A 112230-nucleotide genomic window follows, 5' to 3' on the forward strand; every position below is an offset into this window, starting at 1 on the left:
GCGCGCCGAAGGCGACATGATGCTGGCCATGAAACTGTCCGAGCTGTTCCCAGGCTGAGACTGCGCTCGCGTTCTTCGCGGGTCTTTGATTGCAAACGAATCCCGCCCCCGTGGCGGGATTCGTGTTTTTGCCTCAAGTATCTTCGCTGGCTGCCCCGCCGCTATCGCGAGCAGGCTCGCTCCCACAAGGCATCTGCGGTTCGCAGGTATCGGGGAGGCGCGTCAGCTCTTACAATGCCCGCTTCCCCGTATCGGCCTGAACATGGACATCGACCTCGCTCGCACCTTCCTGGAAATCGTCCGCCACGGCAGCCTCGCTGCAGCGGCCGAAAAGCTGCACGTGACCCAGACGGCGATCACCGCCCGGGTCCAGAAGCTCGAAAGCCAGCTTGGCTGCGCGCTGTTCGTACGCAACCGTGCCGGCGCGCGCTTGACCAGCGACGGCGAGGCGTTTGTGGTCTACGCCAACCAGCTCGTGCAGACCTGGGAAGCAGCCCGTCGGGACCTGCCACTGCCCGAGGGCTATCGCAACGTCTTGCACCTGGGGGGCGAGGTCAGCCTGTGCAATCCCTTGATGCTTGCCTGGGCCGGCGGACTGCGCCAGAAGATTCCCGGCCATGCCCTGCGCATGGACATCCGCGACGGCGAGAAACTGCTGCAACAGCTGGAGCTGGGTCTGCTGGACGCGGCGGTGGTGTATCAGCCCGAATACTGGCCGCGCCTGCAGGTAGAACAGCTGCTGGAAGAGAAACTCATCCTGGTACGCCTGGCCGCCCGTCCCGAGCCCTACGTGTACATCGACTGGAGTGCTGACTTCCGGCGCCAACACGACACCGCGCTACCGGACAAGGCCAAGGCCGCCGTGACCTTCAACCTCGGCCCCCTGGCCCTGCAGTACATCCTGGAAAACGGCGGCAGCGGCTACTTCCGCACCCGGGTCGTGCAGAGCTACCTGGACAGCGGCATCCTGGAACGGGTGCCCAAGGCACCGGAATTCAACTACCCCACCTACCTGGTCTACTCCCGCGATCGGGACTCAGCGGCGTTGCAGCAGGCATTCGAGGTGTTGCGAGAGATCGTCAAGACCGGCAGCGACTGGTCGCAGCGCTGGGATCCATTGACCTGACAGGTTGGGAGGCAAGGCATGAGGGGCCGTCGTGACCAGAGCTTGCTCCCGCTTTGTACTTTGTAGGAGCTGGCGAAGCCTGCGATCTTTTGATCTTTTGATCTTTTGATCTTTTGATCTTTTGATCTTTTGATCTTTTGATCTTTCGCTTGAGATTCAAGTGGCAGGGAAAAGATCGCAGCCTCGTTGCACTCGACAGCTCCTACACAGCTCCTACACAGCTCCTACGGCCCAGCGGGAGCAATCTCTGGCCACAAAAGCCCCTCGCATTATCTCTGCATGTGGGCCACGATCTCGTCCTTGACCAGTAATCGCTTCTTCTTGAGCGTCTCCAAAGCATCGTCGGACAACGCGCCGGAGGACGGTTTCTCGGCTTCGACCACCTCGGCATCAAGTTGGGAGTATTTTTGAAGTAACGAGTCGAGCCTTGGATTCTCGCTGCGTTTTTGCTGGATGTGGTCTTTTGTGCATTTGAGATCCTGGCACAAATCGTGGGACACCGGCATGGAACACCTCCTTCGATGGGTCGGTGGCAGACGCCCTTGCGGCGCCCGTCGATTATCAGGATGGCCTCCTCGACAGGGTTCTGTCGACCGCCAATCCGACCAGCGGTGACCGTTCGTCGTACCGGATCGCTTGGCGATCAAACCTTTGCCGGTGCGTCGCCCTCCATTGAGCAGAGACGACAAGAGTCGCTCGTTCAACTTGTATGGAGACTTACCTATGGACAGATTTACCCTGCGTCAACTCGGCCTGGCAGTTGCCCTGAGTACCAGCATGGACATGGCATGGGCCGCGACTTCCAACGACTTTGTCGACAACGCGGCGGCCGGTGGGATTGCAGAGATCGAGACCAGCAAACTGGCCTTGGAAAAAAGCCAATCGGCGGACATCAAGGAATTCGCCAACAAGATGATCACTGACCACACCAAGGCCAACGAAGAGCTGAAAGCCCTGGCGCAAAAACATGACATCGAGGTACCCGACGACACCACGTTGATGAAAAAAGCCAAGGCGAAAATTCTCGACGTGCGCGATGAGTCTTTTGATGCGGCCTACGCCAACAACCAGGTCAAGGCCCACGAAGAAACCATTGCCCTGTTCAAGAAAGAAGCCGAAACCGTTACCGACGACAAGAAGGCTGGCAATACCGAACCCAAGGCGTTCGCCCAGAAGATGCTGCCAGATCTGCAACATCACCTGGAAGCCGCCAAGAAACTTCAGGCTGCGCATCCAAGCAAGTAGAGCGAGGCGCTGCTCACTCAAGGAAAAACGGCGCCTCCCTTGGCAGGGAAGCGCCGTTTTTTTCGAAGCGCCCCCTGTGGGAGCGAGCTTGCTCGCGATAGCGGTGGTCCAGTTACAGGGATATCGAATTTGCCACAGCCATCGCGAGCAAGCTCGCCCCCACAATGAATCGGTGTCGCACATCCGTCATGGGCTAGCCACCATCAGTGTCGATATCAGCGTCAGTATCCTCGCCAGATTTCGGCCGATCCGGTTCAGGCTTGAAGCCGGGGCTGAAGGTGTTGTCATTGTCCCTATGACGATTCTTCTGATCGACCTCCGTGGCGGCGCTCTGGGCCTGGTCCGTCCCGGCAGGGCGTAGTGGTTGGGTGTTTGCGGGATCGTCGTTCATAGGCACCTCGTTCATGGCAGGGCCGGATGGATGACCGGTCTTGAACATTCGAAGGTGATGCGACGGCGTCGGTTCCATTTGTTTGCAGTGCCTCGATCAGCCGCCCAGCACACTCCTCACCATCCGGGTCAGCGCGTCCGGGCCGTAGGGTTTGCTCAACAAATGGGTATCGGGGCTCAACTGATGGTTGCGGGAGATGATGTCCCGGGTGTGCCCCGAGGTGAACAGCACCGGGACCGGCGGTTTCTGCACCTTGGCCCAGGCGGCGAGGTCGGAACTCTTGATCAGGCCGGGCATGACGACGTCGGTGAAGATCAGGTCGACCGAGATGCCTTCCAGCAGCAGCCTCATCGCCTCATCGCCGTTGGCGGCCGTGAGGGTCCGATAGCCGGACTGCTCCAGCAGTTCCACCGACGCGCTGCGCACCTCATCGTTGTCCTCCACCACCAGGATCGTCTCTTGCCGGCCGGACTGAAGCGCGTCGTGTTGCTCGGTTTCGCCCGCTTCGGGCGCAAGGCTTCGAGGAAAATACATCCGTACTCGCGTGCCCTCGCCCAGGTCGCTGGAGATCTCGATATGGCCGCCACTCTGCTTGACGAACCCGAACACCATGCTCAATCCAAGCCCGGTGCCCTGGCCATCGGTCTTGGTGGTGAAAAACGGTTCGAACACCTGCTTCAGGATCTCGGGCGGCATGCCGGCACCGCAGTCGATCACCGACAGCCGGACATAGTCGCCGGCCGAGATCCCCTTGCCGGCACAGAACGCTTCATCGAGCCCGATGTTCTCCCCGATCAGGCGGATGATGCCCTCGCCGCCCATGGCATCGCGAGCATTGATCGCCAGGTTCAACAGGGCGTTTTCCAATTGATTGCGATCAACGTGGATGCACCAGGGTTCCAGGGGCAGGCTCACTTCAATCTGGATGGTTTCGCCCAAGGCCCGTTGCAGCAGTTCACCCATGCCATCGTAGATGCGTCGTGGGTTGTAGACCGCCGGTGACAATGGCTGGCGCCGGGCAAAAGCCAGCAGTTGCGATGACAACTTGGCCCCTCGCTCCACGGCTTCGATGGAGGCACTGACCCGCCGTTGCACGTTGACGTTGTCCCGCTCGTGGCGGGCCAGCAAGTGCAGGTTGCCGGCAATCACTTGCAGCAGGTTGTTGAAGTCATGGGCCACGCCACCCGTGAGACCGCCAATGGCCTCGAGCTTTTGCGATTGACGCAACTGCTCTTCTGCCGCCAGTCGCGCCTGCACCTCGTCGGCGACCCGCTGTTCCAGGTCGCGGGTGAATTTGAGCAGCGACGCTTCGGCTGTCTTGCGTTCATTGATGTCAATCAGCACACCTGGAAAACGCAGGGGCTTGCCCGTGGCATCGAATTCGCAGCGACCGCTGGCCAGCACCCACAGGTAATCACCGCCTATGCGGCGCACCCGATATTCAGCGCTGTAGGGGATGCCCGTACGCACGGTCAGTTCGACCCGCTGGTTGACCTCGTCGAGGTCATCGGCGTGGATGCGCTGGCGGGCAATTTCGATGGGCAGTGCGTCCAGCGAACAGTCTGGCGGGTAGTTGAAGGTACGGGCGAAACGCTCATCGCCCGACAGTGTGTCGGCCTGGATGTCCCAGACGAACGATCCCAGCAATGGTCCGGCCGAGAGCGCCAACTGGATGCGTTCATTGACGGCTCGGTAACTGCGTTCGGCCTCTTGCCGGGCACGCTCGGTCAACACGAGCTCGGTGGTTTCCACCACAATCGCCAGCACGCCCGCCGGGGACTGGTCGTCATCGGGCACCGGGCTGTAATAGAGGTCCATCCACACATCTTCAGGCTTGCCATCGCGCAACAGGACCAACTCTTTGCTGCGGTAGGACAAGGTGCCGCCGGCCAGGCAGACGTCCAGCACATGCCGATTGAATTCGGCGACCTCCGGCCAACCCAACTCCACTGCGCACCCCAGCAGGTAAGGATGGCGGCCACCGGCAAACTCGGCATAGGCATCGTTGTAGATCATGAAGCCCTGGCGGCCCCACAACATCACCATCGGCAGGGGCGAAGCCAGCAACAACTGGACGGCGCTGCGCAGGCTGGCGGACCAGTGCTCGATGGCGCCCAACTCGGTCCGGCTCCAATCGAACGCCCGGATACGCCCGGCCATTTCACCGCCCCATCCAGGGCACCCGTGATTTTGGGATAGAAACTGCATGGTCGATTCTGAACCTCAAAATGCCTGCTGGGAGTCGGCATACACAAATCCCTTGCGATCAGAGCTTCGAGCGCTGGGTTGGCGTTTGGTTTCATGGGGAGGTCATGAACGACGACCTGTCTGGACTAGGGACATGCTTCCTGTGGCCAGAGATTGCTCCCGCTGGGCTCTGTAGGAGCTGGCGAAGCCTGCGATCTTTTGATCTTGATCTTTCGCTTGAGATTCAAGTGGCTGGGGAAAGATCGCAGCCTCGTTTCACTCGTCAGCTCCTACATACCGCCGAGCGGGAGCAAGCTCCCTCGCCACAGGGTAGTGTTGTCTAGCGGAAATCACGGCTATGCACCTGGATGCCCGCCAACAACTCGGTCAGGTCGCTCAGGCGCCCGGCGATCAGGTGGCGGACCTCGCCGACGCTTTCCCAGCGCCCGTCGACCTTGAGCAATTGCGAGCCCACCAAGGTCTTGCGCTGGCGCTCGGCCAAGTCGCGCCAGACCACCACGTTGAGGTTGCCGAATTCATCTTCCAGGGTAACGAAGGTCACACCGCTGGCCGTACCCGGGCGCTGGCGACCGGTGACCAGCCCGGCGACGCTGACATTGCGGCCATGTTCCACCTCTTGCAGTTCCCGTGAGCTGCGACAGCGCCGGGCGCGCAGTTCGGGACGCAGCAGGGCCAGAGGATGAGGGCCCAGTGTCGTGCCGAGCGTGGTGTAATCGGCAAACAGGTTTTCCCCCAGCGTAGGTTTTGGCAGGGCCACGGACGGTTCCTCCTGGCAGGGCAAACCGGCGAACAAGCCCAGTTGCTTCTGCACCCCAGCCACTTCCCAGCGGGCACGATGGCGATCACCGGCCAAGCCCTGCAAGGCCCCCGCATCGGCCAATTGCGCCTGGGCCCGGGCATCGAGCTGCGCGCGCTCGCCCAAGTCGGCCACATCGCTGAAGGGCCGATGCCGGCGGGCCGCTTCGATACGGCGGGCATCCTCTTCGCGAAAGCCCTTGACCATGCACAGCCCCATGCGGATCGCCGGTTGTCGACCGTCCATGGGCTCGAGGCTGCAATCCCAATCGCTGGCGCGTACGTCCACCGGGCGGATCGACAGTTGATGCCGGCGGGCATCCTGGAGGATCTGGTCCGGGCTGTAGAACCCCATGGGCCAGCTGTTGATCAGGGCACAGGCGAACGCCGCCGGTTCGTGGCATTTGAGCCAACTGCTGGCGTAGGTCAGCAAAGCGAAACTGGCGGCGTGGGATTCCGGGAAACCGTAATTGCCGAAGCCTTTGATCTGTTCGAAGATTTGCGCGGCAAACTCAGCGGTGTAGCCGTTTTTCTTCATCCCCTGCGCCAGGCGTTCCCGATGGGGCTCCAACCCACCGTGACGTTTCCAGGCCGCCATGGAGCGACGCAATTGGTCTGCTTCACCCGGGGTGTAATCGGCCGCGACGATGGCGATCTGCATGACCTGTTCCTGGAACAGGGGAACACCCAGGGTGCGGTTGAGCACTTCCTTCAACGCTTCAGAGGGATAAGTCACCGCCTCTTCTTTGTTTCTGCGGCGCAGGTACGGATGCACCATCCCTCCCTGGATCGGCCCGGGCCGCACGATCGCCACTTCGATGACCAAATCGTAGAAGGTCTTGGGTCTCAGCCGAGGCAACATCGACATCTGCGCCCGGGACTCGATCTGGAACACACCGATGGTGTCGGCGCGGCTGATCATTTCGTAGGTCGCCCGATCATCCTTGGGCAGCGACGCCAGGGCGTAGCGCTGGCCCCGATAGCGCTCGATCAGGTCGAAACAGCGCCGAATCGCACTGAGCATGCCCAGGGCCAGGATGTCCACCTTGAGCAACCCGACCGCGTCCAGGTCGTCCTTGTCCCACTGGATGATGGTGCGTTCGGCCATGGCGGCGTTTTCCACCGGCACCAGGGTGTCCAGGGGCTGCTCGGAAATCACGAAGCCACCCGGGTGCTGGGACAGATGCCGGGGAAAACCGATCAATTGCTGGGTCAGGCTCAGGACCCGGCGCAACACCGGGCTGTCCGGGTCGAAGCCACCTTCACGCAAGCGCTCCACTGGCGGCGCCTCGTCGCTCCAGCGGCCACAGCAATCGGCCAGGGCGTTGATCTGGTCCGGCGGCAGGCCCAGGGCCTTGGCCACATCGCGCACCGCCCCGGCGCCGTGGTAACTGCTGACCACCGCCGTCAATGCCGCACGATGACGACCGTAGCGCTGGAACACGTACTGCAGCACTTCCTCGCGACGCTCATGTTCAAAGTCGACGTCAATGTCCGGCGGCTCATTGCGCTCCCGGGACAGGAAGCGTTCAAACAACAGGCTGGTAAGGCTGGGATCGATTTCGGTGATGCCCAAGGCGTAGCACACCGCCGAGTTGGCCGCCGAACCACGCCCCTGGCAAAGGATATGGCGGCTGCGGGCGAAGCTGACGATGTCCTGTACGGTGAGGAAATAGCTGTCATAACCCAACTCGGCGATCAGGCTCAGCTCCTTGTCGATCTGTGCCCGCACTTTGTCTGTCACGCCATCCTTCCACCGCTCGCGCATGCCACGCTCGGTCAGTTCCCGCAGCCAGGACGCCGGATCATGCCCCTCGGGCACCAGCTCGCGGGGGTATTGGTAACGCAGTTGGCCAAGATCGAAGGTGCAACGCCGGGCGATGTTCAGGGTTTCGTCGAGCAAGGCCCGCGGGTAGAGATCGGCCAGAGCCTTGCGGCTGCGCAAGTGGCGCTCGCCGTTGGGGTGCAGGCGCTGGCCAGCCTCGGCCACCGTGACGTGGTGGCGGATGGCGGTCATGGTGTCCTGCAAGGCACGACGGCCGCGCACGTGCATGTGCACATCGCCACTGGCCACGGCGGGAAGATTCAAGCGCTCGGCCAGCGCCAACGAGTCTGCCAACCGGCGGCGGTCGTCCTGTGCGCAATGCAACTGGACCGTCAGCCACAGGCGCCCGGCAAAGATCGGCTGGAGCCAACGCCCGTGTTCCTCAGCGTCGTTGCCCTCGGCTATCCACAACGCCAGCAGCCCCGGCAAGGGCTGGTCGAAGTCCTCTCGCACGATGCGATAGTGGCCCTTCTCGCTGCGACGCCGGGCGCGGGTGATCAGCCGGCACAAGGCTTGATAGCCTTCCAGGTCTTCCACCAGCAACACCAGTTTCGGGCCGTTCTCGATCTGGATTTCGCTGCCGACGATCAGTTGCAGCTCCAGTTCCTTGGCCGCCTGCCAGGCCCGGACGATTCCGGCCAAGGTGCATTCGTCGGTGATCGCCAGGGCCTGGTAGCCCTCTTGCCTGGCCCGACGACACAGCTCCAGGGCACTGGAGGCGCCGCGCTGGAAGCTGAAGTTCGACAGGCAATGCAGCTCGGCATACTCAACGCTCATGCGAACCAGCCCTGCAGCCACAACGGCCCGCCCTCGCCCACCGGTTGATAGGCCCAGCCACGTTGTCCGCTGCGGGTTTCGATCAGGTAGTAGTCACGGCGTACGTCGGCGCCGTCCCACCAGCCGGTCTCGATGCGTTCCGGGCCCATGAGGATTCGCGCCTGGCTGTCCTGCAGCACCTGGGCCTCATTCAGCAGCCAGCCGGGACGTTGCACGCCAGCGCGTACCGGACAGGCCTGGGGCCGCGGTTGCGGCGTCATTTGCCAGGCGCATTCAGGTCGATGGTCATCGCGAAACCCCAGGCCCTGCACCGCGTCATCTCCCAGCCGCGCCCGCAGCCGTTCGCGCAGTTGCTCCCAGGGCAGGGACTGTTGCGGGCGCTCGTCGAACAGCTCCAGGCGCTGGGGCACGAAACTCGGCAGGTCCTCGGCACACAAGCGAAAACCCCGCACCGGGGCCGCGACCTGCACCTGTTCCAAGCGACCGCGGGCCAGTTCGAAGAGCATCGCAGGATCCCGTTCGGCGCTGAGCAAGCCGACCTTGATCAGCGTGTCCGGCAAACCGGCGTGCTCCAGGTGCAGGTCGAAGCGCTGCACGCCACTGTCGCGTCCGCACAGGAAGGCCGACAAGTCACCGGTCAGCCGGCGCAACGGAAACAGCAGCGCCTGATGGGACTGAACGTCGTAGTTGAGTTCGATGCGCACATCGAAACGGTCTGGCGGCAGGTAGAACGACAGCGCCAGGGTGCGACTGCCCGTCAGCGCGTCGAGGTGCTTGAGCACCTGGGCCTCGAAGCGCCGAGCCAGGGTCTGCCGGGGCAAGGCCTGGACCTGGCTCAGGCGGCGCAGGCCCATGCGCGACAGCGCCGTGGCGACGTCGGGTTCCAGACCGATCCGCTCCACGGGCATGTCTCCCAGGCACTGTTGCAAGGTCTCGGCGTCGGGCACCACCAGGGCATCATAGGCATTGGCCAACACCCGCGCCGCCACCGGATTGGGAGCGGCGACGATGCGATGACGAAAGCCCAGCTCGGTCAGCTCGGCCCGCAAGCGCGCCTCGAACACCGGCCAGGGGCCAAACAGGCCCAGGCTCGACTCGATCTCGAACAGCAACGTGCGCGGGTAATGCACGCTGACCTGGGAGCTGAAACGGTAGGCCCAGGCCGCCAGGAACTGTTGCCAGTGTTCGATTTGCGCCGCGTCGTATTCGGCGGTGGCAAAGCCTTTGCTCAAGGCCTGGGCGGCGGTCATGGTCTGGCCAGGCCGCAAACCCAGGGCTCGTGCCGGCGCATTCACCGCTTGCAGCACCCGACGCTGGGCCGGACCAGTCAGCAATGCCAGGGGCTGGTCGGGATCGGGGCGCTGACGCAGTGCGGCGTCCAGCGCCAATTGCGGGAAGAGAATACAGACCCAGCGCATCGCAACCTCAATGCCCGGTTTGTGGGGCGAGCATGGCAAAGGCAATCGGCGCCGAACGAGCCAACCCGCCGCGGCACTTGAGCACGCGCAATTGCGCCGGCCGGGTATCGATGGCGATGCGCAGCGCCGCCGGCGACGGGTTGATGGCCTCCTGGATCGAGCGCCAGGCGAACGCCAGGGTCTGGCCGGTTTCCGCTGCCACTTGCAAGCGGCGCAAGGCCCGGTCATCCGCCTGGCGGGGCCAGCACAGGACCGCGCCACAACTGCCCGAACGCAAGCATTGTTCGGTGGCCCACAGGGCATCGCGCTCATCGGCGCGGATCACCGACAACTGGCGCAGGTCGACGCCGGCGTTCTGCCAGGCCTGGGGATAGGGCACAAACGGTGGCGCCACCAGCACGATCCGCTCCCCCGCCGCCGCCAGCCGCGCCAGGGTCGGCCACACCAGTTGCAACTCACCCACGCCCGGCGCGGCGATGAGCAGTTCCGTCAACGCCGACTCCGGCCAGCCACCACTGGGCAACGCCGCGTCCAATGCCGCATGACCGGTGGGTTGCGGGCTGGCGGCTGGCGGCGCAGGCCGGCCCTTCCAGACCTGGCCGCCGTTGAACAGCGTGTCCAGCGCAACGACAGCGCCCATCAGCCTTGCCTCACCAAGCCACAGAACACCCCTTCTATCGCCAGGTCCTGGTCGGCCTCGACGATGATCGGCTGGTAGGCCGGGTTGCGCGGCAACAAACGCACCCGCTCGCCAATGCGCTCGAAGCGCTTGATGGTGACCTCGCCATCCAGGCGCGCCACGACAATCTGGCCGTTGGAGGCCTGGGGTGTGCGCTGCACGCCCACCAGGTCACCGTCGAGAATGCCGTCCTCGATCATCGAATCACCCTGGACCCGCAGCAGGTAATCCGGCGCCTTGGTAAAAATCGCCGGGTCCAGCATCAGGCGACTGTGGACCTCGGCATCGGCGCCGATCGGCAACCCGGCAGCCACTCGCCCCAACACCGGCACGTCCAGCAGCTCGGGTCGTGGTGGCTGGTTCAGCAAGCGAATGCCCCGGGCCTGGTGCGGATTGACCTCAATGAAACCGGCTTCGGTCAGCGCCAGCACATGCTTGCGCGCCACACTGCGAGAGGCAAAACCGAACGCCTCGCTGATTTCAGCGAGGCTGGGAGGCTGGCCCTGATCGGCGATGCGTTCGCGGATGAAAGTCAGGATGGCGGTACGGCGGGGAGTGAGAGTCGTCATGGAGTACATTTGTACTCTTTCGGGGTTTTTCTGACAAGCGCCGCCAGTCAGTTCACAGCTCGGGGCCGCTGCGCAGCGGGAGCATTCTCTGGCCACAGGTATCAACACTTTTCCAAGAGAACAGCATTTTCCTGTGGGAGCGAGCTTGCTCGCGAAAGCATCAGCACACTCGACATCCATGCAAGCTGACCCACCGCTATCGCGAGCAAGCTCGCTCCCACAGATCTGACGGGTGTACGACCAGGAGAACCAGGTCGGCTATCAGGCCGCCTCGGGGTGGACGTTGATCTCGGGCGCCCCGTTAACCACGATGGCCGAACGCAGGCATTGTGGAGTGGGCATCCCGGCATGGATGCCGGGATAGCCGCGCTGGGCCATGGATGGCCCTTCGCGGCGGCCCACGGAGCAATGCCGGAGTGAGGGCACACCGAGCCTAGGCGAGGTGCCAAGTGGTGGGGCAGAAGCGTTTTGCTTACTTTTGACTGGGCCGGCTCCCGGGCTTCTCAAAAGTGAGCCGCCGTCAGGGCGGAACCCTAAGTGGCCGTTACCGCAGTAATGGATATGTACCCGATCAACAAAATCCCGGTCAGCCATAACGCCGCCATCGCGAGCAAGCTCGCTCCCACAGTTGGATCGGGGTATGGCCGGAGAGATAGGTTGGCTGTAAGGCCGCCTCGCGAGCAAGCTTTGCTCCCACAGATCTGACGGGTGTACGACCAGGAGAACCAGGTCGGCTATCAGGCCGCCTCGCGGTGGACGTTGATCTCGGGCGCCCCGTTAACCACGATGGCCGAACGCAGGCATTGTGTTTTGCTTACTTTTGCGCTTCTCAAAAGTGAGCCGCCGTCAGGGCGGAACCCTAAGTGGCCGTTACCGCAGTAATGGATATGTACCCGATCAACAAAATCCCGGTCAGCCATAACGCCGCCTTCGCGAGCAAGCTCGCTCCAACAAGGAATCTACAGAGAGACTACAACCCCGCCAGATAAGCCCAAGGAAAAATCCCCCGCTCATGCCCATCACTGAACACCAATTGCACCCCATACCCCTGGGCATTGACCCCGACCACCCGAACCCGCGGATCAACCTGAACCGCCAACCCTCGCAGACGAAACGCCCGACACTGGGAGCATGGGCATCGGCGACGCAGCTCAGCGTGGTCCAGCCGTTGCTCACGACCATCGGGCCAGTCGAGCCTCAATTGTCCCTTGTCCCGGCAATTGCCAATCGCCAACGGGCTCATTGCAACTGCCCCAAGGCAATACGCACGGCCTTGCGCACCTCCGGGTCGCCATCATCCCGGGCCGCCTGCAACGCCGGGATCGCACCGCGATCGTTCAACTCCCCCAGGGCCAGGGCCGCCTCCTTGCGCAGATTGCTGATGCGGTGGCCCAAGGTCTCGATCAAGGCCACCAACGCCGGGGCATACCGCAAACGCCCGAGGCTGCGGGTCGCCCGCAACCGCACTTGCCAATAATCATCGGCCAGCGCCTCGACCAGGGCCGGGCCGGCAGCGGCGTGACCGACCTTGCCCAGGGTAGTGGCGGCTTCTTCGCGTACCGCCCAGGCCGGATCCCGGAGGGCCTGGCGCAGCGCCGGCAAGACTTGCGCGTCCGAAGCCAGGCCAAGGGCGCCGGTGGCCGCGCGGCGCACTTCAGTATCTGGATCATCGCTGGCCAGCCGGGCCAGGGCTGGCAAAGCGTCGAGGTGTTTGAGCCAGCCCAGCACGCCAACTGCCTCGCGACGCACGCTGGCATCGCTGTCGGCCAATGCGGCGATTGCAGCCGGCGCAGCGTCGGCCAGGCGCAGTTCGCGCAAAGCCCTGAACGCCGCGACACGCACGCTAGCATCGGCATGGGCCGTCCAGGGCAGGATCACCCGCCCCGCTGCCTCGCTCTTGAGCAGGCTCAGGCTCTGGGCGGCAGCGGCCTGTACGGTCGCGGACGGGTCGGTCAGGGCCTCGCACAGGGCCGCAACCACCGACGCGTCCTCCCAGGCTTCAAGCAATCGCGCGGCTTCGGCCCGAACATCGGCACTGGAGTCCTCGGCCAGCCGATCCACCAGCCACAGCAGCCCCTCAGGTTCCTCAAGGTCGGCCAGTTCAATCAAGGCAATGCGGCGCACGCCAGGGTCCTCGTCGGTCAGGCGCGGTTGCAGGGCGAGGATGTCGTCGTTGTCGGTGTCTTCGAATAGAGAGGTCATAGGGCAAATCGCGGCAAGGAGGTTTCAGGGGGAAGCCCGAGAGGATTGAGGCGCGGCAATTGCCGGCCGTCTTCATGGCGCAGCAGGTCGAGGCAGTGGCGCTTCAAGCGGGAGAATTCAGGGCGGGTCACCAGTTCGGTCGTGCGTGGCCGTGGAAAATCCAAACGCAGGTCCTCGATGATCCGGCCGGGACGCGGGCTCATCACCAGCAAACGATCGACCAGGAACAACGCCTCGTCGATGTCGTGGGTCACGAACACCACGGTGGTGCGGATGCGCGTCCAGATGTCCAGCAGCAGCTCCTGCATGTTCAACCGGGTCAGGGCATCCAGCGCGCCGAAGGGTTCGTCCATCAACAGCAGCCGTGGACGGTTGACCAGCACCCGGGCGATCTCCACCCGTTGCTGCATACCCCCGGAGAGCTGGTCCGGCCAGTGCCCGGCGAAGCCTTCCAGGCCCACCAATGCGAGGATTTCATCGGCGGCCCGGTGCCGTTCGGCCTTGCCCAGGCCACGCATCTTCAGGCCGAAGGCGACGTTGTCGCGCACGCTGCGCCAGGGAAACAACGTGTGTTGCTGGAACACCATGCCGCGTTGGGGCGACGGGCCGCAAACGCTCACGCCGTCGACATTCAAAGTGCCGGTGCGCGGTTGCAGATGCCCGGCCAGGGCCCCGAGCAAGGTGGATTTGCCGCAACCGGACGGCCCCAGGACACAGACGAACTGGCCCGCCTCGATCTGGCAATCGAGGCCCTGGACCGCTTCGAAGGCTTGGTTCCCCTGGCCAAGGACAATGGACAACTGACGGATGTCGATCCGTCCTTCGGGTGTTTGCATCACACTCATCAGGCTTTTCCTCGTGGTCGATGCCAAGGCGTGAACAACCCGCCCAGGCGCTTGATCAACAGGCTGCTGCCCATGCCCAACACACCGATCAGCAACATGCCGACCACGATATCGGCGTAGTTCTGCACGGTGTAGGAAGCCCAGGTGTAGTAGCCGATGCCGTACTGGCCGGCGATCATTTCCGCCGTCACCAGACAGAACCAGGACGTGCCCATGCCGATGGCCAGGCCGGTGATGATGCTCGGCGCGGCGCCCGGCAGAATCACTTCCAGCAGGATCGCCCGGCGCCCGGCCCCCAGGCTCTTCGCCGACGCGATCAGCCGCCGGTCCACCCCTTCGACGCCGTGCACGGTGTTGAGCAGGATCGGGAACAGCGCGCCGGTGAAGGTGATGAATACCATCGACAGTTCCGACGAAGGGAACATCAGGATCGCCAGGGGAATCCAGGCCACCGCCGGGATCGGCCGCAGCACTTCCAGCGGTGGCAGCAATAAGTCTTCAGCCCATTTCGAACGACCGATGGCCAAGCCCAGCGCCACGCCGATCAACAGCGCCGCGCCATAACCGGCAAAGACCCGACCCAGGCTACTGCCCAGGTGCCGGGCGAGATTGCCGGACTCGCCCAGGCCCAGCGCCGCCTCGATCACCGCCAGAGGGGTCGGGACGTTGGCGAAGGTCACCAGGCCGAGGTTCCAGTGGCCGTTGGCGGCGAGTTGCCAGAACAGCAGGCAGAGCAACAGGGAAGCGGCTCGCAGGAACCAGCGTTTGGGTGATGGATGCACAAATCTTCCTCCGGAGTGGAATCCCTGTGGGAGCGAGCTTGCTCGCGATGGCGTCAGATCAGCTGCAATTGAGATGACTGACACACCGCTATCGCGAGCAAGCTCGCTCCCACAGGGTCATGAGTCAGGTCAGCGGGCTGCGACCGCCTGGGTGGTGGCTTCGCTGAAGTCCAAGACTTTGCCGCCCTGGGCGCTAGCAAATTGCTGGGCCTGGTCCTTGAGCAGAAATGCGCTGAGCTGGCCCTTGGCATCACTGGCAAACCACGCCTGTTCGGCCAGCAGCTTGATCCCGCTGTCGCTGGCCTGGGCATAGACGGCGCGGATGCCCTTGCCTTCCTGCTTGAGGCTCGCCAGCGCGGCGAAGGCCGATTGCGCCGAGGCGTAATGGCGCACTTTCGACTCGCCACGCACCCAGATCTCGGCCACGTGGCTGAAATCGGTTATCGCCTGGCCGGTCGCCGCATCGGTACTGCCCAGCGGGGTCTGGGCGTAGTTACCCAGTTGCGCGGTGTAATCGAGGTTCGATGCCTTGAATGCGGCGCGGATGTACTGGTCATCGATGAAGGTGTTGAGGTCCAGGCCGCGATCGGCCTTTTTCAGCAGCTTGAGGGTGTCGATGGCGGTGCCGACGGCTTGGCGGTATTCCGGTTTCCAGGTCAAGTCGCGGGTCTGCACGCCCAGCGGCCCGTGGAACAGGTAATTGACCTCGGCATCCACGCCAGTGACCTTGGCGATCAACTCGCTGTACTTCTCCGGCTCGGCGGCCAGCAGTTGATTGGCCTCGATGCTCGCGCGCAGGTAGGCCACGACAATTTCCGGGTACTGTCTGGCGTAGGCTTGATCTACCAACGCGCCGTGGAAGGTTGGCGCGCCCGCCTGGGCACCGTCGTAGATCTTGCGGGCGAAACCCCGGCTGGGGAACAGTTCGGCGAAAGGCACGAAGTCAGCGTGGGCGTCGATCTTGCCAGCTTGCAACGCGGAGCCGGCCACCTCCGGCGGCTGGGCAATGATGTTGACGTCCTTGAGCGGGTCCCATCCCTGGGCCGCGACAGCGCGCAGCAACATGCCATGGGCGGTGGAAGCGAACGGCACCGAAATGGTCTTGCCCTTGAGCTCGGCCAACGACTGCACGCCCGACGCGCTGGGCACCACGATGCCGTTGCCACTGCCCTGGGTGCTGCCCGACAACACGCTGATGAACAGGCTGTGCTTGCCGGCGGTTTCGAACGCCACGCCGTTGAACGCCCCGGGGAAATCGGCCATGGCGCCGAAGTCGAGCTTGCCGGCGACCATCTCGTTGGTCAGCGGCGCGCCGCTGGTGAAGTTCTTCCACTGGATATCGTATTGGGCGCTCTTGTAGGCGCCGTCGTGGGGCAGGTATTTATCCAGCAGGCCCAGTTCACGAATCAACAACCCGCCGGCGGCGCAGTTGATGGTGGTGTCCTGGGTGCCGATGGCGATACGGATGGTTTCTGCCTGGGCAGGCAAGGTCAACGAAGCCAGTACCAGACCGGCGAGTGCTGCACGCAATAACATGGGTGTGTCCCCTCGAATCATTTATTGGATGTTCGTCTCCGCCGCGATCAGGGCGCGGTGGGAAACGAGGGGTGTTCTGAATTTGGCGTCCGGGGTGGCCGGATGGCTTTTGTGGTGTTTGGGCGGGCCTCTTCGCGAGCAAGTTCGCTCCCACATTTTTTTCGGCGCTCACCACAAATCCACTGTGGGAGCGAGCGTGCTCGCGATAGCGTCCTGTCAGTCAACGCAGCAGGTACGGAATCTCGACTTTCACCGCCCCGGTCGGGCAGTCCTTTTCACAGGGCATGCAGTACCAGCATTCGTCGAACGCCATGTAGGCCTTCTGGGTCGCCGGGTTGATCGCCAGCAAGTCCATGGGGCAGACATCGACGCAGACGGTGCAGCCTTTGTGGGCGATGCACTTGTCCTCGTCCACGGTGACGGGGGCATTGGAGCGGAAGAAGATTTCCTGGGGTTGATAGGCCATGGGCGGTCTCTCTGGGTGGACGGTTCACGCCGCGTCGGCACCGACCCGCAGCCGGTCATAGGCCTGCAGTTCGTCGGCATCGAGGGCGATGATGTAGGGCTCGACGGCTTTCTTGAATGAGGTCATCGCGCCGTCGTCGCCCTTCTTCAAGTGGCAATGACAGAACCAGTCGCTGTCGTTGCGTTGTGGGTGATCGACTCGATAGTGGTACAGCCCCCAACGACTTTCGGCGCGAAACAGCGAGGCGCGGGCGGCCATTTCGGCGCAATCGCGGATCACGCTGACCTCCATGGCGCGCATCAATTCGTGAGGGTTGTGGGCCTTGATCTGGTCCAGGTCGCGCTGGATATCGCTGAAGCGTTGCAGGCCGATCTGCATTTTCTTGGTGACCTTCGGCGGTTGCAGGTAATCGTTGACGAAACGTCGCAGCTTGTATTCCACCTGGGCTGGCGGCAGGCCGTGCTCGCGGTCCAGGGGCGCGTAGACACGTGCCCTCTCCCGTTCGATCTGCCCGGCATCCAGCGCCGAGAACTCCTTCTGCGCCACGAAATCCGCTGCGTTGTTGCCGGCAAACCAACCGTAGGTGAACGCACCGAGCATGTAGTTGTGCGGCACCGCCGCCATGTCGCCGGCCGAGTACAAGCCCTTGACCGAAGTCTCGGCCCGCTCGTTGACCCACACGCCCGACGCCGAATGACCGCTGCAAAAACCGATTTCGGAGATGTGCATTTCCACCATCTGCGTGCGGTAGTCGGTGCCGCGGTTGGCATGGAACTGACCGCGACTGGGCCGCTCGTTGCTGTGCAGGATCTCCTCGATGTTCTGGATGGTCTCCTCGGCCAGGTGATCGAGCTTGAGGAACACCGGACCATTGCCACCTTCGAGCTCCTGGTGGAACTCCCACATCATTTGCCCACTCCAGTAGTCGCACTCGATGAAGCGTTCGCCCTTGTTGTTGGCGGTGTAGCCGCCCAGGGGACCGGTGACATAGGCGCACGCCGGGCCGTTGTAATCCTTGATCAGCGGGTTGATCTGGAAGCATTCCAGGTTCGCCAGTTCGGCGCCGGCGTGATAGGCCATGGCATAACCATCGCCGGCATTGGTCGGATTTTCATAGGTGCCCATCAAGTAGCCGGAGGCCGGCAACCCCAGGCGCCCCGCCGCGCCGCAGCAGAGGATGACCGCCTTGGCCTTGATCACATGAAAATCGGCGGTGCGGCAATCGAAACCCATCACACCGTTCACCGCGCCCGCTTCGTCGGTCAGCAAGCGAGTGCAGACCAAGCGATTGGTGATGCTCACCCGCGCCCGTTTCAACTGCCGGTAGAGGACTTTCTTGATGTCATGCCCTTCCGGCATCGGCAGCACGTAGGCCCCCATGTGGTGGACCTTTTTCACCGCATAGTCACCGGTTTCGTCCTTCTCGAACTTCACGCCCCAACGGTCCAGTTGCTCGATCGTTTCGAAGCTGTGGGTCGCGTAGGCGTACACCGCCGCCTGGTTGACGATGCCGTCGTTGGCGATGGTGATTTCCTTGGTGTATTGCTCGGGCGTGGAATGGCCGGGGATGATCGCGTTGTTCAAGCCGTCCATGCCCATGCTGATGGCACCGCTGCGCTTGACGTTGGCCTTGTCCACCAGCAGCACGCGCAAATCACGGTTGCGCTCCTTGGCCTTGATCGCCGCCATGGGGCCGGCCGTGCCACCGCCGATGACGACGATGTCGTATTCCTGTTCCAGGGTGTTTCTAGTCATGGCGCTGCGTTCCTTTTTGCCGGTCGATCCGCAAGCGGTACTGGAAGGCATCGCCACGGTAGTAGAGGTGTTCGAAGTCCAGTGGCTGGCCGCTGGCGTCATGGGTCAGGCGTTCGATGCGCATGATGGGCGAGCCCGGCTCGACCTCCAGCGCCTGGGTCAGGTCGTTGTCGGCCAGCACCGCATCGATGGCCAGGTCGGCATGGCCCAAGGTCAAGGCGCAGTCGTTTTCCAGGATCAGGAAAATGTCCCGGGTGACCAGGTCGGCCTTTTCCAGTCGTTCACCAAGGGCCCTGGGCAGGTAGGTGATCTCCAGGGAGACCGGCTCGCGGTTGATCAAGCGCACCCGCTTGATCTGCGCCACCATTTCCCCTTCAGTCAACTTCAGCCGCTCGGCCACCAGCCGGTCGGCGGCGATGAACTTGAAACCGAGCAAGCGGTTGATCACCTCGAAGCCGCGCCCGGTCATGGACTCGGCCAGGCCCTGGAGGGTGCTGACGTTCTGGAAGGTCTTGGGCTTGGCCACGAACGTGCCTTTACCGTGGATCTTGAAAATCAGGCCTTCCTTTTGCAGATCGCCAAGGGCCTGGCGCACGGTGATGCGGCTGACGCGAAACAGCGCGCCGAGCTCGCTTTCCGAGGGCATCTGTCCGCCCTGGGGGTATTCACCGTCGAGAATGCGCGCACGCAGCACGTCTCGCAGTTGCGTATGCAGCGGTACGCTGTTGAGGGGAAGAACGTTGTCGGACATGGCCCTTATCACTTGTCATAACGAGTTATGACGTGATCTTAGGGAAAGCCCACACGGCTTGAGAAATACTGTTTGGACATATCCTTAGAGCCGGGCGTCGGCGCTCTCATTGCGAAACGCGCTCGGGCTCATGCCTGTCCAGCGTCGGAACGCCCGGCGAAAACTGCGCACATCGCTGTAGCCGACTTCTTCGGTGATGCGCTCGATGGACAGTTCAGGGTTGGCCAACAGGTTCAGGGTCCGGCCGCGGCGCACTTGTTCGAGCAAGGCTTCGAAGGTCAGGCTGTGTTCGGTCAGGCGCCGACGCAGGGTGCGGCTGCTCATATTGAGATCGCTGGCGATTTTCTCGATGTGGCTGCCCCGAGTCAGATCCCGGGCAATCGCCCGTTCCACGGTCTGGATCAGATCGATTTTCTGGTGCACCTCGGTGGCCTCCTGCTCCAGCAAGGCCAATGCCTGGCGCAGGGCCAACGGGTGGTGATTGGGCAAACGCATATCCAGCCAGCGCACGTCGATCAGCATGCGATTGTGTCGGCAACCGAAGTGCACATCCGGTCCCAAAATCCGCCGATATTCCTGGGCATAGGACGGCGCGGCGTGCATGAACTCCACGGCCAGGGGCTTGAAATCGGGCCCCGCCAGCGCCCGGCCATAGACCATCAGGCTGGCGAAGAACTCTTCCACGGCAAACACCTGGATCTCGGCGAAAGGCAGCCGGCAGGTCGCCTCGACCATGATCCGGTCAGTGGCTTCTTCGACGCTGGTCACCGCGATGCCGCCGGTGGTGTGCTGGTAACGAACCCCCAGGGCAAAGGCATCGCGCAGGGTTTCGCACAGCGATAGGACGTGGCCCAGCAGGCCAAGGGTGCCAAGCACGTTGCGGTCCCCCACCCACAACCCCAGTCCCTGGTCGGGCAACAGCTTGAGCGCCCGCTGAATCATGACCACGGCCTGGCGGTAGGAAATGCGCTGGGCGGGGTCTTGCAGATCATCGAGGCCGAACCCCAGGCCGCGACACAGGCTGGCGGCATCGAAGCCCTTGTCCGCCACCACCTCGGCCAGGGTCTGTAGCAGGAATGGCGATACCAACGCCAATTCATAGGTCGGGTCGATGACTTTCATCTGCATGGGGCGGGTTCCGGAGCACGTTAGGTGGCGTTTTTGTAACCGGTTGTTTCACAAAGTTAGCATGCCCCGGCGGATCGAGGGGCACAAAAATCTGGCCGCCCAAGTCCCCTGTATGGCCGCCAATACCCTGCCCTGTTGGCGGCGAACGGCTTATTTGTATGGCTCGGACTTTCGGTGCATCTCCAACAATAATAATGAGCCTCCACATGAACCCGATCCGCACGACATTCGCCTTGCAATTGACCCTCGGCCTGGCCTGCGCCAGTGCCTTGCCCGCCTTGGCGACCGAATCGGGGGTCGACAACATCGGCCCCGGCACCGACGGTTTTTTCGTGTTGCCGCTGGAAGTCGACAGCCTTCCGGACAACATGGTCGCGTTCAACCTCTACTACAACCACTACAAGGCCCGGAAATTCAATATCAGTTCGTTGGGCGGTGAACTGCCGGACGTAGAAATCGAATCCACGGCAGTGGTCCCGCGTATCGATTACTTGAGCCCGTTGCGGGTGGCCGGCGGGCGCGCGGGGATCTACATCGCCCAGCCCTGGATCAAGCAGGAAGTCTCGGTGTTCGGCTTGCACGACACCCGCGAGGGCATGGGCGACACCACCATTTCGCCCATCGTGCTCTGGGACATGGGCAAGAACCTGACCCTGGCCGCGGCGCTGGAAATCACCGTGCCGACCGGCGAATACAGCACCGATCGACTGGCCAATACCAGCAACAATTTCTACACCTACAAGCCGCTGTTTTCCTTCACCTGGTTGCCCTCGGAAGACACCGAGGTGTCGATGAAAACCACCTACAGCTTCAACCGCAAGAACAAGGACACCGACTACCGTTCGGGGCAGATTTTCCACTTCGATTATTCCGCCAGCTACCGCCTGACCGACAACGTGAGGCTGGGGCTCAACGGCTACTACCTCAAACAGACCACCGACGACAAACAATACGGCCGCACCGTGCAATTCGCCGGGCAGGACGTCGACGACGGCGTACGTGGCCAGGTCTTCGCCATCGGCCCGGCGCTACACCTGACCTTCCTCAAGTACGCCAGCGCCGAAATCCGCTGGGCCAAGGAGTTTGCAGTGGAGAACCGCACCGAGGGCGAAATGCTCTGGGCCAAGGTCTGTATTCCGTTTGCGTTCTAGAGTGTTTCACAGCTTGCTCCCGCTCGGCGGTGTAGGGCTAGCTGTGTAGGCGCTGGGTAGGAGCTGTGTAGGAGCTGTCGAGTGCAACGAGGCTGCGATCTTTCCACTGACAATTGAGTCGAGAGCGAAAGATCAAGATCAAAAGATCGCAGGCTTCGCCAGCTCCTACACCGCCATCGCGAGCAAGCTCGCTCCCACAGGGTCTTCCTTCAGCTCAAACCCAGAATCGATGAAAGATGCCCATTGAGGAACTTGCCGCCGGGGTCCAGCGCCTGGCGCACCTCGGTGAATTCCGTCCAGCGCGGGTACAGCGCCTGGAGCGCCTTGGCGTTCAGGGAATGCAATTTCCCCCAATGCGGACGGCCCTGGTATTTCCAGAAGATCGGCTCGATGGCGGCAAAGAAATTGTGATGGTCCATCTGGTAATGCTGGTGCACCGAGATCGAGCAACTGTCCCGGCCTTCGAACATGCTCAGGGCAATGTCGTCGGCCTTCACGTAGCGGTATTCGATGGGAAACCAGGTGCGCAGGTCCTTGTCGCGGATCAGCGCCAGAATCTCCCGCAGGCACGCCGGGCCGTATTCAGCCGGCACCGAGTACTCCATCTCGTTGAAACGCACGGTGCGAGCGTTGGCATAGATGTCATGGGAGTCACCGACCCGGTCGTCGAAATCGGCCACCAGCCGCAGGCTGTTGAGCAGCGCTCGCCGGGTCGCTGGAAAGTCGCTGCCATACTTGTCGAGGTTTTCGATCAGGCTGACGAATTCGTTGCCGCCCTCCTCCTCGGGGCTGATCGGCGGCGTGGCCGGATCGGTGGTTTCGTTCAGGGCGATCGACAACGCATAGTCGGAATGGGTGACGACCTGCATTTCCCAGTGCTGGTTGTCCCGGGTGTGGGTGTCCACGTCTTCGAGCAACTCCTCGGTTTTCGCCACCCATTGGTGCTCGCGCAAGCGATAGGCGGCGCGGTTCTGCAGGCGCACGCGAGTCACCAGCCCCAGTGCGCCAAGGGACACCCGGCCGGCCTTGAACACTTCTGGATGACGCTGGGCATCGCAATCGAGGACCGCGCCGCTGGCCGTCACCAGTTGCAGGCCGACCACTTGGGACGCGTACGAGCCGAAGGCCTTGCCAGTGCCGTGGGTCGAGGTGGCGATGGCACCGGCCAGGGTCTGGTAATCCACGTCGGCCATGTTCGGCAGTGCCTGGCCGATGGCCTTGAGCGCCGGGCCCATGCGGGACATGGGCGTGCCACCGCCGAACTCGGCTTGCAGGCTGGCTGCATCATGAGCCAACAGGCCGCTGAAAAAACTCAGCGACAACAAGGTGCCGTCAGTGGGCACCAGGGCACTGAAGGAATGTCCGGAACCCACCGGACGAATCCGCCCTTCGGCGCGCCTCACCACGTTCACCAGTTCATCGAGGTCCTTGGGGGCCAGGCGCGCCGCCGGCAGGCAACTCTGCGCGCCGGACCAGTTGCGCCAGGGGATCAGCCGCGGCGCGCGCATCAGCTCGGCCAGGGCACCCTGGCTACCCAGGGCCGTAAAGGCTGCGACAACGCCGGCCTGCTGCAGCAACCGGCGCCGTGAGGAGTCCATCGTCATGCCGTAGTACCCGTATTTATTATTGGAAGTGATGACCGGACATGAAGGCGATCAGGGCCAGGAACTGTTCTTCGGAACAGTGCATGCACAGGCCCATCGGCGGCATGCCGTTGTAGCCGTTGATCGCGTGGTCCAGCAGGGTGTCGGCGCCCTGGGCCACCCGTGGCGCCCAGGCGTTCGTATCGCCGGTCAACGGCGCCCCGGCACCAGGGTTGGCGTGGCAGAGCTTGCAGCTACTGTCGTAGACCTGGGCCAGCGCCGCATCGCTGGGCATGGCCGTGAACACCGTGGGCGCGGGCGGCTTGGCCTCTTCGCCGCAGCCGGCGAGCAAGGTGCCGAGCAGGAGGATGAAGGCTGGGTTGAGCCAGGTTGAAGGTGTCGTTGCCGGCATGGGGCCCTCTCGGCGGCGCTTTTGTTGTGGGTCAACACTAAGGCACGCCACTGCGTCGGCTTGAGGTCATTGGGGGCCATAAAAGGGGGCTTGGGCGGCCAGCCCATTCGCTGCGCCCTCTGTGGCGAGGGAGCTTGCTCCCGCTGGGGTGCGAAGCAGCCCTGATCATTCATAGCGGTGGGTCAGGGACTTTGCGAACTGAGGTTTTGGGGCTGCTGCGCAGCCCAGCGGGAGCAAGCTCCCTCGCCACAGGGATGTCACCGGATTTGGGGTCAGGGCAACAGCAGCCCCTGCTCGCGCTCGCACAGCTGCACCACGTAATCCCACAGCACCCGCAGGCGTACGGATTTGTGCAGTTCGCGGCGGGTGCTGATCCAGTAGCTGCGGCGGATGGTTTCGTCCGGCAGCAACGGCACCAGCGTCGGGTCGCCGCTGGCCATGTAGCAAGGCAGCACGGCAATCCCCAGGCCGGAGCGCGCGGCCTGCTGCTGGGCGATGACGCTGGTGCTGTGGAACACCACCCGAGGGTTGCGGCAAAAGCTGTTGAGGAACATCAGTTCCTGGCTGAACAGCAGGTCATCGACATACCCGATCCAGGCGTGGCGGGCCAGGTCCTCGCGGCTGCGCAGTGCTGGCGAACGGTCCAGGTAGGCCTGGCTGGCGTACAGCGCCAGGCTGTAGTCGGTGAGCTTGCGGGTGACCAGCAGGTCGGCCGCCGGGCGCTCGAGGTGGATGCTGATTTCCGCCTCACGGTTGAGGATACTGACAAAGCGCGGCACCGCCACCAGTTCCACCTCCAGCCCCGGATAGCGCTGGAACAACCCGTCCATGCGACTGGCGAGGAACATGATGCCCAGCCCTTCGGTCACCCCCAGGCGGATCTTGCCCAGGGGCGCACTGGACTGGGTGATGTCCTCCTGGGCCAGCAACGCCACGTTCTCCATGGCTTCGGCGTGCTTGAGCAGCGTCTCGCCGGCCGGGGTCAGTTCATAGCCCTGGGCATGCTGGACAAACAGCGCGGTGCCCAGGCTTTTCTCGATGGCCTCGATGTGCCGGGCCACCGTGGCGTGGGTAGTGTTCAGGCGCCGTGCAGCCGTCAGCAGACGCCCGCTGCGCTGCAGCTCCAGGAAATAACGCAGGTCATTCCAGTCGAACATGAGGCGATCCTTGAACGCGCCTGAAGGCATGACTGTTTATAAACGCACAGCCGCTGCGCAAAAACTAACATTCTTTTGACGAAAACTAACAACTAGGATGGATCCCACAAAAACAAGAATGAGGTCGCGAATGCAACCTGTCGTCGATGAATACGATTACGTGATCGTGGGCGCCGGCCCTGCCGGATGCCTGCTGGCCAATCGGCTGTCGGCCAATCCGCAACACCGGGTGCTGCTGCTCGAAGCCGGCGGGCGCGACAACTATCCGTGGATTCACATCCCGGTCGGCTACCTGTTCTGCATCGGCAACCCACGCACCGACTGGTGCTTCAAGACCGAAGCACAACCCGGCCTGCAAGGCCGCGCCCTGAGCTACCCCCGCGGCAAGGTCCTGGGTGGCTGCTCCTCCATCAACGGCATGATCTACATGCGCGGCCAGGCGGCGGACTACGACGGTTGGGCCGCCGAGGGCAATGCTGGCTGGGCCTGGGAAGACGTGCTGCCGCTGTTCCGCCAGAGTGAAAACCACTTTGCCGGCGCGTCCGAATTTCACGGTGCCGGTGGGGAATGGCGAGTCGAACGCCAGCGCCTGTCATGGCCGATTCTCGATGCCTTTCGCAGTGCCGCCGAACAGAGCGGCATCCCCAACGTCGATGATTTCAACAGCGGCGACAATGAAGGCTGCGGTTACTTCCAGGTCAACCAGAAAGCCGGGGTGCGCTGGAACGCGGCCAAGGCGTTTCTCAAGCCGATTCGCCACCGCGCCAACCTCACGGTATTGACCGACGTCGAGGTCGACCGCGTGTTGCTGCGTGACGACCGCGCCCACGCCATCAGCGCCCGCTGGCAAGGCAAGGGCATGACCTTCAAGGCCCGCAAGGAAATTGTCCTGTGCGCCGGCGCCGTTGGCTCGCCGGGCATCCTGCAACGTTCCGGGATCGGCCCGCGCAGCCTGCTGCAACGCCTGGGCATCGGCGTGACGCATGAGCTGCCCGGCGTCGGCGGTAACTTGCAGGACCACCTGCAACTGCGGCTGATCTACCAGTTGGAAAACGCCCGCACCCTGAACCAGATCGCCGGCACCCTGTGGGGCAAAATGGGCATGGGCCTGCGCTACCTGTACGACCGCAGCGGCCCGCTGTCCATGGCCCCCAGCCAACTCGGCGCATTCGCCCGCTCGGGCCCGGAGCAGGCCTCGGCCAACCTCGAATACCACGTACAACCGTTGTCCCTGGAACGCTTCGGCGAACCGCTGCACAGCTTCCCGGCGTTCACCGCATCGGTCTGCGACCTGCGCCCGCAAAGCCGTGGTCGGGTGGACATTCGTTCGGCCGACCCGCACGAAGCGCCGCTGATCCAACCCAATTACCTGAGCCACCCCGAAGACTTGCGGGTCGCCGCCGACGCCATCCGCCTGACCCGACGCATCGTCGCGGCCCCGGCCCTGAGCGCGTTCAAACCGGTGGAATACCTGCCGGGGTCCAGCCTGCAAACCGAAGAGGAGTTGCACCAGGCCGCCGCCCGCATCGGCACGACGATTTTCCACCCGGTCGGCACGTGCCGCATGGGCCAGGATCGCGACGCGGTGGTGGATGCGCAACTGCGTGTCCATGGCATCAAGGGCCTGCGCATTGCCGACGCCTCGATCATGCCGCGCATCACCTCGGGCAACACCTGCTCGCCGACGTTGATGATTGCCGAGAAGGCGGCGCAGATGATGCTTGAGGCAGACACAAGAATCACCACGCCCCAAAAGGAGCCGGCCACGGTCTGAAAAACAGCAGAGCCCCCCTGTGGGAGCGAGCTTGCTCGCGATGACGGCGGCACATTCAACACCTAGGCGACAGACAGACCGCTATCGCGAGCAAGCTCGCTCCCACAAGGGGGCTGAGTCGATTCAAGGAAAGTGTGTCAAATCAGGAGACGCCACCCCGGCGTCGCAGTGGAACAACAAAAACAATCACTGTGAGGGATACCGCTATGTCCGAGCATGTTCAGCCCCTGGAAGCCACGCGCAGCGTCGGCACCAGCCAGGAAACCCAGAAAGTCATCTTCGCCTCGTCCCTGGGGACGGTGTTCGAGTGGTACGACTTTTTCCTCTATGGCGCCCTGGCGGCGGTGATCAGCAAGCAGTTCTTTGCCGGGGTCAACGACACCACCGCGTTCATCTTCGCCCTGATGGCGTTCGCCGCCGGCTTCATCGTGCGGCCGTTCGGGGCACTGGTGTTCGGTCGTTTGGGAGACATGATCGGGCGCAAATACACCTTCCTGGCGACCATCATCCTCATGGGCCTGGCGACATTCTGCGTCGGCCTGCTGCCCAACTACGCCAGCATCGGCATCGCCGCGCCGATCATCCTGGTGCTGTTGCGCATGCTCCAGGGCCTGGCCCTGGGCGGTGAGTACGGTGGCGCAGCAACCTACGTTGCCGAGCATGCGCCAATGGGCAAGCGCGGTTTTCATACCAGCTGGATTCAGTCCACGGCCACCCTCGGGCTGCTGCTGTCGCTGCTGGTGGTGCTGGGCTGTCGCTACTTCACCGGCGATCAGTTCGAAGTCTGGGGCTGGCGCATTCCGTTCCTGCTGTCGATCCTGCTGCTGGGCATCTCCACCTGGATTCGCCTGAGCCTGCATGAGTCGCCGGCCTTCCTGAAAATGAAAGAGGAAGGCAAGTGCTGCAAGGCGCCGATCCGCGAATCCTTCGGCAAATGGGAAAACTTGAAAGTGGTGCTGATCGCCCTGTTCAGCATCAACGCGGGGCAAGCGGTGACCTTCTATGCCGCGCAGTTCTACGTGCTGTTTTTCCTCACCCAGTTCCTGAAGATGGACCCGGCCCTGGCCAACAGCCTGCTGATCGTCAGCGTGGTGATCGGCGCACCGTTCTTCATCTTTTTCGGCTGGCTGTCGGACAAGGTCGGGCGCAAACCGGTGCTGATGATCGGCCTGCTGCTGGCCACCGCGCTGTACTTCCCGATCTTCAAGACCCTGGCCCACTACGCCAACCCGGCCATCGACCAGGCGAGCCGCCAGGCACCGATCACCGTGGTCGCCGACCCGGCCACCTGCACCTTCCAGTTCGACCCGGTGGGCAAGGCACGTTTCGACAGCCCTTGCGACAAGGTCAAGACCTTCCTGGTCAAGCAAGGCCTGCCCTACAGCAGCGTTGCGGCCCCGGCTGGCAGTTCCGTGCAAGTCAGCGTCGGTGACGTGAAACTCGAAGGTTACGACGAAGCCGCCCTGCGCGGTGCGGTGACCCTGGCCGGCTACCCACAACAGGCCGACGCCCAGCAGATCAACCGGCCGATGATCGTGGCCTTGATCGTGGCGCTGATCATCATCTCGGCGATGTGCTACGGACCGCTGGCGGCGTTGATGGTCGAACTGTTCCCGACCCGCATTCGCTACACCTCCATGTCCCTGCCCTATCACATCGGCAACGGCTGGTTCGGCGGCTTCCTGCCCACCGTGTCGTTCGCCCTGGTGGTCTACACCGGGGATATTTTCTATGGGCTGTGGTACCCGGTGGTGATCACCGGGGTCAGCCTGGTGGTGGGCATGATCTGCCTGCGGGAAACCCGGAACGTGGATTTGGATAAAAACTGAGGGAACAACACCAGCGCCGAAGGATATACCTCTGTGGGAGCAAGGCTTGCCCGCGATGAAGGCGACACGGTTTCAGGTAGGTTTCGAAGCCGGACATGATCAGCAGCGGTATCTGTGGCCAGCGGTCTCCGGTCAGGTTGGCCAGGTCCGCGCCGTCGATCTTGCCGGGCATGGTGATATCGGTGAGCAACAGGTCGACGTAATGGGCACTCTCTTCGAGAAACGTCAACGCCGCGTCGGCGCTTTCCCGAGGCTCCACGACAAACCCTTCCTCCTCGAGGATTTCACAGAGGAACTCCAGGATGGTCGGATCATCTTCCACAACGAGAATCAAACGTGTAGTCGCCTGGCCGTTGCCATTTGGCATCGAATTCATGAAAGTGACTCTCCTTGACCTCATAAAACCTTCTTTGCGGCAACAACCGCCTTGAAGTTATGAGCAATCCCCCTGCGAGAAATTCATTCTGTGTGCCAACAGGCCGCCGAATGTCACGCCAGAGCCCCCCTGGCAACGCAGCGCAACGCTTTTTATCTGTATATCCATACAGATAAAACTTGCCCTGGCGCGCATCCATGACCATGCTACAACCCCATGAAACCTGCTCAGGAAAAGGGCGCTATGCAGCTGTACCTGTGTGAAAAACCGTCCCAGGCCAAGGACATCGCCGCCGTGCTCGGTGCCACGCGCCGTGGCGACGGTTGCTGGCTGGGCCCTGGCATCACGGTCACCTGGTGCATCGGCCACCTGCTGGAAACCGCCCCGCCCGACGCCTACGACGCGCGCTACAAGCGCTGGGTACTGGCCGACCTGCCCATCGTGCCGGCGCAATGGAAAATGACCGTCAAGCCGAAAACCGCCAGCCAGTACAAGGCGGTCAAGCGCCTGCTGGGGGAAGCGAAGGAATTGGTGATCGCCACCGACGCCGACCGCGAAGGCGAAATGATCGCCCGGGAGCTGGTGGAACATTGCCGTTATCGAGGGCCGATCCGGCGGCTATGGTTGTCGGCCCTGGACGAAGCATCGATCCGCAAGGCCCTGGCCGCCCTCAAGCCTGGGGCCGAAACCTTCAACCTGTATCACTCGGCGCTGGGCCGTTCCCGGGCCGACTGGCTGATCGGCATGAACATGAGTCGCCTGTTCACCCTGCTGGGGCGCCAGTCTGGCTACCAGGGCGTGTTGCCGGTGGGCCGCGTACAGACACCCACGCTGCGGCTGGTGGTGGACCGCGACCGCAGCATCGCCGACTTCGTGCCCGTCGCCTACTGGGCCATCGACGTGCAGCTCAGCCACGAAGGCACGGCGTTCACCGCCCAGTGGCGCGCCGACCCGGACGCCTGCGACGACCAGGAGCGCTGCCTGAACCAGGCCCTGGCCCGGGACGCCGCCCAAGCCATGGCCAACGCCGCCACCGCCCGGACACTGAAGGTACGTACCGAACGTCTGCGCGAAGCGGCACCGTTGCCCTTCGACCTGGGCACGCTGCAGGAAGTCTGCTCGAAGAAACTCGGCCTCGGCGCCCAGGAAACCCTGGACATCGCCCAGTCGCTCTACGAGACCTACAAGCTCATCACCTACCCTCGCAGCGATTGCGGTTTCCTGCCCTTGAGCCAGCACAGTGAAGCACCAGCCATCCTGGCCGCCCTCGCCCAGGCCGACCCAAGCCTTGCACCGCTGCGCGAGCACCTGCAGCCGCAACGCAAGTCCCGGGCCTGGAACGACGCCAAGGTCAGCGCCCACCACGGCATCATTCCCACCGCCGCCGCCAGGAACCTCGACAAACTCGCCGGCAAGCAGCGCGCGGTCTATACGCTGATTCGCGCACGCTACCTGGCGCAGTTCCTGCCCAACCACGAATACGACCGGACCCAGGCCGACTTCGACTGTGCCGGCCAGGCGCTGCGTGCCGTGGGCAAGCAGATCGTCGAACCCGGCTGGAAACGCGCCCTGCCCGAAGCGCTAGCACCGGCCAGGGGCCGTGAAGCACCGGCGCCGCAGACCTTGCCGGCGCTGGCCGAAGGCCGCGATTGCGCCGTAGACGAGGTGAAACCCAAGGACCTGTGGACCCAACCGCCCAAACCGTTCACCGAAGGCGACCTGATCAAGGCGATGAAGAACGTCGCCAAGCTGGTAGAAGACCCGTTGCTCAAGCAGAAGCTCAAGGACACCACCGGCATCGGCACCGAAGCGACCCGGGCCTCGATTATCCAGGGGCTGCTCGACCGTGGTTACCTGGTGAAAAACGGCAAGGCGCTGTCCGCTACCCCGGCGGCCTTCAGCCTGATCGACGCCGTGCCCCGGGCCATCGCCGACCCGGGCACCACGGCCATCTGGGAGCAAGCGCTGGACATGGTGCAAAGCGGCGAAATGAGCCTGGAAGAATTCGTGACCCGGCAAGCCGCCTGGATGAGCAAACACGTCGCCCGCTGCCAGGGCATGAGCCTGACCATCAGCGGCCCGGCCAGCCCCGCCGGGCGTGGCGCCACGCCGTGGAAAAACAAACGCAAGCCAGCCAAGCGCAAGACCAGCGGTGCACCGCGCAAGGCGAGCAAGGCCAAGGCCACCTGAACAAAAATCAGCCCCACCATAAATCCCCTGTGGGAGCGAGCTTGCTCGCGATAGAGGTGTGTCAGTCAATTATCTGGGGCTGATTCACCGCTATCGCGAGCAAGCTCGCTCCCACATTGAATGGGGTCTGGCTGGAAATCCTCATACCCAAACCGTTTTGTCAGACAATATGTAGTGATCAAAAATAATCACTACAAAACCGTTGACGCCTCCGATTTGCCCTTGCATGATGCAGACGTCTCCCCGATCGGGAGTACAGGCAATTGTTTGAGCAAGCTCGTCTGACCGCCGAGCTGTTTTTTGGATAAGGGACTGCCCACAAGGCAGATTGAAGGTGCTGACCTGGCCTGACCGTCCGGTAACAAGGACGAGAAACGTCGGCGAAGATCCTCATGATGCGCGTGGTTCAACCCTCGAAAGTTGACACTGCCTGAAGATTCTTCGCTGTTTCTCTTCGTTGCAGCGCATTTGCGTAGCAGCCCTTCGATAACACTACACAACCGATGCACGACCCCGTCGAAGTTCGACGGAAGAACGCTGACGGCCTGGTTTCGGTAGCAGGCAGGTACTTACCGAGTAGCGAAGTTTTTGCGAACCACCAGACAGATCAACCAAATGGTCAAGGGGCTTACACATGAATCTGAATAATCAACCATCTATTGATGAACTGGCTCGCATATTCGCCGCACACAAGGACACTCTCGACAGCCATATCCTGTGGATCAGCAAGACTGGCCAGGTGCATATGGACTGCCTGTCGCCCTACACCCGCGAAGACGAGTTCGAAAAGAACACGCAAGAGCTGGGTGCCCGGCTGAAGATGTACCGCCGTGGCCAGGGCTACGTTGGCAAGAAGGCCGCGGCAGACAAAGACTTCATCGGTCGCGTGTTGCAAACGCTGACCCAGGCCTGGCAGTCGATGCAGAGCACCTCTGAGGTCCGGGTCATCGACCGCCTCTGCTGATCGCCACTCGACAAAAAGGCCCGCTCCTGGATCAGGAGCGGGCCTTTTTTTGTGAGGCAGGCTCTAGAACACCGACCAGCCGATCCGCTGGCTCATCAGTTCCAGCGCCGCCATGCCGGCCAGGGAGTTGCCGGCGACGTTGAGCTCAGGCGACCAGACGCACACCGTGAACCGCCCCGGCACCACGGCGACAATCCCGCCACCGACCCCGCTCTTGCCCGGCAGGCCGACGCGATAAGCGAAATTGCCGGCCTCATCGTACAAGCCGCTGGTGGCCATGATGGAGTTGACCTGCTGGGTTTGCCGGGCGGTGAGGATCTGTTCGCCGCTGTGCTTGCAGAACCCGTCGTTGGCCAGGAAGCAGAACGCCCGCGCCAGGTCGACACAGCTCATCCGCAAGGCACAGTGGCTGAAATAACTGCGCAGTACCGCTTCCACATCGTTATGGAAATTGCCGAACGATTGCATCAGGTACGCCATCGCCGCGTTGCGGGCGCGGTGCTGGTATTCCGATTCGGCGACCTTGCCGTCCACCATCACCTGTGGGTTACCCGACAGACGGCGTACGAAATCGCGCATCGACAACGCCGGGGCGGCGAAACGCGACTGGTTGATATCGCAGATCACCAACGCGCCGGCATTGATGAACGGGTTGCGCGGTCGACCACGTTCGAATTCCAGTTGCACCAGGGAATTGAACGGTTGGCCAGACGGCTCATGGCCCAAGCGCTCCCAGATCGATTCGCCGGAATGCCCGATGGCCTGCACCAGGCTGAACACCTTGGAAATACTCTGCACCGAAAACGCTGTTTCGGCGTCGCCGGCGCAATACAACTCGCCGTCGTTGCCATACACGGCAATACCCAACTGGTTGGGCGCCACAGTGCCCAGGGCCGGAATGTAGTCGGCCACCTTGCCCTGACCAATCAGGGGGCGAACCGCATCGAGGATCTCGTTCAACAGTGCTTGCATATGCGCGGGGTCCAGTCATTCCCCGTTCGAGTGCGGGGATACAGACGCTAGACGCTGGTGGGCGAGGTCAGAGCACACTGATTTGCCAGTTAAAAAAACGTGGCGAGGGAGCTTGCTCCCGCTGGGCTGTGGTAGGAGCTGCCGAAGGCTGCGATCTTTTGATCTTGATCTTTCGCTCTAGACTCAATTGTCTGGGACAAGATCGCAGCCTCGTTGCACTCGACAGCTCCTACAACGCGCCCCAGCGGGAGCAAGCTCCCTCGCCACAACGGCCGTGTTCGCCGCAATGAATGCAAGCGTTTTCATGGGCGCTGGTCGTCGAATCGAGCGGTCTATAGTGCAAAGGATCAATCGACAGGAGTAGACGATGCGCCAGATCATGCAAAAAGAACCCTGGTGGGCCTCACCGCCCAAGCCCGGGCAGGATGAAAGCGAGCTGGAATGGGGTTGGCTGGTGATCTACAGCGAAGGCGAGCCGCGCTTCGAGTTCATCAAGGAGCGCCCATCGGACGAGCAGATCCGTCAGCGCAAGGGTTGTCGTGTCACCCTCGGGTCAGAATGAGCCGGCCCGTCACGGCTTGATGTCCGGCAATGCCACCGCGCGATTGGCCAGCTCCGCTTCCACCAGGTTGCCTTCTATTTCCTCGTCCAGGTAGTACACCGGTGCCATCACCCCGCTGAGGGGATGCTTGAGCGACTTGAACCACGCCTCATCGAACGCAGCACTCAGGCTTTTGCGGATCTGCGCCTCCATTTCCGGCCGCTCGCCCTCGTGGATGATCGCGCGAATACCCGCCACCCCCACCGAAATCAACGCCCCGGCCGCCTTCCCGGCGACCGCCGCCGCCGCGCCGGTCGCCCCGCGTGTGGCAAATTGCGCCTCGATTTTTTCGCTGGTGCGTTGCGCCACTGTTGCGATCACTGCCTCTGAGGGCCCGGCACCTGTGGCAGCGGCCTTATTGACGTGATCGATCAGGGCCGCATAAGCCGGCAGCTTATTCAGCGGTTCGGTATGCACCACTTCGTACAACGACGCGTTACGCGCCGCCGGCGGCCCCAGGCTGATGGCAGGAATGCCGTGCAGACGCCGGTTCATCAGTTCGTTCGGGATTCGATGCCGCAGGGCGATGACCTGGACCTGCTGATTGAGCTGGCGTATGTAGTAGTCCGTCGCGGCAGCCCTGATCGCCTCGGGATCAATTTCCACCGCCACCGGCTCCAACACCTGCTCACGATATTGTTCTTGCAAGTAAACCGCCAGGCGCCTGGCCGGGGAATCCTCCTCAGCCTTGGCACTGGCGGCATACCAGCTGACCTTCACCGCCAGCCATTCCTGGGTCCAATAACTGCTGAACCAGGGGATGAACTCAGCCTCGGTGCGCTCATAGACCAACACACGCCAATGTTCCATCGACCCGCGGGCGTAGCGTCCGGCCTGTTCGATAGCGCTTTTCGATGCTGCGATGATCTGCTGGTCCACCTGTCGCCAAGTGGCCTGGTCGATCGACACCGTGGCAGCCTGTTGACCGCGCTGCGGCGTGGCGCACCCCGCCAGAACGAGCAAAACGGCCAACATCAGCGAACGCAGCACGATCGCGCCACCCCGGATTCACGTCACTCACGGAGTTGAGTATAGGTCGCGAGGCACCGTAAAACCTGTGAAAACAAAACCTGTTGAAGCAAAACCTGTGGGAGCAAAGCTTGCTCGCGATAGGTGTGTCAGCAGTATTGATGTCGACTGATACACCGCCATCGCGAGCAAGCTTTGCTCCCACAGGTTTCATCTAAGAATCTACGAAAGTGTTTGATTGCTGCTCAGGATTTATGCCGCCGCTCCAATCTGCGCACCGCCATCGACAACGGATAGCACATGGCGAAATACATGGCGCCGACCAGCACATAGGTTTCCAGCGGCATGAAATACACGGAGCTCAAATCCTGGGCCCGCAGCATCAAGTCCGGTGCGGCAATCAGCGAGGCCACCGAGGTGTCCTTGAGCAGGGAAATCGCCACATTGCCGATGGGCGCCAGCACGATGCGGATCGCCTGGGGCAGTACCACCCAACGCAACAGTTGGAGGCGCGGCATGCCGATGGCTTTCGCCGCCTCTACCTGGCCCTTGGGCACGGCCTCCAGGCCCGAACGATAGATTTCCGACAAGTAGGCCGCCGCATTGAGCCCCAGCCCGATCATCGCCGCTTGGAACGAACTGAACTGCACGCCCACCGCCGTCAAGCTGAAGTAGACGATGAACAGCTGCACCAGCGCCGGCGTGCCGCGAAAAATCTCGATGTAGAACAACGCACACCGACGCAACGCCGGCGAGCCGGACAAGCGCGCCAGCGCCACCAACAACCCGACCGCCAAACCAATCACCAGTGCACCAAACGCCAACTGCAACGTGGCCCAGGCGGCTTGCAGCAGTTCGACGTGGGTGGCTTCCCACAACTCGCCATAGCCCATGTCAGTGCTCCTTGATCACGGTGAGACGACGCTCGGTGCGCGCCGCCCAATGGGCCAATACCAGGCTCAGCGCCAGGTAAATGATGGCCAGCAGGAAATAGATCAGGTTGGTCTGGTAGGTCTCGCTCACCAGCATCTTGGCCTTGAATGTCAGCTCCGGCACTGCCGCCGCCGAGGCCAGCGACGTATCCTTGAGCAAACCGATGGCAAAGTTCGCCATGCCTGGAATAGACACCTTGAAGGCCTGGGGCAAGACGATCATGCGCATCGCCATGGCCCGCGTCATGCCGATGGAGAACGCGGCCTCGCTCTGCCCACGATCGACGTTCAGGATGCTGGAACGGAACACCTCCGACAGCATCGCCGCGCCATTGAGGCCAAAACCGATGATCGCCGCGCCGATGGCCGGTAACGTGATGCCAATGTAGGTCAGGCCGAAATAAAGAATGAACAGCTGGGTCAGGATCGGGACGTTGCGAAACACCTCCAGGTAAACACTGGCCACCCATCGCAAGACCCGGTGACGCGACAGGCGCATCAGCGCCAGGCCAAACCCCAGCAACGCCGCCACGATGAAAGACGCCGCCGTCAGGCCCAGGGTGGTCAGTGCGCCGATGCCCAGGACCTCAAGAAAATAGGGCAGCAGGTCGAGGGACTTGGTCAGCTCGCTTGAATCGAACATCGATCAATGCTCCTGAACGGCGCTGATGAAAGCGCGTGTACGCTCCACCTGGCTTTCCCGGAAGATCTGCCGGGGCGGTCCCTGTTCGACGATGTTGCCATCGGCCATGAAAATCACCTGGTCGGACACGCTTTCGGCGAAACGCATCTCATGGGTCACGATGATCATGGTCATGCCCTCCTCGGCCAGCTTGCGCATCACCGTCAGCACTTCGCCCACCAACTCCGGGTCGAGCGCCGAGGTGGCCTCGTCGAACAGCATCAACTTGGGACGCATCGCCAAGGCACGGGCGATGGCAATGCGTTGTTGCTGGCCGCCGGACAGTTGGTCCGGGTAGGCGTCGCGCTTGGCGAACATGCCGACCTTGTTCAACAAGTCTTCGGCCAGTTCCACCGCTTCCGGGCGATTGCGCTGCTGGACCTTCAGCGGGCCGAGGGTGATGTTGTCCAGCACACTGAGGTGCGGGAACAGGTTGAAGCGCTGGAACACCATGCCGATGTTGGCGCGCATCCGGGCCAACTCCTTGTCGCCCATGGGCACCGTGCGCTCGCCCACCTTGCGCTGGCCGATCAGCGCGTTGTCGATGTAGATGCTGCCCCGGGTCGGCTCTTCCAGGTAGTTGATGCAACGCAACAAGGTGGTCTTGCCCGAACCGCTGGGCCCGATCAGGGATATTTTCTGACCCTGCTGCACCTGCAGGTCGATGCCTTTCAAGACGTCCAGCCGGCCAAAGGACTTGTGAAGCCCCTCGACCCGCACCAGTGGATGAGATTCAGCCATGAGCAATGTCCGCAAGTGGATGACAATCGTGAGCGCAGGCGCGAGGGTGTGTCAGGCAAACGCCTGGCTGAAATCCCGGGGCGCGTGCTTGAACGGGCCGATGAGGTTGCCCTGCTCGTCCCGGTCCACGCCGACGCGCTGGTCCTTGGGCAGCGGCACCAGGTAGTCGGGGTTCTTGATGCCGTAGCGGGCCAGGATGGGGCCGATCTGTCCGGTGCTCCGTAACCAGCGTAGCCCTTGGTTCACGCCGTCGAACAGGTCCTGGTTCTGCGGATGAATGCCCCAGATCGCCTCGAACTTGGCGGTCAGGCTGGGGAATTTCTCGTCGTAGGCCATGGGCACTTGCTTGAGCTTGAGGCTGGGGTCCTGGAGGATCATGTAGTCGATGGTGGGGGCGTCGAGCACGGCGAAGTCCAGCCGTCCGGCGCGCACGTCCCGTAGGCAGGCGTCGGTGTTGTCATAGAGTTTCACCTCTTTTACACCGTCGATTTTCTTCATGTCGGGGATGGTGAAATAGCCGGTGTTGCTGCCCACCGTACGCCCTTTCATGTCATTGACGCTGATGCTGGTCTGGAACGGCTCGCTGTCGCGCATGATCACGTATGCCCCGGTGTAGAACACCGCGTCGGTGAGCAACAGGATCTTGGAACGCATCGGGTTCCAGGCGAAGTTGCCGCCAAACCAGTCGGCGCGCCCCGAACGCACGGCTTCGATCACCGCCGGAAAGCCCATGGTCAAGACATCGAGTTTGAGTTCGAGGCGGTCGGCGATCAGCTTCAGCAATTCCAGGTCAGTGCCGACCGGCACGCCGTCGCGCAGGGCCCCCAGTGGCATGTCCCCCAGGCACGCGGCGGTCAGGTAACCGGGGCGAATGGTCTTGATCGGTTGCCCGGCCGCGAAGGCGAATGGCATCGGCCCCAGGGCCGAGCCGGCGACGGCGGCCAGTGAACCGTAGCCGGCGGCCTTGAGCACCGAACGGCGGGAAAGGCCGGGGGTATCGAATTTGGAGTCGGACATGGGTTTCACCTATTGGCAATTGAGGGTTTTGACCGGGACAAGCCATACAACCAAACAACAACCTTGCCGCCTGATCCCTAAGCGGCCACCACGCCCCTCCGGGGCTCGACTTCAATGAAGCCGGTGCGAGAAACGAATTTTCAACGCATTGTCATGCGCACCTGCATGACAAGCATTACAATTCACACACTAATCACGCTATTTTGCCTTGTCAATGGCCTTTGTATCGGATAAAAAGCATGACAAGTCTGCTTTAAGGCGCACGAAGAAGCATGACAACCCAGGAACAAGGACTCATGAGTCAATTTGAGAAACTGCTGAAAGAACTGAAGAACCATGCCGGCCTGCATCGCGAGAAAGCCGAGACGCTGTACGCGCAGCTGGCCGACGCGCTGACCCACGCAATCCTTCATGGCCAGCTCAAGCCGGGCGATCGCCTGCCGCCTCATCGTGAGTTCGCCAGTGCCCTGGGGGTGAACATCACCACCGTCACCCGGGCCATGGCGGTGCTGCAGCAAAAAGGGTTGGTGGAAAGCCGGCCGGGCCGTGGTACGCAAGTGGCTCAGGGGCGTCATCCGGCTGCGCAGTTCCAGTCGGCCCCCAGCAACGACCCAGGCACCGCCGACCTGAGCGTCAACCGCCCCGCCACGGACGGCTACAACCGGGTGCTTGCCCAGTTGCTGCCGCGGCTGGCCGATGACCCGCGTTTTGCCGACATGAAGGATTACCACCCCTGCGAAGGTCCGCTCTGGGCCCGCCAGGCCATTGCGCAATGGTTGCGACACACCGGCGTCGAAGCCCAGGCCGATCACATCCTGATCGCCGAAGGCGCCCAACACGGCATCGCCCATACCTTGCGCAGCCTCACCAGCAGTGGCGACACGGTGCTGGCCGACAGCATTACGTACCAGGGCATCAACGGGTTGTGCCGTACCCTCGGCCTGAACCTGCTGGGTGTCGACGCCGATGAGCGCGGCATGTGCCCCGAAGCCTTGCGCCAGGCCTGCGCCGAGCATCAACCGCGCTTGCTGTTCCTGGTGCCATCGATTCACAACCCGACCGCCATCACCCTCGACGCCGATCGCCGCGAAGCCCTGGCGGCGGTCATTCGCCAGACCGATGTGCTGGTGATCGAGGATGACGTCTACCGACCGCTGCTGGAACAATCGCCCGCGCCCTTCGCAGCCCTGCTGCCGGAGCAGACGATTTACGTCAGCGCCCTGTCCAAATGCATCGCCCCCGGTTTGCGCATGGGCTTTGTCATGGCGCCGCCCGCGTTGCTGCAGGGCATCATCGCCATGCAACGCATCGACTGCTGGAGCAATTCACCGCTGACGGCGCTGATCGCCACACGGTTGATCGAGGAAGGCCTGGCCGAACAATTGGTCTCGGAACAACGCGAAGAGCTGCGGATCCGCCAGACGCTACTGGCGACACATCTGCAAGGGCTGGAGTTTCAGCACAGCGCCACCGGCACCCATGCCTGGCTGCTGCTGCCCGAACCCTGGAACAGCTCGCGCTTCGCCCGCCTCTGCCAGGAACAGGGCGTGGTGCTGCTACCCGGCGGCGCGTTTACCCTCAGCCCGGAACTGTCACCGCAAGCAGTGCGCATCAACATTTCAGCCGCGTTGTCCCGGGAGCAACTGGTCAAGGCCCTGACCGTGATCAGCCAGTTGGCTCGCCAGGGGCACCTTCACATGCACAACCGGATCTGAAGCCGATGACACAGCCCGTTCATTGCGAGATCGCCGTTATCGGCGCCGGTGTGGTTGGTGTGGCCACGGCGCGCTGGTTGCGGCGCCAAGGGTATCGGGTCTTGGTGCTCGAGCGCGATGGCATTGCCGCCGGCGCCTCGTATGGCAACGCCGGGACGCTGGCACCGTACGGGGTGATGCCGATTGCTCAACCCTCGTTGCTGCGGGCCATCCCATCGTTGCTGTTCTCGGCCGATTCGCCTTTCGTGATCAACTGGGCCCGGTTGCCGCGACTGATGCCGTGGCTGTTGCGTTTTCTCAATGAATGCCGGACCTCGCGCTGCGCCGCCAATACCCAGGCGCTGGCGACGATCCTGCAACGCACCTACAGCGGGTACGAACCGTTGCTGGCCGACACGCCCCTGGCCAACCAGCGCTTGCGGCACAACGGTTGCCTGTATGCCTATGGCACCCAGCAAGGCTTCGCCGCCGCACAAGCCGCCATCGAATTGCGGCGCTCACTGGGCATTGCCCAACAGGTGTTGAGCGCCATCGAAATCGAACAGCTGGAACCGGCACTGGCGGGTCGCTCGGTGGCCGGACTGCTTTTTCCCGAGTCCTCCCACATGGACGACCCGAAGCTGTTCATCGAAGCCCTGGCCGCACCGTTGGTAGCCGAAGGGGTGCTGCGCAAGGCGACGGTCATCGCGATAAAACGCGCCGCCAACGGGCTTCATTTGCACAGCGCCGACGGCCAGCAGTACTTGGCCGACCGGGTGGTGCTGTGCGGCGGGGCGTGGTCCGGTGTGCTGGCGGCGCAGATGGGCGATCGCATCCCCCTGGACACCGAACGGGGTTATCACATCGAGTTCGACCTGCCGGACACGCTCCTCAACCGGCCCTGCTGTCCGGTGGAAAGCGCCTTCTACATGACGCCCATGGCCGGGCGCCTGCGGGTGGCAGGCACGGTAGAACTGGGCTCGATTCACGACCCGGCCAATCCTCGACGCTTCGATTATCTGGAACACCACGTGCGCCGCGTGCTTGGCCTGCGCGAGCCGGTTGCCCGTCGCTGGCTGGGGTTTCGCCCGTCGCTGCCCGACTCATTGCCCGTGATCGGCCCCTCACCGAACGAGCCACGCTTGATCTACGCCTTCGGTCATCAACACCTGGGCCTGACCCTCGCCGGGGCGACCGGACAACTGGTCACCGAGTGCATCGCCGGCACCGCACCGCAATGGCTCGAACGGTTTTCCGTGCAGCGTTTCTAAAGAGCTCCTCGCCACATGTTGGGTACATTGTCGTCGCAGTTTGCGGTTACCCTTCTCTACCCCAGACCTTGCAGGGCTTTGATGACCAAGCTCCTTGAACGTCTTCGCCAATGGGCCAGGACACTGAAACGCCAGACCATGACGCTGTGGTTCTGCTATCGCCATCCGCAGACGCCCTGGCTGCCCAAATGGATCGCCATTATCGTGGTGGCGTATGCCCTGAGCCCCATAGACCTGATCCCGGATTTCATCCCGGTATTGGGTTATCTGGATGATGTGATCTTGTTGCCCCTGGGGATTTGGTTGGCGCTTCGCCTGATGCCGCTCGCAGTGCTCGCAGAATGTGCAGCCAAGGCCCGGCAATGGCAGGAAAACGATGGCCAGCGCCCGGTGAACAAGCTAGCGGCGGCGCTGATTGTGCTGGCCTGGATAGCGGCACTGGCAGGAGCCTGGTTCATGTTCTACGGCGGTCCCGTCAAAACCGGCTGAAACCATGCATTCGGTGTCGGGGGGCTCAGCCCAGCGCCGTGTCGAGAAACATCATCACCGCAAACCCCATCATCAGCCCCAGAGTAGCCGGTGTTTCATGGCCGTTGCGGTGGGTTTCGGGAATCACTTCGTGGGAGACCACGAAGATCATCGCCCCCGCCGCCAACCCCAGGCTGATGGGGTACGCGACGGCGACGCCCGATGACATGCCCAGGCCGATCACCGCCCCCAGTGGCTCCATCAACCCCGAGCCGACCGCGATGAGCGCGGCACGCAAGGTGCTGATGCCGGTGACGCGCAGCGCCATGGCAATGGCCAGGCCTTCGGGGATGTCCTGGATGGCGATGGCAGTGGTCAGGGGCAGGCCGACCTTGAAGTCGCCGTCGGCAAAACTGACGCCGATGGCCATGCCCTCCGGCAAGTTGTGCAAGGTGATGGCAAGCACGAACAGCCAGACGCGATTGATGCGCTCGGCCTCGAGCCCACGCCGGCCACTGAGTTCGTGCTCGTGCGGCACGAAGCGGTCCAGGCCGATCATCAGGGCCACGCCCAGACCCAAGCCAAGCACGACGACAAACGCGGCGAGCAACTGATTGCCACAGATGACCTGTGCCGCTTCGATCCCAGGCAGGATCAATGAGAATGAACTGGCGGCGAGCATCATGCCGGCGGCAAAACCCAGCATGATGTCCTGGGTACGCGAGGCGATATCGCGCAGCACCACCGCCATCACCGCCCCCAGGGCGGTGGCGGCAAAGCCCGAGGTACCGCCCAACACCGCATAGCCCAGGTTTTGACGATTGGCGCCAACCAGGGCGTTGTAGCCACTGTAGAGCAACAACGCGGCCACCAACGCCAACCCGAGCCAGAACGTCACCCCCAGCAACAAGTTGTCTTGCACGGGGTTGAGCCAGGTGCGCCAGGAAGATCGACTCCGGGAGGTGGACTGGTCCATCGAAGGTCCTTACGGGTGTTGACCAAAACATGGCTGATCGTGCTCCAAAACGGTGGTGACGATCAAACGCAATATTCAGGCGAGGAAGCGCCGCCCTCACCGCTTTTTATAGTCGGAGGAAGTAAAAGGATGATTTATCTTTTATTCAATAAACGAGACGAACGGTGATTAACTCACCAATTAGCTAGTATTTTTTAACGAATAAAGCGAAAAAGCTGTAAAACCCGGCTGTAGTTTAAACTCGGCAAAATCCGCTATATAGACCAATGGGCCCCATGCCATGGGCACGGGGCTGGCCATGTCAGCGGGCATTATGAATCGCCGACACGGCTGTTTTCGCCGCCTTTTCTACCCGCTTTGGAGGCTTTTTCCCGATCGTTGGCAAAGTTGCCGCCCGAGGCCTGGCCACCTTTGCGGCCGGCTTCCGACGCCCGTTCAGGGTCGTTGGCAAAATTACCACCCGAGGCTTGCCCGCCTTTGCGGCCGGCTTCTGCGGCACGCCCAGGGTCGTTGGCAAAATTACCACCCGATGCCTGCCCGCCCTTGCGCCCGGCCTCGGATGCACGCTCAGGATTATTGGCGAAGTTGCCACCTGATGCATGGCCGCCCTTTTTCCCGGCTGCCGATGCCTTTTCACGATCGTTAGCGAAATTGCCAGGATTGTTATTTCCTGTGTTAGCCATTTCATTCACCTCGTTTAGTTGATGTCAACGAGCCTTGCTGACTCGTCTTATTCGGAAAACATGGCGCCGCCAAGGTTTTAAGAGAAATCTGCAAACGGCGACGAGTGGTCACTGTCGTTATTTATTTCCCTGCTGCCTCGGCCTCTATTGCAACAGGCTATTAAACAGGCGGTGATTGATTAGCCGCCCTGAACACCGAAACTTCATCCAGCAACATCCTGTGGAAGCGAGCTTGCTCGCGATGGCGGTGTGTCCGTCAATATCAATACAGGCTGATCCGACGCTATCGCGAGCAAGCTCGCTCCCACAGGGGGCCAGGTCGCGCCAGCAACCCGTTGCAGCGGTCTCGAAGGCTCCGTCAGGAAGAGCCCACCATCAACTGGACCTCAAGATTGGCCGTCGCCACACCGTGGTTTGCCACATACACATCGGCGGTCCAGCCCTTGGTCTGGTTGTGATAGGACTGAGTGCCCAAGGCCGTGCCGCTGTCCCATTCCAGGATGTCGCCAATATCGATGTCATTGGCCGAACGCAGCGCGAGCACGGTATGGCCGTGCTCCTGCCCCACGTACACACCCACCAATCCGCGCTGTCTGTTGATGGCCCGTACTTCACCGATGGTCTGCTTCATAAGCCTCCTCTGCGACAGGTTCAGAGCGACCGAAACAACCCGATTGCTCTTTCACACATAAGTGTGGAGGCCCCTCCTGCAAGGAAAGTTTGCAGAACAGCGCCGCTGAGCGACGAAAGGCGTGACGTAGACCTTGTGCTCGACAGTGCTACCCTCAACGAATCCAGGCCCACGGAGAACCCCCCATGCCGGACGATTTGCATCGCGAACCGCTCGATCAGTTGCAGGCGTACCTGGCCGGACGCCGCTTCCTGGTACTCACTGGCGCTGGCATCAGCACCCCTTCGGGCATCCCCGACTACCGCGACAGCGACGGTGTGCGCCGGGGTCGACAGCCGATGATGTACCAGGAGTTCCTCGCCCAGGCCGAGGCACGACGGCGCTACTGGGCGCGGGCGATGCTGGGCTGGCCCCGCGTGCGGCAGGCCAGGCCGAACGCGGCTCACGAGGCCTTGGCCGAGTTGCAGGCACGGCAACGCATCAGCGGCCTGATTACCCAGAATGTCGACACGCTGCATGACCAGGCCGGCAGCCAGGACGTCATCGAACTGCACGGCAGCCTGCATCGCGTACTGTGCCTGGATTGCGGCCAGCGCAGCCAACGACAGCAGATTCAACAGTTGATGGAAACCGAAAATCCTTACCTGGCCGGTGTCGATGCGGTGCAGGCGCCCGATGGCGACACCCTGCTCGACCCGGCTTTCGAGGCGCGCTTCCAGGTGCCCCGGTGCCCTCATTGCGGCGGCGAGCGGTTGAAACCCGACGTGGTGTTTTTCGGCGAGAACGTCGCCCCCCTCACCGCGACCCGCGCCGTGCAAGCCGTCGAGCAAGCGGACGGCCTGCTGGTGGTGGGCTCGTCGCTGATGGCGTATTCGGCGTTTCGCCTGTGCCGGGCCATCAAGGACCAGGGCAAGCCGCTGCTGGCGATCAACCGGGGCAAGACCCGGGCCGATGAGCTGCTGGACCTCAAGCTTGAAGAGCCGTGTGAGCAACTGTTGCCACTATTGATCTGACACCACGCCATCTCCCTGTGGGAGCGAGCTTGCTCGCGATGGCGGTGGGTCAGTCAATATCACTGCTGGCTGATCCGACGCCATCGCGAGCAAGCTCGCTCCCACAGGGTCATCACTCCCACAGGGGATTGTGGTTACTTCGGTATCAACTGCGCCCCCAAATCCTGATCCCTGAGCGTATCGAACAACGCCTGCGCCGCCGCCGACAGTTCGTACCCCGGCTTGGTCAGCACCCCGATGGCCCGTTCGATCACCGGATCGCTCAAGGTGATGCAGTGGGCACCCAGTTCATGCATCTGCCCGACGCACAGCGCCGGCACGGCACTCACCCCCAGCCCGCTGGCGACCATCCGCCCGACGGTCGCCAACTGGTGGCTCTCGAACTCCACAGGCAGTTTCATGCCCCGGGCCTGCAGGTGCTCTTCCAGCATCACCCGTACGGTGGAGGGCCGTTGCAGCGTGATAAAGGGCTGTTCCAGCAAGGTTTCCCAGTGGATCTCGTCGCGCTGGGCAAGCGGTGAGTCCAGCGGCACCACCGCGACGAAGCGATCGAGATACAAGGGCGTGAACGTCAATGACGAACCCTGCATCGGCTCGAACGCCACGCCCAATTCGACATGACGATCACGCACCATTTCCAGCACCTGCTCGTTGATCACGTCGTTGACCGTAACGTTGACATTCGGGTAGCGGGCGCGGAAGGTCTTGAGGATCGGCGGCAGCAGGTTGCCGGCAAATGACGGCATCGCCGCCAACGTCACGCGACCGCGCTGCAAGGTGAAGCGCTGGCGCATTTCGTCCTCGGCGTTGTCCCAGTCGGCAATCAGCCGTCGGGCCAGTGGCAGCAAGGATTCGCCTTCGGGCGTCAGCGCCACGTTACGGGTATTGCGGCTGAACAAACGACCGCCGAGGCCTTCTTCCAAGGCCTTGATGGTCAGGCTCAGGGCGGACTGGGACAGATGCAGCCGCTCGCAGGCCACGGCAAAGCTCAGGCTCTGGGCCACGGCGAGGAAGGCGCGGATTTGCTTGAGGGTCATGGGCGTCCTGTGTCCGGTTGCGTAGGAGCTGCCGAAGGCTCGGGCCGCGTTCGGACGATCTTTTGATCTTTCGCTTGGGATTCAAGCGTCTCTGGCAAGATCGCAGCCTCGTTGCACTCGACAGCTCCTACAGTGGGAGGCAATTATTGAGTTTTATCAATCAATCCAACCTAAAAATCAACTTAACAAATATATGACTTGGCGCAACACTGCATTCCATTGCGACCCCATCAAGAATAAAAGAGGTGTCTATGGCAGGTTTCGACAAACGCGTGAGTTCTTATGAAGAAGCGCTGGAAGGCTTGAAGGACGGCATGACCGTCATCGCCGGCGGCTTCGGCCTGTGCGGTATCCCGGAAAACCTGATCGCCGAGATCAAGCGCAAGGGCATCCGCGACCTCACCGTCGTGTCCAACAACTGCGGCGTCGACGGCTTCGGCCTCGGCGTACTGCTGGAAGACCGGCAGATCCGCAAGGTGGTCGCCTCCTACGTGGGCGAAAATGCCCTGTTCGAGAAGCAGCTGCTCAGCGGCGAAATCGAAGTCGTACTCACCCCCCAAGGCACCCTCGCGGAAAAAATGCGCGCCGGCGGCGCAGGCATCCCGGCGTTCTTCACCGCCACCGGCGTCGGTACTCCAGTGGCCGAGGGCAAGGAAGTGCGTGAATTCCATGGCCGCCAGTACCTGATGGAAGAATCCATCACCGGCGACTTCGCCATCGTCAAAGGCTGGAAGGCCGACCATTTCGGCAACGTGATCTATCGCCACACCGCGCAGAACTTCAATCCGCTGGCCGCCACGGCGGGCAAGATCACGGTGGTGGAAGTCGAAGAAATCGTCGAACCCGGCGAGCTGGACCCGACGCAGATCCACACCCCTGGCATCTACGTCGACCGGGTCATTTGCGGCACGTTCGAAAAACGCATCGAACAGCGCACCGTGCGTAAGTGATCCCCTGCCCCCGGCCCGAATGAAGGAATAACAACATGGCACTTTCCCGCGAACAAATGGCTCAACGCGTCGCCCGCGAAATGCAGGACGGCTACTACGTGAACCTGGGCATCGGCATTCCGACCCTGGTCGCCAACTACATTCCCGAAGGCATGGAAGTCATGCTGCAATCGGAAAACGGCCTGCTCGGCATGGGCGCGTTTCCCACCGAAGCCGAAGTTGATGCCGACATGATCAACGCCGGCAAGCAGACCGTCACCGCGCGCATCGGCGCGTCGATCTTCTCTTCGGCCGAATCGTTTGCCATGATCCGTGGCGGCCATATCGACCTGACCGTGCTGGGCGCGTTCGAGGTGGACGTCGAAGGCAACATCGCCTCGTGGATGATCCCCGGCAAGCTGGTCAAGGGCATGGGCGGCGCGATGGACCTGGTGGCCGGTGCCGAGAACATCATCGTCACCATGACCCATGCGTCCAAGGATGGCGAGTCTAAACTGCTGCCACGTTGCAGCCTGCCGCTGACCGGCGCCGGTTGCATCAAGCGCGTGCTGACCGACCTGGCCTACTTGGAAATCCAGGACGGCGCCTTCATCCTGAAAGAACGTGCCCCAGGCGTCAGCGTCGAGGAAATCGTCGCCAAGACCGCCGGCAAATTGATCGTGCCGGACCACGTGCCTGAAATGCAGTTCGCTGCCCAGTGAGGAGAGATTCGATGCAAGAAGTCGTGATTGTCGCCGCTACCCGTACCGCCATTGGCAGTTTCCAGGGTTCGCTGGCTGCCATTCCCGCGCCGGAACTCGGTGCCGCGGTGATTCGTCGCCTACTGGAACAGACCGGTTTGTCGGGCGAACAGGTCGATGAAGTGATTCTTGGCCAGGTGCTGACCGCCGGATCCGGGCAAAACCCGGCGCGCCAGGCGGCGATTCTGGCCGGCCTGCCTCATGCGGTGCCGGCGCTGACGCTGAACAAGGTCTGCGGTTCGGGACTCAAGGCGTTGCACCTGGGCGCCCAGGCGATCCGCTGTGGCGACGCCGACGTCATCATCGCCGGCGGCATGGAGAACATGAGCCTGGCCCCGTACGTGTTGCCGGCCGCCCGCACCGGCCTGCGCATGGGCCACGCGAAGATGATCGACAGCATGATCACCGACGGCCTGTGGGACGCCTTCAACGATTACCACATGGGCATCACCGCCGAGAACCTGGTGGACAAGTACGGCATCAGCCGCGAGGAGCAGGACGCTTTCGCTGCCGCGTCCCAACAGAAGGCCGTCGCCGCCATCGAGAGCGGTCGGTTCGCCGAGGAGATCACGCCGATCCTGATTCCCCAGCGCAAAGGCGATCCCGTGGCGTTCGCCACCGACGAACAACCGCGCGCCGGTACCACCGCCGAATCCCTGGGCAAGCTCAAGCCTGCCTTCAAGAAGGACGGCAGCGTCACCGCGGGCAATGCGTCCTCGCTCAACGATGGCGCCGCTGCGGTGATCCTGATGAGCGCGGAAAAAGCCAAGGCCCTGGGCCTGCCCGTGCTGGCGAAAATCAGTGCCTACGCCAATGCCGGCGTCGACCCGGCCATCATGGGCATTGGCCCGGTCTCGGCCACCCGCCGCTGCCTGGACAAGGCCGGCTGGTCGCTGGATCAACTGGACCTGGTCGAAGCCAACGAAGCCTTCGCAGCCCAATCGCTGGCCGTGGCCCGGGAACTGAAATGGGACATGGACAAGGTCAACGTCAACGGCGGCGCCATCGCCCTGGGCCACCCTATCGGCGCATCGGGGTGCCGAGTCCTGGTGTCGCTGCTGCATGAAATGATCAAGCGCGACGCCAAGAAAGGCCTCGCGACACTGTGCATCGGCGGCGGCCAAGGCGTGGCCCTGGCGCTGGAACGGGCATAACCGACACAAGTTCAACAGTGGTTGCGCGGACCCACGAATATCCGCACAACCACTGGCACCACCACCGGCGCAATCTCGGTTGCGCCGGTTTTTTTTGCCTGCTGGTTTTGAGCACGGCCTATCGGCCTCATCGCGAGCAAGCTCGCTCCCACGGGGGGCCTGGGTGTTCACAGATCCGCTGCCCACCACAGATCCACTGTGGGAGCGAGCTTGCTCGCGATGGCGGTGGGTCAGGCGACGATGAGCCGTCAGGAACCTGCACCAAACCGGTCGCGACTGTTGGTCAGGTGCAGCCACATGGCGGCGCGGGCGGCGTCCGGGTCCTGGCGCTTGATGGCATTGAAGATCGCCTCATGCTCGAGGTTGGCCAGTTGTGCCAGCTTGCCCAGGTCCGCCTGGCCGCGTTCGGCCACGTTCACTCGGGTCCTGGGGATCATCGCACTGCCCAGGTGCTGCATGATTTCGACAAAACAGGCATTGTCCGTGGCCTCGGCGATGAGCAGATGGAAGCGCCGGTCGGCCTCGACACAGCTGTCGTTATTGCTGGACAACCGCTGATAGTCATCCAGCGCCTGGCGCATCTGCTGCAACTGGTGTTCGCTACGACGCCGGGCCGCCAAGGCCACCGCCTGGGTTTCCAGGCCCAGGCGCAGCTCCAGGATTGCCCGCACACCCGCCGCAGTGTCGACATTGAGCCGCAACCCCGGCTCGCCGGTTTGAGCCAGCACAAAGGTGCCGATGCCGTGGCGGGTCTCCACCAGCCCCGAAGCCTGCAACTTGGAAATCGCCTCGCGCACCACGGTCCGGCTGACACCATGCTCGCGAACGATGGCACCTTCCGATGGCAGTTTTTCCCCGGGTTTCAACTGCCCCAGCAAGATGCTCTGGCTCAGCTTCGCCACCAAATCATGGGCCAGGTTATGGGTACGCTTGCGCAGCGGCGCTTCGGTGTCTTGCATCGCCAGGGTTCCTCGAAAACAGGCAGATCGATCCTACCACCGGCAGGCTTGAGAGTGCGCATTACAGAACGCCAAACTTGTATGACAACACACCATATCTGGCGATTAACTTCGAAAATCAACGCCCAGAAAGCCTCGACCCCTACCGCACCGCCCACCCTGCACACAATCAAACACCTCAATATCGCCCAATAAATACGGCACTAAAAAGTCTAACCGCCCATCCAATCACGCTAAAAAATGTCTTGTCACTCAAAAAAATCAAGTTGTATGATGTCTATCAACATCGGCACCTGCACGATGCCCCGCATAAAAATAACGAGTGGGAGAAAAACCAGTGAACACATCCAGCCTCAAGGCGAATGCCGGAGCGGATCCGGTGCTGCTGTCGGCCATTGCCAAGGTCAAGCGCCACATCCTGCCGCTGTTCGTCATCATGTTTATCGTCAACTACATCGACCGTGTGAACATCGGCTTCGTACGCGCCCATATGGAGCACGACCTGGGCATCGGTGCCGCGGCCTATGGCTTTGGTGCCGGCCTGTTCTTCATCGGCTATGCGCTGTTCGAAGTCCCGTCCAACATCCTCTTGCAACGAATCGGCGCACGCATCTGGCTGACGCGCATCATGCTCACCTGGGGCCTGGTGGCCGCGGGCATGGCCTTCATCCAGAACGAAACCCACTTCTACATCCTGCGTTTCCTGCTGGGTGTGGCCGAAGCCGGTTTCTTCCCTGGGGTGATCTACTACTTCACCCGCTGGCTGCCGGGTGTCGAACGCGGCAAAGCCATCGCCATCTTCCTCAGCGGTTCGGCCATCGCGTCGCTGATCTCCGGCCCGCTGTCGGGGTTACTGCTGCAAATCAACGGCCTGGGCATGCACGGCTGGCAGTGGATGTACTTCATCGAAGGGATGTTTTCCGTCAGCCTGTGCGTCTTCGTCTGGTTCTGGCTGGACTCCAAGCCCCACGACGCCAAATGGTTGAGCCGCGAAGAACAAGATGTGCTGGTCCAGACCATCGATGACGAACAGCGCGCACGGGAAGCCGCCTCGCCGATCAAACTGTCCATCGGCCAGCTGCTCAAGGACCGCCAGATCATCCTGTTTTGCCTGATCTACTTCTTCATCCAATTGACGATCTATGCCGCCACGTTCTGGCTGCCGAGCATCATCAAGAAAATGGGCGAACTGAGCGACATCCAGGTCGGGCTGTTCAACTCGATCCCGTGGTTGCTGTCGATCGTCGGCATGTACGCCTTCGCCTCGCTGTCGGCCAAGTGGAAATTCCAGCAGGCCTGGGTCGCCACGGCCCTGTTGATCGCGGCAGCCGGGATGTTCATGTCCACCACCGGCGGACCGATCTTCGCCTTCGTCGCCATCTGTTTCGCGGCCCTGGGTTTCAAGTCGGCGTCGTCGCTGTTCTGGCCGATTCCCCAGGCTTACCTGGACGCCCGGATCGCCGCCGGGGTGATTGCCCTGATCAACTCGGTGGGCAACCTCGGCGGGTTCGTCGCCCCGACCACGTTCGGTCTGCTGGAGGAGCACACCGGCTCGATCCAGGGCGGCCTCTACGGCTTGGCGGCCACCTCGATCATTGCCGCGATCATCGTGTTTGCCGCCCGCAACACGCCCAAGCCCAAAGCCGTGACAACCCCAGCCGACCCGGCCGCCAGCCACGTCTGATCATTCGATTGTTCAAGGATAAGTACAGATGAGCACCCCAGAAACCAGCAAAGCCCCGATCATCACCAGCATGCAGATCGTGCCCGTGGCCGGCCATGACGGCATGTTGCTGAACCTCAGCGGCGCCCATGGCCCGTTCTTCACCCGCAACATCGTCATCCTCAAGGACAACGCCGGCCACACCGGCGTGGGCGAAGTACCCGGTGGCGAGCGCATTCGCCAGACCCTCGAAGACGCCCGTTCCCTGGTGGTCGGCAGCCCCATCGGCACGTACCAGAAGATCCTCAACACCGTGCGCCACGCCTTTGCCGACCGCGATGCCGGCGGCCGTGGCCTGCAGACTTTCGACCTGCGCATCACCATCCACGCGGTGACCGGCCTGGAAGCGGCACTGCTGGACCTGCTCGGCCAACACCTGGACGTACCGGTCGCCGCGCTGCTTGGCGAAGGCCAGCAACGCGATGAAGTGAAGATGCTCGGCTATCTGTTTTACGTCGGCGATCGCCAGCAGACCGACCTGCCCTACCGCAGCGAGCCGGACGCCGACAACGACTGGTTCCGCGTACGCCATGAGCAAGCCCTGGACGCCGACGCCGTGGTCCGCCTGGCCGAGGCCGCCCACGCCCGCTATGGCTTCCAGGACTTCAAGCTCAAGGGCGGTGTGCTGCAAGGTGAGGCAGAGATCGAAGCAGTCACGGCGCTGGCCGAGCGCTTTCCCCAGGCACGCATCACCCTGGACCCGAACGGCGCCTGGTCGCTCAAGGAAGCGGTGCGTTTGTGTCGCGACCAGCACAAGGTGCTGGCCTACGCCGAAGACCCTTGTGGTGCCGAGAATGGCTATTCGGGCCGCGAGGTCATGGCCGAGTTCCGCCGCGCCACGGGCCTGAAGACCGCCACCAACATGATCGCCACCGACTGGCGCGAGATGGGCCACGCCATCACCTTGCAGTCCGTGGACATTCCCCTGGCCGATCCGCACTTCTGGACCATGCAGGGCTCGGTACGGGTGGCGCAGATGTGCAATGAATGGGGCCTGACCTGGGGCTCGCACTCCAACAACCACTTCGACATTTCCCTGGCGATGTTCACCCACGTGGCCGCCGCCGCACCGGGCGACATCACGGCCATCGACACCCATTGGATCTGGCAGGACGGCCAGCGGCTGACCAAGGCGCCGTTGCAGATCCAGGGCGGTTGCGTGCAGGTACCGAAAAAACCGGGGCTGGGGATTGAGCTGGACACCGACCAACTGGCCAAGGCCCATGAGTTGTACAAGGGCATGGGCCTTGGCGCGCGGGACGATGCGGTGGCGATGCAGTTCCTGATTCCGGGCTGGACGTTCAACAACAAGCGGCCGTGCCTGGTTCGCTGAAGCGAGCAATTCCCCCTGTGGGAGCCCATGAAATTGAAGTCATCCATGACTTCTTGTGGGAGCGAGCTTGCTCGCGATTGCAGTGGGTCAGCCACATTGATGTCGACTGACACTCCGCTATCGCGAGCAAGCTCGCTCCCACATTTGGTTCTGGGGTGGCCTTTGATTTTATGAGCGCCACAAATACCTGTGGCGAGGGAGCTTGCTCCCGCTGGGCTGCGTAGCAGCCCCCTTCCGGCGGTCGCTGCGCAACCGAGCGAGAGCAAGCTCCCTCGCCACAGTCATCATTCCCCTTCAGTTATCAGCTCAGCCTTTGGCAGTCGGGCCTGGTGAACGTTAACCCTCCGGCCGCAGGATCAATACCGCCAACGGCGGCAAGTTGAGCTCCAGCGACAGGGCCTGGCCATGGCTGGGCACTTCTTCGGTGGAGGCCCCGCCGCCATTGCCATAGTTGGAGCCGGCATAGGTGTCGGCATCGCTGTTGAGCAATTCGACCCAGCGCCCGCCGAACGGCACGCCGACCCGGTAGGCCTCGCGCGGCACCGGTGTGAAGTTGGCGACCACCAGCACCGGCCGGCCCTCCTTGCTCCAGCGCAGCCAGGCGTAGACGCTGTTGAGCGCATCGTCACCAATCAACCACTGGAAACCCTGGGGCGCATCATCCTGGTCGTGCAGCGCCGGTTCTTCGCGATACAGCCGGTTCAGGTCGCTCACCAGTTTCTGCACGCCACGGTGCTCAGGGTATTGCAGCAGATACCAGTCCAATTGCTGGTCGTGGTTCCACTCGCGCCATTGGCCGAACTCACAGCCCATGAACAACAGCTTCTTGCCGGGATGGCCCCACATGAAGCTGAGGTAGGCCCTCAGGTTGGCGAATTTCTGCCAACGGTCACCGGGCATCTTGTCGATCAGCGAGCGTTTGCCATGAACCACTTCGTCATGGGAAATCGGCAGGACGAAGCGCTCGGACCAGGCATACACCAGGCCGAAACTCAGTTCGTTGTGGTGATGAGCGCGGTACACCGGGTCTTGCTGGATGTAGTGCAGCGAATCGTGCATCCAGCCCATGTTCCACTTGTAGGCAAAACCCAGGCCGCCCTGCTGGGTGCTCTGGCTGACACCCGGCCACGCCGTGGATTCTTCGGCGATGACCAGCGCACCGGGGGTTTCCAGCGCCACCACATCGTTGAGGTGCCGCAGGAAATCGATGGCTTCGAGGTTTTCCCGTCCGCCGTGGCGGTTGGGTACCCACTCGCCGGCCTTGCGCGAATAGTCGCGGTACAACATCGAGGCCACGGCATCCACCCGCAGGCCATCGACGTGGAAATGCTTGAGCCAGTGCAGCGCCGACGCCAGCATGAAGCCGTGCACTTCGGTGCGGCCCAGGTTGTAGATCAGCGTGTCCCAATCCTGGTGGAAGCCTTCCAGCGGATTGCCGTATTCGTACAGCGCAGTACCGTCGAACTGGGCCAGGCCGTGGGTGTCGGTGGGAAAATGCGCCGGCACCCAGTCGAGGATGACGCCGATATTGGCCTGGTGGCAGGCGTTGACGAACGCCGCGAAATCGTCCGGCGAGCCGAAGCGTGCCGTCGGCGCGAATTGCGACAGCGGCTGATAGCCCCAGGAGCCGCCGAACGGGTGCTCCATGATCGGCATCAGCTCGATGTGGGTGAAGCCCAGGTCCTTGACATACGGGATCAGCCGCTCGGCCATTTCATGCCAGTTGTATTGCCGGGCCACCTCTCCCGCCTCGTCGATTTCGCACTGCCAGGAGCCGGCGTGCAATTCGTAGATCGACAGCGGCGCACCCGGGAGCTGGCGCTCGCGACGGTGCTGCATCCACTCGTCGTCCTGCCACTCGATCTTCAGGGGCGAGGCGACTCTCGACGCCGTGTCTGGCGGCATCTGCGTGGCCAGGGCCACTGGGTCGGCCTTGAGCGGCAGGATGCCGTGGGCACCGAGGATTTCATACTTGTAACCTTCACCGGCACCCAGCCTGGGGACGAATATCTCCCACACGCCGGACGGATAACGGATGCGCATCGGATGCCGACGCCCGTCCCAGACGTTGAAATCCCCGACCACCGAAACGCGCCGGGCGTTCGGCGCCCAGACCGCGAACCGCACGCCGTCGATGCCATCGACGGTGGTCAGCTGCGCGCCGAGGCAGGAACTGAGATCGCGGTGATTGCCCTCGCCAAACAGGTAAAGGTCCATCTCCCCCAGCAACGGACCGAAGCTGTAGGGGTCCTCGGCTACCTGCTCGCCGCCGGCCCAACGGGTGCGCAGCAAGTACGCCTGGGCGCGGTCGAAATGGCCGACGAACAGCCCCGGGGTTGCAGTGGGTTGCAGCTCCCCCAGCTCTTCGCCGCCATCGCGGGCCAGCACATGCACGCTCAGGGCACCGGGCAGATACGCGCGAATGAATTGGCCGCCGGCGTCGTCGCCATGAGGCCCCAGGATGGAAAACGGGTCGTGGTGTTCGGCGCGCACCAGCGCGTCGATGTCATGGGGCGCCGGCAGCAACGACTCTTTGGCCTGCCCCTGTGGTTCTTTGTTCGAGACACTCATGATTCTCTCCACTAAATCGGTCCGGCTACGTCGGAAAAGGGTTGCAGCCCACTCAATAACCCGACCAGACCGTGCAACGGCACGGGCAGCCAGGTGGGGCGATTCTCGGCTTCATAGGCCACTTCATAGGCCGCCTTCTCCAGGCCGAACAACGCCAGTGCGGCGTCTTCGCCTTCAGCATCCTTCCACTCATGGGCAAGACTAGCTGCCGCCAGCCGATATGCCTCGACAAATGCCTGGCGAGCCTCTTTCAGATAACGATCGGCGACTCGTTGCCGCGCCGCATCGGCATCGGCCGTGCTGTCGACGGTGTGCAAGTGAATCGCCATGGCCGCTGCATAATCGAAAGAACGCAACACGCCACTGACATCCTTGTACGGGCTGTGCTTGCCCCGTCGTTCATGCAATGGTCGCGCCGGCTCACCTTCGAAGTCGATCAGGTAGGCGTCGCCCTTGATCACCAGCACCTGCCCCAGGTGCAGGTCGCCATGGACGCGAATGCGCAAGCCTCCTTCAGCCTTGCTGGCCAGTGCCTGGACATGGGCCAGGACGGTTTTCTTGTGCTCCAGCAAGCGTGCGACCATGGCCTGGTCCGCGGGGTTCAACTGGCCCTGGTTCTGCTTGAGCAGGCGCAAGGCGTTTTCCACTTGGGCGACCACGTCCTTGCCGATGGCCTGGGCTTGCTTGGCGTTGGTAGCCTGCGGCGCGAAGTCCGGGTCGTCGGTAGCCTGGGCCAATACCTGGTGCATTTCCCCCAGGCGCTGGCCGAGCATGCCGGCGAAATCCTTCAGTTCGCCCAGGGCGTTGTAATGTTGCTCCTGCTCGGACACCGCGTCCGCCAGCTCATCGCGCAGGGCGCGTTCGAGGTTGTTCTGGGTCCATTCCCAGGCATCGCCCTGATTGCTCAAGTAGCCCTGGGCGATCATCAGCAGCGCATCTTCACCCTGGGCGTCGCGGCGAACCACCGAACCCAGCAGCGGTGAAATATTGCTGAAACCGGCAGCGGTCAGGTAGGCGCTCATTTCCAGTTCCGGGTGCACGCCCGAGGCGACCTTGCGAATCAGCTTGAGCACCAGGCTGCTGCCCACCACCACCGAACTGTTGGACTGTTCGGCGGACAGGTAACGCACCTCCGGCTCATCGCCCAGGTTCAGCGCGGCCAGGCCTTCGGTGGGTTCGAAGCGCAACTCACCTTCGGCGAACGGCAGCACCGTGGCGGCCTGCATGCTGTGCAGCACGGCGCGCACGAAGCTTTCCAGGCTGAATGCATCGGTGATCAAGCCCACCTGACGCACCCGACGTACCCGTGACAACGCCAGTTGCTGCGGTAACGCCGCACCCACCTGGTCTTCGGCGAGCAGGCCGAACGGCAGCTGATAACGCAGGGTCTGGCCGCCACTGGTGACATCGATTTCACTGAGCAGCACCGGGTGCTGCGGGTCACCAAAACGCACGCCATAGACAATCTCGACCTTCTCGATCGCGCTGTCCTTGCCGGCGAACCAGCGCCGGTTCTGCAACCAGCTCGGCAGGATGGTTTGCTCCAGCGTGGTGCGCGATGGCGCTTCGAGCAATTCTTCCAGGCGTTTTTTCAGCACCAGGGTGGTGAAGTCCGGCAAGCTCTGGGCCGGTTCCACGTGCCAGCTCGGCATCTGGTTCTCGGTTGCCAGGGCGAACCAATAGAAGCCATACGGCGCCAGGGTCAGCAGGAAGTTCAACTGGCCGATGGGTGGGAAAGCGTTGCCGCCGAGCATCTCCACCGGGACCATACCGGCGTAGGTCGACAGATCCAGTTCGGCGGCCTGGGCGCTGCGGGACACGTTGGCCACGCAGAGGATGATTTCGTGCTTGCCGTCGGGCCCGGTGTATTCGCGGGTATAGGCCAGGATCCGGCGGTTGCTCGGCGAGAGCATCTTCAACGTGCCACGGCCAAAGGCCTTGGATTGCTTGCGCACCGCCAGCATGCGTCGGGTCCAGTTGAGCAGCGAGTGCGGGTCACCGGCCTGGGTTTCGACGTTGACCGACTGGTAGCCGTACTGCGGGTCCATGATCGGCGGCAGCACCAGGCTGGCCGGGTCGGCACGGGAGAAACCGCCGTTGCGGTCGATGGACCACTGCATCGGCGTACGCACGCCATCACGGTCGCCCAGGTAGATGTTGTCGCCCATGCCGATTTCATCGCCGTAGTACAGCGTCGGCGTGCCAGGCATCGACAGCAGCAGGCTGTTGAGCAACTCGACGCGACGACGGTCGCGCTCCACCAACGGCGCCAGGCGCCGACGAATGCCCAGGTTGATACGCGCCCGACGGTCGGCGGCGTAGTAGTTCCACAGGTAGTCACGCTCCTTGTCGGTGACCATCTCCAGGGTCAACTCATCGTGGTTGCGCAGGAAAATCGCCCACTGGCAATTGGCGGGGATCTCCGGGGTCTGGCGCAGGATGTCGGTGATAGGGAAGCGATCTTCCTGGGCCAGCGCCATGTACATGCGCGGCATCAGCGGGAAGTGGAAAGCCATGTGGCATTCGTCACCGTTCATCCCTTGGGCGTCGACATCGCCGAAGTACAACTGGGTGTCTTCCGGCCACTGGTTGGCTTCGGCCAGCAACATGCGGTCGGGGTAGTTGGCGTCGATCTCGGCGCGGATCAGCTTCAGTACGTCATGGGTCTCGGGCAGGTTTTCGTTGTTGGTGCCGTCGCGCTCGATCAGGTACGGGATGGCGTCCAGGCGCAGGCCGTCAATACCCATGTCCAGCCAGTAGCGCATCACCGACAACACGGCCTTGATGACCTGCGGGTTATCGAAGTTGAGGTCGGGCTGGTGGGAGTAGAAGCGGTGCCAGAAGTATTGGCCCGCCACCGGGTCCCAGGTCCAGTTGGACTTCTCGGTGTCGAGGAAAATGATCCGCGTGCCGTCGTACTTGTGGTCGTCATCGGACCAGACGTAGAAGTCCCGCGCCTTCGAACCCGGCTTGGCCTTGCGCGCGCGCTGGAACCAGGGGTGCTGGTCCGAGGTGTGGTTGATGACCAGCTCGGTGATTACCCGCAGGTTGCGCTTGTGGGCTTCGGCAATGAACCGCCGCGCATCGGCCATGGTGCCGTAGTCGGCGCTGACACCGCGGTATTCGGCAATGTCATAACCGTCGTCGCGCCTGGGTGAAGGATAGAACGGCAGCAGCCAGATGGTGTTGACGCCCAGGTCGGCGATGTAGTCGAGCTTTTCGATCAGGCCGGGAAAGTCACCGATCCCGTCGTTATTGGAGTCGAAATAGGATTTTACGTGGACCTGGTAAATCACCGCGTCCTTGTACCAGAGCGGATCTTTGATGAAGGTGGCAGACCGGGGTTTCTTCGCCATTTGCAACTCCTGATGAATTCAATAAAGCCGCGGGATACAGGCTTGTGAGGTCTTTTTGTGGCGGAGGGCTTTATCCCCCTGTAGGAGCTGGCGAAGCCTGCGATCTTTTGAGCTTTTGATCTTTCGCTTGAGATTCAAGTGGCTGGGGAAAGATCGCAGCCTCGCTGCACTCGACAGCTCCTACACAGCTCCTACAACAGCTCCTAGGCAGCGCCTGTGGGAGTGCGCATCACGCCACGCTGATCCGCCAAATCCCGAACGGCTGGTACGCCGGGTCAATCCGCATGAACTGGTGCTTGCCGTACCAGGTCCAGCGATGTCCGTTCATCAGATCCTCGCCCTGGGTCTGGGCGTCGTCGGGCAGGCCCATCTCCCAGAGTGGCAACTCAAAACTGGCTTCCTGCGGGTTGCGCGGATCAAGGCTCACCGCCACCAGGATGAAATTGCTGCCGTCGGCGGTGCGCTTGCCGAAATAGAGAATGTTGTCGTTCCAGGCGTTGTAGATTTTCAGGCCCAGGTGGGTTTGCAGCGCCGGGTTCTGCCGGCGGATGCGGTTGAGCTGGGCGATCTCGGCAATGATGTTGCCCGGCGCGGTGAAGTCCCGGGGGCGGATCTCGTATTTCTCCGAATCAAGGTATTCCTCCTTGCCCGGCACCGGTGCCGACTCACACAGCTCGAAGCCCGAATACATGCCCCACAGGCCCGAGCCCATGGTTGCCAGGGCCGCGCGGATCAAAAAACCGGCGCGCCCCGACTCATGGAGAAAGGCCGGGTTGATGTCTGGTGTGTTGACGAAAAAATTCGGCCGGTAGCATTCACGCCACGGCGATTCATTGAGCTCACTGAAGTAGGTCGCCAGTTCAGCCTTGGTGTTGCGCCAAGTGAAATAGGTGTAGCTCTGGGAGTAACCGACCTTGCCCAGCCGCGCCATCATGGCCGGCGTGGTGAACGCTTCAGCCAGGAAGATCACTTCAGGGTACTGGGCCCGCACATCGGCAATCAGCCATTGCCAGAACGGCAGCGGCTTGGTGTGAGGGTTGTCGACGCGGAATATCTTCACGCCTTCCTTGACCCAGCCCACCACGACGTCCCGCAGCTCCGTCCACAGGCTGGGAATCGCATCGGCCGCGTAGAAATCAACGTTGACGATGTCCTGGTATTTCTTCGGCGGGTTTTCCGCATATTTGATCGTGCCGTCCGGCCGCCAGCTGAACCAGCCCGGGTGCTGCTTGAGCCAGGGGTGGTCCTGGGAACACTGGATCGCGAAGTCCAGGGCGATCTCCAGGCCGTGGTCGGCGGCCGCCGCCACCAGGCGCCGGAAGTCCTCGCGGCTACCCAATTGCGGGTGAATGGCCTCGTGCCCACCCTCCTCGCTGCCAATGGCATACGGGCTGCCCGGATCGTCGGGACCGGCGGTGAGGGAATTGTTCGGGCCTTTGCGGAAACTGCGACCGATGGGATGGATCGGCGGGAAGTACAGCACGTCGAAGCCCATGTCCTGGATCATCGCCAGGCGCGAATGCACGTCGTTGAAAGTGCCGTGGCGCTGGGGATCGTCGGTGATCGAGCGGGGAAACAGCTCGTACCAGCTGGCAAACTCCGACAGCTGGCGCTCCACATCCAGCGGATACTCGGGGCTGATGCTCAAGTATGGGCGATGATCGGCCCGGGACATCAGATCGGCACTGCGCGGCGCCAGGAACAGCGCCACCTGCTCGGTCGGCAACAGACCGGAGAGCTCATGGTGCAAGGCCGCCAGTTGCTCGCTCAGGTCACCGGTGCTGCGCTCGACGGCCATTTGCACTTGGTTGCGCCCTTCTTGCAACTCCAGGCTGATCGGCACCCCTGCAGCGAATTTCTTTTCCAGCTCGTAGCGAAAACTGGCGAACTGGTCGATCCAGGCCTCGATACAAAACACATAGCGGCCTTGTTCCGGCACGTTGAACTGGCCGTGCCAGCCGTTGTTGCCCAGGTCACTCATGACCTCGCTGTTCCACACTTCATCCTGCAGCGCACGCCAGCGAATGCGCACGGCCAGCTTGTCATGACCATCGGCGAAGACTTTGCTGGTCACTGTCACGTCCTGCCCAGCTACGGCCTTGGCGGCGAATTGCCCGCCGTCGATCACCGGCATGGTGTTTTCAATAGCAATACGCGGCAACAGCAAGGCTTGAGACAGTGGCAAATGCGGGTTGTAGGCCAGTTCAGTCGGGTGTTCGGCAGTCATCGAGCATCGCTCCTTTTACGCCCCATGGACGCGCTTGTGGCGGTAAAGGCCCAACGGGTCCCTGAAAAAACTCACTTAAACTCCGAACCGAATCAACGGCTAAAAGTTCAGAGGTATTTACCCCGATGCATCCGGGGATCAAAGCCGGTGCAAGGTGGTCAACAACAATAAGCACGACTCAAGCCATGTGCGTCACGGAGACCCGTCCTGATGAATATTCCCATCCCGGCCGAAACACCCGATCCGAACATCGACGACCCCACCTTGCCCCCGCCCGGCCCTGATCCCGAGCCTATTCCAGAGAAAGACCCGCCGCTGGACCCACAACCGCCGCTGGGTGACCCGCCGAGCGAGGCGCCGCCGGAGCGGGTTTGAGTCAACGATTTGGAGCTAATCCCTGTGGGAGCGAGCTTGCTCGCGATAGGGACTGTCAATCAGCATAGTGGCTGGCTGATCCTCCGCTATCGCGAGCAAGCTCGCTCCCACAAGTCTAATGTTCAAGTCTTATACCCAGGCTATGGCTTGCCGCCCTTCTCCAGCGCCCGGACGATCACCGGCATCACACTGAAGATCGCCAGCGCCAGCACCGTACTGAGCACCGCCGTCGCCTCTCGCCCCAACCCGGCGGCGACGCCAATGGCTGCGGTCATCCAGAGGCCCGCAGCGGTGGTCAGGCCCTTGACGTGACCTTCGTCGCCGTCGGTGTTTTTCAGGATGGTGCCAGCGCCGAGAAAACCGATGCCGGCGACCACGCCTTGTATCACCCGGCTCATCGCGTCGGCCTGGGACCCGGACATCTGTGGCACCAAGACGAACAGCGCCGCTCCCAGGGCCACGAGCATGTGGGTTCGCACGCCGGCAGCCTTGCCCTTGTGTTCGCGCTCGAAACCCAGGATGCCGCCCAGCAGCGCGGCCATGAGCAGGCGCACCGTGACCCGGGTCATCTGCTGGGCATCGGTGATGTCGGCGAATTCCGCCTGCAGGGTTACCCAGACTTCATGCCACCAGGCGTCCATGGACCGTCCTCTTTTTCATTCGATAAACGATGGACCGCAGGCGGCGCCAGAGGTGCGCCCGACCGCTGATCAGCCGCCACGAACCCTGGCTTGGCCGCGAGACCTAATGCTCAGGACACTCAGGAAGGAGCAACGCCATGCTTAAAGAAATCGACAACGACAAGACCTGCCATTTCGAAACCGCCGCTGGAGAGAAATTACGCCCCGCCAGCGAACTGGTCGTTATCACCGACCCGGACAAAGCCATGTCGGCCGTGGAGATCAATGGCGACCTGGTCTACCTCACCGAAGCCGAAGTGGATGCCTTGACCGTGGCCGGCGCGGTCGACGGGCGCAAGCACCTCAAGGCCACGGACAGCGGCTCGGCGATCTGAACCCCCTGGACCTTTGCGACAAGTTCAATCCGTGGGAGCAAAGCTTGCTCGCGATGCAAACAACACGGTACCTCCTGAACCCAGGTGCCTGTATCGCGAGCAAGCTTTGCTCCCACAGATCCCTTTGCCACAGGGATTGTTCGTTCGTCCTCGGGTGCATCAAAGTGTCGCAGCGCCTGGGTTTCGCGGCATCTGATCCGGTTTTTATGGAAACACCTGAGTCTGTTATGCAAACAGTTCCATGGTCATAGTGCGCCGGCCAGATAGAGGCTGATGAGCGACCGACCATGAGCGATAGAATCCCCGTCCAGTTGATACAGACGTTCGAACCTGCGCCAACGAAGATAAAGGCCAGGAGCACCGACAACCTGATCCACACCCGCAGTTTCACCGGTTTGTTTCGTACCCTGCGCATCAGCGGTGCGGGGGTTCTGTTCCTGCTGTTCTTCGGCACGGTATGGTTGAACTGGGGCGGCCGCCAGGCGGTGCTCTGGGACCTTTCCGAAAGCAAATTCCACATCTTTGGCGCGACCTTCTGGCCCCAGGATTTCATCCTGCTGTCGGCCTTGCTGATCATTGCCGCCTTCGGCCTGTTTGCGATCACCGTGTTTGCCGGTCGCGTGTGGTGCGGCTACACCTGTCCCCAGAGTTCCTGGACCTGGATCTTCATGTGGTGCGAGAAAATCACCGAAGGCGAACGCAACCAGCGGATCAAGCTGCAGGCCGCGCCCTGGGGCCTGAACAAACTCTTGCGCCGCTCAGCCAAGCACACGCTGTGGCTGGCCATCAGCCTGCTCACCGGCCTGACGTTCGTGGGGTACTTCACGCCGATCCGCCCCCTGGCCGAAGAACTGCTGACCCTGCAAATGGCCGGCGTGAGCCTGTTCTGGGTGCTTTTCTTTACCGCAGCCACCTACCTCAACGCCGGCTGGCTGCGTGAAGCGGTGTGCATGCATATGTGCCCCTATGCACGCTTTCAAAGCGTGATGTTCGACAAGGACACGCTGACTATTTCCTACGATGCGGCCCGTGGTGAAATCCGCGGCCCACGCAAACGCGAGGCAAACCCGGCCAATATTGGCCTGGGCGACTGCATCGACTGCCAGATGTGCGTGCAGGTCTGCCCCACCGGCATCGACATCCGCGACGGCCTGCAGATGGAATGCATCGGCTGCGCGGCCTGCATCGATGCCTGCGATTCGATCATGGACAAGATGGGCTACGCCCGCGGCCTGATCAAATACACCTCCGAACATCAATTGCAGGGCGGCAAGACTCACCTGCTCAGGCCTCGGCTGATCGGCTATACCGCCGTGCTGCTGGTGATGATCGGCGCGCTGGTCGTGGCGCTGATGCAACGGCCCATGGTGTCGCTGGACGTCAGCAAGGACCGTGGCCTGTTCCGCGAAAACAGCGCAGGCCAGATCGAGAACATCTACAGCTTGAAAATCATCAACAAGACCCAACAGCGCCAGGATTATCAGCTGTCCCTGGTGGACGGCGACGGCTTCATCCTGCAAGGCAAGACCCAACTGAGCCTGGCCCCGGGGGAAATCGTCGATGTGCCGGTGTCGGTGGCGATGCTCAGCGAACGGCCTGCTAAAGGCTCCCAGGAAATGACATTCAAGGTTGCCGACAGTGACGAGCCGGGCATCTACAGCGTGGCCAAGAGCCGTTTTGTCGCACCGATGAATCGTTGAACCCGTAAGATGCCGGGCACCTGTGAGGGCAAGCCTGTGAGGGCAAGCCTGTGGGAGCAAAGCTTGCTCGCGAAGAACGATGACACGACCTTACTGTTGATTTGTGTCGCCTGTATCGCGAGCAAGCTTTGCTCCCACACGCTCGCTCCCACAGTTTAAAAAGCGCAAACCACGCGTCATTCGAGACTGGGCCCCACCATGAAACGCTACGAGAAATTTGCCGACGACATCGCTGAACTGATCCGCTCGGGCATGCTGGGGCCAGGTCAGCGCGTGCCGTCGGTGCGCTACGCCAGCCAGACCTACGGTGTCAGCCCATCCACCGTGTTCCAGGCCTATTACCTGCTGGAACGACGCGGCATGATCCGGGCCCGGCCGCGCTCCGGCTACTTCGTCAACACCCATGCGCCGAGCCCGTTTTCGGAGCCTGCGATCAGCAGCCAGGTGCACGAGTCCACCGAAGTCGACGTCAGTGAACTGGTATTTTCGGTCCTCGACTCGATCAAGGACCCGGCCACCGTACCGTTCGGCTCGGCATTCCCCAGCCCGATGCTGTTCCCACTGCAACGGCTGTCCCGTTCGCTGTCCAGCGCAACACGGGACATGGACCCGCGAATGGTGGTCACGGACATGTCGCCGGGCAATCCACACTTGCGCCGACAGATCGCCCTGCGCTACATGGTCGGCGGGTTGATGCTGCCCATGGAGGAACTGCTGGTCACCAACGGCGCCCTGGAAGCCTTGAACCTGTGCCTGCAAGCCGTGACCGAGCCCGGCGACCTGGTGGCGATCGAAGCGCCAGCGTTCTACGCCAGCCTGCAAGTGTTGGAGCGCCTGAAGCTCAAGGCCGTGGAAATTCCCGTCCACCCCCGCGACGGCATCGACCTGGACGTGCTGGCGCAGACACTGGAGCGCCATCCGATCAAGGCCTGCTGGTGCATGACCAGCTTCCAGAACCCCATGGGCGCGACCATGCCCGAGGAGCGCAAACAGGCGCTGGTAGAGCTGCTGCGTCGCCATCAGGTGCCGCTGATCGAGGACGACGTGTACGCCGAACTCTATTACGGCCAACAGGCACCCAAGCCCGCCAAGGCGTTCGACACCGAAGGGCTGGTGATGCATTGCGGTTCGTTCGCCAAGAGCCTGGCACCGGGTTATCGCATCGGCTGGGTCGCCGCCGGGCGCTACGCGCAGAAGATCGAACGGCTCAAGCTCATGACCTCGTTGTGCGCCTCGATGCCGGCCCAGGCCGCCATCGCCGACTACCTGCAACACGGCGGCTACGACCGTCACCTGCGCAAACTGCGCTATGCCCTGGAGGAACAGCAAAGCGCGATGCTCGCCGCCATCGCCCGCTACTTCCCCGCCCAGACCCGGGTCAGCCAGCCGGCGGGGGGCTACTTCCTGTGGCTGGAGCTGCCGGAGCAGATGGATTCGCTGAAATTGTTCCAGATGGCCCTGGCCCAGGGCATCAGCATCGCGCCGGGACCGATTTTTTCACCGACCCGGCGTTTCAGGAATTGCATCCGTTTGAACTATGGCAGCCCGTGGACCGAGGCCTCGGAAAAGGCGATGGAGACGTTGGGGCGGATTATTCGGTCGTTTTGATATTGGGGTGCCTGTCGGGCCTCATCGCGAGCAAGCTCGCTCCCACAGTGGATTTGCGGTGAGATAAATAGCTCAGCTACTCAGCAGATCTCCTGTGGGAGCGAGCTTGCTCGCGATGGCGCCAGAAAAGACACCCCAGGACTCAGCGCCCACCCCCCAGATCCACAAACGTCCCGGTCGCATACGAAGCCTTGTCCGACAGCAGCCAGATAATCGCTTCGGCCACCTCATCCGGACGCCCGCCCCGGGCCATGGGGATCGCTGATTCCAGCTTGCTGACCCGGTCCGGGTCGCCACTCAGGGCATGGAAATCGGTATAGATGTAGCCGGGGCGCACCGCGTTGACGCGAATGCCTTCGCCGGCCACTTCCTTGGACAGGCCGATGGTGAAGGTGTCCAGCGCGCCCTTGGAGGCCGCGTAATCGACGTACTCCCCCGGTGCGCCCAAGCGCGCGGCCACCGACGAGACGTTGACGATGCTGCCACCCTGCCCGCCGTGCCTGGGCGACATGCGCAGCACCGCGTGCTTGGCGCAAAGAATCGGCCCTAGCACGTTAGTCTTCATGATCTTGAGAATGCGGAATTCGGACATTTCATCGAGCCGGGATTTCTGCGCGACCGTGCCGGCGTTGTTCACCAGGGCGGTGACACGGCCAAGCTCGGCGTCCACCCGGTCGAACAGGCCGATCACTTCGTCTTCGATGCTCACGTCGGCCCGCACGGCAATCGCCTGCGCGCCCTTGGCCCGGACCTGTTCGAGCACATCCTGCGCGGCATTTTCGTCGGACTGGTAATTGATGCAGATCCGATAACCCAGCTCGGCAGCCAACAGCGCGGTGGCCGCCCCGATTCCGCGGCCGCCACCGGTAATGACGATGACTTTATCCACGTTTGCTTCCCCCATTCCACGGATAGACGTGCGCTGCCAAGAATAGCGTTCACGTCACGCTTTGCACAAACCGCTGCGCTTACCGGGCCAGGGCGCGCAGATCCAGGCGTCCGTCCAACAGCGGCGGGCACCAGTAATAGCCGCCGGTGATTGGCCGGCTCATGCGATACAGGCCATCGGTGATACCGTCCTCCAGGCCACTCATGCGGCGCAGTTGTGCCTCGAAGGCATCGAGGGAGAAACCGAACGCCAGGAACATCAGCCCCGCACGGTCGCCTTCAATCCACGGCATGGAGCGACGGACCACGAACGCCTCCGGGGCAAAGCTTTCCTGGGCAGTGCGCTTGACGTGGGCCGATTCCGGCGCGTCGTCGAGTTCTTCGTTGTCGCTCAGGCGACGGCCCATGATGTTGTCGCGCTCATGGGGTTGCATCGCCGCGAAGCCGTCCAGATCGTGCTGCCATTGCTGGATCGCGGCGAAACTGCCACCGCGCACCCCATCGGCGCCCTGGGCCAGGGCGGCGGCGATGGCAGCCTCGTCGTGGGGGTTTTCGGTGCCGTCTTCGTAGCCGGTCAGGTCATGGCCGCTCATATGGCGGAAGGTTTCGTTCATCTGCACCAGGCGCAGCGCCGGGGCCAGAGCCGCCTCGATGGCGCGACTGCGGTGCATCAGCTCGCCGCGGTCTTCGCCGTGCAACCAGCACCACAGCGCGTGTTGGGTCGACGGGTTGTCCACGCCCACGCCGGCCAACGCAGGAAAGGCCCGCAGGCCTTCGACCTGGGCGCCCAGCGCCTGGACCAGCGATTCGCCAAAGCCGACCACGGCCCGCCCATCGACCAGCAACAGGAGTTTGTCTAGCGCAGCCGGCAATGCCTCGACCGATTCCAGGGCAAAAAACAAATGACGGGCCTGAGGCGGGACAGGGGTGGCGAGAATGCCGGGCTGGTAGTAACTCATGTGAACTCCTTTAGAAAGAGTCCCGAGTTTACCCGGCGGCTGCCGCTTTGTGTGGTTTGGCTTGAGGTCCGATCGCGTCGGGCAACCGGGCCGTTTTGTGGGAAGACTCCCGCAGCCCCGTCCGATTGCTCAGAAACATGTCTCGGCCCGATAAGCTCGGATTGTCGGACAGCCAGAAACGCCCTAGATTGACCCCCTCCAGGAAGGCCAACAAGGACGCTGCACCATGCAAATTGCCAGATCGATACTCGCCGGGACTTTTTTCCTGGTCTGCGGGACGCCCGTAGGCTTTGCCCAGGAGCGCATTGAAGACACGGTCAATGCCGTCATCCAGCCCTTGATGAAGCAACAGGACATCGCCGGCATGGCCGTGGCGATCACCTACAACGGTCAACGCCATTACTTCAACTACGGTGTAGCCTCCAAGGACACGAAAAAGCCGGTCACCGACGAGACCCTCTTCGAAATCGGCTCGATCAGCAAGACCTTCACCGCCACCCTTGGCGCCTATGCCCAAGCCCAGGGCAAGCTGTCCCTGGCCGACCCGGCCAGTCGCTTCGCCCCCGAGCTGCGTGGCAGCGCCTTCGACGGCATCAGCCTGCTCAACCTCGCCACTTATACCGCCGGTGGCCTGCCGTTGCAGTTCCCCACCGAGGCGGACCATCCGGACCGGATGTTCAGCTATTACACGACCTGGAAGCCGCGCTACCCGGCCGGCACCCAGCGGCTCTATTCAAACCCGAGCATCGGCCTGTACGGCTATCTGGCAGCCCGCAGCATGGGGCGACCATTTGACGAGGTGATGGAACGCACGCTGATGCCAGGGCTGGGCCTCAAGCACAGCTATGTGCGGGTGCCGCAGGATCAGTCGGGCCGATACGCCCAAGGCTATGCAAAAGACGGCAAGCCCGTCCGGGTCGGGCCGGGTGCCTTGGACTCCGAGGCCTACGGGGTGAAAACCAGCTCATCGGACCTGATGCGTTTCCTCGAGGCCAACCTGCGACCTGAAAAACTGGACGCGGATCTGAAGCAAGCGATTGCCACGACGCATACAGGTTTCTACAAGGTTGGCGGGATGAATCAGGGGCTGGGCTGGGAGTTCTACCCCGCTCCGTTCACCTTGGATGAGCTGCTCGCTGGTAATACACCGCAAATGGCCCTGACCCCACAAAAAGTCGAACCGCTCAACCCGCCCCATCCAGCACCGGACGGCGCCTGGATCAACAAGACAGGATCTACCAACGGTTTCGGCGCGTACGCGGCGTTCGTGCCCGGAAAGGACATGGGGATCGTCATGCTAGCCAACAAAAACTACCCGAATGAAGAACGGGTGAAAGCGGCGCATCGGATCCTGATGGCGTTGGACGGCCAATAACTCATGTCGCCTCGGGGTGATGAGTTTCCCTGTGGCGAGGGAGCTTGCTCCCGCTGGGCCTGTAGGAGCTGCCGAAGGCTCGGGCCGCGTTCGGACGATCTTTTGATCTTGATCTTTCGCTCTCGACTCAATTGTCTGGGACAAGATCGCAGCCTCGTTGCACTCGACAGCTCCTACGGCGCAGCCCAGCGGGAGCAAGCTCCCTCGCCACAAGGGCCTCGGCGCTAGCGGGAGTCAATCATCCAGCGGCTTCGCCGGCCCCGCCGGCTTGACTGCCTTGCCAGCCTTGGCGCCTTTCGCATCCTTGGTCGGTGCAGGCTCCGGCGCGGGTGGCGGGGCTGGAGGTGTCGCTTCTTTTTCTGCCGCAGGCAGTTTATCGACGGCATCGAAGAGGTCTTTCAGTTCGATCGCCCCGGAATGCTCAAGCTTCTTTTCCCCGTCCTTGCCCACCAGGATGATCTTGGTCTGCGCTCCGGCTCCCAGCTTCAGCGAGCGAATCAACGCCATGGTGCTTTGCGGATCCAGATCCTTGCCATCGCGCTGCCCAATGGTATTGAGCACGGTATAGAGCACCATGTTGCGCTCGGAAAAGCCCTGCTTGCCTGCCGGCTCATCCAAGGCCTTTTTCAGGCTCACCCAGGAAGGGTCGACCGTACTGGGCGCGATGACCACAAGAGGACGTGACTTGCCTGCGTCCGCCAACAGCGGCGAGTCGCCATCGGCAGCGAACAGGGGGCCGGCGATGGCCAGCAAGGTAGCGAAGGTCAACGACCGAATGAGCATGCGCCTCTCCTTTTGATATTTACGCTGTACTGATTGCACAGGGCGGCGATTGTTCCGCGAGAGTCGCTCAATACTGCGCCTGCCTGACTTGAAGCTTAGGCCAGGGGGGTCATTGCGCAACCGCAAGGAGAGCGCCGAAGTCGGGGGAGACTATTGTGGGAGCGAGCTTGCTCGCGATAGCGTCATGACGGCCAACATCGAGTCGACTGACACACCGTTATCGCGAGCAAGCTCGCTCCCACACTATTGGACTTGAGGTGACCCGTTCTAGAACGCCAGCTTGAACCCGATCATCGCCAGCATCACCGCCAGGCACGGGCGCAGCAGTTCGTCGGAGATGCGTCCCGACAAGTGACTGCCCAGGTAGATCCCCGGCAACGAACCGATCAACAGGAAACCCAGGATGTGCCAGTCCATGTTGCCCATGCTCGCATGGCCCAGGCCAGCCACCAGGGTCAGCGGCACGGCGTGGGCGATCTCGGTGCCCACCAGGCGCTTGGTGACCAGGAACGGGTAGAGGATGAACAGCGCGACAGTGCCCAGCGCGCCAGCGCCGATGGAGGTCAAGGCGACCATCGTACCCAGCACGAGGCCAGTGATGACCGTCAACACATTGAGGCGCGAACCGGAGGGGTTGTAGTGGCCGCCAGCGCGGTCGTGGGCAAATTGCAGCAGGCGCTTCTTGAACAGGATCGCCAGGGCGGTGGCGAACAACACAAAGCCCAAGGCTTGCTTGATCACCGCGTTCATGGCGTCGGGGGAGCTGTGCAGGCTACTGAGGAACCATAGCGTCAAGCCGACCGCCGGCACGCTGCCCAACGTCAGCCAGCCGGTGATCGCCCAATCGATGTTGCGATTTTTTGCATGAACCAGGACACCGCCAGACTTGGTAATGGCTGCGTACAGCAAGTCCGTACCCACCGCCGTCGCAGGGTTGATACCAAACCACAACAGGATCGGGGTCATCAGCGAACCACCGCCGACGCCGGTCATCCCAACAATGAAGCCGACCACCAATCCTGCAACGACTAAACCGACATTACCGAAATCCATTAAACCCGTCTCAGCACGACCGCATGAAAAATCTGGCCGCGAGCATAGCGATTTTTCTTATAACCCCCTATATCGATGTGATCTATCTTTATTCCTTTTCCGTCACTTCACTGAACCGGCAGGAAGTTGAGGAACAGCAGGCTCTGGGCGTAATTCAAGCCGATCCGTCGGTAACGCTCGTCGAGCATCTGGGTCAGCAGGTCCAATCGGGCGACGATTTTTCCGAACTCCACGGCGAAACTCAGGTTGCTGCCCTCCTCCGAAATCTCATTGGAAAACAGCAACAGCTTGCCATCCTTGTTCTGCCGCTGGCTCAGCAGCCAGGTGGCTTTTTCGATATTGCGCGCCGCGTTGCTGACAAAACGCGGGTCGATGGTGTCGGTCATGTAGAACTCGAGGCGATTGCCGTGCGCGGTGACCAGCATGCTGCCGATGGCATAGATGAACGCCCCGACCCGATCGCCGAGAAACTCCGGGCTCATGGCGTAGCTCAGGGCCGCCAGGTCCTTCTTGCCACCCAGGGTCGGCAAGGGCTGTTGCTGCTCGATGGCCATGCGCACCTGTTTTTCCGCAGTGCGGGCATCGAGAAAACCGGACTTGCGCAGTTCCTCGGGGTTGCGCAGGTACAGCTTGTTCATCAGCAGATAGAGGCTTTGCAGGTTGTCGTGCATCGACAACGTGGCCATGCGATCGACGCTGGTCTGCAAGAACTCCTGGGGCCTGGCGTTGCTGAACTGCGTGACCATGTCCTGCCCCTGCTGATGGCTACAGCCGCCGCTGAACAGCATCGACACACCGACCAACAATGCCAGGCAGCAGCGGCGCAATCTCGTCACAGAATAAAAAACACCGGCCATCGAATCTCGGTCTGGGCATGGGGAAGCGATGGGGGGTCGTCGCTTCCAGGCCATGGATAGAGCGGCAAAAGTCACAAAAGTGCAGTGCCTGGAGAAAACCCTCGGCCCTCAGCAACGACTAAATCATGCAATTAGTCTTACTTTTTAATTGATAAATCTCTATTTATGGCTATAAATCCCTTCTCATCCATCAAATAGAAAGACTACTAACCAGAAAAACCTTCAGCGCTGTCCGACCAGTAGCGGACTCGCCCCGCGTTCAAAACAACAACAAAACAACAGGAAGGAAGGTCATACCATGCTTGAATCCAGACAACTGCTCACGGCCCTCGGAGTGTCTCTGATGATCGCCACCTCGGCTTCCCACGCTGCCGGCCTGACTAACGAACACGGTGCGTTCGGCAAGACCGACGACGGCACGGCCGTGGAAAAATTCGTGCTGCGCAACAGTCACGGCATGGAGGCCACGGTCATCACCTACGGCGGCATCCTCCAGTCATTGAGCGTGCCGGACAAAAACGGCAAGGCCGCCGACATCGTGCTCGGCTTCGACGACGTGCAGGGTTACCAGAAGAACGGCAGCGTGTATTTCGGCGCGACCATCGGCCGCTTCGGCAATCGCCTGGCCGACGGCGCCTTCGAGCTGGACGGCAAGCGTTACCAGGTGCCGCAGAACGACCATGGCAATTCCTTGCACGGCGGGCCGCAAGGGTTCGACAAGCGCGTCTGGAAGGCCCAGCCGCACAATGCCAAGGACTCGGTGGGCGTCACCCTGACCTACTTGTCACCCGATGGCGAGATGGGTTTCCCCGGTGCACTGAAGACCGACGTCACTTACAGCCTCAACGAACAGAACGAGTTGCGCATCGAGTACAAGGCCACCACCGACAAGCCCACAGTGCTGAACCTGACCAACCACAGCTATTTCAACCTGGCCGGGGCGGGCAACGGCGACATACTCGAACAGCTCGCGACCCTGCACGCGGCCCATTACACACCGGTCACCGGCAAGCTCATTCCCACCGGCGAACTGGCCCCCGTGGCCGGCACACCGATGGACTTCACTCAACCCACCGCCATCGGCACCCATATCAAGGCCGATCACCCACAACTCAAATTCGCCGAACCGAAACAAGGCGGCTTCGATTTCAACTGGGCGCTGGACGCCAAGGGCGACGTGAACAAACTGGCCGCCGAAGTGTATGACACAGACTCCGGACGACGCCTGCAGCTCTACACCACCGAACCTGGCGTGCAGTTCTACACCAGCAACTTCCTCGACGGCACCGTCAAGGGCAAGCAAGGCAAGGTTTATCCGCATTGGGGCGCGTTCACCCTGGAAACCCAGCATTACCCTGACTCGCCCAACCAGCCGAACTTCCCCTCGACGCGGCTTGATCCGGGCCAGACCTACACCCAGACCATGGTGTTGAAGTTCTCCGCAAAATAGAAAAACTGCGCAACACCCGTAGGAGCTGTCGAGCGAAGCGAGGCTGCGATCTTTCCCCTGATGCTTGAATTTCAAGCGAAAGATCAAAAGATCAAAGGATCATCCGAACGCGGCCCGAGCCTTCGCCAGCTCCTACGACTATCCTGCTGTCCATTGGATTATCGATCAGCACAACAGGAGAAAGGCATGAGGACGCTGGAATTGGCGGGTGTGTCCGTACCGGTCATTGGCCAGGGCACCTGGCGCATGGGTGAGGAACCGTCTCACCACAAGAAAGAAGTGGCTGCCCTGCGATTGGGAGTCGAATTGGGCATGACCCTGATCGACACGGCGGAGATGTATGCCGAAGGCGGTGCCGAAACCGTCGTTGGCGAAGCGATCACCGGTCTGCGGGACCAGGTTTTCCTGGTGAGCAAAGTCTACCCTCACAACGCCAGTCGCAAAGGCATTCCCCTGGCCTGTGAACGCAGTCTGCGGCGGCTCGACACCGATTACATCGACCTTTATCTGTTGCACTGGCGCGGCCAATACCCGCTGGCCGAAACCGTCGAAGCCTTCGAGCGGCTGCGCGAAGAAGGCAAGATCGGCCGTTGGGGCGTGTCGAACTTCGATGTGGCTGACCTCGAAGAACTGGCCGCGCCGGCCTGCGCGACCAACCAGGTGCTGTATAACCTGCAGGAACGCGGCATCGAATTCGACCTGCTGCCCTGGTGCCAGCGCCAGTCCATGCCCGTCATGGCCTACTGCCCGGTCGGCCAGGGCGGGCACCTGCTCAAGGATCACACCCTGGGACAGATCGCCGAACGCCACCGCGCCACACCGGCGCAGATCGCACTGGCCTGGCTGTTGCGCCAGGACAATGTGATTGCCATTCCCAAGGCCGTGAAACCTGAGCATGTGCGTTTGAATGCCGAAGCGGCCAACCTCAAGCTGGAACCGCAGGACCTGGCAGCCCTCGACCTGATATTTCCCCAGCCCCAGGGCAAGCAGCGGTTGGCGATGGTCTAAAGACCCACTCAACCTCAGGGATTCACACTGACTTGTGGCAAGGGAGTTTATCTGTGGGAGCAAGGCTTGCCCGCGATGAAGACGACGCGGTGTCCTGGGGGAACGAGGCGTCCGTATCGCGGGCAAGCCTTGCTCCCACAGGGGATAAACCCAGGGAATTTCAGAACAACCCCATCTGCCCGCCCACCAACGTCGAAAAGTCATCATCCACAAACGGCAGGATCGCATCCGCCACCGGCTGTAGCTGTTTGGTCACGTAGTGGTCGTAATCGATTGACGCGCTGCGGATTTCCAGCGGCTCGGGGCCGGCAACGGTGATGACGTAGCTGATCCAGCCGCCATTCTGGTATTGCCGCGGGCGACCTTGGCGCTGGTTGAACTCATCAGCCAACCGCGCGGCCCGCACATGGGGTGGGACGTTGCGTTCGTAGTCTTCCAGCGGCCGACGCAGGCGCTTGCGGTAGACCAACCGTTCATCGAACGCACCGGACAGGGTCTGCTGCACATAATCGCGCACATAATCCTGATAGGGCTTTCGGTGGAAGATCCGCCCGTACAGCTCCTGCTGGAATTGCCGGGCCAGCGGCGACCAATCGGTGCGCACGGTTTCCAGGCCCTTGTAGACAATTTCGTCGCTGCCATCGGCACGGGTTACCAATCCGGCGTAGCGTTTTTTGCTGCCCTCCTCGGCGCCGCGGATAGTCGGCATCAGAAAGCGCTTGAAATGCGTTTCGAACTGCAGCTCCAGCGCACTCTCCAGCCCGAACTCATCACGCACCTGCTTACGCCACCATTGGTTGACGTGGGCCACCAACTCGCGACCGATCCTGGCCGCTTCCTCCTGGCCATGGGCACGGCGCAACCAGACGAACGTGGAATCGGTATCGCCATAGATCACCACATGCCCCTGGGCTTCGATCAACTGGCGGGTATGCTGCATGATCTGGTGGCCACGCAGGGTGATGGACGAGGCCAGGCGCGTGTCGAAGAAACGGCAGCCACTGGAACCGAGCACGCCATAAAAGGCGTTCATGATGATTTTCAACGCTTGGGACAGCGGCGCATTGTGCTCGCGCTTGGCGGTTTCCCGACCTTCGGAGATCCGCGCCACGATGGCCGGCAGGCAATGTCGAGTACGGGAGAAGCGCGCCCCGCGAAAGCCTGGCACCGATTCCTGGTCATCCGGGTGGCGCAGCCCTTCGATCAAGCCCACCGGGTCAATCAGGAAGGTGCGGATGATCGATGGGTACAGGCTCTTGTAGTCCAGCACCAGCACCGACTCGTAGAGGCCCGGTTGGGAGTCCATGACAAACCCACCCGGGCTGGCCTCGGGCGGGCGCTGGCCCAAGTTGGGTGCAACAAATCCTTGGCGATGCATCAGCGGCATGTACAGGTGCGTGAAGGCCGCCACCGAGCCCCCGCTGCGGTCCGCCGGCAGGCCGGTGACGCTGGCCCGCTCCAGGAGGAACGTGAGCAGTTCGGTCTTGGCGAAGATCCGCGTCACCAGTTCACAGTCCTTGAGGTTGTAGCGGGCCAGGGCCGGCTTGTCCTCGGCGAACATGCGATTGATCTCGTCCATGCGCTGGTACGGGTTATCGATGGACTTGCCCTCCCCCAGCAGCGTCTGGGCGACGTTTTCCAGGCTGAACGAGGGGAAACTCCAGGTCGCCGAACGCAGCGACTCGATACCGTCGATGATCAACCGGCCAGCGGCCGAGGCGAAGAAGTGATTCTTGCGCGCGCCGTGCTCGCGCCATTGCATCTCTTCGCCACCACGCCCCAGGCGCAACGGCACGGCCAGGCGCCGGGCGTGTTCATGCAGCACCCGCAGGTCGAACTGCACCAGGTTCCAACCAATGATCGCGTCAGGGTCGAAATGGGCGAGCCAGTCGTTGAGTTTTTTCAGCAACACCGTGCGTGATTCGCAGTATTCCAGCTGGAAATCCACGCCGGTATCGTCGCCATTGGGCGGCCCGAGCATGTAGACCTGGCGCTCGCCGCAGCCCTCCAGGGCGATGGAATACAATTCGCCCTGGGCGGTGGTTTCGATGTCCAGGGACACCAGGCGCAATGCTGGACGGTATTCGGGCGCCGGTTTCATCTGGGCATCGACCAGCAGGCCATCGGCGGCCGGCGTACCGCCAAACCAGACCGGGGCGGTGATGAAGCGCTCCATCAGGTAGCGCTCCGGCGGCCGGATGTCCGCCTCGAACACCTCCACACCGGCGCGGCGCAAGGTGCTGTCCAGGCGCATCAGTTGGGCGTGTTGCTGGCAATACAGCCCCAGCACCGGACGATGCTCGAAATCCAGCAGGTCCAGGGGGCGTAGTTCTACCTCCTTCTCCCCTTGCAACAAGGCTTCGAGCTGGCCGCGCTGGATCTGCGGCACAAAGGCCACCGACGTTTGCACGGGCAGGCGCACGCGCCGGGGACCGGCGTCGGTCGCCAGCCAGAACTCGACTTCGGTGCCGGCCGGGGTATCGCGCCAATGCCGGGTCAGGACGAAGCCCTGCTGTAAATCCACCGCTGCAACCTCGAATTCTACGTAGGCGACGATTCTACCTGTGGCGAGGGAACTTCACCTGCCCAACTGACACACCACCCACCTGCATTTTTGTGGCGAGGGAGCTTGCTCCCGCTGGGCTGCGCAGCGGCCCCTTTTTTTGCGATCGCTGCGCGATCGAGCGGGAGCAAGCTCCCTCGCCACAACAGCGCCCACCCGTAGTTCGCGGGAAATTCACCGGCAATGACGCTTTTGGACGACTGGCCGCCGCTTTACCGCTTGCTCTGCGCCGTTGGGTCTACGATGCTTTAACAACCAGCAAAAACAACACCCGAGGCCCCCCATGAAAACCGTCGCGCAGTTGCTCCGGATAAAAGACGAGAAGAACCAGCAAGTGCACACCATCTCACCGGACGACATGGTATTGCAGGCCCTGATGCGCATGGCCGAGAAGAACGTCGGTGCCTTGCTGGTGGTGAAGAACGATGAAGTGCTGGGGATCATCAGCGAGCGCGACTATGCCCGCAAAATGGTCTTGCGCGGGCGCTCATCGGTGGGCACGAAGGTCAGTGACATCATGGTCTCCCCCGTGATCACCATCGACCCGCACCAGAACGTCGAGACCTGCCTGAGCATCATGACCGAAAAACACCTGCGGCATTTGCCAGTGGTAGAGGACGGCAAACTGGTCGGCCTGCTGTCCATCGGCGACCTGGTCAAGGAAGCCATCGCCGAACAGGCCGATCTGATCAAACAACTGGAGCAATACATTCGCGGGGAATGATCCGTTCGGCCGGGTTGCTCATTCTCAAGGCACTTCTATATTGAAGGGGTTGTTCCTGCGAGCATCCCGATGGCCGACACCGACCGACTGATCATTTGTGAACATTGCGATGCGGTGTACGAGCCGGTGGTGCTCCTCCCGCATCAGAAATCTTCGTGCGTGCGCTGCCACGCGGTGATCCAGCGCTACAACGGCCTGACCATCGAGCAGCGCCTGGCCTTGAGCGTGACGGCCGCGGTGCTGTGGGCCTTCGCCAACATCTACCCGATCATGAGCATCCGCCTCCAGGGCCTGAGCAACAGCGCGACGTTATGGGATTCCATCGTGGCGCTGAGCCAGGGGCCGATCACCTTCATCGCCCTGGTGACAGCGGTGGCAATCATCATTGCACCGGCCTTTCAATTGGCGCTTCTGCTCTGGGTACTGGGCCATGCCTACCTCCAGCGGCGGGCACCGGGGTTCAACCTGTGCATGCGCAGCCTGGAAACCCTGCGGCCCTGGAGCATGCTGGAAGTGTGCCTGCTGGGCGCGCTGGTGGCGGTGATCAAGCTCGCCGGCCTGCTGGACGTGCTCCCGGGCATCGGCCTGTTCGCCCTGGCGGCCTTGAGCCTGCTGATGATCCGCATTGCCGGGCGCGATGTCCGCGACCTGTGGGACAGCCTGTGAACGGCCAGCCGCTGGACTCCCCGCCAGAGGCCCGCGACCTGGACCTGTGCCTGTGCCACAGCTGCGGCCTGGCCTGCGACATGACCGACGAGCCCCAGACCTGCCCCCGCTGCGACGCCGCCCTGCATCGACGCAAACCCGACGCCATCACCCGCACCTGGGCCTACATGCTGGCCGCGCTGGTGTTCTACATCCCGGCCAACCTGCTGCCGGTCATGAATACCCAGATGCTCGGCGAGGGTGCCGACAGCACCATCATCAGCGGCGTCATCGAGTTCTGGCAAAGTGGCGCCTGGGACATCGCCCTGATTATCTTCATCGCCAGCATCGCGGTGCCCGGCATCAAGTTCGTGGTGCTGACCCTGTTGCTGGTGACCGCACAGCGGCGCAGCACCTGGGCCCAGGTCCAGCGGGCGAAGCTGTACCGGTTGGTGGAAGTCATCGGCTACTGGTCGATGCTCGATGTGCTGGTGGTGGCCCTGGTGGCGGCCCTGGTCAAGTTCCAGGCATTGAGCGACATCGAACCACGACCGGGCATCCTCTTCTTCGGCCTCGTGGTGCTGTTCACCATGCTGTCGGCCATGAGTTTCGATCCCCGGCTGATCTGGGATACCCAACCATCCGAGGAGGTCATGGATGAAGTCGCAAGCCACTGACGGGCAGCAACCCGCACCCGGCCGCGCCCACGTCACCACCCGCCGCTGGACGGTATCGCTGGTGTGGATCGTGCCGATCATCGCGGTGCTGGTGGGCATTTCCCTGGTGGTCCACAACTGGCTGCAGGAAGGCCCGACCATCACCATCACCTTCAAGACCGGCCAGGGCCTTACCGCCAACAAGACCCAGGTGAAATATCGCAACGTGGTCATCGGCCAGGTCACCGACGTGCAACTGAGCGAGGACCAGAAGAACGTCACCGCCACGGTCAAGCTCGCCAAGACAGCCGACACCTTCACTCACGAAGACTCGGTGTTCTGGGTCGTACGGCCACGCATCGGGGCCGGCGGTATCTCGGGGATCGACACCTTGCTGTCGGGGGATTTCATCGGCGCCGACGCCGGCCAGTCGAAAGTGCGTGCCAAGTCCTTCACCGGCCTGGAGAACCCGCCCCCCATCACCTACGGCGAACCGGGCAAGCGCTTCACCCTGCACTCCCAGGACCTCGGCTCGCTGGACATCGGCTCGCCGGTGTACCTGCGCAAGATCCCGGTGGGCCAAGTGGTGTCCTACGCCCTGGACGCCGAGGGCAAAGGCGTCAACATCGACGTATTCGTCAACGCGCCCAACGATGTGTACGTCACCGAAAACACCCGGTTCTGGAACGTCAGCGGCGTGGACGTGAACGTCGGCGCCAATGGTTTCGCGGTCAAGACCGAATCGCTCTCGGCCCTGCTGCTGGGCGGCATTGCGTTTCGGGCGCCGGAGTACAGCCCCAACGACGTTCCCGCCAGCGAGGACAAGACCTACGAGCTGTTTGCCGACCAGCAGAGCGCCCTCGCCCCGCCCGATGGCAAGGCGCAATACCTGGCCCTGCGCTTCGATCAGGCACTGCGCGGCTTGCGCGTCGGTGCGCCGGTGGAGTTCCTCGGGGTGGAAGTCGGCAGGGTGGTGGCCATCCATCTGGATTTCGATGAGAAACAGCGCAGCTTTCCGGTCAATGTCGGCGTGGTGATCTACCCGCAACGCCTGGGCAAGGCCCATGAAAAACTGCTCAAGTCGCTCAATCACAATCCAGACGACGAAGCCGCTGGCGCCCGCCTGATCGGCAGCTTCGTCGAGAGGGGCCTGCGCGCCCAGGCCCGCAGCGGCAACCTGCTGACCGGGCAGTTGTACATCTCGCTGGATTTCTACCCCAAGGCGGAAAAAGTCGCCTTCGACCCAAGCGCCCGGCCCGTGCGTATTCCGACCATCCCGGGCAGCCTCCAGCAACTGCAGGAACAACTGCAGGCGATGATCGAGCGGATCAACAAACTGCCACTGGAGAGCATTGCCGGCAACCTGGATGGCAACCTGGTGGAGCTGCGCAAAGGCCTGACCCAGTTCAACAGCAAGACCCTGCCGGGCGTACAAAGTACCTTGCATGACGTCAGCAAGACCCTGCAATCGGCCAACTCGACCCTGGCCGAAGATTCACCGCAGCGCGAACAACTGACCCAGACCCTGGACGACCTGGGGCGCATGTCGCGCTCGCTGCGCGAACTGTCGGACTACCTGAGCCGCCATCCCGAATCGCTGCTTCGCGGCCGTCCCAAGGACGCACCGGCGCAGAACCTCACATTGCCGGTGAAAGAATGATCACAGGAGCGCGCCCCATGCCACTCACGCTGAAACTCACCCTGGTTGCCGTGGCATTGCTGCTCGGCGCCTGCCGCAGCGATCCGATCCACTACCACACCCTGAGCCCGGCTCAACCGACAGGCCAATCGCGCTCCAGCGTGGACATCCAGATCGAACAGGTCAGCGTCCCACCCCAGGTGGATCGCACCCAGATGGTCATTCGCCAGGGCAACAGCGGGTTGGCGATCCTGGAAACCGAATGGTGGGGCGCCAGTCTGGCCGATGAACTGCACAGTAGCCTGGACGAACAACTGAGCAACCCTGGCGCACCGAAATCATTGCTGCGGGTAGACGTGCAACGTTTCGACTCGATCCCTGGCCGCTATGCCCGCATGGATGTGCAATGGCGCCTGCGCAACCTGGGCAACGACGCCCGCCCCCTCACGTGCCACAGCAGCCTGCAGACACCGGCAGGCGCCAGTATCGACGAGCTGGTGACGGCGCATCAGGAGAATGTCCGGCAATTTGTCGACCTCGTTGAGCAGGCGGCTGCACGCAAAGCCTGTCCTTGACCCTGTAGGAGCTGCCGAAAGCTGCGATCTTTTGATCTTTCGCTTGAGACTCAAGCGTCAGGGGAAAGATCGCAGCCTCGCTTCGCTCGACAGCTCCTACAATGGCCAATGCAGCGACAGCACCGGCGCCACGCGTGGATGGCGGTCGATGCGTTCCAACAATTCGTAGAACGCCGGACGGGCGCTCAGCATTGCCTCCCGCGTGTTTCTCCACTTCGTGATCACGGCCGCCAGGATATCCAGCGCCCCCGGTTCCTCACCGCCTAGAAAAGGTCGGGCCGGGAACTGGTCGGCAAACAACGCCCAGTTGCGATACAGCCGTTGCTGCGTGCCGGATATCAATCGCTGCCGAGTCGCTTCATCCGCGTCGTCCAGCCAGCGTTCCGGAAAATCGATAATGCCGATGGGCGTGTAGCAATTTGCCGCGATGTAGACCAGGCCCCGTATGGCTTGCGCACGCTGGGCCGGGTCTTGCGGGAGCAGCTTCGATGCGGGGAAGGTCAACCCGAGGTGAATCAGGATCGCCGCCGCTTCGGTCAGCACCGAGCCATCCGGCAACTGCAGGGTCGGCACCTGCTTCAGAGGGTTGAGTGCCTCGAGCTCTTTTGCCGCATCGTTGTCTTGCGTCGAATAGGCATCGACCCGCCGATAAGCCACCTCACAAAGACACAGGGCAACCTCCACCGCCGAAGAACCGGATTGCCTGCAACCGAATAACTGATACATGAACGTACCTCCTGCATAAGCGTTATGCCGGTAGAGCCCGCCAGCCCCTCAGTGTTCCATCAAGCTGACCGGTAGCGGGCCAACGAGCTATCACTGCCGTCGATGTTCACCATCATGTCAATGAAGTTCTCTTGATGATCGCCCGGGACAACAATGGCCCCACACAAACCACTGCACCCCCGGAGCACACCATCATGAAACGCCAAGTCATCCTCAGCCTCGCTTTCTCCGTACTGGCCGCCAACGTATTTGCCGCCTCCTCCCAACCCGTCGTCGCCGAAGGCGGTTCTGATCGCCTGATCGAAAACCGCGTCGCTGAAGGCGGTGCCGATCGCTTGCTGGAACGTCGTGTCGCTGAAGGTGGCTCCGACCGCCTGATCGAAAACCGCGTCGCTGAAGGCGGTGCCGATCGCYTGCTGGAACGTCGTGTCGCTGAAGGTGGCTCYGAYCGCCTGATCGAAAACCGCGTCGCTGAAGGCGGTGCCGATCGCCTGCTGGAACGTCGTGTCGCTGAAGGTGGCTCTGATCGCCTGATCGAAAACCACGCATGAGTTGCTTGAATGCAACAAATGATCGGCAACACACCTCGTGGCGAGGGAGCTTGCTCCCGCTCGGGCGCGCAGCGGCCGCAACAATCATCAAGCCGCTGCGCAGTCCACCCGACACACCGCTTGAGACTGATCCAGCACCAAACCCATCCCCCTAAAAGCCCGGCCTCATCCACCGGGCTTTTTCACGCGCCAACGCCTGGCTAACGCCCCGACGCCCGCGCCATGCATCGCTGATAACGCTCATCCACCCGCTTGGCAAACCATGCCGTGGTCAGCTTGCGCGTGATCTTCGGGCTCTTGAGCACGATCCCCGGCAATACCGCCCGTGGCAACGCCTTGCCCTCGGCCTTGTCAGCCAGTTCGAACACACGCTTGTAGAGCTTGCTGTCCTCGAACGCCAGACTGTCACCCTGCTCCAGTTGATCGCGGATGGTCGGGTTGCGCATTCCCAACGACTTGCCCAGCGTGCGCACCGCCAGTTCCGTGCTGCCTGGCATGATGGAATCATGGGCAATCAGATCGCCGTCCAGCGCCAGGGAAATGCCCGACGCTACACTCACCGCATGCTGGAAAGCTGCGTTGCGGCTGGCGTACCACCCGGCATTGAAATCGGCAAAACGATACAACGGCTCGGTGTAGCTCACCGGATAACCCAGTAAATGCGCGATGCCGAAATACATCCCGCCACGACGGCTGAACACTTCGCGACGAATCGAGCCCTCCACCGTATAGGGATAATTGCGCGCATTGGCCTGGGCAAACGCGATGCTGACCTGCATAGGCCCACCCGTGTGCACCGGATTGAAACCGCCGAACAGGGTCTTGCCCAGCGGCACCATGCCGATGAAATCATCGAAAATCCCGCTCAGCTCTTTCTCGCTACGCGCCGCATTGAGCCGATCGCTGTAGCTTTTGCCGTTGGGCGAACGCACCTGGAGGGCACCACTGACCAACAACTCCGGAATGTGCACCTTCGCCGCACGGCGGTTGATCTCCTGACGAGCGATCTTGCCCAGCCCCGGCACTGGCGGATCGGATTGGAACGTCGACTCCTGTTCGGTCACCGCCAGGACAGCACAGATGTTCTGCGTCGTAGAGGCAATCTGCTGGGCCGCAAAGGCCACGTAGATGTCAGTCGCCCAGCCTTCGCGATCCACAGTCTTGGCCGGCAACAACTGCACGATCTGCTTCTTGACCTCAGCAGGCTGACGCTCAGGCTCCTGCGCCTGACGGCTGCCGCAACCGGCCAAGGCCAGCAGCGCAGCAAGGCTGATCATCAATCGGTTGAATTGCATGGTGCTCCATCGAGTTCGTTATTCCGGAGCAACCATACGATCAAAAGTGGATGCGGGCTATGCCCAATGTGGGAGCGAGCTTGCTCGCGATGACGGCGGCACGGGCAACGCTGATGCAAGCTGATCCACCGCTATCGCGAGCAAGCTCGCTCCCACAGGAGAATGGTGGCGTGCCTGGATTTCCCAGCCACCCCAGCGGGATCAGATTCCGCTCAGCGCCAGGTCCATGGCAAAGTAGGTAAAGATCAGGTCTGCCCCCGCCCGCTTGATTGCGCCAAGGCTCTCGCGTACCACGCGGGCTTCGTCGATGGCGCCAGCCTGGGCGGCGAACTTGATCATCGCGTATTCGCCACTGACCTGATAAGCCGACAGCGGCAGGTTCGAAGCCTGGCGAATGTCGCGGATGATATCGAGGTAGGCGCCGGCCGGCTTGACCATCAGCGCATCGGCACCTTCCTGCTCGTCGAGCAAGGATTCGCGCAGAGCTTCGCGGCGGTTCATCGGGTTCATCTGGTAGCTCTTGCGGTCGCCTTTCAACGCGCTGCCGCCGGCCTCGCGGAACGGGCCATAGAGTGCCGAGGCGAACTTGGTGGAGTAGGCCATGATTGCCGTCTGGCTGAAGCCGGCTTCATCCAGGGCCCGGCGAATCGCCTGGACCTGCCCGTCCATGGCCGCCGATGGCGCGATTACATCGGCACCGGCGCGGGCCGCCGCCACGGCTTGCTTGCCCAGATTGACCAGGGTCCGATCGTTGTCCACTTCATCGCCGTGGAGGACGCCGCAATGACCATGATCGGTGTACTCACAGAAGCAGGTGTCGGACATCACGATCATCTCCGGCACCGCGTCCTTGCAGATCCCGGCCATGCGCGACACCAGGCCGCGCTCGCTCCAGGTATCGCTGCCGTCGTTGTCCAGGTGATGGGACACACCAAAGGTCATCACCGACTTGATGCCGGCACGGGCATAGCGCTCGATCTCGCCGGCCAGCTTCGATTCAGGAATGCGTACCACGCCGGGCATGCTCTTGATCGGCACAAAATCATCGATTTCTTCTTCGACAAAAATCGGCAGCACCAGGTCGTTCAAGGTGAACTCGGTTTCCTGGAACAGGCTGCGCAGGCTTGCATTGCGGCGCAGACGGCGTGGACGTGCTTCGGGGAACTGGCTGGACATGGGACTCCTGGGCTGAAATGGGTGCTCGATCACATAGAACAAAAGCTTATGCTCTGGCCGGCCAGGGCACAAACGTCGGCTGGAAAACAGAGTGTTACCGGCCAGGCAATAATCTACTCACAAGGTCAGCGAGCCATTGATGCACGTCAGCCGGTGGCTTGTAATCGAATCGGCGAGTCGTCGGGTGACTCATTCCGGAATCTTCAACCCGCGCGCCACAGCCGGTCGAGCCAGGAAGCGTTCCAGTACCCGGGTCACATTGGGGAAATTCTGGATACCGACCAAATCACCGGCCTCGTAAAAGCCGATCAAGTTGCGCACCCAGGGGAATGTGGCGATATCAGCGATGGTGTAGCGCTCGCCCATGATCCAGTCCCGCCCTTGCAGACGACCATCGAGCACCTTGAGCAGGCGCTTGCTTTCCTCGACGTAGCGATCGCGCGGCCGCTTGTCCTCGTAGTCCTTGCCGGCGAACTTGTTGAAGAATCCCAACTGCCCGAACATCGGCCCGATGCCGCCCATCTGGAACATCAGCCACTGGATCGTCTCGTAGCGCGCCGCCGACTCCTGGGCCAACAGTTGCCCACTCTTGTCCGCCAGATAAATCAGGATCGCCCCCGACTCGAACAACGCCAACGGCCGGTCACCCGGCCCATGGGGGTCGAGAATCGCCGGGATCTTGTTGTTGGGGTTCAGGGAAAGGAACTCGGGCGACAGCTGGTCGTTGCTGCCAAAGTCCACTTTGTGGGGCTCGTACGGCAGGCCGATCTCTTCCAGCATGATCGAGACCTTCACGCCGTTGGGGGTTGGCAGGGAGTAGAGCTGGATCCACTCAGGGTATTGGGCGGGCCATTTCTCGGTGATGGGGAATGGGGTCAAGTCGGGCATGGGGTCGGCTCGGAAATGAAGGAAAGCCCGAGGATAATCCAAGATGTACGGGACGGCATCACTGCCCGTCACGGAATTCACATCGGCCCTTCTTAAATCCGCAACATCCTGTCGCTAACATTCGCCCTACCTCCCCACTGGAGGCCTTACAGTGCACCGGGACCAGCCAGGATCGAACCAAAGGGCTTGAAAAGACTCTGAGCAATGCCCCCGAGGATTCAACGCGGCGTAACGACAGGGAAACCACCCGAGGCCAACCGCTTCGCGGTGCCAAGGTGTGTCAGCCTGACTCAAGAGTGCTGAAGAAAAACTATTCGATGATGAACCCACTGAATTTCGCCAGACGCTTCAAACACCGTTCGTGGCTGCTGCTGCCGACGCTGCTTGTGGTCTGTGGCCTGGGGTTGGCGCTGGAATCGAGCATCAGCCGCGCCCAACCAGCCGACGGCGTGCAGACCCTGGTGTTCCTGCGTCATGCCGAGAAACCCGCCGGTGGCCTGGGCCAGCTCAACTGCCAGGGTCTCAACCGCGCCATCGACCTGGCCACCCTGCTGCCGGAAAAATTCGGCAAGGCCGACTACGTGTTCGCGGCCAACCCGACCCGCAATGTCGAAGAGGGTGAGCTGGACAATTCCTATAGCTATATTCGCCCGCTGATGACCATCAGCCCCAGCGCCATCAAGCTCGGGTTGCCGGTGAACATCAATTATTCGGCCAACGACACCAGCGACCTGGCTGACGAACTGCTGCACGACAAGTACCACAACGCCACCATCTATACCGCCTGGTCCCATGGCTACCTGCCGGAGCTGATCAACAAGGTCGCCGGCGAGGCCGTGGGCAAGAAGCAGACCATTACCGATGACTGGGCGTCAGGCGATTTTGATTCGCTGTACGTGCTGACCCTGACCTGGCACAACGGCAAGGCCAGCCTCACCAGCCGGAGCTACAAGCAGGGCTTGGACAATGGCAAGGAAGCCTGTCCGACCTGATATCAGTCGCTATTTCCCTTTGTGGGAGCGAGCTTGCTCGCGATAGCGTCAGACCCATTGATATTGATGTGACTCAAACACCGCTATCGCGAGCAAGCTCGCTCCCACAGGGATTGACAGTGGATATCAAACCTGTGGTCACCCGCCCCGGGCCGCCCGCTCACGCAGATATTCCAGCACCGCCGCCTGCTCCCCCGAGAACTCGATCCGCAGCCCCTTCTTTTCCCGCTGGAACACGTACATCGGGTCGTAATACTCGCGCAGCAAGCCTTCGATCCAACCGCGATGCAAGTCGACGGCGCCGCTGTTGGCCTGCTCGGCCAGGGCGGTTTCCAGGATGTTCATCAAGCGCCGGTGACGGTCGCCGCCCAGGCGCTTGTGGATGTTGTCCAGGCTTGCCAGCAATCGCTCGGAAAACAGCGAGAAACCTTCGTCGCCATGTACGGCGACAAATTCCGCACACAGGTCGATGACGTAATCCTGCAGGATCCGCTCGACCCGATGCTCCAGGCTGTCTTCCAGCCAGACCATCGGAACCTGCTGCATACGCTGGTACAAAGGCAGCGGCAAGGCGCAACTGCCGACCGCACGGCTCTCATCTTCAAGCACGAATTGTTCGATGCCGCTGGCGCGTTTTTTCAGTACGTCCACGGCCAGGCGATTTTCAAAATCGATGTTGGAAGGCTGGCCGGTGGCGCGTTTGCCGAAGCTGGAACCGCGATGGTTGGCATAACCTTCCAGATCCAGGCTGTTGCTCAGTTGGCCCAGCGCTTCGGTCTTGCCGGTGCCGGTCATGCCGCCCAGCAGCACCAGGTCGCACTGGGCAACCGCCTGCTCGATCGTGTCCAGCAAGAAGGTGCGCATGGCCTTGTAGCCACCGCCGACCCTGGGATAATCAATGCCCGCTTCGTCCTTGAGCCATTGCTGGACGATCTGCGAACGCAAGCCGCCGCGAAAGCAATACAGCACACCGTCGGGATGGGTCTTGGCGAACTCGGCCCAGGCCTGGATGCGTTGTGCCTTGATTTCACCGGACACCAGTTGATGCCCCAGGACAATGGCGGCCTGCTGCCCCTGCTGTTTGTAGCAGGTACCGACGCGTTGCCGTTCGCTGTCGGTCATCAACGGTAGATTGACCACGCCGGGGAAAGCCCCCTTGATGAATTCGATCGGGGCGCGTGTGTCCATCATCGGCCGGTCATTGAGGAAGATGTCGCGGTAGTCGGTGATGTCATGGCTCATCAAGACACCTCGACCGCGTAACTCTGTCGCTCGACCAGTTCGCCGATAGGTTCCAGCACCAGCCCGAGTTCAGCGGCAACCCGCAGGAACTCGCCCTCGCCTTCAGGGGTGACGGCAATCAGCAGGCCGCCGCTGGTCTGTGGGTCGCACAGCACGCGCTTGTGCAGTTCCTGGACTCGACCGACCTTGCTGGCGTAGCTGTCGTAGTTGCGCAGCGTACCGCCCGGCACACACCCCTGGTCGAGGTAGTACTCGACGCCCGGCAGGCGCGGCACCGCGTCATAGCGGATGCGCGCGGTCAGTTGGCTGCCGTCGGCCATTTCCACCAGATGCCCGAGCAGGCCGAACCCGGTGACGTCGGTCATCGCCGTCACCCCGTCGAGCTTGCCGAAGCGGCTGCCAGGTTTGTTGAGGGTGCACATCCAGTCACGGGCCAGGCCGACGTCGGCGGCGCGCAGCTTGCCTTTCTTTTCCGCCGTAGTGAGGATGCCGATGCCCAAGGGTTTGGTCAGGTACAGGCGGCAACCGGCGGTGGCCGTGTCGTTGCGTTTCATATGGCGCTTTTGCACCAGGCCTGTGACCGCCAGGCCGAAAATCGGCTCAGGCGCGTCGATCGAATGCCCGCCGGCCAGGGGAATACCGGCCTCGTCGCACACGGAACGACCGCCGCGAATCACTTCCCGGGCAATTTCCGGGGCCAATACGTTGACTGGCCAGCCGAGAATCGCAATGGCCATCAGCGGGTCACCGCCCATGGCGTAGATATCGCTGATGGCGTTGGTGGCGGCGATGCGACCGAAATCGAAAGGATCATCGACAATCGGCATGAAGAAGTCAGTGGTCGAGACCACCCCGCGCTCCTCGTCGATGGCGTACACCGCAGCATCGTCCCGGGACGCATTGCCGACCCACAAATTGGGATCAAGGTTCTGCGCACCGCTGCCGGCCAGGATCACTTCCAGTACCTGGGGCGAAATCTTGCAGCCGCAACCGGCACCGTGGCTGTACTGGGTCAGGCGAATCGGCTCGCTCATGGGCATACCTCTGGTCAGTCAAGATGGCCGATTCTATCAGCAACGCCAGCGACTCAGTGCCGCGTCGAGCACAGGCTCCTGCGACACGTTGGTGCCGCTTCACGCGATGGTGCCGAATTCGGTGCACCGAGCCTGACCAACAAGACAGGAATAAAGCCTGGACCCCATGCATTTAAAGCCACTGCGAAAAATTGGTACGACATGTGCAAACGTTTGCGCAATCGATCGTACCCAGCGGATCGATGGCTTCTTTTCAACCACGGACCCCGGGCGTCGGCCCGCACGAACAAGGACTTTCCATGCACTGCACTTCCCAGTGTCGCGCTACACCTGGCGTATTGGCAGCCGCCCTGCTACTGACCGCCGTTACCGGACTACTCAGCACCACGACCCAAGCCCAAACCGCCGAGGCGTCCGCCCAGGGCGAAGCCCTCAGCCCCGAGGCCACCCCCTCGAAAAAAGGCGCCTACCTGTCGGACTGGTACAACCAGGACCTGACGCTCATCGGCAGCAAGGACATCAGCTTCGGTCCGCAACCGGTCGACGATGTCTATCTGGAATATGAATACTTCGGACGCAAGGGGCCCTTCGAGCTCTATGGCTACGTCGATATTCCAAAGATCTTCAATATTGGCAACAGTCATGACAAAGGGGTGTGGGACCACGGTTCCCCGGTGTTCATGGAGCACGAACCGCGTATTTCCATCGACTACCTGGCCGGCCGCAGCCTGGCCATCGGGCCGTTCAAGGAATGGTATGTGGCGTTCGACTGGATCTACGATCACGGCAGCAACAGCGCCAATCGCGCGAACACCTTGTACAGCGGCCTGGGCACTGACATCGACACCCACTCAAGGGTCAACCTGTCGGCCAACTTCTATGGCCGTTATCAGTGGGAAAACTATGGCGCCAGCAATGAATACTCCTGGGACGGCTACCGCGCCCAGCTCAAATACATCGTGCCGATCAGCCAGTTCAGCAACGGCGCCTCGCTGACGTACATCGGCTTCACCAACTTCGATTTCGGTTCGGACCTGCACAAGGACAACCCCGCCCGCACCGCCAATGCCACGGTCGCCACCAACGTCCTGCTGTATTCGTTCACGCACCTGCGCTTTACGCTGGTGGGCCGCTACTTTCACAACGGCGGCAACTGGCAGGACGGCAGTGAGCTTAACTTTGGCGACGGCAACTTCCGCGCCCGCTCCGATGGCTGGGGATACTACGCCGGGGTTGGCTATCAATTCTGAGCACACCGTAGAAGCACCACTTCGAATCCATGGAGGTCACGAATACATGATCAATCGCCTGTCTATTTCAATCGGCCTGGCCTGCACGGCCCTGTTCTGCTCGACCGCCGGGGCCGCACCGCCGCTTCAACCCAAAGTGATGCTGATCACGATGTTCGCCCCCGAGGCGCAGAACTGGATCGATCGCCTCGAACTCAAGACTGAAATCCGCGTACCGGGGCTGTCCGCCGAATACCCGACGATCCGCTGCAACGCCGAGCGGGTCTGCCTGCTGATCACCGGCATGGGCCAGACCAACGCCGCCGCCTCGACACTGGCCCTGGCGCTCTCCCCCACCGTCGACCTGCGCAAGAGCTATTTCCTGGTGGCCGGGATCGCCGGCATCAACCCGCACCACGGCACGCTTGGCACGACCGCCTGGGCCCATTACCTGGTGGAGTTCGGCACCCAATGGGAGCTGGATTCGCGGGATGTGCCCAAGGACTGGCCCACCGGCTACCTGGGCATCAACACCAAGGGGCCGAACGAAAAGCCGCCGCTGGACTACAAGACGGAAGTCTTCGAACTCAACCCGGCCCTGCAAGCCAAGGCCTTTGCCCTCAGCCAGAAGGTGACCTTGTCGCAAAGCAAGGAATCGGCGGCCTGGCGCTTGAAGTATCCGTACGCCCCGGCCAACCAACCGCCGGTGGTGACCCGCTGCGACACCCTGGCCGGCAACACCTGGTTCTCCGGTACGCGCCTGAGCGAGCGCGCCGAAGTCTGGACTCGCCTGCTCACCGACAACAAGGGCGTCTACTGCACCACCCAACAGGAAGACAACTCAACCTACGAGGCCTTGCTCCGGGCCAGCCGCGAAGGTCGGGTAGACATCAACCGGCTGGCCGTGCTGCGGGCCGGGTCCGATTTCGACCGCCCCGAGCCCGGCGGCAACGAAGTGGACAACCTGCTCAAATACGCCGACCAGGGCGCGTTCGTCCCGGCGCTGGAGAACCTGTTCCGCACCGGCAACCCGCTGGTGCAGGACATTGTGAAGAACTGGTCGGCGTGGAAAGACGGCGTGCCTGGCGCTTGATCACCAGCCGCGCCGGCTCTTGGGGAGAAGGAGGCGATCTGTGGGAGCAAGGCTTGCTCCCACAGGTTGGGGCTAATCTCTACGGATCACCCAATGGAATTTTCCATTCAAGGAAGAATCACTTGAACATCAGCCGTGCGTACCCATCCAGGAGACCGCCGATGTCCCTCGACCCTGCTGCCGACAGCACTCATCTTGATTACGGCCTCGACACGCTGTTTGGTCGTGACACCAAAAGTGTCGACTGCGAGTTCGACGTCAAACGCCTCGATGACGGCGAACCACCCTGGTTCGCGCTGCACGTGCGACCACCCCTGCCGGCGGATCTGGATAAAGCCCAGATCGTGGTGTTCAACGCCGAAGGCCGGCGCATCAGCGGTATTGTCCGGCGAACCGAGCGCCTGGCCGACGACAGCCTGCAATTGGACGTGGAACCCGACTGAGTGCTTCAGGCCGGGTTCCCACGCTGATCGAGCGCTTCCTTACGTATGTCGCGAAGTGCTCAGTCAAACTTGACCAGGTTCAGCACCGGCAATGGTCCGCCCGGGAATTGAGTCAAGCGTGCGCCAACGCTCAATGGGCCCAGGTCCACGCCGAAGAATCCCAGCCGATCGATCAACTGCGCGACTTCCCCACGGGCCTGCTCATCGTCGCCAGTCAGGAATAGCACGCGCTTGCCGCCTTCGGACGCTGGATCAGCCTCCAGCAGGCGCGCCAACATGTGGTTGAACGCCTTGACCACCCGTGCCCCCGGCACCCATTCGCTGAACACCTCGGTAGAAGCCCGGCCTTGCAGATCAATCGCCTCGAACTCCGGGACTTTGATTGCGTTGTTGGCATCGATCACGATTCGTCCGGCAAAGTCCGGCAAGCCATTCAGCGCCTGGGGCAACTTCGGCCAGTTGACGGCCACCAGCACCATTGGTTGCGCGGCAGCTTGCTGCACGGTACCGGCGCGGACGGTGGGGCCGAGCTCGGCGACCAACTCGGCGAGGCTTTCGGGGCCGCGGCTGTTGGCAATCACGACGTTGATGTTCTGGCGGGCCAGCGCCCGGGCAAATGCACTACCAATAGCGCCAGCGCCGATGATGCCGATGGTGTCGATGTTGCTCATGACGTATGTCCTCAAAGTTGGATAAACCTGGGCGGTGATGTCCGCCGTTGAGGTGCATATTGCCCTTGCTATTACGTGATGATTAGCCAGTAATACGTTGAATCATTTTCAAGCATTACTATCAGGTCACCTTGATGGAAAGCCTCGCCAATCTCGAATGCTTTGCCCGCAGCGCCGAAACCGGCAGTTTCTCGGCGGCCGCCAGGTTGCTGGCCCTGACGCCCGCCGCCGTGAGTCGCAATGTGGCGATGCTGGAGCGTAACCTGGGGGTGCGGCTGTTCCAGCGCTCGACCCGCAAGCTGTCCTTGACCGAGAACGGCGAACACTTCCTGGCCAGCATCGGCACGCATCTCGAAGCCTTGCAGGCCGCCATCGGCGCCGTGACCACTGAACGAGGCGAGCCGGCCGGGGTATTGCGCCTCAGCCTGTCACCAAGCTTCGGCATCGGCCATGTGCTGCCGTTGATGCCGCAATTCCTGGCCCTCCACCCATTGATCCGCCCGCAATGGCATTTCGAGAACCGACGGGTAGACCTGATCGCCGAAGGTTTCGACGCGGCGATTGGCGGCGGCTTCGAACTGACGCCTGGGGTGATCTCGCGAACCTTGGCGCCGGCACATCTGGTCGCGGTAGCCAGCCCAGCCTACCTGGCCGCACGCTCCTGCCCCGAGCACCCGGAAGACCTGGCCCACTTCGATAACATCGTGCTGCGCTCCAGCCTCACCGGGCGGGTACGCCAGGCCACGATGCGTAACGCCGCCGGTTTCGAGTCGACGTTGCGGCTGCCTGAATCCATCATTCTCAACGACCCGGTCGCCATGCGCGAAGCCACCTTGCTGGGCCTGGGCATTTCGCTGCTGACCGTGCCGGACGTGCTGCCCTGGCTGGAACGCGGCGAACTGGTACGGCTGCTGCCGGACTGGTACATGGACCTTGGCGTGATTTCCCTCTATTACCCCAGCCGCACGCTGATGCCGGCCAAGACTCGCGCCTTTATCGACTTCATCACCGAACACTTCGAGCGTGAGGGATTGGCACAGCGTTTCAGTGCTGCGCAGGGTTGAGCCCTGGAATCCTTCGTGCCCGCGCTCGCGATGACGCCAGCCCAGACACCCCACCCCGTGGCGAGGGAGCTTGCTCCCGCTGGCCTGCGAAGCAGGCCCCGGCATTCCTTCAGGCAGACCGCATTGCCCGGCTTGGCGACTGCTGCGCAGCCGAGCGGGAGCAAGCTCCCTCGCCACAGGCGATCGGCTGCTAGTTCAAGTGTGCGCGGGCATATTCGCGAAAAATGTACGATCACCATCGCGAACAAGCTCGCCCCCACAGTGGGTTTGCGATGCGGGCGGTGCTAACGTGGCGCCTCGACGACTGACAAGGATGACCGCGTGCTGCTGCTCAAATTGCTGGTGATTCCCACGTTCCTGCTGCTGATTTCCCGGGCGGGCAGGCGTTGGGGGCCGAGCGTGGCCGGCTGGCTCTCGGGGTTGCCCGTCGTAGTGGGGCCGATTCTGTTGTTCCTGGCCCTGGAACAAGGCGAGCTGTTTGCCGCACAGTCGGCGACCGCGGCACTGGCGGCGATGTTCGCGATGATTGCCTTCTGCGTGGTGTACGCCCAGGTCGCCCAGCATCGCAACTGGCCCTGGGCGCTGGGCATCGCGCTAGGGGTCTGGGCCTTGGTGGCGTTGATCCTGTCCTGGCTACCGGCTTCGCTGCCGTTGTCGAGCCTGATCGCCCTGGTCGCGTTGCTGGCGGCGCCGTATCTGTTCCCGACGGTCCGACCGGTGATGAACGGGCCGACGGCCAAATCCGACAAACTGCTGCTGCGCATGATCGCTGGCGCGCTGTTGACCCTGGCGGTGACGCTGCTGGCCAGCACCGTGGGCGAACGCTGGAGCGGGCTGCTGGCAGTATTCCCGGTGCTGGGCAGTGTCATGGCGGTGTTCTCCCAACAAACCCGGGGACCGGCTTTCACCGCCGCGCTGCTGCGGGCGACGGCCACCGGCATGTATTGCTTCGCGGCCTTCTGCCTGACCCTGGCCCTCGCCCTGCCGGTACTGGGCATGCCCGCCTTTGCCTTGGGCGTCGCGGTGTCGATGGCCATGTTGCTGGTGACCCGACGCCTGCTGGTGCGGCCACCGCCCTGCGACACCGCACACCTTTCGCCAAAATGACGGTCTCTTCTGCACTGGCGCTGGAGTCAGGTGCGACGCCCATGGGATGATCGGCCTCCAGGCACGACCATCTGTGGAGCGTTTCAATGTCATTGCTGAGTAAACAAGCCGCCGCCCTGTTGCTGGGAGCCATCGCCAGCCTGGTCGTGGTATCCGCCCAAGCGGCCCCGGCCAAACCTGCCGGCGATGCACCGGCGCAGAAAGTGTCGATGCTCGGCGGCAAGCTCACCTTCACCTTGCCCAAGGGCTTCACGGCGACGCCGCTACCCGCCGGTGAAGTGACCCAGGGCACCGCTGGGGCGACAGGGACGATGTACAGCAATGCCACCAGCAGAACCGTGGTGATTGCCGCTGAGAACACCATCGTCAACGGTACGAATGTGAAGGACGACGACGGTGCGTTCCTCGACACCACCATGGCCGACTTCGCCGCCCAACGCATCAAGGCCCTGCCGGACGCCAAGATCCTCAGCGAAAAAAGCCTGACCCAAAAAGGCACCGGCCTGGGCCTGCGTCAGCTCGACACCAGCGCGACCCAGGGCGGCGGGCCCACCCTCGACACCACGTTGCTGGGCGCCTCCGGCACGCGCATGGCCGTGGTGCAGATCATCTCCCGGGCCAGCGACAAGGTCGGTCATGAAGCGTTGGTGAAACAGATCGCCAGCGGTCAGTAACAAGCACCCCGGACCCTGTGGGAATGTGGGAGCGAGCTTGCTCGCGATGGCATCGGCACATCCTGGCATTGATGCAAGCTGACCCACCGCTATCGCGAGCAAGCTCAGCTCCCACAGGGGAATGGTGGTGTACCTGGATTTCCCATCCACCCCTAAACCAATGTGGGAGCCGAGCTTGCTCCGGGCGGCGATCCGACGATGGCGTCGGCACATCCTGGCATTGATGCAAGCTGACCCGCCGCTATCGCGAGCAAGCTCAGCCCCCACAGGGTTTCGCCCGCAGGGGCTTACGGTGGTCAGGGATTGAGCCGCTCCAGCCAGGCCCGCAGGTCCTGCACTTCCAGGGCGGTGATGCTGTGGCCGACGCCCGGGTAGGCATGGAATTCCGGTTCCAGCGCCAGGGTCTTCAGGAAGCTGTTGGCCTCGGTGCCATCGTGGTAGGGAATGATAGGGTCTGCCGTGCCATGGCCGATGAACACCGCCAGTGTCCGGCGCGACTCGTTGGGGGTCAGTTCCGCCCGCAGCGCCGACAGGACCCGCCCGCCCATCGCTGCAATACCGCCGACGGCTTCGGGGTGTCGCAGGGCCACTTCGTAGCTCATCATCGCGCCCTGGCTGAACCCTACCAGGTAGACCTTGCTCGCGTCGGTCGAGTACTTGGCCCGAGCCTTGTCGATGAAGTCCAGCAGCATCTGGCCGCTGGCCTTCAAGTCCGAAGTATCACCGTCGTAGGCACCGTCGCCCTTTTTCGCGAACCACTGATAACGGTCCTGTTCCATGCTCTTCGGTGCCCGCACCGAGAGGTAGTTGTAATCCCGGGGCAACTCGCCCTTGAGTTCGAACAGGTCCTGTTCGTTGCTGCCGGAGCCGTGCAGGAAGATCACCAGCGGGCGGTTGCCGGCTTGCTCATCGGCTTGGGCCAGGTAGTTGAGCGGCAAGTCCGTGTGCAGCGAGGGTTGGGCCTGCAACCCGGACGAGACCAGCAATAGAAACAGGGCGAGCGCTTTAAACATCAATCTTCCTCCATCGTTCGATAGCCGCACGACAAGAAGCGTGCGGTGAGGTAGACAGCACTTATCAGTCGTTGCTCAATTTCCCCGTACGAATCGGCTCACGCCCGGCGACTTTTGCCTGCCAGATGCCCGGCTGGGTGTAGCGCCCGCGGTCCAGGGCGAACAGCACGCCACTGGTGCCGGCCCGCACGGTGGTGACCCGATCATTCAACGGATCGACCACTTCGAACAGCGGATCGCCGCGCTCCACCCATTCGCCAGCCTCACGCAGAAAGCTCACCACGCCATGGTGCGGCGCGAACAGGTATTGAGTGCCTTCGAACGGAAAGCCTTCGCAGCACTCGGCGGGGGCGGATGGCCAGTCCCCGCCAATAAAACCCTGCTCGGCCAAAAACCCGAGAATGGCTTCACAATTGGCCTGGGCCTGTTCCACGCGGGTGTCGCCCATGCTGCCCAGCTCCAGCGTCGTCGCCAGGTTCGCCGCAGGGATCGCCGCCGCGGGAAAGGCTTTGGCCAGGCGCAACCAGGGCGAGGAGCAGGACTCGTCGAACGAACTGCCACCGGAATCTTCACTCAGCAACGCCACCCCGGCCTTCAGGCGCGCGGCCAGGGAGCGCCATTGCGGCCACTGTTGCGGCAAGGCATACAAGTGGATCGCTGCCTCGAAATCGCAATGCAGGTCCAGGGTGATGTCGGCGTCGCAAGCATGGCGCAGCAGCAGGCGATGCAGCGCTTCAAGTTGCGAAGGCGGCGCCGGCAGGTCGTCGAGAACCTGGGCCATGGTCTGGCGGATCAAGGTGATATTGGCAGCCGGGTCGTCACCCAGGCGATCACCGATGCGTTGCGCCACCGGTGCACTGAGCTCCACGAAAGAGCGGTTGAAATTCTTGCCACTGCCCAGTTCGAAACGCCCCATGTGGGCGCTTTGCAGATGTTGATCCAGGCCGATGGGATTGGCCACCGGCACCAGCTCGATCACCCCTTTGAGCAGGCCTTGCGCCTCGAGGTCGTTGAGCCGCTGCTTCAGCTCCCAGGCAGTACGCATGCCCGGCAGTTCGTCGGCGTGCAGACTGGCCTGGATATAAACCTTGCGCGGGCCATGGCCGTAACGAAACACACTGAGCCGGCGCTCGGTGCCCAGGTGGCTCCATGGCAGGGTATGGTCGATGCGTTGCATGAATTCTCCGAATGACTAGGCTGCGATCTTTTGATCTTTCGCTCTGGACTCAACTGGCAGTGGAAAGATCGCAGCCTCGCTTCGCTCGACAGCTCCTACAGCAGCTCCTACCGATTAATGCCCGTAGACATCAAAAGCGAAGTATTTGTCCTGCACCTTCTTGTACGTGCCATTGGCGCGGATTTCGCTGATGGCGGCGTTGAATTTATCGGCCAGGGCCTTATCGCCCTTGCGCACCGCGATGCCGGCGCCACCGCCGAAGTATTTCGCGTCTTCATAGGTCGGGCCCACGAAGGCAAAGCCTTTGCCGGCATCGGTTTTCAGGAAACCGTCGTCGAGGTTGACCGAGTCGGCCAGCATGGCGTCGAGGCGACCGGCGACCATGTCCAGGTTGGCTTCCTGCTGGGAGCCGTAGCGCACCAGGTTGATCCCGGCAGGCACCAGCACTTCGGTGGCGAAACGGTCGTGGGTACTGGCACGCAGCACGCCGACTTTCTTGCCCTTGAGCTCGGTCAGCGGGTCCTTGACCTCGGAGCCTTCCTTCATCACGAAACGCGCCGGGGTGTGATAGTACTTGATGGTGAAATCGACGTTTTTCTTGCGATCGTCGGTGATGGTCATGGACGACAGGATCGCATCGATCTTCTTCACTTTCAGCGCGGGGATCAGGCCATCGAACTCCTGCTCGACCCAGGTGCACTTGACCTTCATCTGCTCGCAGAGGGCGTCGCCGATATCGACATCGAAGCCGGTCAGTTTGCCGTCGGGGGTTTTCATCGAAAAAGGCGGATAACCGGCTTCGATCCCGAGGCGGATCGGCTTGGCGTCTTCGGCCACGGCCGACAGGGACAATACAGACAGTGCCAGGGCACCGAACATGGCTAGCTTGTTCATTTTCGCTCCTGAGTGCGCAGGTATTTTATTGATCGTTATAGGCAGATTCGTAGGCAGCGTTCGGTCAGCAAAAACCGAAGTGGCCGGGAGTCTAGAGGGGCACTCAGGAGGGGAATTATGTTGAGGCGACAAATAGTTATAAAAATAGCCAGGGGCGTCCGGTGGTCACTGAATTTGCGAAAAACCTGACAGGTAAACACCTGTGGCAGATTCACTCCTGTGGCGAGGGAGCTTGCTCCCGCTGGGCTGCGCAGCAGCCCTTGATGTCCGTCAGATACAAACGGCATCGTCACCCTTATTGGGGCCGCTGCGGGAGCAATCTCTGGCCACAAAAGCCTGTTTTCAATCTGCTTATGGCGCAAAATCAGCAGTCGCAGCTGATCGCCTCGTCCGCCATGCGCTCCACTGTGCCGCTCAGGCGAAAGCCTTCATCGAGCCAGCCCATGACGCCGCCGATCATTTCCTTGACCGGGTATCCCAACGTTGCCAGGCGCACTGCCGCCTTGTTCGCCCCATTGCAATGCGGGCCGGCGCAATACACCACGAACAGGGTGGTCTTGGCATAGGCGGCCAGTGCCTGGGCGGTGAGTGTGCGGGTTGGCAGGTTGATCGCCCCGGGAACGTGGCCGCGTTCGTAGGCCAGTGGTCCGCGTACATCCACCAGCACAAAATCGATGTTGCCGGCCTGTTGGCTGGCATGAACGTCGGAACAATCGGTTTCGAATGTCAGGCGACGGCTGAAATGCTGCAGGGCGATATCGGAGGGGGCAGCAGGCACTTCGCGAACCAGGCTGGTCATGGGTGTGTACTCCAGGATAGATAAGGCGTGAAGAGACTTTATCCCCCCGATGCTTACCGCTAAAGTGGCGCACAAGACACTCTGTGGGAATTTTCCGCCAAATGCAGCCTAACCCTGGTCTGGTCGCGATCCTCGCCTACGACGGCCTGTGTACTTTCGAATTCGGTGTCGCCGTCGAGATCTTCGGATTGGAGCGACCGGAATTCGATTTCCCCTGGTACACGCATCGGATCGTCGCGGTCGATGACGGCCCGATGCGCGCCATGGGCGGCTTCCAGGTTTTGGCCGATGGCGGCATGGAACTGCTCGAAACCGCCCGGACCATTGTCGTGCCAGGCTGGCGCAACCGCAGCGAGCCACCGTCCCAGGCGTTGCTCGAGGCACTGCGCAGGGCCCACGCCCGTGGTGCGCGCCTGCTGTCGATCTGCTCCGGTGCCTTCGTACTCGCCGCCGCCGGGCTGCTCGATGGCCTGGGCGCCACGACTCATTGGCGCTACACCGACGAACTGGCCGCAAGCTTTCCGGCCGTGCGAGTAGACCCGGATGTGCTGTACGTCGACTCAGGACAGGTCATCACCTCGGCGGGCAGCGCCGCCGGTATCGATGCCTGCCTGCACCTGGTGGCACGGGACTATGGCGTCCAGGTCGCCAACTGCGTGGCACGCCGGTTGGTGATGTCGCCGCAACGCACGGGCGGCCAGGCGCAGTTCATTCCCTCACCGGTCAGCCGCACGCCACGCAGCGACCTGTCGAGTGTCATGCAATGGGCCCGCGAACGCCTGCACGAACCTCTCGGCGTGCGCGAACTGGCCAGCCAGGCGGCCATGAGCGAACGCACCTTCCTGCGCCATTTCACCCAGGCCTGCGGCGTGTCGCCCAAGGCCTGGCTGCAACATGAACGCCTGGCCCGGGCCCGCGAGTTGCTGGAAAGCACCGGGGACAACACCGACAACATCGCGCAACTGTGCGGCTACCGCTCGGTGGAAAGCTTTCGCGTGGCGTTTCGCAGCGTCGTGGGGTTGGCGCCGTCGGTGTATCGGGAGCGGTTTGGGCGGGGGTAAAGATGCCGGGGTTATGAACCCCCGTGGCGAGGGAGCTTGCTCCCGCTGGGCCGTAGGCGCTGTGTAGGAGCTGTGTAGGAGCTGTCGAGTGCAACGAGGCTGCGATCTTTCCCCAAACACTTGAATCTCAAGCGAAAGATCAAAAGATCGCAGGCTTCGCCAGCTCCTACAGAGCCCAGCGGGAGCAAGGTGATGCGCAAGCATCATTGAGGCTTGCGCAACAAATAAGTATCCATGATCCAGCCATTGGCCTTGCGCGCGGCCTTGCGGGTGCGCTCGATGTCATCGGCCACATCCCCCAGGCGGCCGGCGATAAGGATTTCATCCGGCGTTCCCACATAGGCACCCCAGTAGATCTGCGTCTCGGGATCGCTCACCTGGCGATAGGCGTCCTCGGCGTCGAGCATCACCACCACACTCGCCGCGTCGCCCACCTGCCCCGCCGCCAACCGGCGTCCGGTGGTGATTTCCAGCGAACCGCCAATGCTGTTCAACGGTACTTTATGCCGGGCGGCCAGGGCCTGGACGCTGGTGATGCCGGGGATCACCTCGAATTCGAAGGCGCAGCGGCCCGCATCGAGGATCGCCTGCAGGATGCGCACGGTACTGTCGTACAACGCCGGATCGCCCCACACCAGAAAACCACCCCGTTGACCGTCGGACAGTTCTTCATTGATCAAGCGTTCGAAGGTGGCCTGTTTAGCCCGGTTCAATGTTTCGACGCTGTCCTTGTAGTCCAGGCCGCCGCGTTGGCGTTCCGGGCTGTAGGCTTCGACGAAACGGTAGGTGCGATCAACGATGTAGCGCCGACAGACTTCGCGCCGCAGGTCCAACAGTTTGTCCTTGGCCGGGCCCTTGTCCATGAGAAAGACCACGTCCAAGCGGTTCAAGGCTTTCACTGCCTGCATCGTCAGCTGATCCGGATCGCCGGCCCCAATGCCGATGACTGACAACGTCTTCATCGCGGCGACTCCTGGTCAGGTCCCTGGGTGCGTAATCGCCATACACCGTTGAAACGCAACTCGAGGGTGGACAACGGCTCAATGTCGATCCGGTTGAATGTGGCGGCCGGGCAGCCCAATACATTCACCAGGGCTGCGCGGATCACGAAGGGGTGGGTGACGGCCAGCAGATGTCCGGGCCGGGTTTCCAGACTGGCCAGCCAACTCCCGACACGGCGGCACAACTGGGCGACAGATTCACCACCATGGGGGGCCGCCTCGGCATCATCGAGCCAACTCTGCAGGGCTTGCGGTTCAGCCTGGAGCAACTCATCGATGGACAACCCGCGCCAGCGTCCCAGATCGCAATCGGCCAGGGCCAGGTCCTGCTCGGGCTCGTCGCCGAACAAGGCGGCGGTCTGGCGCGTGCGCAGTTCCGGCCCGCACAGCAGTTGCCGGAGATTTCGGTAGTGGTGCTCGATCTGCGCGCGGCGTGCCAGCCAGTCGGCGTCCAGCGGTTCGTCCAGGCCAAAGCGCGCCTGCTTCTGGGCGGCGGTGCGGGCGTGGCAGATCAAGGTCAGACGAGTGGTTTGCACACTGGATTCTCAGGCAATCGGAAGGGTCGCACGGGCGGGATATTCACGCACTTAGTTGTACAGCACCTTATATGAAATCAAATAAGTGAGACAAAAAGGCGTTATGTCCGACATCGTCAGAAGCATCGACTGACATACCCGGTCTACCCAGCCTGGACCAACTCCTACAAGGGTTTCGCACAATAATGGAGCATTTTAAACGGAACGTAAAAACCACTGGACATGTAGCACCAGCTACATAAATACTGTTTTCAGGAGTTATGAAAGAAATTCAACACCCATCCTGGCAAGGAGCACGGATGCCACCTCTCAGAGACCTGATCACCGATCCCGGCCTGGTTTTGACGCCGTCGGAACGCAAGGTCGTACGTGCCCTGCTCGATCACTACCCACGCAACGGCCTCGGCCCGATGTCACGCCTGGCGGACCATGCCGGCGTCAGCGACCCGACTATCGTGCGGCTGGTGAAAAAACTCGGGTTTGGCGGTTACGCCGAATTCCAGGATGCACTGCTCAGTGACATGGACCATCGCCTGCGCTCCCCCCGCACCCTGTTGAAACCGCGGGCCAAATTGCAGCAAGGCGATACCTGGAGCCAGTACCTGGCCGCCAGTCAACGCCACCTCATCGACACCCAGGCCCTGACCCAACCCGAAGACGTGCGCATTCTCGTGCAGTGGTTGCTCGACAGCCGCCATCAGGTGCATTGCTTCGGCGGGCGCTTCAGCAGCTTCCTGGCCCACTACCTGCTCAACCATTTGCGGCTGTTGCGCGCCGGCTGTTTTGCCCTGGAAGACAACGCCCAACTGCCTGACCGGCTGTTCGACGTGCAGCGCCAGGATGTGGTGCTGATCTTCGATTACCGCCGCTACCAGGCCCAGGCCCTGCGCGTGGCCAGCGCGGCCAAGGAACGGCACGCCCGGGTCGTGCTGTTCAGCGACGTCTACGCTTCGCCATTGCGCGAGCTGTCCGACCTGATCATCAGCGCCCCGGTGGAATCGATCTCGGCCTTCGACAGCCTGGTGCCGGCGCTGGCCCAGGTCGAGGCGCTGATTGCCTGCCTGACCCTGCAATGCCCCGAGCTGGCCGAACGCCTGGAAGGCATCGATGCCTTGCGCACGGAATTCAACACGCACCTGTTGGAGGAAAAATAAGGATGTTCTCGCTCCCCCACCGCTCGCCCCGGGATTTGCCGTTCACCTGCCAGCACACCGCCTTGCTGCTGGTGGACATGCAACGCGCCTGGCTGGAACCGCAATTCGATGCCCACCTGCACACCCGCGAGGCCGAGTATTTCATCCAGCGGGCCCGCCAGCAGGTCATTCCCAACCAGCAGCGCTTGCTCAACGCGATGCGCGAAGGGCAGCACAACGTGTTGCACACCCACATCGAAAGCCTCACCGCCGATGGCCGCGACCGTTCCCTGGATCACAAGCTGTCGGACATGCACCTGCCCAAGGGCAGCCCCGAGGCGCAGATCATTGCCGAACTGGCGCCGCTGGAAAACGAAATCGTGCTGCCCAAGACCTCCTCCGGGGTGTTCAACTCCACCAACATCGATTACGTGCTGCGCAACCTGCAGACCCGCCACTTGATCGTCGCCGGCATCGTCACCGACCAGTGCGTCGACATGGCCGTGCGCGACGCCGCCGATCGCGGCTACCTGGTCACGCTGGTGGAAGATGCCTGCGCCACCTACACCGAACAACGGCACCTGGCGTGCCTGAACGCGATCAAGGGCTATTGCTGGATCACCGATACCGACACCGTGCTCGCGCGTTTGCAGGAGATGCAGCCATGAGTCGCCTCGATCCTGCCGCCGTCCTCGCCCCGTTGCCCGTGACGACCCTGGTGACCACCGACCTGATCGGCGTGACCCGTGGGCGCTCGTTTCCCACTGATGAATTGCCCCACTACGTCACCGCTGGCTGTGGCTGGGTGCCGGCCAACAGCGCACTGACGCCCCAGGACATCATCGCTTCGACCAACCCTTGGGGCGCCTATGGCGACCTGCGGCTGGTGCCGGACCTGTCCAGTCGGGTGACCGTCAACAACGGCCCTGACGCCCAGGCGCCCGTCCTCGACTTCATCCATTGCGACATTCGGGAGACCGACGGCCGGCCCTGGAGTGCTTGCCCGCGCACGCTGCTGCAGGACGAAGTGGAGCGTTATCGCGCCGAACTGGGCTTGCAGGTTTTCGCTGCGTTCGAGCATGAATTCAACCTGCTTGCCACGCCTGCGCAGCCTGATCGCCCGGCCTTCAGCCTCCAGGCCCAGCGCCGGCAGGCCGAATTCGCCGGGTGGTTGCTCAGTGCCCTGCGGGCCGGCGGTGTCGAGCCGGAAATGTTCCTGCCGGAATATGGCCAGCATCAATACGAAATCACCTGCCGCCCGACTTTGGGCGTTGCCGCCGCCGACCGGGCCGTGAACATCCGGGAAATCACCCGCGAGATCGCCCGGCAAATGGGCCTGGACCTTAGCTTCGCCCCCAAGAGCGCGGAAAACGCCGTGTGCAACGGCGTGCATTTGCACCTGAGCCTGCAAGACCTGAGCGCGGACCCGGTACTGCATGACGCCGCCAGCAGTAATGGCTTGTCCAGCCTCGGCCAGCATTGGGCCGCTGGTGTACTGCACTATCTGCCTGCCCTGTGCGCGCTGACCGCGCCGACGCCAGTGTCCTACGAGCGCCTGCAACCTCATCACTGGAGCGCATCCTATGCGTGCCTGGGACAGCGCAACCGCGAAGCGGCGCTGCGCATCTGCCCGACCGTGAGCCTGAGCGGCAAACCGCTGGCGAACCAGTACAACCTGGAGTTCCGCGCCATGGACGCCACCGCCTCGCCGCACCTGGCGATGGCGGCGCTGTTGATTGCCGGGCGACTGGGCATCCAGCAACAGCTGGCATTGAACGCTGTCACCGATGAAATACCCGATGAGCTGGATGAAGCACAACGTCGTGCCCGTGGCATTATCGCCCTGCCGACAACCCTGGCCCAGGCACTGGACTGCCTGCGCCACAGCGGGGCGCTGCTCGAGACCCTGCCCAGCCCGCTGGTCGAAACCTACTTCGCCTTGAAGGCCCAGGAGCTGGCCTTGACCGAGGCGCTGTCACCTGCCGAGCGTTGTGAGCACTATGCACGAATCTATTGAGTGTGCTGAATCGGGCCTCTACACCAGGCCGCCCTACCGACTGGCCCGGGAGGAATCCGAACACCCGGTGCTGCTGGTGTGCGAACACGCCAGCCGCTTCATTCCCGATGCGCTGAACGACCTGGGCCTGGATGAAACGGCCTCCCAGGAGCACATAGCCTGGGACATCGGTGCCCTCGCCTTGGCCGAACGCCTGTCCGAAACCCTCGGCGCAACGTTGCTGTCGGCCAATTACTCACGGCTGTTGATCGACCTCAACCGCCCGCTGCACGTGCCCGACAGCATTCCGGCCCAGAGTGAGATCTACCAGGTTCCGGGTAACCATGCCCTGGACGAAGCTACTCGCGAATATCGCCAGCAGCGCCTGTTCCATCCCTTCCATGATCGGTTGCGGGCGTTGATCGACCAGCGCCTGGCCGCCAACCGACTGGTGCGCGTGGTGGGCATCCACAGTTTCACCCCGGTGTTCTATGGCCAGCCGCGCGCCCTCGAAGCGGGCGTGCTGTTCGGCGAAGCCAAGGAATACGCCCAGCACATCGTCGACGGGCTGGGCCGGCATTCGTTGCGGGCAGCGGGCAACCAGCCCTACAAGATCAACCCCCTGACCGACGTGACGGTTCCAGTGCACGGCGATGGCCGCGGCCTGGATTCGGTGTTGATCGAAGTGCGCAACGACCAACTGCGCAGCCCCGAAGCGGTGCGGACCTGGAGCGCCTACCTGGCGCCCCTGCTGTAGCGCGGCAGCGGCAAGTTTCCAGCGACAGACAGCAAGCAAGAGCAACCCACACAGCTGAAAAGGAAAACGGCTCATGAGCATTGAGGCATTTGGCTACAAACAGGAATTGAAACGCGGCCTGTCGCTGACAGACCTGGTGGTATACGGGATGATTTTCATGATCCCCATCGCCCCGTTCGGCGTGTATGGCTATGTCAACGCCGAGGCACCGGGGATGGTGCCGCTGGCGTACATCATCGGCATGGTGGCGATGCTGTTTACTGCCTTGAGCTACGGCAGCATGGCCCGGGCCTTTCCGGTGGCAGGTTCGGTCTATTCCTACGCGCAACGGGGCCTTAACCCACACGTCGGCTTCATTGCCGGCTGGCTGATGCTGCTGGACTACCTGCTGATCCCGCCGCTGCTCTATGTCTACGCCGCCATGGCGCTGAACCATTTGTACCCGGATATCCCCAAGGTCGGTTTCATCCTGGCCTTCCTGGTAAGCGCGACCTTCGTCAACCTGCGGGGCATCACCTTCACCGCGCGGATGAACATCATTTTCCTGCTGGCGCAGCTGGTGGTGCTGGGGATTTTCCTGTTCTACGCCTGGAACGCCCTGCACGGCGGGGCCGGTAACGGCCAGCTGACCCTGGCGCCGCTGTACAGCCCGGAACACTTCAACTTCGCCCTGCTGATGCAAGCCGTGTCCATCGCGGTATTGTCGTTCCTGGGCTTCGACGCCATTTCCACCCTGGCCGAAGAGATCAAGGGCGACCCGGGCCGCAGCGTCGGCAAGGCAGCCCTGGTGACCTTGCTGGTGATGGGGGCGATCTTCGTGGTGCAGACCTGGATCGCCACCGACCTGGCCGCCGGCATGGGTTTCAAGTCCGCCGACACCGCATTCTATGAAATCGCCGAATTGGCAGCTGGCGGTTGGCTGGCCACCTTGACCGCGGTTGCCACGGCCCTGGCCTGGGGCGTGGCCGTGGCGATCACTTCGCAGGCGGCGGTGTCGCGCCTGCTGTTCGGCATGGCACGGGACGGCCAGTTGCCCAAGATGCTCGCCAAGGTCCATCCGAAACACAACACCCCGTACTTGAGCATCTACCTGGTGGCGGTGCTGTCGCTGTTGATCTGCTACCTGTTCATCGACGCCGTGGACACCCTCACCTCGCTGGTCAATTTCGGCGCCCTGAGCGGCTTCATGTTGCTGCACATCACCGTCATCAACCACTACTGGCGCCGCCAGCAGTCCGGCCAACTGATTCGCCACTTGATTTGCCCACTGGTCGGCTTCGTGATCGTCGCGGCCATCATGTACAACATGGGCGTGGCTGCGCAGAAGCTCGGCCTGATCTGGATCGCCGCGGGCGTGATCTACCTGTGTGTGCTCAACAAATTCGGCAACCCTAGCGCCGTGCCCGATCCGGCCGGTCAGTGAGGGCCGGCGGTCGAATGATTCGGCCAACCGTGGTTACAACGCGTGGACATCGACAGTGATCGTCAGGCCCGGTGCTGGTCACCGGGCTCTCTGGAACAGGAGTGCAATCCATGCTGGCCTTACGTCCAGTTCAATTAACCGATCTGCCGCAACTGCAACAACTGGCCCGTGACAGCCTGGTGGGTGTCACGTCGCTGCCGGACGATACCGCGCGCCTGGAGGAAAAGATCCTCGACTCGTGCGCCTCGTTCGAGGCCGATGTGCAGGGCCCTGGCGCGGAGAATTATTTCTTTGTCCTGGAGGACCTGGAGTCCGGGCGCCTGGTCGGTTGTTCGGAAATTCTCTCCAGCACCGGTTACAACGAACCGTTCTACAGCCTGCGCAACCGGCCGTTTTCCAGCGAGTCCCGGGAGCTGAATATCCAGCATGGCGTGCCCGCGCTGTCACTGTGCCAGGACCTCAACGGACAGACGCTGCTGCGTGGATTCCACATCGACGCCAAGCGGGTGCGCACGCCGGAATCGGAGCTGCTGTCCCGGGCCCGGCTGATGTTCATCGCCGCCCATCCCCAGCGCTTTGCCGAATCGGTCATCACCGAAATCGTCGGTTTCAGCAGCGAGGACGGTCAGTCGCCTTTCTGGGATGCCATCGGCCAGCACTTCTTCGACCTGCCCTACGTCGAAGCCGAACGGCTGTGTGGCTTGCAAAGCCGGACCTTTCTCGCCGAGCTGATGCCGCAATACCCGATCTACGTACCCATGCTGCCGCCAGCGGCCCAGGCCTGCATCGGCCGGGTGCATCCCGACGGCCAGGAAGCCTTCGACATCCTGGCGCGCGAGGGTTTCGAGACCAACAGCTACGTCGATATCTTCGACGGTGGGCCGACCTTGCATGCCCGTATCGCCAACGTCCGTACCATCACGCAAAGTCGGAACGCCATGGCCCGGCAAAGCCTGCAGATCGATGCCAGGGGCCGTTACCTGGTGAGTAACGACCGTCTTGGAAACTACCGGGCCATCGTCGCCGAGCTGGACGTCAACGCCGAGGGCCCTGTGACCCTGTCGCCCGACATGCTGGCCGCCCTGGGCGTCATGGATGGCGAGCGGATCCGGGTGGTTGCCCTATGAACCTCACTCGATCCCGTGGCACGCATCAGCGCTTGGACCGACACAATGAAGGAGCTGCAGCATGATTGTCCGTCCGGTCGCCATTACCGATCTGCCCGCATTGCTGGACCTGGCCCGTTGCGCAGGCCCCGGTTTCACCAGCCTGCCGGCCAACGAAGAGCGCCTGGCCCATCGTATTCGCTGGGCCCAACGGACCTTTGCCGGACAAGTCGAACGTGCAGACGCCGATTACCTGTTCGTGCTCGAAGACGATGATCGGCAGGTGGTGGGCATCAGCGCCCTGACCGGTGCGGTCGGGCTACGCGAGCCTTGGTACAACTATCGGGTCGGGCTGACGGTCAGCTCGGCGCCAGAGCTGGGGATCCAGCGGCAGATCCCGACCCTGTTCCTCAATAACGAGATGTCCGGGCAATCGGAGATCTGCTCGTTGTTCCTGCACCCCGAGCAACGCCACGGCCACAACGGCCGCCTGCTGTCCCTCGCGCGCCTGCTGTTCGTGGCCGAGTTTCCCCAGCTGTTCGGCGAAAAACTGATCGCCGAACTGCGGGGCCATGCCGACGAACAAGGCTGTTCGCCGTTTTGGGATAGCCTGGGACGGCATTTTTTCAAGAAGGACTTCAGCTACGCCGATCAGTTGTCCGGCATGGGCAACAAGTCGTTCATCGCCGAACTGATGCCACGCCAGCCGCTGTACACCTGCCTGCTCACCGAACAGGCCCGGGCGGTGATCGGCAAGGCTCACCCGAACACCGAGCCGGCCCTGAAGATCCTCAGTGCCGAAGGTTTCAGCCATAAGGGCTACATCGACATCTTTGACGGCGGCCCGGTGATCGAGGCGCCGGTGTCGAAGATCCGCACCGTCCGCGACAGCCAGATGCTGACCCTGGTCATTGGCACCCCGGACGAACAGGCACCGGTCTGGCTGATTCACAATCGGCGCCAGGAAAACTGCCGCGTCACCAGCGCTCGCGCGCACCAGCATGGCCACAAGCTGCTCGTCGATCGCCTCACCGCCAAACGCCTGCAAGTGCAACCGGGTGATACGGTGCGCGCCGTGGCATTGCCCAGGCAGGGGCAACAGGCGGTGGCGGCGTAGCCCCCTCGTATCCCGACTGACCGCCAGGGCATCGGCGGCCCACCTTGCGGGCCCGTTGTTTCGCTTGATGCCATAACGGCATCACCCATACACATTCGTCATCATCTTTGCGCTTGCCACGTGATAGCCTTTGGATCTTTCGGCGTTGACACTTTTGCTCAAGCCCTTCCATTCCATTGGTGGAACTCATATGTCCAGGCTTTCCCATCAAGATTTGCGTGGTAACTTTCGCCAATTGCTGGCTTCCAACACCTGCTACCACACCGCCTCGGTGTTTGACCCAATGTCGGCGCGCATTGCCGCCGACCTGGGTTTCGAAGTAGGTATCCTGGGAGGTTCGGTGGCGTCTTTGCAAGTATTGGGCGCGCCGGACTTCGCCCTGATCACCCTCAGCGAATTTGCCGAACAGGCCACCCGCATCGGCCGCGTGGCCCAACTGCCGGTGATTGCCGACGCCGACCACGGCTACGGCAATGCCCTGAACGTGATGCGCACCATCGTCGAACTGGAACGGGCCGGCATCGCGGCGCTGACCATCGAGGACACCTTGCTGCCGGCCCAGTTCGGGCGTAAATCCACCGACCTGATCGGCGTAGCCGAAGGCGTCGGCAAGATTCGTGCGGCGCTGGAGGCGCGAGTCGATCCGGAAATGGCGATCATCGCCCGGACCAACGCTGCGATTCTGCCGGTCCAGGAAATCATCAGCCGCACCCGGCAATATGAGCGTGCCGGGGCGGACGGGATTTGCATGGTGGGCGTGCAAGACTTCGATCACCTGGAGAAGATCAGCGAAAACCTGACGGTTCCGCTGATGCTTGTCACTTATGGCAACCCGTTGCTGCGCGACGACAAGCGCTTGGCCGAATTGGGCGTACGCGTGACCATCGACGGCCACGGCGCCTATTTCGCCGCGATCAAGGCGACTTACGACAGCCTTCGCGAACAACGGCAGATCTTTACCCAGGCTTCGGACCTGAGCGCCACCGAACTGACCCACACCTACACCCAGCCCGAGGACTACATCCGCTGGGCCGAGGAGTACATGAGCGTCAAGGAGTAAGCGGACTCGCCCCCACAGGATTAGCCTGTGGGAGCAAAGCTTGCTCGCGATGGCGGTGGCACCTCCCACATTGATGCAAGCTGACCCACCGCTATCGCGAGCAAGCTTTGCTCCCACAGAGGCCCGTGGTGGGCCAGATCCTAGCCCTTGCTACGCAGCATTTCTTTCGGCACGTACTTGCCGATCTCGAACTTGCCGATGGCCGCGCGGTGGACTTCATCCGGGCCGTCGGCCAGGCGCAGGGTGCGTTGCATGGCGTACATATAGGCCAGCGGGAAGTCGTTGGAGACCCCGGCGCCACCGTGGATCTGGATTGCCCGATCAATGACCTTCAAGGCCACGTTCGGCGCGACGACCTTGATCTGGGCGATTTCGCTCTTCGCCACTTTATTGCCGACCGTGTCCATCATGTACGCCGCCTTCAACGTCAGCAGGCGCGCCATGTCGATTTCCATCCGCGAGTCGGCAATCTTGTCGATGTTACCGCCCAGGCGCGCCAACGGCTGGCCGAAGGCCGTGCGACTGACGGCACGCTTGCACATCAATTCCAGTGCGCGCTCGGCCATGCCGATGGAACGCATGCAGTGATGAATCCGGCCCGGGCCAAGGCGACCCTGGGCAATTTCAAAGCCGCGTCCTTCACCCAACAGGACGTTTTCGTACGGCACCCGCACGTTCTCGAACAGCACTTCGGCATGCCCATGAGGCGCATCGTCGTAGCCGAACACCGGCAGTGGCCGGACGATCTTGACCCCCGGGGTGTCCACCGGCACCAGGATCATCGAGTGCTGGGCATGGCGCGGCGCATCAGGGTTGCTCAGGCCCATGAAGATCAGGATCTTGCAGCGCGGGTCGCAGGCCCCTGAGGTCCACCACTTCTTGCCATTGATGACCCACTCATCGCCGTCGCGCTCGGCACGGGCGGCCATGTTGGTGGCGTCCGAGGAGGCAACGTCCGGCTCGGTCATGGCAAAGGCCGAGCGGATCTCGCCGCGCAGCAGGGGCTCGAGCCAGCGTTGCTTTTGTTCTTCATTGGCATAGCGCACCAGCACTTCCATGTTGCCGGTGTCCGGTGCCGAGCAATTGAACGGCTCCGGCCCCAGCAACGAGCGCCCCATGATCTCTGCCAGCGGCGCGTATTCCAGGTTGGTCAGGCCGGCACCCAGTTCGGATTCAGGTAGAAACAGGTTCCACAGGCCTTCTGCCTTGGCCTTGGCCTTGAGCTCTTCCATGATGGCCGTGGGTTGCCAGCGGTCGCCTTCGGCCACTTGCCGTTCGAACACTGCTTCGGCCGGGTAGACGTAGGCATCCATGAACGCCGTGACGCGTTCACGCAGTTCCTGAACCTTGGGGGAATACGCAAAATCCATGAGCAGCACCTTCTTGGCAGAGGTTGTTTTAGGTCATGAAATCGATGCTAGTTCAGCTACGAAAATTTACCTAACCTATTCTCGGCGTGTATTAACATTCATCACCGATATATGTTTCACTGATTCTCATCGCCACCCGGCACCTCACAACAAGCCCAAGAACAAGAGTGCAGCGCCATGAATCTGAGCAAGGTCGACCTCAACCTTTTCATTGTCTTCGATGCGATCTACACCGAAGCCAACCTGACCCGCGCCGGGCAGATCGTCGGCATCACTCAGCCGGCCGTGTCCAATGCCCTGGCGCGTCTGCGCGAGACCTTCAACGACCCGCTCTTCGTGCGCACCGCCCAGGGGATGGTGCCGACGCCCATGGCCCAGAACATCATCGGTCCGGTGCGCAACGCCCTGTCGCTGCTGCGGGTATCGGTGCAGGAAAGCCGGATCTTCAACCCGTTGCAGGCCGTCAAGACCTACCGCATCAGCATGACCGACCTCACCGAAGGCGTGATCCTGCCGCTGCTGTTCCAGCGCCTGCGTCGCCTGGCACCCACCGTGGCGATCGAGAGCTTCCTCTCCAAGCGCCGTGAAACCACCAAGGAGCTGGCCGCCGGCCGCCTCGACTTCGCCGTGGACGCACCGCTCAACACCGACCCGCAGGTACGCCACGTCAAGTTGATGGAAGATCGCTACGTGTGCGCCATGCGCAAGGGCCATCCGTTGGCGGGCAAGGAAAAAATCAGCCTCGATGATTACCTGGCCCAGACCCACGTGCATATTTCCAGCCGCCGCAACGGGCTGGGTTATGTCGACCTGGCCCTCGGCAAGATGGGTATCCAGCGCAAAATCGCCCTGCGCTCCCAGCATTACCTGATGGCCTCCCAGGTCCTGCAACAAACGGACATGGTCATGACCGTCCCCGAGCGCTTTGCCCGTCGTCACGATCTGCACGCCTTCCTGTTACCCGTCAACGATGTGCCGCCGGTGGAAACCCACCTCTACTGGCATGAAAGCACCGACCAGGACCCGGCCAACCGCTGGATGCGCGAGCAGATGATCGAGCTGTGCCAGCAGGTGACGGCCCATGAGAAGAAGCTC

At 62.2% G+C, this 112230-nt stretch carries 104 protein-coding genes and 1 pseudogene (2 of these 105 running past the window's edge); 49 read left to right on the forward strand and 56 right to left on the reverse strand.

The window, feature by feature from the left end; all coding sequences use genetic code 11:
- Positions 1-58, forward strand: the end of a protein-coding gene (locus AB4Z20_RS06165) for an SCP2 sterol-binding domain-containing protein (RefSeq protein WP_442089534.1). The gene continues 257 nt to the left of window position 1, outside the view; 58 of the gene's 315 nt are visible here — the last part of the coding sequence; the start codon falls outside the window, past its left edge; it ends in the stop codon at positions 56-58.
- 204 nt (positions 59-262) lie between these two features.
- On the forward strand, positions 263-1126 hold the full coding sequence (locus AB4Z20_RS06170; RefSeq protein WP_018604787.1) for a LysR family transcriptional regulator: 864 nt from the start codon (positions 263-265) through the stop codon (positions 1124-1126).
- Positions 1127-1395: 269 nt separating this feature from the next.
- On the opposite strand, the gene AB4Z20_RS06175 is transcribed toward AB4Z20_RS06170, so the two are convergent.
- Positions 1396-1632 (reverse strand): YdcH family protein, encoded by a 237-nt coding sequence (locus AB4Z20_RS06175; RefSeq protein WP_018604789.1) that lies wholly within the window; start codon positions 1630-1632, stop codon positions 1396-1398.
- A gap of 217 nt (positions 1633-1849) precedes the next feature.
- On the opposite strand from AB4Z20_RS06175, the gene AB4Z20_RS06180 reads away from it, so the two are divergent.
- Complete coding sequence (locus AB4Z20_RS06180; protein ID WP_442089535.1) at positions 1850-2371, forward strand: DUF4142 domain-containing protein; 522 nt, start codon at positions 1850-1852, stop codon at positions 2369-2371.
- A gap of 193 nt (positions 2372-2564) precedes the next feature.
- Here the strand turns inward: AB4Z20_RS06180 and AB4Z20_RS06185 are convergent, their stop codons facing one another.
- The 16 genes from AB4Z20_RS06185 to AB4Z20_RS06260 all read right to left on the reverse strand — a co-directional run bounded on the left by AB4Z20_RS06185 (position 2565) and on the right by AB4Z20_RS06260 (position 20498).
- Positions 2565-2777, reverse strand: coding sequence for a hypothetical protein (locus tag AB4Z20_RS06185; protein ID WP_390178984.1), 213 nt, complete (start codon positions 2775-2777; stop codon positions 2565-2567).
- An 81-nt stretch (positions 2778-2858) separates the two neighbouring features.
- Positions 2859-4970, reverse strand: coding sequence for an ATP-binding protein (locus tag AB4Z20_RS06190; RefSeq protein WP_442089536.1), 2112 nt, complete (start codon positions 4968-4970; stop codon positions 2859-2861).
- 319 nt (positions 4971-5289) lie between these two features.
- Positions 5290-8388 (reverse strand): error-prone DNA polymerase, encoded by a 3099-nt coding sequence (locus tag AB4Z20_RS06195; protein ID WP_413817773.1) that lies wholly within the window; start codon positions 8386-8388, stop codon positions 5290-5292.
- Positions 8364-9785 (reverse strand): Y-family DNA polymerase, encoded by a 1422-nt coding sequence (locus AB4Z20_RS06200; protein ID WP_320390210.1) that lies wholly within the window; start codon positions 9783-9785, stop codon positions 8364-8366. Before AB4Z20_RS06200 ends, AB4Z20_RS06195 begins: the two co-directional genes overlap by 25 nt.
- A 7-nt stretch (positions 9786-9792) precedes the next feature.
- Positions 9793-10425, reverse strand: a complete 633-nt coding sequence (imuA, locus tag AB4Z20_RS06205; protein ID WP_258690811.1) for a translesion DNA synthesis-associated protein ImuA — start codon at positions 10423-10425, stop codon at positions 9793-9795.
- Positions 10425-11042, reverse strand: a complete 618-nt coding sequence (gene lexA / locus AB4Z20_RS06210) for a transcriptional repressor LexA (RefSeq protein WP_018606049.1) — start codon at positions 11040-11042, stop codon at positions 10425-10427. The genes imuA and lexA overlap by 1 nt, the downstream gene beginning before the upstream one ends.
- Before the next feature lie 252 nt (positions 11043-11294).
- Positions 11295-11435, reverse strand: coding sequence for a hypothetical protein (locus tag AB4Z20_RS06215; RefSeq protein ID WP_442089582.1), 141 nt, complete (start codon positions 11433-11435; stop codon positions 11295-11297).
- A gap of 568 nt (positions 11436-12003) precedes the next feature.
- Complete coding sequence (locus AB4Z20_RS06220) at positions 12004-12276, reverse strand: DUF971 domain-containing protein (RefSeq protein ID WP_253473363.1); 273 nt, start codon at positions 12274-12276, stop codon at positions 12004-12006.
- Positions 12273-13235: a HEAT repeat domain-containing protein gene (locus AB4Z20_RS06225; RefSeq protein ID WP_253473360.1), complete on the reverse strand. Its 963-nt coding sequence runs from the start codon at positions 13233-13235 to the stop codon at positions 12273-12275. Before AB4Z20_RS06225 ends, AB4Z20_RS06220 begins: the two co-directional genes overlap by 4 nt.
- Positions 13232-14080, reverse strand: a complete 849-nt coding sequence (locus AB4Z20_RS06230) for an ABC transporter ATP-binding protein (protein ID WP_442089537.1) — start codon at positions 14078-14080, stop codon at positions 13232-13234. Before AB4Z20_RS06230 ends, AB4Z20_RS06225 begins: the two co-directional genes overlap by 4 nt.
- On the reverse strand, positions 14080-14862 hold the full coding sequence (locus AB4Z20_RS06235; RefSeq protein WP_253473354.1) for an ABC transporter permease: 783 nt from the start codon (positions 14860-14862) through the stop codon (positions 14080-14082). Before AB4Z20_RS06235 ends, AB4Z20_RS06230 begins: the two co-directional genes overlap by 1 nt.
- Before the next feature lie 129 nt (positions 14863-14991).
- Positions 14992-16398 (reverse strand): ABC transporter substrate-binding protein, encoded by a 1407-nt coding sequence (locus AB4Z20_RS06240; RefSeq protein ID WP_258690809.1) that lies wholly within the window; start codon positions 16396-16398, stop codon positions 14992-14994.
- A 220-nt stretch (positions 16399-16618) separates the two neighbouring features.
- A complete protein-coding gene (locus AB4Z20_RS06245; RefSeq protein WP_003180418.1) occupies positions 16619-16864 on the reverse strand; it encodes a 4Fe-4S dicluster domain-containing protein in 246 nt (81 codons plus the stop codon).
- Positions 16865-16888: 24 nt separating this feature from the next.
- On the reverse strand, positions 16889-18619 hold the full coding sequence (locus AB4Z20_RS06250; protein ID WP_253473348.1) for a fumarate reductase/succinate dehydrogenase flavoprotein subunit: 1731 nt from the start codon (positions 18617-18619) through the stop codon (positions 16889-16891).
- Positions 18612-19370 carry a GntR family transcriptional regulator gene (locus AB4Z20_RS06255; protein ID WP_253473345.1) on the reverse strand — a complete coding sequence of 253 codons (759 nt, stop codon included), beginning with the start codon at positions 19368-19370 and terminating at the stop codon, positions 18612-18614. The genes AB4Z20_RS06250 and AB4Z20_RS06255 overlap by 8 nt, the downstream gene beginning before the upstream one ends.
- 84 nt (positions 19371-19454) lie before the next feature.
- Positions 19455-20498 carry an AraC family transcriptional regulator gene (locus tag AB4Z20_RS06260; protein WP_320390208.1) on the reverse strand — a complete coding sequence of 348 codons (1044 nt, stop codon included), beginning with the start codon at positions 20496-20498 and terminating at the stop codon, positions 19455-19457.
- Between the two features lie 206 nt (positions 20499-20704).
- Here AB4Z20_RS06260 and AB4Z20_RS06265 point away from each other — a divergent pair, with 206 nt between their 5' ends.
- Positions 20705-21649 carry a SphA family protein gene (locus AB4Z20_RS06265; RefSeq protein ID WP_253473339.1) on the forward strand — a complete coding sequence of 315 codons (945 nt, stop codon included), beginning with the start codon at positions 20705-20707 and terminating at the stop codon, positions 21647-21649.
- A gap of 209 nt (positions 21650-21858) precedes the next feature.
- Here AB4Z20_RS06265 and AB4Z20_RS06270 read toward each other — a convergent pair whose 3' ends face one another.
- From AB4Z20_RS06270 to AB4Z20_RS06280, 3 genes are all read right to left on the reverse strand, one after another.
- Complete coding sequence (locus AB4Z20_RS06270) at positions 21859-23157, reverse strand: D-arabinono-1,4-lactone oxidase (protein ID WP_442089580.1); 1299 nt, start codon at positions 23155-23157, stop codon at positions 21859-21861.
- A 115-nt stretch (positions 23158-23272) separates the two neighbouring features.
- A complete protein-coding gene (locus AB4Z20_RS06275) occupies positions 23273-23644 on the reverse strand; it encodes a c-type cytochrome (protein WP_253473336.1) in 372 nt (123 codons plus the stop codon).
- 272 nt (positions 23645-23916) lie between these two features.
- On the reverse strand, positions 23917-24801 hold the full coding sequence (locus AB4Z20_RS06280) for a LysR family transcriptional regulator (RefSeq protein ID WP_053123328.1): 885 nt from the start codon (positions 24799-24801) through the stop codon (positions 23917-23919).
- Positions 24802-24931: 130 nt separating this feature from the next.
- Between AB4Z20_RS06280 and AB4Z20_RS06285 the strand changes: the two genes are divergently transcribed.
- Together AB4Z20_RS06285 and AB4Z20_RS06290 are read left to right on the forward strand one after the other, a co-directional pair.
- The gene (locus tag AB4Z20_RS06285) at positions 24932-26575 is read left to right on the forward strand and encodes a GMC family oxidoreductase (protein WP_442089538.1); all 1644 of its coding nucleotides are present in this window, start codon (positions 24932-24934) and stop codon (positions 26573-26575) included.
- 206 nt (positions 26576-26781) lie between these two features.
- Positions 26782-28404 (forward strand): MFS transporter, encoded by a 1623-nt coding sequence (locus AB4Z20_RS06290; RefSeq protein WP_442089539.1) that lies wholly within the window; start codon positions 26782-26784, stop codon positions 28402-28404.
- Here the strand turns inward: AB4Z20_RS06290 and AB4Z20_RS06295 are convergent.
- Positions 28340-28780 (reverse strand): response regulator, encoded by a 441-nt coding sequence (locus AB4Z20_RS06295; RefSeq protein WP_442089540.1) that lies wholly within the window; start codon positions 28778-28780, stop codon positions 28340-28342. The genes AB4Z20_RS06290 and AB4Z20_RS06295 overlap by 65 nt on opposite strands.
- Before the next feature lie 243 nt (positions 28781-29023).
- On the opposite strand from AB4Z20_RS06295, the gene AB4Z20_RS06300 reads away from it, so the two are divergent.
- Positions 29024-30970, forward strand: coding sequence for a DNA topoisomerase III (locus AB4Z20_RS06300; RefSeq protein WP_442089541.1), 1947 nt, complete (start codon positions 29024-29026; stop codon positions 30968-30970).
- A gap of 634 nt (positions 30971-31604) precedes the next feature.
- Complete coding sequence (locus AB4Z20_RS06305; RefSeq protein WP_253473299.1) at positions 31605-31934, forward strand: hypothetical protein; 330 nt, start codon at positions 31605-31607, stop codon at positions 31932-31934.
- Between the two features lie 63 nt (positions 31935-31997).
- Here AB4Z20_RS06305 and glsB read toward each other — a convergent pair whose 3' ends face one another.
- Entirely contained in the window at positions 31998-32906 is a 909-nt protein-coding gene (glsB, locus tag AB4Z20_RS06310; protein ID WP_442089542.1) for a glutaminase B, read from the reverse strand.
- Positions 32907-33273: 367 nt separating this feature from the next.
- Here glsB and AB4Z20_RS06315 point away from each other — a divergent pair, with 367 nt between their 5' ends.
- The gene (locus tag AB4Z20_RS06315) at positions 33274-33468 is read left to right on the forward strand and encodes a hypothetical protein (protein WP_003200134.1); all 195 of its coding nucleotides are present in this window, start codon (positions 33274-33276) and stop codon (positions 33466-33468) included.
- 9 nt (positions 33469-33477) lie between these two features.
- On the opposite strand, the gene AB4Z20_RS06320 is transcribed toward AB4Z20_RS06315, so the two are convergent.
- From AB4Z20_RS06320 to AB4Z20_RS06340, 5 genes are all read right to left on the reverse strand, one after another.
- A complete protein-coding gene (locus tag AB4Z20_RS06320; protein WP_442089543.1) occupies positions 33478-34497 on the reverse strand; it encodes a hypothetical protein in 1020 nt (339 codons plus the stop codon).
- A 224-nt stretch (positions 34498-34721) separates the two neighbouring features.
- Complete coding sequence (locus AB4Z20_RS06325) at positions 34722-35369, reverse strand: amino acid ABC transporter permease (protein WP_214509058.1); 648 nt, start codon at positions 35367-35369, stop codon at positions 34722-34724.
- 1 nt (position 35370) lies between these two features.
- Positions 35371-36051, reverse strand: coding sequence for an amino acid ABC transporter permease (locus AB4Z20_RS06330; protein ID WP_253473289.1), 681 nt, complete (start codon positions 36049-36051; stop codon positions 35371-35373).
- A 3-nt stretch (positions 36052-36054) separates the two neighbouring features.
- The gene (locus tag AB4Z20_RS06335) at positions 36055-36831 is read right to left on the reverse strand and encodes an amino acid ABC transporter ATP-binding protein (RefSeq protein WP_249410642.1); all 777 of its coding nucleotides are present in this window, start codon (positions 36829-36831) and stop codon (positions 36055-36057) included.
- Between the two features lie 51 nt (positions 36832-36882).
- Complete coding sequence (locus AB4Z20_RS06340) at positions 36883-37848, reverse strand: ABC transporter substrate-binding protein (RefSeq protein ID WP_253473286.1); 966 nt, start codon at positions 37846-37848, stop codon at positions 36883-36885.
- A gap of 296 nt (positions 37849-38144) precedes the next feature.
- Here AB4Z20_RS06340 and AB4Z20_RS06345 point away from each other — a divergent pair, with 296 nt between their 5' ends.
- The 3 genes from AB4Z20_RS06345 (at position 38145) to AB4Z20_RS06355 (ending at position 41302) form a co-directional block, all read left to right on the forward strand.
- Positions 38145-39563: an aminotransferase-like domain-containing protein gene (locus AB4Z20_RS06345; RefSeq protein ID WP_253473283.1), complete on the forward strand. Its 1419-nt coding sequence runs from the start codon at positions 38145-38147 to the stop codon at positions 39561-39563.
- Positions 39564-39568: 5 nt separating this feature from the next.
- Positions 39569-40813 (forward strand): NAD(P)/FAD-dependent oxidoreductase, encoded by a 1245-nt coding sequence (locus AB4Z20_RS06350; RefSeq protein WP_253473280.1) that lies wholly within the window; start codon positions 39569-39571, stop codon positions 40811-40813.
- 81 nt (positions 40814-40894) lie between these two features.
- A complete protein-coding gene (locus AB4Z20_RS06355; protein WP_253473277.1) occupies positions 40895-41302 on the forward strand; it encodes a YkvA family protein in 408 nt (135 codons plus the stop codon).
- Positions 41303-41327: 25 nt separating this feature from the next.
- Here AB4Z20_RS06355 and AB4Z20_RS06360 read toward each other — a convergent pair whose 3' ends face one another.
- The 3 genes from AB4Z20_RS06360 to AB4Z20_RS06370 form a co-directional block, all read right to left on the reverse strand.
- Complete coding sequence (locus AB4Z20_RS06360; protein ID WP_253473274.1) at positions 41328-42257, reverse strand: ZIP family metal transporter; 930 nt, start codon at positions 42255-42257, stop codon at positions 41328-41330.
- A gap of 311 nt (positions 42258-42568) precedes the next feature.
- Complete coding sequence (locus AB4Z20_RS06365) at positions 42569-42940, reverse strand: general stress protein (protein ID WP_253473271.1); 372 nt, start codon at positions 42938-42940, stop codon at positions 42569-42571.
- Positions 42941-43298: 358 nt separating this feature from the next.
- Entirely contained in the window at positions 43299-43571 is a 273-nt protein-coding gene (locus AB4Z20_RS06370) for a hypothetical protein (protein ID WP_214509051.1), read from the reverse strand.
- A 185-nt stretch (positions 43572-43756) separates the two neighbouring features.
- Between AB4Z20_RS06370 and AB4Z20_RS06375 the strand changes: the two genes are divergently transcribed.
- Positions 43757-44584, forward strand: a complete 828-nt coding sequence (locus AB4Z20_RS06375) for an NAD-dependent protein deacetylase (RefSeq protein ID WP_253473268.1) — start codon at positions 43757-43759, stop codon at positions 44582-44584.
- A gap of 134 nt (positions 44585-44718) precedes the next feature.
- Here the strand turns inward: AB4Z20_RS06375 and AB4Z20_RS06380 are convergent, their stop codons facing one another.
- Positions 44719-45621: a LysR substrate-binding domain-containing protein gene (locus AB4Z20_RS06380; protein ID WP_442089544.1), complete on the reverse strand. Its 903-nt coding sequence runs from the start codon at positions 45619-45621 to the stop codon at positions 44719-44721.
- Positions 45622-45872: 251 nt separating this feature from the next.
- Here AB4Z20_RS06380 and AB4Z20_RS06385 point away from each other — a divergent pair, with 251 nt between their 5' ends.
- Genes AB4Z20_RS06385 through AB4Z20_RS06395 form a run of 3 tightly spaced genes read left to right on the forward strand, consistent with a single transcriptional unit; the run spans position 45873 to position 48465 of the window.
- Positions 45873-46571 carry a CoA transferase subunit A gene (locus AB4Z20_RS06385; RefSeq protein WP_003200117.1) on the forward strand — a complete coding sequence of 233 codons (699 nt, stop codon included), beginning with the start codon at positions 45873-45875 and terminating at the stop codon, positions 46569-46571.
- Positions 46572-46606: 35 nt separating this feature from the next.
- A complete protein-coding gene (locus AB4Z20_RS06390; RefSeq protein WP_003180355.1) occupies positions 46607-47272 on the forward strand; it encodes a CoA transferase subunit B in 666 nt (221 codons plus the stop codon).
- A gap of 11 nt (positions 47273-47283) precedes the next feature.
- A complete protein-coding gene (locus AB4Z20_RS06395; protein WP_442089545.1) occupies positions 47284-48465 on the forward strand; it encodes an acetyl-CoA C-acetyltransferase in 1182 nt (393 codons plus the stop codon).
- Between the two features lie 248 nt (positions 48466-48713).
- Here the strand turns inward: AB4Z20_RS06395 and AB4Z20_RS06400 are convergent, their stop codons facing one another.
- Positions 48714-49424 (reverse strand): FadR/GntR family transcriptional regulator, encoded by a 711-nt coding sequence (locus tag AB4Z20_RS06400; protein WP_253473259.1) that lies wholly within the window; start codon positions 49422-49424, stop codon positions 48714-48716.
- A 77-nt stretch (positions 49425-49501) separates the two neighbouring features.
- On the opposite strand from AB4Z20_RS06400, the gene AB4Z20_RS06405 reads away from it, so the two are divergent.
- Genes AB4Z20_RS06405 through gudD form a run of 3 tightly spaced genes read left to right on the forward strand, consistent with a single transcriptional unit; the run spans position 49502 to position 52480 of the window.
- The gene (locus AB4Z20_RS06405; RefSeq protein ID WP_442089546.1) at positions 49502-49765 is read left to right on the forward strand and encodes a hypothetical protein; all 264 of its coding nucleotides are present in this window, start codon (positions 49502-49504) and stop codon (positions 49763-49765) included.
- A complete protein-coding gene (locus AB4Z20_RS06410; RefSeq protein ID WP_442089547.1) occupies positions 49762-51108 on the forward strand; it encodes an MFS transporter in 1347 nt (448 codons plus the stop codon). Before AB4Z20_RS06405 ends, AB4Z20_RS06410 begins: the two co-directional genes overlap by 4 nt.
- Positions 51109-51136: 28 nt before the next feature.
- The gene (gene gudD, locus AB4Z20_RS06415) at positions 51137-52480 is read left to right on the forward strand and encodes a glucarate dehydratase (protein WP_442089548.1); all 1344 of its coding nucleotides are present in this window, start codon (positions 51137-51139) and stop codon (positions 52478-52480) included.
- A 336-nt stretch (positions 52481-52816) separates the two neighbouring features.
- Here the strand turns inward: gudD and glgB are convergent, their stop codons facing one another.
- The 3 genes from glgB to AB4Z20_RS06430 form a co-directional block, all read right to left on the reverse strand.
- Entirely contained in the window at positions 52817-55051 is a 2235-nt protein-coding gene (gene glgB / locus AB4Z20_RS06420) for a 1,4-alpha-glucan branching protein GlgB (protein ID WP_018611388.1), read from the reverse strand.
- An 11-nt stretch (positions 55052-55062) separates the two neighbouring features.
- A complete protein-coding gene (gene treS, locus AB4Z20_RS06425) occupies positions 55063-58407 on the reverse strand; it encodes a maltose alpha-D-glucosyltransferase (protein WP_258690797.1) in 3345 nt (1114 codons plus the stop codon).
- Between the two features lie 229 nt (positions 58408-58636).
- Entirely contained in the window at positions 58637-60634 is a 1998-nt protein-coding gene (locus AB4Z20_RS06430; RefSeq protein WP_442089549.1) for an alpha-1,4-glucan--maltose-1-phosphate maltosyltransferase, read from the reverse strand.
- 210 nt (positions 60635-60844) lie between these two features.
- Here AB4Z20_RS06430 and AB4Z20_RS06435 point away from each other — a divergent pair, with 210 nt between their 5' ends.
- Complete coding sequence (locus AB4Z20_RS06435) at positions 60845-61009, forward strand: hypothetical protein (RefSeq protein ID WP_013692690.1); 165 nt, start codon at positions 60845-60847, stop codon at positions 61007-61009.
- A 140-nt stretch (positions 61010-61149) separates the two neighbouring features.
- Here the strand turns inward: AB4Z20_RS06435 and AB4Z20_RS06440 are convergent, their stop codons facing one another.
- On the reverse strand, positions 61150-61650 hold the full coding sequence (locus tag AB4Z20_RS06440) for an MgtC/SapB family protein (protein ID WP_003200100.1): 501 nt from the start codon (positions 61648-61650) through the stop codon (positions 61150-61152).
- A gap of 137 nt (positions 61651-61787) precedes the next feature.
- On the opposite strand from AB4Z20_RS06440, the gene AB4Z20_RS06445 reads away from it, so the two are divergent.
- The 3 genes from AB4Z20_RS06445 to mapR all read left to right on the forward strand — a co-directional run bounded on the left by AB4Z20_RS06445 (position 61788) and on the right by mapR (position 65332).
- A complete protein-coding gene (locus AB4Z20_RS06445; RefSeq protein ID WP_214509041.1) occupies positions 61788-62024 on the forward strand; it encodes a DUF3203 family protein in 237 nt (78 codons plus the stop codon).
- 287 nt (positions 62025-62311) lie between these two features.
- Positions 62312-63724, forward strand: coding sequence for a cytochrome c oxidase accessory protein CcoG (ccoG, locus tag AB4Z20_RS06450; protein WP_442089550.1), 1413 nt, complete (start codon positions 62312-62314; stop codon positions 63722-63724).
- A 198-nt stretch (positions 63725-63922) separates the two neighbouring features.
- A complete protein-coding gene (gene mapR, locus AB4Z20_RS06455; protein WP_253473236.1) occupies positions 63923-65332 on the forward strand; it encodes a GntR family transcriptional regulator MpaR in 1410 nt (469 codons plus the stop codon).
- Positions 65333-65474: 142 nt separating this feature from the next.
- On the opposite strand, the gene AB4Z20_RS06460 is transcribed toward mapR, so the two are convergent.
- On the reverse strand, positions 65475-66221 hold the full coding sequence (locus AB4Z20_RS06460; RefSeq protein WP_253473233.1) for an SDR family oxidoreductase: 747 nt from the start codon (positions 66219-66221) through the stop codon (positions 65475-65477).
- Positions 66222-66300: 79 nt separating this feature from the next.
- On the reverse strand, positions 66301-67179 hold the full coding sequence (locus AB4Z20_RS06465; protein ID WP_442089551.1) for a Dyp-type peroxidase: 879 nt from the start codon (positions 67177-67179) through the stop codon (positions 66301-66303).
- A 226-nt stretch (positions 67180-67405) separates the two neighbouring features.
- On the opposite strand from AB4Z20_RS06465, the gene ampC reads away from it, so the two are divergent.
- Entirely contained in the window at positions 67406-68554 is a 1149-nt protein-coding gene (gene ampC, locus AB4Z20_RS06470; protein ID WP_253473228.1) for a class C beta-lactamase, read from the forward strand.
- A gap of 234 nt (positions 68555-68788) precedes the next feature.
- Here ampC and AB4Z20_RS06475 read toward each other — a convergent pair whose 3' ends face one another.
- The 3 genes from AB4Z20_RS06475 to AB4Z20_RS06485 form a co-directional block, all read right to left on the reverse strand.
- Positions 68789-69337, reverse strand: coding sequence for a DUF4174 domain-containing protein (locus tag AB4Z20_RS06475; RefSeq protein WP_214509349.1), 549 nt, complete (start codon positions 69335-69337; stop codon positions 68789-68791).
- Positions 69338-69604: 267 nt separating this feature from the next.
- Positions 69605-70390 (reverse strand): sulfite exporter TauE/SafE family protein, encoded by a 786-nt coding sequence (locus AB4Z20_RS06480; protein ID WP_057447799.1) that lies wholly within the window; start codon positions 70388-70390, stop codon positions 69605-69607.
- A 107-nt stretch (positions 70391-70497) separates the two neighbouring features.
- Complete coding sequence (locus AB4Z20_RS06485) at positions 70498-71247, reverse strand: hypothetical protein (protein WP_003200082.1); 750 nt, start codon at positions 71245-71247, stop codon at positions 70498-70500.
- Positions 71248-71545: 298 nt separating this feature from the next.
- Between AB4Z20_RS06485 and AB4Z20_RS06490 the strand changes: the two genes are divergently transcribed.
- Both AB4Z20_RS06490 and AB4Z20_RS06495 read left to right on the forward strand, forming a co-directional pair.
- A complete protein-coding gene (locus AB4Z20_RS06490; protein ID WP_258690793.1) occupies positions 71546-72697 on the forward strand; it encodes an aldose epimerase family protein in 1152 nt (383 codons plus the stop codon).
- Positions 72698-72883: 186 nt separating this feature from the next.
- Positions 72884-73705: an aldo/keto reductase gene (locus AB4Z20_RS06495; protein ID WP_214509035.1), complete on the forward strand. Its 822-nt coding sequence runs from the start codon at positions 72884-72886 to the stop codon at positions 73703-73705.
- Between the two features lie 160 nt (positions 73706-73865).
- Here the strand turns inward: AB4Z20_RS06495 and AB4Z20_RS06500 are convergent, their stop codons facing one another.
- Positions 73866-76229, reverse strand: coding sequence for a DNA polymerase II (locus AB4Z20_RS06500; RefSeq protein WP_442089552.1), 2364 nt, complete (start codon positions 76227-76229; stop codon positions 73866-73868).
- Between the two features lie 322 nt (positions 76230-76551).
- Between AB4Z20_RS06500 and AB4Z20_RS06505 the strand changes: the two genes are divergently transcribed.
- The 5 genes from AB4Z20_RS06505 (at position 76552) to AB4Z20_RS06525 (ending at position 80507) form a co-directional block, all read left to right on the forward strand.
- Positions 76552-76992, forward strand: a complete 441-nt coding sequence (locus tag AB4Z20_RS06505) for a CBS domain-containing protein (RefSeq protein ID WP_003200075.1) — start codon at positions 76552-76554, stop codon at positions 76990-76992.
- A gap of 69 nt (positions 76993-77061) precedes the next feature.
- Positions 77062-77658 carry a paraquat-inducible protein A gene (locus tag AB4Z20_RS06510; protein ID WP_214509033.1) on the forward strand — a complete coding sequence of 199 codons (597 nt, stop codon included), beginning with the start codon at positions 77062-77064 and terminating at the stop codon, positions 77656-77658.
- An 11-nt stretch (positions 77659-77669) separates the two neighbouring features.
- Positions 77670-78314 (forward strand): paraquat-inducible protein A, encoded by a 645-nt coding sequence (locus tag AB4Z20_RS06515; protein WP_442089581.1) that lies wholly within the window; start codon positions 77670-77672, stop codon positions 78312-78314.
- Entirely contained in the window at positions 78295-79953 is a 1659-nt protein-coding gene (locus tag AB4Z20_RS06520; RefSeq protein WP_214509032.1) for a PqiB family protein, read from the forward strand. The genes AB4Z20_RS06515 and AB4Z20_RS06520 overlap by 20 nt, the downstream gene beginning before the upstream one ends.
- A 17-nt stretch (positions 79954-79970) precedes the next feature.
- A complete protein-coding gene (locus AB4Z20_RS06525) occupies positions 79971-80507 on the forward strand; it encodes a PqiC family protein (protein WP_442089553.1) in 537 nt (178 codons plus the stop codon).
- Positions 80508-80603: 96 nt separating this feature from the next.
- Here the strand turns inward: AB4Z20_RS06525 and AB4Z20_RS06530 are convergent, their stop codons facing one another.
- Entirely contained in the window at positions 80604-81233 is a 630-nt protein-coding gene (locus AB4Z20_RS06530; RefSeq protein ID WP_320390193.1) for a glutathione S-transferase family protein, read from the reverse strand.
- A 194-nt stretch (positions 81234-81427) separates the two neighbouring features.
- Here AB4Z20_RS06530 and AB4Z20_RS06535 point away from each other — a divergent pair.
- Positions 81428-81775 (forward strand): annotated as a pseudogene (locus AB4Z20_RS06535) (phage infection protein); the annotation flags it as partial.
- 209 nt (positions 81776-81984) lie between these two features.
- On the opposite strand, the gene AB4Z20_RS06540 reads toward AB4Z20_RS06535, so the two are convergent.
- The 3 genes from AB4Z20_RS06540 to AB4Z20_RS06550 form a co-directional block, all read right to left on the reverse strand.
- Positions 81985-83079 carry a DUF1615 domain-containing protein gene (locus AB4Z20_RS06540; protein WP_253473205.1) on the reverse strand — a complete coding sequence of 365 codons (1095 nt, stop codon included), beginning with the start codon at positions 83077-83079 and terminating at the stop codon, positions 81985-81987.
- 201 nt (positions 83080-83280) lie between these two features.
- Positions 83281-84255, reverse strand: a complete 975-nt coding sequence (gene hemB / locus AB4Z20_RS06545; RefSeq protein WP_003200059.1) for a porphobilinogen synthase — start codon at positions 84253-84255, stop codon at positions 83281-83283.
- A 189-nt stretch (positions 84256-84444) separates the two neighbouring features.
- On the reverse strand, positions 84445-85143 hold the full coding sequence (locus tag AB4Z20_RS06550; protein WP_442089554.1) for a glutathione binding-like protein: 699 nt from the start codon (positions 85141-85143) through the stop codon (positions 84445-84447).
- 320 nt (positions 85144-85463) lie between these two features.
- Here AB4Z20_RS06550 and AB4Z20_RS06555 point away from each other — a divergent pair, with 320 nt between their 5' ends.
- Positions 85464-86135, forward strand: coding sequence for a histidine phosphatase family protein (locus AB4Z20_RS06555; protein ID WP_408980861.1), 672 nt, complete (start codon positions 85464-85466; stop codon positions 86133-86135).
- 138 nt (positions 86136-86273) lie between these two features.
- On the opposite strand, the gene mnmH is transcribed toward AB4Z20_RS06555, so the two are convergent.
- Positions 86274-87377 (reverse strand): tRNA 2-selenouridine(34) synthase MnmH, encoded by a 1104-nt coding sequence (gene mnmH, locus AB4Z20_RS06560; RefSeq protein WP_442089555.1) that lies wholly within the window; start codon positions 87375-87377, stop codon positions 86274-86276.
- Entirely contained in the window at positions 87377-88411 is a 1035-nt protein-coding gene (selD, locus tag AB4Z20_RS06565; RefSeq protein WP_214509024.1) for a selenide, water dikinase SelD, read from the reverse strand. Before selD ends, mnmH begins: the two co-directional genes overlap by 1 nt.
- A 299-nt stretch (positions 88412-88710) precedes the next feature.
- Between selD and AB4Z20_RS06570 the strand changes: the two genes are divergently transcribed.
- The 3 genes from AB4Z20_RS06570 (at position 88711) to AB4Z20_RS06580 (ending at position 91176) form a co-directional block, all read left to right on the forward strand.
- On the forward strand, positions 88711-89661 hold the full coding sequence (locus AB4Z20_RS06570) for a nucleoside-specific channel-forming protein Tsx (RefSeq protein WP_442089556.1): 951 nt from the start codon (positions 88711-88713) through the stop codon (positions 89659-89661).
- Between the two features lie 46 nt (positions 89662-89707).
- Positions 89708-90733: a purine-nucleoside phosphorylase gene (locus AB4Z20_RS06575; RefSeq protein ID WP_253473192.1), complete on the forward strand. Its 1026-nt coding sequence runs from the start codon at positions 89708-89710 to the stop codon at positions 90731-90733.
- 161 nt (positions 90734-90894) lie between these two features.
- Positions 90895-91176 (forward strand): hypothetical protein, encoded by a 282-nt coding sequence (locus AB4Z20_RS06580; protein WP_018611472.1) that lies wholly within the window; start codon positions 90895-90897, stop codon positions 91174-91176.
- Positions 91177-91235: 59 nt separating this feature from the next.
- Here AB4Z20_RS06580 and AB4Z20_RS06585 read toward each other — a convergent pair whose 3' ends face one another.
- Positions 91236-91838 (reverse strand): NADPH-dependent F420 reductase, encoded by a 603-nt coding sequence (locus AB4Z20_RS06585; protein ID WP_033062826.1) that lies wholly within the window; start codon positions 91836-91838, stop codon positions 91236-91238.
- A 143-nt stretch (positions 91839-91981) separates the two neighbouring features.
- Here AB4Z20_RS06585 and AB4Z20_RS06590 point away from each other — a divergent pair, with 143 nt between their 5' ends.
- The 3 genes from AB4Z20_RS06590 to AB4Z20_RS06600 all read left to right on the forward strand — a co-directional run bounded on the left by AB4Z20_RS06590 (position 91982) and on the right by AB4Z20_RS06600 (position 94692).
- Positions 91982-92911 (forward strand): LysR family transcriptional regulator, encoded by a 930-nt coding sequence (locus AB4Z20_RS06590; protein ID WP_442089557.1) that lies wholly within the window; start codon positions 91982-91984, stop codon positions 92909-92911.
- A 321-nt stretch (positions 92912-93232) separates the two neighbouring features.
- A complete protein-coding gene (locus AB4Z20_RS06595) occupies positions 93233-94018 on the forward strand; it encodes a hypothetical protein (RefSeq protein ID WP_442089558.1) in 786 nt (261 codons plus the stop codon).
- Positions 94019-94104: 86 nt separating this feature from the next.
- Positions 94105-94692 (forward strand): hypothetical protein, encoded by a 588-nt coding sequence (locus AB4Z20_RS06600; protein WP_253473183.1) that lies wholly within the window; start codon positions 94105-94107, stop codon positions 94690-94692.
- A 296-nt stretch (positions 94693-94988) separates the two neighbouring features.
- On the opposite strand, the gene AB4Z20_RS06605 is transcribed toward AB4Z20_RS06600, so the two are convergent.
- The 4 genes from AB4Z20_RS06605 to AB4Z20_RS06620 form a co-directional block, all read right to left on the reverse strand.
- On the reverse strand, positions 94989-95705 hold the full coding sequence (locus AB4Z20_RS06605) for an alpha/beta hydrolase (protein WP_442089559.1): 717 nt from the start codon (positions 95703-95705) through the stop codon (positions 94989-94991).
- 64 nt (positions 95706-95769) lie between these two features.
- Positions 95770-96882 carry a M14 family metallopeptidase gene (locus AB4Z20_RS06610; protein ID WP_253473177.1) on the reverse strand — a complete coding sequence of 371 codons (1113 nt, stop codon included), beginning with the start codon at positions 96880-96882 and terminating at the stop codon, positions 95770-95772.
- A 114-nt stretch (positions 96883-96996) separates the two neighbouring features.
- Complete coding sequence (locus AB4Z20_RS06615) at positions 96997-97776, reverse strand: ABC transporter substrate-binding protein (protein WP_442089560.1); 780 nt, start codon at positions 97774-97776, stop codon at positions 96997-96999.
- Positions 97777-98140: 364 nt separating this feature from the next.
- On the reverse strand, positions 98141-98575 hold the full coding sequence (locus AB4Z20_RS06620; RefSeq protein ID WP_018611488.1) for a rhodanese-like domain-containing protein: 435 nt from the start codon (positions 98573-98575) through the stop codon (positions 98141-98143).
- Positions 98576-98676: 101 nt separating this feature from the next.
- Here AB4Z20_RS06620 and ftrA point away from each other — a divergent pair, with 101 nt between their 5' ends.
- Positions 98677-99636 carry a transcriptional regulator FtrA gene (gene ftrA, locus AB4Z20_RS06625; protein WP_253473170.1) on the forward strand — a complete coding sequence of 320 codons (960 nt, stop codon included), beginning with the start codon at positions 98677-98679 and terminating at the stop codon, positions 99634-99636.
- Positions 99637-99839: 203 nt separating this feature from the next.
- On the opposite strand, the gene cobF is transcribed toward ftrA, so the two are convergent.
- Both cobF and AB4Z20_RS06635 read right to left on the reverse strand, forming a co-directional pair.
- Positions 99840-100598, reverse strand: a complete 759-nt coding sequence (gene cobF, locus AB4Z20_RS06630) for a precorrin-6A synthase (deacetylating) (RefSeq protein WP_253473168.1) — start codon at positions 100596-100598, stop codon at positions 99840-99842.
- Positions 100595-101173: a histidine phosphatase family protein gene (locus AB4Z20_RS06635; RefSeq protein WP_442089561.1), complete on the reverse strand. Its 579-nt coding sequence runs from the start codon at positions 101171-101173 to the stop codon at positions 100595-100597. Before AB4Z20_RS06635 ends, cobF begins: the two co-directional genes overlap by 4 nt.
- Positions 101174-101472: 299 nt before the next feature.
- On the opposite strand from AB4Z20_RS06635, the gene AB4Z20_RS06640 reads away from it, so the two are divergent.
- From AB4Z20_RS06640 to AB4Z20_RS06675, 8 genes are all read left to right on the forward strand, one after another.
- A complete protein-coding gene (locus tag AB4Z20_RS06640; RefSeq protein ID WP_024619146.1) occupies positions 101473-102327 on the forward strand; it encodes a MurR/RpiR family transcriptional regulator in 855 nt (284 codons plus the stop codon).
- A gap of 2 nt (positions 102328-102329) precedes the next feature.
- Positions 102330-102974: an isochorismatase family cysteine hydrolase gene (locus tag AB4Z20_RS06645; protein ID WP_253473159.1), complete on the forward strand. Its 645-nt coding sequence runs from the start codon at positions 102330-102332 to the stop codon at positions 102972-102974.
- Entirely contained in the window at positions 102971-104323 is a 1353-nt protein-coding gene (locus AB4Z20_RS06650) for a glutamine synthetase (RefSeq protein ID WP_442089562.1), read from the forward strand. The genes AB4Z20_RS06645 and AB4Z20_RS06650 overlap by 4 nt, the downstream gene beginning before the upstream one ends.
- A complete protein-coding gene (locus AB4Z20_RS06655) occupies positions 104307-105059 on the forward strand; it encodes an N-formylglutamate amidohydrolase (protein ID WP_253473154.1) in 753 nt (250 codons plus the stop codon). Before AB4Z20_RS06650 ends, AB4Z20_RS06655 begins: the two co-directional genes overlap by 17 nt.
- A gap of 73 nt (positions 105060-105132) precedes the next feature.
- Complete coding sequence (locus AB4Z20_RS06660; protein ID WP_442089563.1) at positions 105133-106482, forward strand: APC family permease; 1350 nt, start codon at positions 105133-105135, stop codon at positions 106480-106482.
- A 110-nt stretch (positions 106483-106592) separates the two neighbouring features.
- Positions 106593-107609, forward strand: a complete 1017-nt coding sequence (locus AB4Z20_RS06665) for an arginine N-succinyltransferase (RefSeq protein ID WP_024619141.1) — start codon at positions 106593-106595, stop codon at positions 107607-107609.
- A 61-nt stretch (positions 107610-107670) separates the two neighbouring features.
- Positions 107671-108705, forward strand: a complete 1035-nt coding sequence (gene astA, locus AB4Z20_RS06670) for an arginine N-succinyltransferase (protein WP_442089564.1) — start codon at positions 107671-107673, stop codon at positions 108703-108705.
- A 190-nt stretch (positions 108706-108895) separates the two neighbouring features.
- Positions 108896-109765, forward strand: a complete 870-nt coding sequence (locus AB4Z20_RS06675) for an isocitrate lyase/PEP mutase family protein (protein ID WP_442089565.1) — start codon at positions 108896-108898, stop codon at positions 109763-109765.
- A gap of 140 nt (positions 109766-109905) precedes the next feature.
- Here AB4Z20_RS06675 and AB4Z20_RS06680 read toward each other — a convergent pair whose 3' ends face one another.
- A complete protein-coding gene (locus AB4Z20_RS06680) occupies positions 109906-111135 on the reverse strand; it encodes an acyl-CoA dehydrogenase (RefSeq protein ID WP_018611522.1) in 1230 nt (409 codons plus the stop codon).
- 177 nt (positions 111136-111312) lie between these two features.
- Here AB4Z20_RS06680 and AB4Z20_RS06685 point away from each other — a divergent pair, with 177 nt between their 5' ends.
- Positions 111313-112230, forward strand: the 5' portion of a protein-coding gene (locus tag AB4Z20_RS06685; RefSeq protein WP_003200002.1) for a LysR family transcriptional regulator. 12 nt of this gene lie beyond the right edge of the window; 918 of the gene's 930 nt are visible here — the first part of the coding sequence; the start codon lies at positions 111313-111315; the stop codon falls past the right edge of the window.

The sequence above is a fragment of the Pseudomonas sp. KB_12 genome (assembly GCF_052114545.1).
GTDB classification, from domain to species: Bacteria; Pseudomonadota; Gammaproteobacteria; order Pseudomonadales; family Pseudomonadaceae; genus Aquipseudomonas; species Aquipseudomonas brassicacearum.

Excerpts from the sequence above, each read along its gene's own strand:
- AB4Z20_RS06620 (WP_018611488.1), bottom strand. The coding sequence starts at position 98,575 with ATGACCAGCCTGGTTCGCGAAGTGCCTGCTGCCCCCTCCGATATCGCC.
- glgB (WP_018611388.1), bottom strand. The coding sequence starts at position 55,051 with ATGAGTGTCTCGAACAAAGAACCACAGGGGCAGGCCAAAGAGTCGTTG.
- AB4Z20_RS06390 (WP_003180355.1), top strand. The coding sequence starts at position 46,607 with ATGGCACTTTCCCGCGAACAAATGGCTCAACGCGTCGCCCGCGAAATG.
- ftrA (WP_253473170.1), top strand. The coding sequence starts at position 98,677 with ATGCAGCCTAACCCTGGTCTGGTCGCGATCCTCGCCTACGACGGCCTG.
- AB4Z20_RS06220 (WP_253473363.1), bottom strand. The coding sequence starts at position 12,276 with ATGAGCCCGTTGGCGATTGGCAATTGCCGGGACAAGGGACAATTGAGG.
- AB4Z20_RS06435 (WP_013692690.1), top strand. The coding sequence starts at position 60,845 with ATGAATATTCCCATCCCGGCCGAAACACCCGATCCGAACATCGACGAC.
- AB4Z20_RS06265 (WP_253473339.1), top strand. The coding sequence starts at position 20,705 with ATGAACCCGATCCGCACGACATTCGCCTTGCAATTGACCCTCGGCCTG.
- AB4Z20_RS06540 (WP_253473205.1), bottom strand. The coding sequence starts at position 83,079 with ATGCAATTCAACCGATTGATGATCAGCCTTGCTGCGCTGCTGGCCTTG.
- AB4Z20_RS06660 (WP_442089563.1), top strand. The coding sequence starts at position 105,133 with ATGAGCATTGAGGCATTTGGCTACAAACAGGAATTGAAACGCGGCCTG.
- AB4Z20_RS06255 (WP_253473345.1), bottom strand. The coding sequence starts at position 19,370 with ATGTCCGACAACGTTCTTCCCCTCAACAGCGTACCGCTGCATACGCAA.
- ccoG (WP_442089550.1), top strand. The coding sequence starts at position 62,312 with ATGAGCGATAGAATCCCCGTCCAGTTGATACAGACGTTCGAACCTGCG.
- AB4Z20_RS06180 (WP_442089535.1), top strand. The coding sequence starts at position 1,850 with ATGGACAGATTTACCCTGCGTCAACTCGGCCTGGCAGTTGCCCTGAGT.
- cobF (WP_253473168.1), bottom strand. The coding sequence starts at position 100,598 with ATGAAGACGTTGTCAGTCATCGGCATTGGGGCCGGCGATCCGGATCAG.
- AB4Z20_RS06570 (WP_442089556.1), top strand. The coding sequence starts at position 88,711 with ATGCACTGCACTTCCCAGTGTCGCGCTACACCTGGCGTATTGGCAGCC.
- AB4Z20_RS06190 (WP_442089536.1), bottom strand. The coding sequence starts at position 4,970 with ATGCAGTTTCTATCCCAAAATCACGGGTGCCCTGGATGGGGCGGTGAA.
- AB4Z20_RS06680 (WP_018611522.1), bottom strand. The coding sequence starts at position 111,135 with ATGGATTTTGCGTATTCCCCCAAGGTTCAGGAACTGCGTGAACGCGTC.
- AB4Z20_RS06225 (WP_253473360.1), bottom strand. The coding sequence starts at position 13,235 with ATGACCTCTCTATTCGAAGACACCGACAACGACGACATCCTCGCCCTG.
- AB4Z20_RS06675 (WP_442089565.1), top strand. The coding sequence starts at position 108,896 with ATGTCCAGGCTTTCCCATCAAGATTTGCGTGGTAACTTTCGCCAATTG.
- treS (WP_258690797.1), bottom strand. The coding sequence starts at position 58,407 with ATGGCGAAGAAACCCCGGTCTGCCACCTTCATCAAAGATCCGCTCTGG.
- gudD (WP_442089548.1), top strand. The coding sequence starts at position 51,137 with ATGAGCACCCCAGAAACCAGCAAAGCCCCGATCATCACCAGCATGCAG.
- AB4Z20_RS06395 (WP_442089545.1), top strand. The coding sequence starts at position 47,284 with ATGCAAGAAGTCGTGATTGTCGCCGCTACCCGTACCGCCATTGGCAGT.
- imuA (WP_258690811.1), bottom strand. The coding sequence starts at position 10,425 with ATGGGCGCTGTCGTTGCGCTGGACACGCTGTTCAACGGCGGCCAGGTC.
- lexA (WP_018606049.1), bottom strand. The coding sequence starts at position 11,042 with ATGTACTCCATGACGACTCTCACTCCCCGCCGTACCGCCATCCTGACT.
- AB4Z20_RS06605 (WP_442089559.1), bottom strand. The coding sequence starts at position 95,705 with ATGTTTAAAGCGCTCGCCCTGTTTCTATTGCTGGTCTCGTCCGGGTTG.
- AB4Z20_RS06525 (WP_442089553.1), top strand. The coding sequence starts at position 79,971 with ATGCCACTCACGCTGAAACTCACCCTGGTTGCCGTGGCATTGCTGCTC.
- AB4Z20_RS06430 (WP_442089549.1), bottom strand. The coding sequence starts at position 60,634 with ATGACTGCCGAACACCCGACTGAACTGGCCTACAACCCGCATTTGCCA.
- AB4Z20_RS06360 (WP_253473274.1), bottom strand. The coding sequence starts at position 42,257 with ATGGACCAGTCCACCTCCCGGAGTCGATCTTCCTGGCGCACCTGGCTC.
- AB4Z20_RS06505 (WP_003200075.1), top strand. The coding sequence starts at position 76,552 with ATGAAAACCGTCGCGCAGTTGCTCCGGATAAAAGACGAGAAGAACCAG.
- mapR (WP_253473236.1), top strand. The coding sequence starts at position 63,923 with ATGAAACGCTACGAGAAATTTGCCGACGACATCGCTGAACTGATCCGC.
- AB4Z20_RS06335 (WP_249410642.1), bottom strand. The coding sequence starts at position 36,831 with ATGGCTGAATCTCATCCACTGGTGCGGGTCGAGGGGCTTCACAAGTCC.
- AB4Z20_RS06330 (WP_253473289.1), bottom strand. The coding sequence starts at position 36,051 with ATGTTCGATTCAAGCGAGCTGACCAAGTCCCTCGACCTGCTGCCCTAT.
- AB4Z20_RS06305 (WP_253473299.1), top strand. The coding sequence starts at position 31,605 with ATGAATCTGAATAATCAACCATCTATTGATGAACTGGCTCGCATATTC.
- AB4Z20_RS06575 (WP_253473192.1), top strand. The coding sequence starts at position 89,708 with ATGATCAATCGCCTGTCTATTTCAATCGGCCTGGCCTGCACGGCCCTG.
- AB4Z20_RS06520 (WP_214509032.1), top strand. The coding sequence starts at position 78,295 with ATGAAGTCGCAAGCCACTGACGGGCAGCAACCCGCACCCGGCCGCGCC.
- astA (WP_442089564.1), top strand. The coding sequence starts at position 107,671 with ATGATTGTCCGTCCGGTCGCCATTACCGATCTGCCCGCATTGCTGGAC.
- AB4Z20_RS06510 (WP_214509033.1), top strand. The coding sequence starts at position 77,062 with ATGGCCGACACCGACCGACTGATCATTTGTGAACATTGCGATGCGGTG.
- AB4Z20_RS06445 (WP_214509041.1), top strand. The coding sequence starts at position 61,788 with ATGCTTAAAGAAATCGACAACGACAAGACCTGCCATTTCGAAACCGCC.
- mnmH (WP_442089555.1), bottom strand. The coding sequence starts at position 87,377 with ATGAGCCATGACATCACCGACTACCGCGACATCTTCCTCAATGACCGG.
- AB4Z20_RS06340 (WP_253473286.1), bottom strand. The coding sequence starts at position 37,848 with ATGTCCGACTCCAAATTCGATACCCCCGGCCTTTCCCGCCGTTCGGTG.
- AB4Z20_RS06285 (WP_442089538.1), top strand. The coding sequence starts at position 24,932 with ATGCAACCTGTCGTCGATGAATACGATTACGTGATCGTGGGCGCCGGC.
- AB4Z20_RS06485 (WP_003200082.1), bottom strand. The coding sequence starts at position 71,247 with ATGGCCGGTGTTTTTTATTCTGTGACGAGATTGCGCCGCTGCTGCCTG.
- AB4Z20_RS06260 (WP_320390208.1), bottom strand. The coding sequence starts at position 20,498 with ATGCAGATGAAAGTCATCGACCCGACCTATGAATTGGCGTTGGTATCG.
- AB4Z20_RS06350 (WP_253473280.1), top strand. The coding sequence starts at position 39,569 with ATGACACAGCCCGTTCATTGCGAGATCGCCGTTATCGGCGCCGGTGTG.
- AB4Z20_RS06250 (WP_253473348.1), bottom strand. The coding sequence starts at position 18,619 with ATGACTAGAAACACCCTGGAACAGGAATACGACATCGTCGTCATCGGC.
- AB4Z20_RS06185 (WP_390178984.1), bottom strand. The coding sequence starts at position 2,777 with ATGAACGAGGTGCCTATGAACGACGATCCCGCAAACACCCAACCACTA.
- glsB (WP_442089542.1), bottom strand. The coding sequence starts at position 32,906 with ATGCAAGCACTGTTGAACGAGATCCTCGATGCGGTTCGCCCCCTGATT.
- AB4Z20_RS06315 (WP_003200134.1), top strand. The coding sequence starts at position 33,274 with ATGCGCCAGATCATGCAAAAAGAACCCTGGTGGGCCTCACCGCCCAAG.
- AB4Z20_RS06270 (WP_442089580.1), bottom strand. The coding sequence starts at position 23,157 with ATGCGCGCGCCGCGGCTGATCCCCTGGCGCAACTGGTCCGGCGCGCAG.
- AB4Z20_RS06375 (WP_253473268.1), top strand. The coding sequence starts at position 43,757 with ATGCCGGACGATTTGCATCGCGAACCGCTCGATCAGTTGCAGGCGTAC.
- AB4Z20_RS06465 (WP_442089551.1), bottom strand. The coding sequence starts at position 67,179 with ATGAGTTACTACCAGCCCGGCATTCTCGCCACCCCTGTCCCGCCTCAG.
- AB4Z20_RS06400 (WP_253473259.1), bottom strand. The coding sequence starts at position 49,424 with ATGCAAGACACCGAAGCGCCGCTGCGCAAGCGTACCCATAACCTGGCC.
- AB4Z20_RS06610 (WP_253473177.1), bottom strand. The coding sequence starts at position 96,882 with ATGCAACGCATCGACCATACCCTGCCATGGAGCCACCTGGGCACCGAG.
- AB4Z20_RS06655 (WP_253473154.1), top strand. The coding sequence starts at position 104,307 with ATGCACGAATCTATTGAGTGTGCTGAATCGGGCCTCTACACCAGGCCG.
- AB4Z20_RS06495 (WP_214509035.1), top strand. The coding sequence starts at position 72,884 with ATGAGGACGCTGGAATTGGCGGGTGTGTCCGTACCGGTCATTGGCCAG.
- AB4Z20_RS06640 (WP_024619146.1), top strand. The coding sequence starts at position 101,473 with ATGCCACCTCTCAGAGACCTGATCACCGATCCCGGCCTGGTTTTGACG.
- AB4Z20_RS06175 (WP_018604789.1), bottom strand. The coding sequence starts at position 1,632 with ATGCCGGTGTCCCACGATTTGTGCCAGGATCTCAAATGCACAAAAGAC.
- AB4Z20_RS06245 (WP_003180418.1), bottom strand. The coding sequence starts at position 16,864 with ATGGCCTATCAACCCCAGGAAATCTTCTTCCGCTCCAATGCCCCCGTC.
- AB4Z20_RS06345 (WP_253473283.1), top strand. The coding sequence starts at position 38,145 with ATGAGTCAATTTGAGAAACTGCTGAAAGAACTGAAGAACCATGCCGGC.
- AB4Z20_RS06200 (WP_320390210.1), bottom strand. The coding sequence starts at position 9,785 with ATGCGCTGGGTCTGTATTCTCTTCCCGCAATTGGCGCTGGACGCCGCA.
- AB4Z20_RS06240 (WP_258690809.1), bottom strand. The coding sequence starts at position 16,398 with ATGTTATTGCGTGCAGCACTCGCCGGTCTGGTACTGGCTTCGTTGACC.
- AB4Z20_RS06650 (WP_442089562.1), top strand. The coding sequence starts at position 102,971 with ATGAGTCGCCTCGATCCTGCCGCCGTCCTCGCCCCGTTGCCCGTGACG.
- AB4Z20_RS06295 (WP_442089540.1), bottom strand. The coding sequence starts at position 28,780 with ATGAATTCGATGCCAAATGGCAACGGCCAGGCGACTACACGTTTGATT.
- AB4Z20_RS06550 (WP_442089554.1), bottom strand. The coding sequence starts at position 85,143 with ATGCCCGACTTGACCCCATTCCCCATCACCGAGAAATGGCCCGCCCAA.
- AB4Z20_RS06475 (WP_214509349.1), bottom strand. The coding sequence starts at position 69,337 with ATGCTCATTCGGTCGTTGACCTTCGCTACCTTGCTGGCCATCGCCGGC.
- AB4Z20_RS06555 (WP_408980861.1), top strand. The coding sequence starts at position 85,464 with ATGAACCCACTGAATTTCGCCAGACGCTTCAAACACCGTTCGTGGCTG.
- AB4Z20_RS06355 (WP_253473277.1), top strand. The coding sequence starts at position 40,895 with ATGACCAAGCTCCTTGAACGTCTTCGCCAATGGGCCAGGACACTGAAA.
- AB4Z20_RS06280 (WP_053123328.1), bottom strand. The coding sequence starts at position 24,801 with ATGTTCGACTGGAATGACCTGCGTTATTTCCTGGAGCTGCAGCGCAGC.
- AB4Z20_RS06490 (WP_258690793.1), top strand. The coding sequence starts at position 71,546 with ATGCTTGAATCCAGACAACTGCTCACGGCCCTCGGAGTGTCTCTGATG.
- AB4Z20_RS06480 (WP_057447799.1), bottom strand. The coding sequence starts at position 70,390 with ATGGATTTCGGTAATGTCGGTTTAGTCGTTGCAGGATTGGTGGTCGGC.
- AB4Z20_RS06530 (WP_320390193.1), bottom strand. The coding sequence starts at position 81,233 with ATGTATCAGTTATTCGGTTGCAGGCAATCCGGTTCTTCGGCGGTGGAG.
- AB4Z20_RS06590 (WP_442089557.1), top strand. The coding sequence starts at position 91,982 with ATGGAAAGCCTCGCCAATCTCGAATGCTTTGCCCGCAGCGCCGAAACC.
- AB4Z20_RS06645 (WP_253473159.1), top strand. The coding sequence starts at position 102,330 with ATGTTCTCGCTCCCCCACCGCTCGCCCCGGGATTTGCCGTTCACCTGC.
- AB4Z20_RS06615 (WP_442089560.1), bottom strand. The coding sequence starts at position 97,776 with ATGAACAAGCTAGCCATGTTCGGTGCCCTGGCACTGTCTGTATTGTCC.
- AB4Z20_RS06665 (WP_024619141.1), top strand. The coding sequence starts at position 106,593 with ATGCTGGCCTTACGTCCAGTTCAATTAACCGATCTGCCGCAACTGCAA.
- AB4Z20_RS06440 (WP_003200100.1), bottom strand. The coding sequence starts at position 61,650 with ATGGACGCCTGGTGGCATGAAGTCTGGGTAACCCTGCAGGCGGAATTC.
- AB4Z20_RS06325 (WP_214509058.1), bottom strand. The coding sequence starts at position 35,369 with ATGGGCTATGGCGAGTTGTGGGAAGCCACCCACGTCGAACTGCTGCAA.
- AB4Z20_RS06385 (WP_003200117.1), top strand. The coding sequence starts at position 45,873 with ATGGCAGGTTTCGACAAACGCGTGAGTTCTTATGAAGAAGCGCTGGAA.
- AB4Z20_RS06370 (WP_214509051.1), bottom strand. The coding sequence starts at position 43,571 with ATGAAGCAGACCATCGGTGAAGTACGGGCCATCAACAGACAGCGCGGA.
- AB4Z20_RS06275 (WP_253473336.1), bottom strand. The coding sequence starts at position 23,644 with ATGCCGGCAACGACACCTTCAACCTGGCTCAACCCAGCCTTCATCCTC.
- AB4Z20_RS06290 (WP_442089539.1), top strand. The coding sequence starts at position 26,782 with ATGTCCGAGCATGTTCAGCCCCTGGAAGCCACGCGCAGCGTCGGCACC.
- hemB (WP_003200059.1), bottom strand. The coding sequence starts at position 84,255 with ATGTCCAGCCAGTTCCCCGAAGCACGTCCACGCCGTCTGCGCCGCAAT.
- AB4Z20_RS06300 (WP_442089541.1), top strand. The coding sequence starts at position 29,024 with ATGCAGCTGTACCTGTGTGAAAAACCGTCCCAGGCCAAGGACATCGCC.
- AB4Z20_RS06230 (WP_442089537.1), bottom strand. The coding sequence starts at position 14,080 with ATGAGTGTGATGCAAACACCCGAAGGACGGATCGACATCCGTCAGTTG.
- AB4Z20_RS06580 (WP_018611472.1), top strand. The coding sequence starts at position 90,895 with ATGTCCCTCGACCCTGCTGCCGACAGCACTCATCTTGATTACGGCCTC.
- AB4Z20_RS06600 (WP_253473183.1), top strand. The coding sequence starts at position 94,105 with ATGTCATTGCTGAGTAAACAAGCCGCCGCCCTGTTGCTGGGAGCCATC.
- AB4Z20_RS06170 (WP_018604787.1), top strand. The coding sequence starts at position 263 with ATGGACATCGACCTCGCTCGCACCTTCCTGGAAATCGTCCGCCACGGC.
- AB4Z20_RS06365 (WP_253473271.1), bottom strand. The coding sequence starts at position 42,940 with ATGGCTAACACAGGAAATAACAATCCTGGCAATTTCGCTAACGATCGT.
- ampC (WP_253473228.1), top strand. The coding sequence starts at position 67,406 with ATGCAAATTGCCAGATCGATACTCGCCGGGACTTTTTTCCTGGTCTGC.
- selD (WP_214509024.1), bottom strand. The coding sequence starts at position 88,411 with ATGAGCGAGCCGATTCGCCTGACCCAGTACAGCCACGGTGCCGGTTGC.
- AB4Z20_RS06380 (WP_442089544.1), bottom strand. The coding sequence starts at position 45,621 with ATGACCCTCAAGCAAATCCGCGCCTTCCTCGCCGTGGCCCAGAGCCTG.